The organism is Streptomyces sp. NPDC041200 (assembly GCF_055591805.1).
In genome coordinates, this window is record NZ_JBVIZF010000022.1 from 1 (window position 1) to 108,030 (window position 108,030).

Below are 108,030 nucleotides of genomic sequence, written 5' to 3' on the forward strand. Positions count from 1 at the left end.
GCGGAACGGTCGTGGGGTGCGGCTGTGGACCAGCCGTTGGGTGCGGGTGCGGAACGGCCGTGGGGTGCGGGGTCACCGGTTGTACGGGGGTGGGGTGGGCCGGGGGCGGGGCGGGGGCGGCGGCGCCGGGGTTGACGAGTTCGAGGCGTAGCCCGGCGGGGAGGGTGGCCGGAACCGCTCCGGCGGGCGGCGCGGCGGCGCGCACGCGGGCTTGCACGCCGTCGGAGTCGCCGACCCACAGCGGGGCGGTGCCACCGCGCGGGCGCCCGGCGCCGCCGTCCGTGGCGACGCCGTCCGTGGCGCCGGGGGCCGGGTCGGGGGCGTCGTCGTGGTACGCCCGGAGGTCGCGCCAGGCGGTCCACACGCCGGTGCGGGCGGCGCGGGTGCGCACCTGGATGTCGCCGCGGAGGTCGGCGGAGGCGTCGTTCCAGACGACGCCGACGAGGGAGAAGGGGGCCACGTCGCGGGCGGCGAGCGCCCGGTCGCCGCCGGGTGCGGCCAGCCCCCGGTCGAGACCGGCGGGCGGGAGGAGGGGCAGCGACTGGGTGCTGCCCACGAGGCCGGTGCGGTCGGCCCGGGCATGTGCGGTGCCCAGGGCGGGCGGGAAGGCGAGGGCGGCGGTGCACACGACGCCGACCGAGGACGCAAGGAATCCACGCATGATGAAAATCCTGTGCATATCGTGACACAAGTGTCTATTCGGACGCGCGGTGAGCGGCCGACTGGAAGAGTCGGCCGACCCCCTGGCGGGGCGTGTCGGGCGCGTACCCTTGCGCGGATGAACGCCACCGATCGCGCCCCCGCCGACCTGCTGCGATCCGCGCTCGCCGCGGATCCCGCGCGCCCCCTCGTGACCTTTTACGACGACGCCACCGGCGAACGCGTCGAACTCTCCGTGGCCACGTTCGCCAATTGGGTGGCGAAGACCGCCAATCTGCTGCAGGACGATCTGGCCGTGGCCCCCGGCGACCGGGTCGCGCTGCTGCTGCCCGCCCACTGGCAGACCGCGGTGTGGCTGCTGGCCTGCTCGTCGGTCGGGGTCCTCGCGGACGTCGGCGGCGATCCGGGCGCGGCCGATGTGGTGGTGAGCGGGCCGGACTCCCTGGAGGAGGCGCGCGCCTGCTCCGGGGAGCGGGTGGCGCTCGCCCTGCGCCCCCTGGGCGGCCGGTTCCCGCAGCCGCCGCAGGGGTTCGCCGACTACGCCGTGGAGGTGCCGAGCCAGGGTGACCGCTTCGCGCCGTACGCCCCGGTGGACCCGGACGCGCCCGCGCTGGCGGTCGGCGGTCTGGAGCTGACCGGCGCGGAGCTGGTGGAGCGGGCGCGCGCGGACGCGGCCGCACGCGGGCTCGCGCCGGGCTCCCGGGTGCTGTCGGGGCTGCCGTACGACGGCTGGGAAGGGCTGTCGTACGGGCTGTACGCGCCGCTGGCGTCGGGCGGCTCGGTGGTGCTGTGCCGCCATCTGGACCAGTTGGACGAGAAGGGGCTCGCGGAGCGCCGGGAGAGCGAGCGCGTCACCCTGTAACGGCCCTTCGTCCTCCGCGACCCCACGGCCCGGCCGTCCGCCCGACCCCCGTCCGGCGGACTGCCGGGCCGAGCCCGCGCGCCCCGGCGCGCACCCCGCGCGATGATCGACGGATACGTACAACCATGTGCGGGGTTCGCATGTCTGTCCCAATGATCGGCCCAGCACGCGATACCGCTCCCGTCCGCTGCCGGGCGGGAGGCGGGGTGGGAGGACGCGGACGTGACGACTGACGGCCAAGAGCCGGCGCCGGGGCGAAGACGCCGCTGGCCGCGCGTGGTCGCCCTGGGCGCGACCCTGCTGGTGCTGTCGGCCGCCGCGACGGGGTGGTGGTTCTACGAACGCCTCGACCGCAACATCCGCACCGACACCCGGACCGCGGACGAGCTGAGGAAGTACGAGGCCGAGCGGCCGGTGTCGGTCGTACGGGACGCGCAGAACATCCTGGTGATCGGCTCCGACGACCGGAGCGGCAAGGGCAACGGCAAGTACGGCCGGGACACCGGCACGCAGCGCTCGGACACCACGATCCTGCTGCACCTCCAGGCGGGCGGTAAGGGCGCGACCGCCGTCTCCATCCCGCGCGACCTGATGGTGGACGTCCCGGGCTGCGACCGGCCGAAGGGCGGCGGCCGACTGGCGCCCCGGTTCGCCCAGTTCAACTGGGCGTTCGAGTTCGGCGGCGCGGCGTGCACGATCCGTACCGTGGAAAAGCTCACCGGGATCCGGGTGGACCACCATGTGATCGTGGACTTCAGTGGCTTCAAGAAGCTGGTGAACGCGGTCGGGGGCGTCGAGGTGTGCCTCACGGAGCCGGTCGATGACGACGACGCGCATCTGCGACTTCCCTCGGGCCGTCAGACCCTGCACGGGGAGAAGGCGCTGGGCTTCGTCCGCGCCCGCTACTCGATCGGTAACGGCAGCGACACGGAGCGCATCGCCCGGCAGCAGGAGTTCCTCAGCTCGCTTGTGAAGAAAGTGCAGAGCAATGGTGTGCTGCTCAATCCGGCGAAGCTGTATCCGGTGCTCAGCGCGGCGACCTCCTCACTGACCACGGATCCGGGTCTGGACACCCTCAAGGACCTGTACGGACTGGTGCGCGGGATGCGGGACATCCCGCGCGAGAAGATCCGTTTCCTGACCATTCCACGACAGCCGTATACGTACAACAAGAACCGTGACGAACTCGTCCAGCCCGATGCCGACCGGTTGTTCAAGCAACTCCGCCTGGACCGACCGGTGTCGGTGACCCGAGCCGTCACGGCCGGCCGCGGCGAGGACCCCAAGGGCATGGACCGCACTCCGTACCAGGGGACGACGGCGGCCCGTGACATCTGCGGGTAAAGGCCGCCTCAGGAAAGAGCCTGGACTCGTGAAGAATCTCGAAAGGATTGGGCAGATTGCCCAGTTGTAGGGAAGTGGAATTTGTCACCGGCGTCGCTTGACGCGGATCCGGGCGGATAGTGTGAGCGATCCGGTGCGCTCCGAGATGTGACCGCGCACTGTATATGAAGACGGACCGAGCGCCTTGAGGGGGAGGCGCCCGCGTGGCACCGACGGAGGACACAGGCGACCGTGGACGCGCAAGGCCCTGGGCGGGACGGTGACATCGACCCCGCCGACCAGTGGGTGTTCGACCCGAACACCGGCAACTATGAGCTGAGGCTGAACCCTGCGGGGGAGACGGCCTCGGCCGCCGAGCCCCACGCGGCCCCCAGAACCACAGGCCGTCGTCGCACCCCCGAGTCCGAGCCGCGGGGGCGCAGGAGGGCGGCGGGGAAACGGGAGCCGGAGAAGGCGGCTCCCGCGAGCAGGCGAAAGCCGAAACCCAAGAAGACGAAGACGAAGAAGGCGCTGTACTGGGGCAGTGGCACCCTGGCCTTCGTGCTGGTCGGCGGCTCGGCCGCGGCGTACTTCGTCTATCAGCACCTCAACGGGAACATCAGCAAGGTCGACATCGGCGAGAACAACGCCGCGGTCACCGACGGACCGATGAACATCCTGCTCATCGGCACCGACCGGCGCGATGGCAAGGGCAACGAGGGCTACGGTGACGCGGGGAGCGTCGGCCACGCCGACACCACGCTGGTCATGCATGTCTCCGGAGACCGCACCAACGCGACGGTGCTGTCCATTCCGCGCGACATGGTCACCGACATCCCGGACTGCCCGACCATGCAGAAGGACGGCAAGAAGAAGATCATCCCGGGCCAGCGGGAGGTGCGCTTCAACACCAGCCTGGGGCAGGGGGGGCGCGACCCCGGCTGCACCATGAAGACCGCCGAGAAGATCACCGGGCTGGACATCACCCACTTCATGATGGCGGACTTCAACGCCGTCAAGTCGATGTCCTCGGCGGTCGGCGGGGTCGACGTCTGTCTCGCCAAGGACATCGACGACCCCAAGTCGCATCTGAAGCTGTCGGCGGGCAAGCACAGCATCAAGGGCGAGGACGCGCTGGCGTTCGTCCGGACCCGGCACTCCGTCGGCTTCGGCGGCGACCTGGACCGGATCAAGCTGCAGCAGCAGTTCCTCAGCTCCATGATGCGCAAGATGAAGGGGAACGGGACGCTCAGCAGCCCGAGCAAGATGTGGGGCCTGGCCAACACCGCCACCAAGGCGCTCACCGTCGACACCGGCATCGGCACCGTCGACAAGCTGGTCACGCTGGGGCAGGCGCTCGGCAAGGTCAACCTGAAGAACATGACCTTCACGACGGTTCCGGTCGTCGACAACACCGACGGCGCGACGGTGCTGCTCGACCAGACCAAGGCCGAGCCGCTGTTCGCCATGGTCCAGCAGGACGTGTCGCTGACCGAGGTGAAGAAGAAGGAGAAGGCCGCCAAGGACAAGCAGGCGGCGCGGCTCAAGGGGCCGAAGGCCGGCGCGGCGGAGGTCCGGGCCACGGTGCTGAACGGCAGCGGGCAGACGGGGGCCGCCCAGGAGACCCTCGACTGGATGCAGAACACCGAGGGGATGCCGCTCACCAGCAATGGCGGAAACGCTCCGGCAGATCTGGAGAAGACCACTCTGGAGTACGCTCCCAACCAGGCGGACCAGGCACGCCGGCTGGCCGACAGCATGGGGCTGCCCGCGTCCGCCATGAAGGAAGGCACGAAGGACGCCGCCCCCAAGGCGGAGATGACGCTGACGCTCGGCGCCGACTTCAAGGGCGCGGGCACTCCCATCTCCGCTCCGGCCCAGGCACCGAAGGACCTTCAGAAGGTCGAAGCCGACGACAAGAACGTCTGCGCCAAGTGACCACTCCCGGCCCGTCGGTGCGCCCTCGCCCATCGGTCCGGACGAGCGAGGAAGTACGGGGAGGGGCCCGATGCGGCAGAGCAGTGTGCGGGGGGAGGGGCGGCGGCAAGCCGTGCCCGAACCCCGCGGCACCGGTGAGGGTGACAGCCCGCCCGGAGGACAAGGCCCCGCGTCCAGCGGCGCGGGGCACCGCCGGGGCGGCGGCCGCCCGGCTGCACGGAGCGGCGGCCGGGGGGTACGCGTGGTGCGGTGGAGCGCGCTGGCGCTCGCCGTGCTCGTGCTGGGCGCGGCAGCCGGCGGCTATCTGTACTACAACCATCTGAACGGGAATCTGAAGAAGGAAGCGCTCGACCTCGGCGACAGCAAGCTGGGCAAGCCCGAGCCGAACGCCAACGGCCAGACCCCGCTGAACATCCTGCTGATCGGTTCGGACAGCCGTAACACCGCGGAGAACGTGCGGCTCGGCGGCGCCAAGCAGGACGCCGACCGCAAGCCGCTGGCCGATGTGCAGATGCTGGTGCACGTCTCGGCCGACCGCAGCAACATGTCGGTGGTCAGCATTCCGCGCGACACCCGGGTGACCATCCCCCGGTGCACCGACCCGGACGACGGGCGCGTCTATCCGAAGACCGAGGCGGCGATCAACCAGTCGCTCCAGCACGGCGGTCCGGGCTGCACGGTGGCCACCTGGAAGGAACTGACCGGCATATACATCGATCACTTCATGATGATCGACTTCGCCGGAGTGGTCTCCATGGCGGACGCCGTCGGCGGCGTCCCGGTGTGCGTGAAGGACAACGTCTACTCACACGACAGCAAGGGCCATGGCTCAGGGCTGCGGCTGACCAAGGGCACCCACTCCGTCAAGGGCGTCCAAGCGCTCCAGTGGCTGCGGACCCGCTACGGCTTCGAGGACAACACCGACATCGGCCGGGCCAAGGCCCAGCACATGTACATGAGTTCGATGATCCGCCAGCTGAAGAAGGGCACCAAGCTCAGCGACCCGGGCAAGCTCATGAACCTGGCGGAGGCGGCCACCGACGCGCTGACCGTCGACCACGGCCTCGGCGACGTCAAGAAGCTCTACAACCTGGGCAACGACCTCAAGCGGGTGCCGACCGAGCGCACCACCATGGTCACCATGCCCTGGCAGTACAGCGCGGACGAGCAGTTCGTGGAGCCCAAGCCCGGCGACGCCGAGCAGACCTTCGCGCTGCTGCGGGGCGACACGGCGCTGGACGGCAAGGACAAGAAGAAGCCCGACAAGACCCCGGCCCCCACCGCGCCCAGGGGCGAGGTCCCGGTCGTCGTGCAGAACGGCACCGCGTCCATGGTGTACGGGCCGGTCTCCGGCCGGGCCGGTGTGATCACCAACGAGCTGGTACGGCTCGGCTACGCCAAGGCCGCCGCGAACACCGTGCTCATCTCGCAGGCCGACACCACCGTGTCCTACCCGAGCGAGGCCGAGCAGGGCGACGCGCTCGCCGTGGCCAAGGCGCTGGGGCTGCCCAAGAGCGCGGTGAAGTCCTCGAAGTCGGTGCAGGACGTGACCGTGGTGGTCGGCAACGACTGGCGCGCGGGTACGGCCTACCCGAAGGCCTCGAAGACCGAGGACGACAAGACGCCGGAGAGCGCCGACGCCCTCAACGGCGAGGACAAGAAGGCGTGCATGACGGTCAACCCGGACTACACGTTCTGAGGAGCCCTGCGGAAAGGGGCCGGACCAGGCGGTCCGGCCCCTTTGCGTACGGTTGCGTACGTTTGCGTACGGGTGACTAGCCCTGCGCCATGACCGCCGGGCGGCGGCTCGCGATGACCTTCTTGGCGAGCGCCCGCGGACTGGTCAGGAAGCCCCAGCCCCACGACATGTGCATGGTCGCGAGCGCCAGCGGGATCCGTACCCGCGCCCCCACCGGAAGCCCCTTGCCCGCCGGGAACGAGCCCGCGGCGATGGCCGCCAGATAGCCGCCCGGGATCACGAAGCCCCACGGGCTGACGGCCGCGCCCACTACGGTGCCCACCGCGATGGCCACCACGGCGGTCGGCGGGGCGAGGTAGCGCGCGTTGATCGAGCCCTGGTGGAAGCGGGCGACGACGTGCCGCCAGCGCCCGTAGTTCTTGTACTGCTTGGCCAGCTCCCGCACATTCGGCCGGGGCCGGTACGAGACCTTCAGGTCCGGCGAGAACCAGACCAGCCCGCCCGCCTCACGGATCCGGAAGTTCAGCTCCCAGTCCTGGGCGCGGATGAATTCCTCGTTGTAGCCACCCTGCTGCTCCAGCGCCTCGCGGCGGAAGACGCCCAGGTAGACGGTGTCGGCGGGGGCCGCCTCACCGCCCGTGTGGAAGGCGGCGTTGCCGACGCCGATCTTCGAGGTCATGGCGGCGGCCACGGCCCGCTCCCAGTCGTTCTCGCCCTCGGCGTGCATGATGCCGCCGACGTTCTGCGCGCCGGTCTCCTCCAGCAGCCGCACGGCGGTCGCGATGTAGTTCGGCGAGAGCATGCCGTGCCCGTCGACCCGCACCACCACGGGGTGGCGGGACGCCTTGATCGCGGCGTTCAGCGCGGCCGGGGTGCGGCCCGTGGGGTTGGGCACGGTGTTCACCCGCGGGTCCTCGGAGGCCAGCTGGGCGGCGATCTCTTCGGTGCGGTCCGCGGACGGGCCGACCGCGATCACCACCTCCATTTCACCGTCGTACTCCTGCTCCAGGATGTGCCGCACGGCGTTGCGCAGATGGCGTTCCTCATTGAGCACCGGCATGATCACGGATACGGCCGGGAGCTGACGCGGGGGCATGGCACCTCGGGGTTTCTGGGGGCGGGGCCCCAGGAGACTGCAGTAGCGGGCCCACGGTACCGCGAATGGCGGCACCGGAACGCGCCGCCCGGGTGGCAGCGGGCGGCACCGGCGGCGTGGGGCGCCGGGGCGCTCATCGTATGGCCCTACCGTGACAGCGGTTCCGACCCGCCAGCGCCCCGCCCGGGCCCGTTCCCGCCGGGCCCGTTCACGGAGGTCTCCTTCGGTGAGTGCACCGGCCCGATCGACGCACCCCCGCCCCCGGCCCCGCTCCGGCCGCCGCCGTCGCTGGGGGCTGCGGATCGCCCTGTTCGTCGCGTGCCTGGTGCTGGCCGTCAGCGCGATCGGGCATCTGCTGGTCCGGGAGCTGGAATCCGGCATGCACCGGGTGGACGCCTTCGGCGGCCTGGACAACCGGCCGAAGAGCGCGGGCGGCGGCGTCAACTTCCTGGTCGTCGGCACCGACGGCCGGTCCAGGATCACCCCGCGGGAGAAGGCGCTGTACCGGCTCGGCGGGGCGCCCTGCCGCTGCACCGACACGATCATCCTGGTCCATCTGTCGGCGGACCGCCGCAGGGCCTCCGTGGTCAGCCTGCCGCGCGACTCGTACGCCATGATCCCCGAGTACACCGACCGCGCCGGGAAACCCCACCGCGCCCATCCGCAGCGGCTCAACGCCGCGTACGCCGAGGGCGGGCCCAGCCTGACCGTGCGCACCGTCGAGCACGCCACCGGGGTGCACATCGACCACTACCTGGAGGTCGACTTCACCAGCTTCATGAAGACCGTCGACGTGGTCGGCGGGGTGAAGGTGTGCACGTCCCGGCGGCTCAAGGACGACCACACCGGCCTCGACCTGCCGCCCGGCGCCCATGTGCTGCGCGGCGGCGAGGCGCTGCAGTACGTACGCTCCCGCCACACCGACGGCACCTCCGACCTCGGCCGGATCCAGCGCCAGCAGCGCTTCCTGGCCTCGGTGCTCCACCAGACGACGGCGGGCGGCATCCTGCTGAACCCGGTGCGGTTCAACGCCGTCGCCACCACCCTGCTCGGCTCGGTCCGCGCCGACCACGGCTTCGGCGCGGAGGATCTGATGGCGCTCGGCCGGGCGGTGACCGGCCTCACCCCGGCGTCGTCCGAGTTCGCCTCGGTCCCGGTGCTCCTGCCCGGGCGGCCGCTCAAGGGCGTCGGCTCCACGCTGCACTGGGACCGGCCCAAGGCCGAGCAGCTGTTCGCCGCCATCCGCGAGGACCGGCCGCTGACCACGCACCGCGCGAAGCCCAGGGCCACCGTGGTCGACGTGGCCCCGCAGCAGGTACGGGTCCACGTGCTCAACGGCACCGGGACGGCCGGGCTCGCCCGCCGCGCGGACCGGGCGCTGCACGCCACCGGCTTCGCCACCACCGGCTCTCCCGCCGACGCGGCCACCAAGGACCTGGCGCGCACGGTCATCACGTACGACCCGGTCTGGAACCGCTCGGTCCGCACCCTGGCCGCCGCGCTGCCCGGAGCGCAGCTGAAGCCGGTGCGGGGGCAGGGCGGGGTGATGCAGGTCACGGTCGGCGCGGACTTCAAGGACGTACGTCCGGTACGCACCGAGGACCCGCGCCGGGACCGTCCCGGCATCGCCGCCGTCACCGGCGACGAGGTCGCGTGCGCCTAGCCGAGCCCTGTTCAGCTGCGTGACCGCGGCTCGACTCCCCCGCCCCCGCCCCCTGCGCACTGGGCGACGCCGCCACCGACCACGCGGTCGCGGTGCTGGACCGGGGCCAGGTCCCCCGGCGCGCCTCGGTGCCGACCGCGCCCTCCCTGGCCCGGGCGGACGCGTGCGCGCTGCTCGACGCCACCGCGCCGCGGCGCGTCCCCGGCGTCGGGGCCCGGCCACCAACGAGTTCCTGTGGCACTTCGCCTTCGATCGGCCGCAGGACATCAACGAGCGCATGGTCGCGGGCCGCGAGGAGATCTACTTCGGCCACACCTTCACGTCGAAGCCGCCACCCCCGGTGCCATCCCACAGCAGGCCATCGACGTCTACGTCGACCAGCTGCGCGACCCGGCCGCTCTGCGCGCCAGCTTCGAGTACTACCGGACCCTCGACACATCCGCCGAGCACGCCCTGCGCTGGCGCGACGAGGGACCGCTGTCCATCCCGGTCCTGGCGGTAGGCGGTCAGTACAGCACCGGCACCATGCCGGAGGAGACCATGCGCCTGGTGGCCACGGGCGTCACCGGACTGGTCATTCCCGGAGCCGGCCACTTCCTGCCCGAAGAGGCGCCGGAGGAACTCAGCAAGGCAGTGCTGGACTTCCTCGGTCGCGGAAAGTGGTCTGCCGAGCCGACCTGAGCACAGCCGGGAGACACCCCTTACGGCTCCTCGGTGCCCTCCGCCGCGCGCCTGGCGCGCAGCTCCCTGATCGCGCGGCGGCGGGCCAGGCGGTGGGTGCGGCGGATCTCGGCCTCCTGGTAGCGCCGCTTGTCGCGCTCGGTCTCCGGTATGACCGGGGGTACGGGGCGGGGCTTGCCGTCGGCGTCGACCGCGGCGAAGACCAGATAGGCGCTGCCGACCTGGGTGGCGGGGGTGGATTCGTTCCAGCGCTCGGCCAGGACGCGGACGCCGACCTCCATGGAGGACCGTCCGGTCCAGTTGACCTGGGCCTTCACATGGACGAGATCGCCGACGCGGACCGGCTCCAGGAAGGCCATCTCGTCCATCGAGGCGGTGACCGCGGGGCCCTCGGAGTGCCGTCCGGCGACCGCCCCGGCCGCGTCGTCGACGAGCTTCATGATCACGCCGCCGTGGACCGTGCCGAGGAGGTTGGTGTCGCTGCCGGTCATGATGTGCGACAGCGTGGTGCGGGAGGCGGCGGTGGGCTTGCCCGGAAGATCCACTTCGGTGCCGTGGGCCTGATTGGTCATGGCGTCCACCATATGCGGACCAGGTTCTTATCAGCTCTGCAACAGCCATGCCGCGATCCAGCACCCGCACTGTAAGACAGCGGTGCCGACCAGGCACACTTCCATGCATGAGCGAATGGCCCCAGGGTTACACCGGTGACCGCAACGACCGGTACGGACGCGGCAGCGGTGGCTCCCAGCCAGAGGGGGCCCGCTCGATGCCGCAGGTACGGCGGGCGGCACCGGGCGGCGGGCAGCAGCCCGCCGAGCCGCCGCTGCCCCCGGAGCTGTCGCCGCGGGGGAACGTTCCGGGGCCCTCCCCGAGCTACGACGACTACGGGGGCCACGGTGGCGACGGCTACAACACCGGCCAGGTCTACGGCGGCGGGGGCCGCGGATCGGGCGGACCGGGCGGACACGGCCGCGGCGGGCGCGGCGGGCGGGCGGGAGGCCCCGTGAATTGGCGGCGCCGGATAACCGTCGGCCTGGTCACCCTGGTCGTGCTGCTGCTCGCGGTCGGTATCGGTACGTACTTCTGGGCCGACGGCAAGCTCAAGCGCGAGGTCGACCTCAGCAAGGTCGAGGACCGGCCGACCGGCGGCAAGGGCACCAACTACCTGATCGTCGGTTCGGACAGCCGTGAGGGCATGTCCGACGAGGACAAGAAGAAGCTGCACACCGGCTCCGCCGAGGGCCGCCGCACCGACTCCATGATCCTGCTCCACGTCGGCGAGAACGGGAACACCATGGTCAGCCTCCCGCGTGACTCCTGGGTCACGATCCCGGCCTTCACCGGCTCGGAGACCGGCAACCGGATCCCGGCGAGCCAGAACAAGCTGAACGCGTCGTACTCCTCGGAGGGCCCGCAGCTGCTCGCCCGGACCATCGAGTACAACACCGGCCTGAAGATCGACCACTACGCGGAGATCGGCTTCGACGGCTTCGCCAAGATCGTCGACGGGGTCGGCGGGGTCGACATCAACATCCCGCAGGACATGAAGGACAAGAAGTCCGGCAACGACCTCAAGAAGGGCGAGCAGACGCTCAACGGCCAGCAGGCGCTGGCCTTCGTGCGGCAGCGCTACGGCCTCGCGGGCGGCGACCTGGACCGCACCAAGAACCAGCAGAAGTTCCTGTCCGCGCTGGCCAACAAGGCGGCCTCGCCGGGGACGGTCATGAACCCCTTCACGCTCTACCCGATGATGGGCGCCGGTCTGGACAGCCTGATCGTCGACAAGGACATGAGCCTGTGGGACCTCAAGGACATGTTCTTCGCGATGAAGAGCGTCTCCGGCGGTGAGGGCAAGCAGATGAACATGCCCGTCTCCAACCCGGGCCTGTCCACCCCCAAGGGCAGCGCGATCCAGTGGGACATGACCAAGGTCAAGCAGCTGGTGAGCGAGCTGAAGAACGACGAGAAGGTCACGGTCTCCAGTAACTGACCGAGGCATCACCGCACGACGACCGCCGCCGGGCCGAGCGCCCGGCGGCGGTCGTCTGTTAGGTTCGTCCCGCGCTACGAATTGAAACGGTTCAACCATCCCGGGAAGGAACCGCACCACGATGACGTACCGCCCCTCCCCCGACCGCAGGCGCCTCCTCCGCGGCGCCACCCTCGCCGCCGCGGCAGCCGCCGCGACCGCCGTCGCCCCGGGCACCCTCGCCGCGCCAGCCGCCCCTGCGGCAGGCCGCCGGTGGACCCGGATCGCCCACGACGACTTCCGCCACGGCACCCGCCAGTGGTCCGCCGAGCTGGAGAGCGGCGGGACGGTACGGGCCCGGCACGGGGTGCTCGACGTCGACGTACCGGGCGGCGCCACGGTCTGGTTCACCCGGGAGCTGACCGGCCCGTACGTGATCGAGTACACGGCCACCCCGGTCTCGGCGGGCGGCCCCAACGACCATGTGACCGACCTCAACGCCTTCTGGAACGCCCGCGACGTCCGCTCCCCCGGCGACCTCTTCGCCACGCCCCGCAGCGGCACCTTCGCCGACTACGACCTGCTGAAGACCTACTACGTCGGCTACGGCGCCAACCTCAACACCACCACCCGCATGCGCCGCTACGTGGGCGAGGCGGGCAACCGTCCCCTGCTCTTCGACCTCACGCAGCCGCTCCTCACCCCGAACGCCCCGCACCGCGTCCGCCTGGTGTCCGCCGGGCGGACCGTCCAGTACTGGAGCAATGGCCAGCTCCTCTTCGACCACCGGGACCCGGACCCGTACACCAGCGGCTGGTTCGGCTTCCGCACCGTCGCCAGCCACTTCCGCCTGACGGACTTCGCGGTCTGGCGGCCGCACGCCTGAGCCGCGCGCACGACGGAGGGCGGGCACGTCGTGTGCGACGCCCCCGCCCTCCGTGCTGGCACGTACCGCTAGGGCAGGTTGCGCGCCATGACGACGCGCTGGACCTGGTTGGTGCCCTCGTAGATCTGGGTGATCTTGGCGTCGCGCATCATGCGCTCGACCGGGTAGTCGCGGGTGTAGCCGTAGCCGCCGAGGAGCTGGACGGCGTCCGTGGTGACCTCCATGGCGACGTCCGAGGCGAAGCACTTGGCGGCGGCGCCCTGGTAGGTGAGGTCGGCGTCGCAGCGCTCGGAGGCGGCGGCGGCCTGGTAGGTCAGGGCGCGGGCGGCCGAGATCTTCATGGCCATGTCGGCGAGCATGAACTGGATGCCCTGGAAGTCGGCGATCGCCTTGCCGAACTGCTTGCGCTCCTGGACGTAGCCCTTGGCGTAGTCCAGGGCACCCTGGGCGATGCCGAGGGCCTGGGCGGCGATGGTGATGCGGGTGTGGTCGAGGGTCTTCATGGCGGTGGCGAAGCCGGTGCCCTCGGCGCCGATCATGCGGTCGGCGGGGATGCGGACGTTGTCGAGGTAGACCTCGCGCGTCGGGGAGCCCTTGATGCCGAGCTTCTTCTCCGGGGCGCCGAAGGACACGCCCTCGTCGGCCTTCTCCACCACGAAAGCGGAGATGCCCTTGGACCGCTTCTCGGGGTCGGTGACGGCCATCACCGTGTAGTAGTCGGAGACCCCGGCGTTGGTGATCCAGCGCTTGACGCCGTTGAGGACGTAGAAGTCGCCGTCGCGGACCGCCCTGCACTTCATACCGGCCGCGTCCGAGCCCGCGTCCGGCTCGGAGAGACAGTACGAGAACATTCCGTCGCCCTTGGCGAGCGGGCTCAGGTACTTCTTCTTCAGCTCCTCGGAGCCGGAGAGGATCACCGGCAGCGAGCCCAGCTTGTTGACCGCGGGGATCAGGGAGGACGACGCGCAGACGCGGGCGACCTCCTCGATGACGATCACGGTCGCGAGCGCGTCGGCCCCGGCGCCGCCGAACGCCTCGGGGACGTGCACCGCGTGCAGATCATTGGCGACCAAGGAGTCCAGCGCTTCCTGCGGGAAGCGGCCCTCCTCGTCGACCTCGGCCGCGAAGGGGGCTATTTTCGCCTCGGCGAGCGAGCGGACCGAATCGCGGAGCATGTCGTGCTCCTCCGACGGCCGGTACAGGTCGAAGTCTGCGTTTCCCGAGGACGCCAAGGTCTTCTCACTCCCCTGTGGTGCTAACTACCGTTAAGTAACCCAAGTCTAGGGCCGCCGCCCCGGCACGTATACGTGCCCGATACGTGAGCTACCCGACAAGACGCCGCTGAGCCCTGCCGGGGGCGCCGACTATGCTCAGGCAGCGCATCTGAGACCGACGCTTCTGGAGCACCACATGGCCCTCAAGATCACCGTGATCGGCACCGGCTACCTGGGCGCGACCCACGCCGCGGCCATGGCCGAGCTGGGCTTCGAGGTGCTGGGGCTGGACATCGTGCCCGAGAAGGTCGCGATGCTTTCGGAGGGCCGGGTGCCCATGTACGAGCCCGGTCTGGAGGATTTGCTGAAGCGGCACGTGGTGGGCGCCGAGGGCTCGACCGGGCGGCTGCGCTTCACCAGCTCCTACGAGGAGGCCGGGCAGTTCGGCGACGTCCACTTCATCTGCGTGAACACCCCGCAGAAGCACGGCGAGTACGCGTGTGACATGCGCCACGTCGACAACGCGGTGGAGTCGCTCGCCCCGCATCTGCACCGCCCGGCGCTGGTCGTCGGCAAGTCCACCGTCCCGGTCGGCAGCGCGGACCGGCTGGCGGCGCGCCTCGCCGAGCTGGCCCCGGCGGGTGCGGACGCCGAGCTGGCGTGGAACCCGGAGTTCCTGCGCGAGGGCTTCGCCGTGAAGGACACGCTGCACCCGGACCGGATCGTGGTGGGGGTCACCAGCGACCGTTCGGAGAAGGTGCTGCGGGATGTGTACGCGACGCCGATCGCGGAGGGGTCGCCGTTCGTGGTGACGGACTTCCCGACCGCCGAGCTGGTGAAGACGTCGGCGAACTCCTTCCTCGCCACGAAGATCTCGTTCATCAACGCCATGGCCGAGGTCTGCGAGGCGGCGGGCGGCGACGTGGTCAAGCTCGCCGAGGCCATCGGCTACGACGAGCGGATCGGAGCCAAGTTCCTGCGGGCCGGGATCGGCTTCGGCGGCGGCTGCCTGCCCAAGGACATCCGGGCCTTCATGGCCCGCGCCGGTGAACTCGGCGCGGACCAGGCCCTGACCTTCCTCCGCGAGGTCGACTCGATCAACATGCGGCGCCGCGGCCACATGGTCGAACTGGCCCGTGAGGCCGTCGGCGGCAGCTTCCTCGGCAAGCGGGTGGCGGTGCTGGGCGCCACGTTCAAGCCGGACTCCGACGACGTACGGGACTCGCCCGCGCTCAACGTGGCCGGGCAGATACAGCTCCAGGGCGCCCAGGTGACCGTCTTCGACCCCAAGGGCATGGACAACGCCCGCGCCCTCTTCCCGACCCTCGCCTACGCCCCGAGCGCCCTGGAGGCGGCCCGGGGCGCCCACGCGGTGCTGCATCTGACCGAGTGGCGCGAGTTCCGCGAGCTGGACCCGGTGGGGCTGGGCGAAATGGTCGCCGAGCGGCGCATCCTCGACGGACGGAACGCCCTCGACCCCGACTACTGGCGCGACGCGGGCTGGACCTACCGCGCCCTGGGCCGCCCCATGGCGTAGCCCCGCGCTGTCCGGCTCCCCCGGTTTGCCGGGCCCCGGGGCGGTAACCCGGGCCGGGACCCGAGGAGGAGCCATGGCCATCGCCACGCTGAGCGTCATCGCCGTCGACTGTCCCGACCCCACCGCGCTCGCCCGCTTCTACCAGCAGGTGCTGGGCGGGGAGATCAAGAACGAGGACAAGACCTGGGTCGATCTGTTCCTGCCCGACGGGGACAGGCTGGCCTTCCAGGAGGCGCCCGGCTTCGTCGCGCCGAGCTGGCCGTCGGCCAAGGAGTCGCAGCAGCTGCACCTCGATCTGAAGGTGACCGACATGGCGGAGGCGCAGGAGCAGGTGCTGGCGCTGGGGGCGAAGGCGCTGGACCTCGACGACGAGGGCGGGAAGCGGGACTTCCGCGTCTTCGCCGACCCGGCGGGGCATCCCTTCTGCCTGATCCGCCCCTGAGCGCGCCGCCGCCTCTGAGCGCGCCGCCGCCTCTGGACGCGCCGCCGCCCCTGAGCGCGTGGCCAACCCTGGGCATTGCCACCGCCCCCGCCGGGTGACGTCCGGCGGGGGCGGCGTCCGTACGCGCCGGTTCAGCGGCGGGGGCGGCGGCCCTTCTCCTGCTTCGGGGGCTTCTGGTCGGCGCCCGGGAGGGTCGGCTGGGGGAGGTTCTCGACGTCCTCCTTGGCCTTCTCCAGCTGCTCGGCCGTGTCATCCGGCAGCTTCGGCGGCCTCGGCGCGGCGTGACCGAAGCCGAAGGCCGAGGTGAGGTCGCCGAAGGTACGGCGACGCCACTGGCTGATGTTGGGCTCCTCGACCCCGGTCAGCCGCTCCAGGAACTGGAGCACCGAGGTGTGGTCGAACGCCTCGCCCGCGGCCCAGCCGCCCACCGTCCACGGCGAGACGATGAGGCAGGGCACCCGGAAGCCGCCGCCGATGGGCAGGCCGCCCACGAACTCGTCCACGGTCCCGGCCTTGGGGGTGGGCGGCGGTACGTGGTCGAACAGGCCGTCGTTCTCGTCGTAGTTGAGGATGAAGACGGTCTTGCGCCACACGTCCGGGTTGGAGGCGATGGCCTCGATCTTGGACGCGACGTAGTCGGCACCGGCCGCCGGGAGGTAGGCCCGGCGGCTATCGCCTGCTGGACGCTCGGCGGCAGAAGCGTCATGGCCGCGCCCGCGCCGAGTGAACCGGCGGCGGCATCAAGGAGTCTACGGCGGGTGAAGTCGGGCATAACGCCTCTTTCCCGTATCTATGCATGAGAGATCGTCAGACCGCTGATGACTCTCTCGCCATGCCGACGACGGGGAAGAGACGAATTACGTGAACGATGCATCAACACATCGCAAAGCCACCAAGCCCCGGCAAAGGGGTGGTTGGTGGCTCATGCGGGAGGGGTGTGGGTCAGGCGTCCTGGGCGCCGTCCAGCTGGTCGATCGTCGCGATGGACGGGCCCCTGACCGCGCGCAGCCCGCGCGCCGCGTCCTCGGCGCCGCGCAGCACCCGGACGGCGTTCTGCCAGGTCAGCTTGGCGAGTTCGGCCTCGGACCAGCGGCGGTCGAGCAGTTCCGCGATGAGGTTGGGGTAGCCCGCGACGTCGTCCAGGCCGGACGGGGTGAAGGCGGTGCCGTCGAAGTCGCCGCCGATGCCGATGTGGTCGACGCCCGCCACCTCGCGCATGTGGTCGAGGTGGTCGGCGACGGTGGCCGCGGTTGCCTTCGGCCGCGGGTGGGCCTCTTCGAAGGCGCGCTGCACCTTCTTCGCGGCCTCCGTCAGCTCCAGGGGGTGCAGGCCGTGCGCGCGCATGTTCTCGTCCGCCGCCGTCGTCCACTCGCCCGCCTCCGGCAGCACGAACTTCGGCACGAACGTGGCCATCGCCACCCCGCCATTGGCCGGGAGCGCGGCCAGGACGTCGTCCGGGATGTTGCGCGGGTGGTCGCAGACGGCGCGGGCGGAGGAGTGCGAGAAGACGACCGGGGCCTCGGTCACGCGGAGCGCGTCGCGCATCGTGTCGGCCGACACGTGGGAGAGGTCGACGAGCATGCCGAGCCGGTTCATCTCGCGGACGACCTCCTCGCCGAAGCGGGTGAGGCCCTGCGCCTTCGGCTCGTCCGTCGCCGAGTCCGCCCAGGGGATGTTGTCGTTGTGGGTGAGCGTCATATAACGCACCCCGAGGTCGTACAGGGCGCGGAGGGTGGCGAGCGAGCAGTTGATGCTGTGGCCGCCCTCGGCGCCCATGAGCGACGCGATCCGGCCCTCGGCGCGGGCCGCCTCGATGTCGTCGGCGGTGAGCGACAGCCGGAGGTCGTCGGGGTAGCGCTCGGTCAAACGACGGACGACGTCGATCTGTTCGAGGGTGGCGGAGACGGCCGTGTCGCCGCTGAAGTCGGAGCGTACGAAGACCGACCAGAACTGGGCGCCTACGCCGCCCTCGCGGAGGCGGGGGATGTCGGTGTGGGTGCGCTCGCTTTGATCGGCGGCGATGTCGAGGCGGTCGAGGTCGTACCGGACCTGCTCGCGCAGGGCCCAAGGGAGGTCGTTGTGGCCGTCCACGACGGGGTGGGCGGCCAGGAGTTGGCGGGCGTGCGCGAGGTGATCGGTCATCCGGGCATTTTCGTACGCCCGCCTCTCGAAGTCACGGGTGCGTGGCGCCGGCGGCGGGCCTGCTCCCCACCCCGCCCCTCCACGAACCGGGGCTCCGCCCCGGTTCGTGGAGGGGGCTAAAGGCACGTGGGCGTTAGTGGGCGAAGCCGAACGAAGGGGCTCCGTCTACCTTGGCTCGGAGGCGCTTGCCCTTTTCCGTGGCCTGTTCGTTCAGCTCCTCCTGGAACTCCCGCATCCGGCCCTGCAACTCCGCGTCGTGCGCGGCGAGGATGCGGGCGGCCAGCAGGCCCGCGTTGCGGGCGCCGCCGATGGAGACCGTGGCGACCGGGACGCCCGCGGGCATCTGGACGATGGAGAGGAGCGAGTCCATGCCGTCCAGGTATTTCAGGGGCACGGGGACGCCGATGACCGGGAGCGGGGTGACCGAGGCCAGCATGCCGGGGAGGTGGGCCGCCCCGCCCGCGCCCGCGATGATGGCCTTGAGGCCCCGGGGCGCGGCGTTCTCGCCGTACGCGACCATCTCGCGCGGCATCCGGTGCGCCGAGACGACGTCCACCTCGTACGGGATCTCGAACTCGTCGAGGGCCTTGGCGGCTTCTTCCATGACCGGCCAGTCGGAGTCGGAGCCCATGACGATGCCGATCGCGGGCACAGGAGCGCTCATTCGGTGATGGTCCCTCGGAGGTAGTCGGCGGCGTGGCGGCCGCGCTCGCGGACGTCGGCCAGGTCGTCGCCGTAGGTGTTGACGTGGCCGACCTTGCGGCCCGGCTTCACGCCCTTACCGTACATGTGGATCTTCAGCGCGGGGTCGCGGGCCATGCAGTGCAGATAGGCCGCGTACATGTCGGGGTAGTCACCGCCGAGCACGTTGGTCATGACGGTCCACTTCGCCCGGGTGTTCGGCGCGCCGAGCGGGAGGTCGAGCACCGCGCGCACATGGTTGGCGAACTGGGAGGTGACGGCGCCGTCCTGGGTCCAGTGGCCGGAGTTGTGGGGGCGCATCGCCAGTTCGTTGACGAGGATGCGGCCGTCCCGGGTCTCGAACAGCTCGACGGCGAGGTGGCCGACCACGCCCAGCTCCGCCGCGATCTTCAGCGCCAGCTCCTGCGCCTGGGCGGAGAGCGCCTCGGAGAGGTCGGGGGCGGGGGCGATGACGGTGTCGCAGACGCCGTCCACCTGTATCGACTCCACGACGGGGTAGGCGACGGCCTGGCCGTGCGGGGAGCGCACGACGTTGGCGGCCAGCTCGCGCGCGAAGTCGACCATTTCCTCGGCGAGGACGGGCACCCCGGCGCGGAACGGTTCGGCGGCGTCCTCCGTAGTACGGACGACCCACACGCCCTTGCCGTCGTACCCGCCGCGCACCGTCTTGAGGACGACCGGGAAGCCGTCCCCCTCCTCGGCGAACCGCGCGACGTCGGCCGGATCGGCGACGATGCGGTGGCGGGGGCACGGGACCCCGGCGGCGCGCAGCCGCTCCCGCATCACGCCCTTGTCCTGCGCGTGCAGCAGGGCCTCGATGCCGGGGCGGATGACGACACCGTCCGCCTCCAGTGCGCGCAGATGCTCCGCCGGGACATGCTCGTGGTCGAAAGTGACCACATCACAGCCTTGTGCGAACGCACGAAGCGTCTCCAGGTCGCGATAGTCGCCGACGACGACATCGCTGACCACTTGGGCTGCCGAGTCCTGAGGAGTGTCACTGAGCAGCTTGAACCTGATGCCGAGGGGGATGCCCGCCTCGTGGGTCATGCGGGCGAGCTGGCCGCCGCCGACCATGCCGACTACCGGAAATGTCACCCTCCAAGGGTAACTTCTCGCCACGACAGCCCCTGACCTGCACTTGGATGATCCTCCAGATATTCAGACCGGCCTGTTACTCCCGCCTCCGGGCGAGCGCTGCTACCGCTGGTTAGCATGGGGAGATGTTGTCGACGCTGACGAAACGGGGCTGAACGATCACCATGAGTGAACGACGCATGCTCGGGGGGCTGAGCACCCAGGTGGGGCGGCTCGCCCGGGAGATCGCGAAGTTCGGTGTGGTCGGCGGCGCCGGCGTCTTCGTCAACCTCGCCGTCTTCAACCTGGTCCGCAGCGTCACCGAGCTGCCCGTGGTGCGGGCGAGCATCGTGGCGACGGTGGTCGCGACCTGCTTCAACTACGTCGGCTACCGGTACTTCACCTACCGCGACCGGGACAAGCAGGGGCGCACCAAGGAACTCAGCCTGTTCCTGCTGTTCAGCGCGATCGGCCTGATCATCGAGAACGGGGTGCTCTACACGGCGACGTACGGCTTCGGCTGGGACAGTTCACTCGCGAGCAACGTCTTCAAGTTCGTCGGCATCGGCATCGGCACCCTCTTCCGCTTCTGGTCCTACCGGACCTGGGTGTTCCGGACCCTGCCCGCGCGGGAGGCCGTGGAGAGCGCGGAGGCGTTCCTCGCCGAGGCGCCGCCCGCCCAGACCGCCCGCCGGGACGACAAGCAGCCGGTCCGCAAGTAGTCGGTCCGCAAGGAGGCGGTCCGCACGTAGTCGCTCAGCTGGGGCGGATGTCCTCGGCCACGCGGCTCAGGAAGAGCGCGAACACCGGCGGATACGGCTGCAGCAGCTCCAGCCGACCCCCGTCCGCCTCCGCCAGATCGCGGGCGACCGCGAGGCCGAGCCCGGTGGAGTTCCGTCCGCTGACCGTCCGTTCGAAGACCCGCGCGCCGAGGTCGGCCGGTACGCCCGGCCCCTCGTCGGTGACCTCCACCACCGCCTGGTTGCCGGTGACCCGGGTGCGCAGCGCGACCGTACCGTCGCCGTGCATCAGCGAGTTCTCGATGAGCGTCGCGAGCACCTGCGCGACCGCGCCCGGGGTGCCGACCGCCCGCAGCCCCTTCTTGCCGGAGCGCACGATCGCGCGCCCCTCGCTGCGGGAGGCCGGGCGCCACTCCTCGATCTGCTGCTTGACCACCTCGTCCAGGTCGAAGGCGACCGCGGAGCCGCTGCGCGGGTCGCGCGAGTTCGTCAGCAGCCGCTGGACGACATCGGTGAGCCGCTCGACCTGGCCCAGCGCGATCGACGCCTCCTCCTTCACCGTCTCCGGATCGTCGGTGAGCGTGATCTCCTCCAGCCGCATGGACAGCGCGGTCAGCGGCGTCCGCAGCTGGTGCGAGGCGTCGGCCGCCAGCCGCCGCTCGGCGGTGAGCATGCGGGCGATGCGCTCGGCGCTCGCGTCCAGCACATCGGCGACCCGGTCCAGCTCGGGCACGCCGTAGCGGCGGTGGCGCGGCCGCGGATCCCCGGAGCCCAGCCGCTCGGCGGTCTCGGCGAGGTCGGTGAGCGGCGCGGAGAGCCGGTGCGCCTGCCGTACGGCGAGGAAGACCGCGGCGAGGACCGCGAGCAGCGCCACCGCCAGGATGATCAGCATGGTGCGGCCGATCTCCCGGCTCACCGTCGTACGGGACGCCTCGACCCGTACCGTCTCGCCCTGCTCGCCGTGCTCCTCGGAGGAGATGACGCTGCCTTCGGGGCGCTCGCCGATCTCGACGTCCGGGTGGTTCGGGATCGTGATCAGGGCGTAGCGCCCGGGTTCGATCTGCTCGCGCAGCACCTTGTGGGTGACGCCCTCGCCACCGAGCAGCCTGCTGTCGACGATGCTGACCAGCCGCACCGCGTCCGAGCTGACGCTCTCCTGGGCACTGTTCTCGATGGTCCGGGTCTCGACGATGACCAGCGAGACACCGAAGACGGCGATGACGACGAGCACCACGGCCAGCGTGGAGTTGATCAAGCGACGGCGCATGGTCCTACCGTCTCAGCCACCGTCAGCTCTTCTCGAACCTGAAGCCGACACCCCGGACAGTGGCGATATAGCGGGGGTTGGCGGCGTCGTCCCCGAGCTTCTTGCGGAGCCAGGAGATGTGCATGTCGAGCGTCTTGGTGGAGGACCACCAGGTGGTGTCCCACACCTCGCGCATCAGCTGATCGCGGGTGACCACCCGCCCGGCGTCCCGCACCAGGACCCGCAGCAGGTCGAACTCCTTCGCGGTCAGCTGCAGCTCCTCGTCGCCCATCCACGCGCGGTGCGACTCGACGTCGATCCGGACCCCGTGGGTGGCGGGCGCCTGTGGCTGGGTCTCGACGGCGCCGCGGCGCAGCAGGGCCCGGACGCGGGCGAGCAGTTCGGCGAGGCGGAACGGCTTGGTGACGTAGTCGTCGGCACCGGCGTCCAGGCCGACCACGGTGTCCACCTCGTCGGCGCGGGCGGTGAGCACCAGCACCGGGAAGCCATGGCCTTCGGTGCGCAGCCGGCGACAGACCTCCAGTCCGTCCATCCCGGGCAGGCCGAGGTCGAGGACGAGCAGATCGACGCCTCCTTGCAGACCGGCGTCGAGCGCGGTGGGTCCGTCCTCCCGCACCTCCACCTCGTACCCCTCACGGCGCAGGGCGCGGGCGAGGGGCTCCGAGATCGATGCGTCATCCTCGGCGAGCAAAACTCGGGTCATGAGGTGATGGTAGTCCGCTTGGGTTCACCTACGGGGCGCGCAGGTGGTGACGCAGGGAGCACGACCGATCGCACACCCGATCCGTGAGCTATGTCTCACGCGAGAGTGTCAAGTGCGTGTCGTATGGTGAAACAACGTCTGTAGCACTCCTCTGGGACCTTTGGTGGGTTCGACGCGCCGAAGGTCTCTGTCATGCCCGGGTCCGGACATGGGAGTCAGCTCCCCCCACGGGCGCTTCTACGCGTGTCGATGCGCGCGGCAGCGCACCCCTGAGTTCTGGTAAGGAACCCCCACATGGCGTCCAGCATGTCGAAGGGCGCGACCGCGCAGGAGTCCCCTGTCAGCGGTGGCAAGACCTTCTTCGGCCACCCCCGCGGCCTGGCCACGCTCTTCATGATCGAGATGTGGGAGCGCTTCAGCTTCTACGGCATGAGAGCCCTCCTCGTCCTCTATCTGATCTCCGGCGGCCCGGACGCCAAGGACGGCGGTCAGGGCGGCGGCCTCGGCATGACCGAGGGCAACGCGGTGGCCATCTACTCGGTCTACCTGGCCATGGTCTATCTGCTGGCCATGCCCGGCGGCTGGTTCGGCGACCGGGTCTGGGGGCCGCGCAAGACGGTCGTGATCGCGTCCGGGATCGTGATGGCCGGGCACCTGGCGCTCGCCGTCCCCGGTGAGCCCTCCTTCTTCGTCGGCCTCGCCCTGGTGGCGAGTGGCTCCGGGCTGATCAAGGCCAACATCTCCACGATGGTCGGCCAGCTCTACGACGGACCGCAGGACCCGCGCCGCGACGGCGGCTTCACCATCTTCTACATCGGTATCAACCTCGGCGCCTTCGCCGCCCCGCTGGTGATCGGCACCGTCGGCCAGTCGTACAACTGGCACCTGGGCTTCGCGCTCGCGGCGCTCGGCATGGCGCTGGGTCTGGTGCAGTTCCTGATCGGCACCCGCCATCTGAGCCCCGAGAGCGACAACGTGCCGACGCCGCTGGCGGCCGAGGAGCGGCGGTCCTGGCTGCGCAAGGGCCTGATCTGGCTGGCCGTCACCGCCGTCTTCTACACCGGCGTGGTGGCCAGCGGCAGCTGGACGCTCAACTGGGCGCTGGTCCCGATCACCCTGCTCGGCCTGATCATCCCGATCGCGGTGCTGGTGCGGATCAAGCGGGACCGGGAGCTGGACGCGGTCGAGCAGACCAAGGTCAGCGGCTACATCTGGTTCTTCGCGGCCGCCGCCGTGTTCTGGATGATCTTCGATCAGGGCGGCTCGACGATGTCCGCCTTCGCCGAGACCAAGACCGCGGACACGATCTTCGGGATGCAGTTCCCGTCCTCGTGGTTCCAGTCGGTGAACCCGATGCTGATCATGGCGCTGGCCCCGGTCTTCGCCTGGCTGTGGCTGTGGCTCGCCCGGCGCGACCGGGAGCCGAACACCACGCTGAAGTTCGCCTTCGGCCTGGTCATGATCGGCGCCTCGTTCTTCGTCTTCGTGCTGCCGATGCAGGCGGCCTCGGACGGCACGAAGGTCAGCCCCCTGTGGCTGGTGTCGATCTACTTCATCCAGACCGTGGGCGAGCTGTGCGTCTCGCCGGTCGGCCTGTCGGTGACGACCAAGATGGCTCCCGCGAAGTACGCCAGCCAGCTGATGGGCGTGTGGTTCCTCGCCGTGACCGCCGGTGACTGCGTCACGGGGCTGCTGTCCATCGCCGGGGTCGACCTGAGCGGTCCGGGCGTCATCGCGATGGAGGCGACGGCGGCGGCGCTCGCGGGCCTCGCGGTCTTCATGTACCGCAAGAAGGTCGTGGCGCTCATGGCCGACGTGCACTGACGTAAGAGCGACGACAAAGGGCCCGGGGCTGTTCAGCCCCGGGCCCTTTGTCGTCGTTACGCCCAGCAGCCGTTGACCGTGGCGGCCAGGCCGTCCATGGCGTCCGTGATCTCGGACGTCTTGGCGGTGGAGTTGTTCTCCACGAAGGAGAAGACCTTCCAGCGGCCGTCCTTGCCCTGGGTCACCCCGCTCAGCGCGACCGCGCCGGTCAGGGTGCCGGTCTTCGCCCGCACCTTGTTGACGGCGCACTTGGAGTTCGGGTCGTCGAAGCGGGCGTACTCCGGACCGAGCGTGCTGCCCGCCTCACCGGCGACCGGCAGGCCCTCCAGGATCGGCCCGAGCGCATAGTGGTTACGGGGCTCGGTGGCGTTGTCCAGGATCGCCGCGATGGTGGCGGCCGGAATCCGGGTGGCGCGGGAGAGCCCGCTGCCGTCCTTCAGTACGACGTTGTCGAGCGGGATGCCGTACCGCTGGCTCAGCACCTCGCGGACGACCTCCGTGCCGCCCTCGAACGTGGCGGGCTTGTTCGCCTTGACGGCGGTCATCCGCAGCAGCGTCTCGGCCATGTCGTTGTTGCTGGTCTTGAGCATCGTACGGACCAGCTCGGCCACCGTGGGCGACAGCTTCTGCGCCACCGGCACATCGCCGCCGGTCGCCTTCCCGCGCGTGACGTCGCCGTCGACCGTGACGCCCCGTTCGGCGAGCTTGGCCGCGAAGACCTTCCCGGCGTCCAGGGCGGTGTCCGCGGAGAGCTTGTTGTCGACCGACAGGGCGCGGACGGGAGAGACCTGGTCGTCGTAGTAGTCGGGCCGCCAGCCCTCGGCCATGGTCGGCTCCGGGAAGAGGCTGTCGTCGATGGCGACCTTCACGTTCGTCACGCCCGCCGCCTTGAGCCCGTCGACGGCCGTCTGCGCCATCTCGCCGAGGTCGGCGGTGCTCAGGGTGCGGTCGCCGTCGCCGACGAGGGTGAGGGTGCCGTTGCTGTAGACGACCTTGGTGGTGAAGCGGTGCTCGGGGCCCAGCTCGTTAAGGGCGGCGGTGGCGGTGGCGAGCTTGACGTTGGAGGCGGGCATCAGCGCGGTCGAGGCGTTGTGGCCCCAGATCACCTTGTCCGAGGCGGAGTCCAGCACCACGCCGCTGAGGGTGCCGTCCTTGGCCAGACTCGGGTTGTTGACGCGCTCGCCGAGGTTCGCGGCCATCGCGCTGTCGGCCTCGCTGAGCGGCGGCTCCGTCGCGTCCGGGACGGTGGCGGCCGTGGCGGCGGTCTTGTCGGCGGCGAAGGCCGACGGCCCGGCCAGCACGGCCCCGGCCACGGGTGCGGTCGCGGCGAGGACGAGGGCGCGGCGGGCGGCCGCGTTCATCGCCTTGGGCTTGCGGTGCCGGTGCCGCCCCGGCGCGTGGGGGGTGGAGGGGGTTTCGGGATCGGTGCGTACGGCGTCCATATGAAGTTCCTGAAGTGCTAAGGGGGAGCGACGGGGCGCTGGTCAGGCTCCACCGTGCGCTCAGGCTGCGCACAGGCTAGAGGGGAAGGGCTAACGTCCCGCTAACGCGGCGTTTTTGGGAATGCGTTCGCCCCGCCGCACGGTGTGGGGCGGGGCGAAGCGGTTGCTCGTTCAGCGGGTGCCGCGCAGCTTGCGCCACGGGGTGAGGGTGAAGATCGCGCCGCCGAGCAGGATCGTCGTACCGGCGATCAGGCCGAGCGCGGTGAGGCCGCCGCGGTCGTCCGATCCGGTCTCGGCGAGCCCGCCGCTGGTGCCGCCGCCCGAGGTGCCGGTGCCGCCGGAGGTGGTGGTTCCGCCGGAGGTGGTCGTGCCGCCCGAGCTGGTACCGCCCTGGGTGCCGCCGGGCTGCTGCGTGGTGTCCAGCTCCAGCGAGGCGCCGGGGTCCTTGGCGGGGGTGCAGGTGGTGGTCGTACCGAGCGCCTTGACCGTCAGCACGCCCGGGGTGAGCGTCGCCTTGCCGGTCGCGCCCGGCTTGTAGGTGCCGGTCAGATCCGGGATCTCGATCGGGTCACCGGACTTGATGGGCGCTTTGTTGGTCGGCCCCTGCACCGTGACGGTGCCCTTGTCCGCGCCGCCGACCTTGACGGCCATGGACGGCTGGACCGAGTCCGCCGGGATGTCCGCCGGGCTGTCCATCACGGACTTCCCGAACTTCACGGTCAGGCCGAAGCTGCCGCCGCTCTTGGTGGCGTCGATACGGACCGGGGAGGTCGCGGTCTTGTCGCCGATGGGCGTCTTGCAGGCGTACTGGACCTGCACCTCCTTGCCGGTGAACGAGTCGCCCTCACCGCCGCCGTTACCGGCGGTGGTACCGGAGGTAGTACCGGAGGTGGTGCCGGAGGTGGTGCCGGATGTGGTGCCGGAGGTGGTGCCGGATGTGGTGCCGGAGGTGGTGCCGGACGTCGTTCCGCTGGTGGTGCCGCCCGCGGTGCCGCCCTCCGTCACCTTGATGGTGGCGGCCGCCTTCACGGTCGCCTTCGCCGCGCACTTGGTGTCGGTGGAGAGCGGCTTGCTGACGTTGATGTTGTACGCGCCCGGCGTCAGCGTGACCTCACCGGCCTTCGTCAGCTTCAGCTTGGCCTTCATGTCCGACAGCTTCATCGGGCTGTCCTTGGGGATCGGCGGATTCTCCCGCGGTCCCTCCATGGCCAGTTCGCCGGTCTGCGCGCCGCCCACCGTGAGCGTGCCGGTGGGCAGCACGGTGTTCTCCTCGATGTCGAGGATCGGCGGGTTCTTGGAGGCGGCCTGGACCGTCTTCCACACCACCTCTACCTCGTCGCCGACCTTGGCGGTCGCCGGAGCCTGCACGTCCACGGTCGTGGTGCCTTGCACCGGGGGCAGTCCGGAGATGGGCGGTGGCAGGCATTCCGTCTCGTACGAGACCTCGGCGCCGTACGCGGTGCTCGCGCCGAGCAGCACGCCCGCACCGCCGAGCAGCAGTGCGACGGCGGCCGCACTCACTCTTCGTCGCGTCCTCACGTCGTTCCCTTCGGGTTCGGTCGGTTCTCCTCGGACGGTGCGGACAGGTGGTGCGTCGGGGTCCCCGGCAGCGTGTCCGGGGTGAACCAGGGCAGAGCGCCGGCGCCCCGCGCGGTAGCGACGGGGACGGGCGCGGGTGTGCGCGGCCGTGCCTTGTCCACGACGGCCATGCCGATACGGAAGAGCGCCGCCGGGATGACGACGCACAGCAGGATCCAGAAGAGGGTCACGCCCCAGGGCCGCCCCACGCCCCACGGCTGTTCGACGAGCACCTTGCGCCCGTACTTGAGCGACACCTGATAGTCGCCGTGCGCGCCCGCCGACAACTCGACTGGCAGCTTGACCTGCGCCTTCTGCCCCGGCTTGATGGTGCCCCGCCACTGCTGCTCCTCCCATTCGGGGGCGAAGACGCCATGCGAGGTGCCCACCTGGAAGACCGGATCGCGGGCGGGTGTCGAGCCGAGATTGCCCACGGTGACGACGAGCCGTCGCTGCGGCGGCGCGCCGAACCAGGTCAGCAGCCCGCTCGAACCGTCGAGCCGCGCGGAGAGCACGCTGAGCCGTTCACCGCCGGTGCGCTGCTCGGGCAGGGGCGCGACGGGATGCCCGGCGACCTTGAACGCCACGTCCGTGGCGGCGGCTTCGCCGGTGACGGTCGCGACATGGACGACGCAGGGGCAGGGCTTGGGCGGTTCGGCGACCGGCAGCGTCCGGCGGAACGTGCCGTCCGCTGTGGTGGTGACCGCCCTGCCCTCGGCGTTGGCGCAGGAATTGGTGCCGCCGATCATGTTCTGACCGCAGATGAGCAGGGTCAGCAGTGCGCGCGGCCGCCAGCCGGTGCCGCTCACGGTGATCGTGCCGCCCGAGCCCGCCTGCTCCCGGGACACCTTCGCGGCCGGGCCGTCGTCGGCCGCGAAGGCGGGTCCGGGGGACGGGAGGACGAGGGCGAGGGCGAGCGCGGTGAGCAGGGCGGCCAGCAGCCCGGCGTACCGACGGTGGCGCATCCCGGCGTTCACACGCTCACCCCTGACTCCGTGCCGCCCACCTGTGGCTGACGTCGTTCGCGTCTGCGGAACAGCCAGGTGCCACCGCCCGCCGCGCCCAGCGCCGTGGCCGCCGCGGCGGCGAGCAGCCAGCCGGGGGCGGCGGTGTAGGTGGCGGAGGCCGCCGCGTGCGCGCCGCCGCCCGCGGTGACGGTGAGCTTCACGTCCACCGCGTCGAGAGCGGGGGCGTCCGGCCAGCGCTCGGTGAGCCGCACCCGTTTGCCCGGCGGCACCCGGACCGGGAGGGTACGGGCGTCCCGGCGCAGCACCGCGCCGAAGAGGCCGTCGGCGCGTACGGCCAGCCGTGGCGTCAGCTCGGTGTTGCCGCGGTTGACGACGGCGTAGCGGATGGCCGCCCCGCCGCCGCCCCCGGTCCGTACGACCCGTACGTCCTCGACGGAGAGCGCGGACAGCGTGGCGCCGCTGATCCGCAGATGTGTCCGTACGGCGGTCCGGTGGCCGCCGCCGGTGACGACGAGCGCGCCGGAGCGGTCACCGGGCGCCGCGTCGGGCGGGACGGTGACGGTGAAGGGGACATCGGCGCGGGTGCGGGCCGGAACGCTGACCGTGCGCGCGGCGAACGCGATCCACGTTCCCTCGGCCCCCTCGCCCCGGAGCCGGAGGGTGTGGGGGCGCTGGTCCTTGTTGGTGACCGAGAGCTTGTCCCGGAGGACGGTGCCGGGCCGTCCCTCCAGGTAGAAGTACGGCCGGTCGGCGGCGTCCGACGCGCTGCCCGCGCCGGGCGCGGGCGCCGCCGACCAGCCGGGCCCGGCGGCAGCGGCGGGCACCGGGGGCGCGCCCAGCAGCGTTCCGGCGACGGTGACGGCGGCGGCCGCGCGTAACGCGGCGCCGGTACGGGACGGCATGCCCGCCGCTCTAGCGCGCGGCCCGCCGGCGGCGGGTCAGCCAGAGCGCCCCGGCGGTTCCGGTGAGGAGCACCGTGCCGCCGAGGGTGCCGAGCGCGATGGCGGAGTCGGCTGGTCCGGTCTGCGGCAGCTGGCCGCCGCCGGTGCCGCCCGTGCCGCCGGTGCTGCTCGTACCGCCGGTGCCGCCCGTGCCGCCGGTGCTGCCCGTACCGCCGGTGCCGCCCGTACCGCCGGTGCTGGTGCCGCCGCTGCCGCCCGTGCCGCCGGTGGAATCGGAGCCGCCGGTACCACCCGGGGCCGTGACGTCGAGGGTCAGCGAGGGCTTGGGGCTGTTGCCCGGGGTACAGGTCGTGGTCGTACCCAGCGCCTTGATGGTCAGGACCCCGGCGGTGAAGGTGACCTTGCCGCTCTTCTTGGGGGTGTACGTGCCCGTCAGCGTGCTGATCTTGATGGGCGTATTGGCGGGGACGGCCTGGTCGTTGGGGGGACCGGTCACCGACACGGTGCCGGTCTCCGCGCCGCCCAGTTTGATGAGCGCGCTGGGATGCATGGCCCCCTTGCCCAGTTCCACGGGGCTGGAGGAGACGCCCTTCTCGAAGGACATCGTGAGCTTGTAGCCGCTGCCGCTCGGGGTGCTCTTGATGTCGATCGGCGATACGGCGCTCTTGTCGCCGATCGGCGTCTTGCACTGGTAGTTGACGTCCACCGTGGCCGCGTGGGCGGCCGGAGCGGTGAGCAGTACCGCCGAACCGGCCACGGCCGCGGCCAACGTGAGGGCACCGCCACGGCCGACCGCGCGGCGCTGGGGTTGGGACACCTGAGATCCCCTCTCGTCAAGCGCCGCAGCCGAATGTAACTGACGGCACATCAGATCGGGCGCCGACAGTACGCCGGGGACCTTGTCGAGGGAAGACACAGAGCACGCCGAATCGGCGTGGACCTAGCGGGCGCTCAGCGCCCGGGCGGAGAGGGGCCGGGGCCGCGCTCTTCAGGCGGGCGCCGCCAGCTCGGCCCATACGGTCTTGCCGGACCCCTCCGCGTTCCGCACAACCCCCCAGTCGAGGCACAGCCGCTGCACGATGAACATCCCGTGACCGCCCGGACGCCCGGCGCGGTGCGGGGTGCGCGGGGCGGGCGTACCGGTGCCGAGGTCCACCACTTCGAGGCGGAGCACCTTCGCGTTGCAGCTGACCCGCAGCTCCTCGGGGCCGTCGGCGTGCAGGCAGGCGTTGGTGACCAGCTCCGAGACGACGAGCAGCACATCCTCCGCGGCGGCCCGCTGATCGGCGGTCGCGGCCGGAAGCCAGCCCCAGTCACGCAGCGCCTCGCGCGTGAAATCCCGGGCGCGCGGCACGGCGCCGCTGGCTCCGATCAGATGGAGCCTGCGGAGCTGGCGGATCCGCCCAGGGGGAGGAGTGGCCGGTGGGGCAGCCGAAGCGGCAGGGCCGTCCGGATCCGGGCCGCGGTCGCCCGGCGGGTACGGCCGGGTGGTGCTCATCAGCGCTTCACCTCACCGATTCACCGATTCAGGGACAAGGGATACCTGATCTCTTCAACAGTTTCAGCCTGTCTCCTGCCCGGTCAAAGCGTGAGAACACCCACTTCTCCGGTAGGGCTCGTGTGACGCGGACAACGCCCCGATGACACCCTGCCGACACACCGGAACCAGGAGTGGCCGAGATCACTCGACAAGCGCTGCGTCGAGGGACTCGTGGACCGTGAAGACGGCCTCCGCGCCGGTGATCTCGAAGACGCGGGCAACGACCGGCTGCATCCCCGCCAGGTGGACCGCCCCGCCCTCGGCCTCGGCCTTCAGACGGGCACCGAGCAGCACATTGAGCCCGGTGGAATCGCAGAACTCCAGATGCGAGCAATCCACCACCAGTCGCACGCGCCCCCCTTCCACGCACTGCTCCAGCGGCTCTCGCAGCACCTCGGCGGTGTGGTGGTCCAACTCCCCCGTCGGTGTCACGACCGCGCTCGCCCCGTGGTGCCGAACCTCGACCTGGAGCCGGCCCTTGCTGGCGCTGCCGACCATCCCGCGGTCCATGTGCGCACCTCTTCTGGCGTCTCGTTGCTTTCGATTGCGCGCAACGAACCTTACGCCCTTGACCGGCCCTCCGGTAGCCGAACATTTCGCATAGTTCGGCAAATATGGACAACGTGGACTTGCCACGCACCAGTGAATGCGGGTAGGCGTAGTAGGGACCACATCCGAACACGGCCCGGCTTTGGAGGCGCCGCTCACCGGAGCAGCACGTCATGGCATCGGCAGCCATATGCCGAGAACGACGGAGGAGACTATGTCACCCCAGCTCGACGACTCGCGTACCGACCCGTCTTGGAGTACCAGGGCCACCGTCTCGTCGACTCACGTACCGGAACAGTTCGTCCCTGATGCGGATGCCCAGGCACTCGCCGGTTATTCCTTCGATGAACTGGCCGAATTGTCCGATCTGCCGGAAATCCCGTCGTTTGAGACGGTGAGTCCGGTTGACGCGAGGGCCCTCTCGAAGACGCTCTTCGAGCGCATCGAGGTGCTCGAAGAAGGCACCCACGAGTACGCCTACGTCCGTAACACCCTGGTCGAGCTGAACCTGGCCCTGGTCAAGTTCGCCGCCTCCCGCTTCCGCTCCCGCAGCGAGCCGATGGAGGACATCGTCCAGGTCGGCACCATCGGCCTCATCAAGGCCATCGACCGGTTCGAGCCGGGCCGGGGCGTCGAGTTCCCCACCTTCGCGATGCCGACCATCGTCGGCGAGATCAAGCGCTTCTTCCGGGACACGAGTTGGTCCGTGCGCGTCCCCAGGCGGCTGCAGGAGCTGCGGCTGGACCTGGCCAAGGCCGGTGACGAACTGGCCCAGCGGCTCGACCGCGCGCCGACGGTGACCGAGCTGGCCGCGCGCCTGGACATCACCACCGCCGAGGTCGTCGAGGGCATGGCCGCGAGCAACGCGTACACCGCCAGCTCGCTGGACGCCCAGCCGGAGGAGGACGACTCCGAGGGCGCGCTGGCCGACCGCATCGGGTACGAGGACCACGGGCTCGAAGGCATCGAGTACGTCGAGTCCCTGAAGCCGCTGATCGCCGATCTGCCCGCCCGGGACAAGCAGATCCTCTCCCTGCGCTTCGTCGCCAACATGACGCAGTCGGAAATCGGCGAGGAACTGGGCATCTCCCAGATGCACGTCTCCAGGCTGCTGTCGCGCACCCTCCGTCGGCTCCGCAAGGGACTGATGGTCGAGGAGTAACGCTTCCGCAGACGGGTAAGGGCCCGCCCCCGCTTGCCGGGACGGGTCCTTATTCGTGCCCTCTTTCGCTGATGTGGCGTCAGACGAGGGTGCCCGCGCGCCAGACCGCCGAGACCAGCGGCACGCCGGGGCGGTAGGCGAGGTGGACGTGGGAGGGCGCGTCCAGCAGCGCGAGGTCGGCCCGGGCGCCGGGGGCGATCCGCCCCACGTCGTCGCGGCGCAGCGCCCGCGCGCCGCCCGCAGTGGCCGCCCAGACCGCCTCGTCCGGGGTCATCCCCATGTCCCGTACGGCCAGGGCGATGCAGAACGGCATCGAACTGGTGAAGGACGAGCCGGGGTTGCAGTCCGGCGACAGCGCGACCGTGGCGCCCGCGTCCAGCAGCCCGCGTGCGTCCGGATAGGTGGAGCGGGTCGAGAACTCCGCCCCGGGCAGCAGCGTGGCGACCGTGTCACCCTGCCCGAGCGCGTCCACGTCGGCGTCGGTGAGATGGGTGCAGTGGTCGGCCGAGGCCGCGCCCAGCTCGACGGCGAGCTGCACGCCCGGGCCGTACGAGAGCTGGTTGGCGTGGACGCGCGGGATGAGCCCGCGCTCCTTCCCCGCGGTGAGGACGGCGCGGGCCTGGTCGCCGTCGAAGGCGCCCCGCTCGCAGAAGACGTCGACCCAGCGGGCGTGCGGGGCGCACATGTCGAGCATCGGCCCGGTGACGAGGTCGACGTACGCGGCGGGGTCGTCGGCGAACTCGGGGGCGACGATGTGCGCGCCGAGGAAGGTCACCTCGTCGGTGTGGGCGGCGGCGATGGACAGGGCGCGGGCCTCGTCCTCCGAGGTGAGGCCGTAGCCGGACTTGATCTCCAGGGTGGTGGTGCCCTGGTGCAGGGCCTCCACCACATAGCGGGCGACGTTGGCGTTGAGCACGTTGTTCGAGGCGGCGCGGGTGGCGGCCACGGTGGTGCGGATGCCGCCCGCGCTGTAGGCCCGGCCGGACATCCGGGCGTTGAACTCCTCGGTGCGGTCGCCCGCGAAGACCAGGTGGGAGTGGGAGTCGACGAAGCCCGGGATGGCGGCCCGGCCCGCCGCGTCGACCCGGTTGTCAGTGGCGGGTGCTTTGCTTGTCTCACCAACCCAGGCGATGCGGTCACCGTCGATGACGACCGCGGCGTCCTGGATCAGGCCGAGGGGGCCTTCGCCGAGGGAGGGGTCGTTGGTGACGAGGCTGGAGATGTGGGTGAGGGCGGTCGTGGTGGGGGTCGCGGCCGTGTCCGTGGCGGTGGTCATGGTGGGGGCGTTCTCCTTCATCAACCGGCTCGGCCTGGTCGGCGTGGTCAATCTGGCCGGTGTCGTCGGCCTGGTCGGCCTGGTCGTCAGCCGTGCAGGGCCGCGATGGCCGCGGCCAGTGCTTCGGGCACGCGCGGGACGAGCTGGTGGGCCCCGTCCCGTACGACATGGCGGCCGCCGACCACGGTGTGCCGGACGTCCGCGCTGGTCGCCGCGAATATCGCCGTCTCGGCGCCCAGCCGGGGTGGCGGCCCCGCCGTACGAACCGAGTCCAGCGCGATCGTGGTGAGGTCGGCGAGCGCGCCCACCTCGATCCGGCCCGTGTCCGCGCCCCAGCCGAGCGCGGCGTGACCGTCGGCGGTGGCGGCGCGCAGCAGCTGGGCGGCGGTCCAGTGGCCGCGGGTGCGGGTGTGCAGCCGCTCGTCCAGCTCCATGGCGCGGGCTTCTTCGAGGATGTCGATCACGGCGTGGCTGTCGCTGCCCAGGGAGAGCGGTGAGCCCGCCTGGTGCAGCTGGGCGGCCGGGCCGATGCCGTCGGCGAGGTCCCGCTCGGTGGTCGGGCACATGCACACGCCGGTGGCCGAGTGGCCCAGCAGCCGGATGTCGCCGGGGGTGAGGTGGGTCGCGTGCACGGCGGTCGTGCGCGGGCCCAGCACCCCGTGGTCGGCGAGCAGCCGGGTGGGGGTGAAGCCGTGCGCCTCGACGCAGGCGTCGTTCTCGGCGGTCTGCTCGGAGAGGTGGACGTGGAGCGGCGCCGCCTGCCCCTCGGCCCAGCCGGAGACGGTCGCGAGCTGCTCGACGGGGACGGCCCGCACCGAGTGGATCGCGGCACCGATCCGGGTGTTGCCGTCGCCCTTGAGCGCGGAGGCCCGCTCGGCCCAGGCGTCCGCCGTGCCGTCCGAGAAGCGGAGCTGGTGCTGATCGGGCTCCGCCCCGAAACCGGAGGAGAGATAGCAGGTGTCGAGGAGGGTGATGCGGATACCGGCCTCGGCCGCGGCCGCGATCAGGGCCTCCCCCATGGCGTTGGGGTTGGCGTAGCGGCTGCCGCCGGGCGCGTGGTGGAGATAGTGGAACTCGCCGACGCAGGTGATGCCCGCCATGGCCATCTCGGCGTACACGGCACGCGCCAGATCGAAGTAGCTGTCCGGGGTGAGCCGGTCGGCCACCTCGTACATCAGCGTGCGCCAGGTCCAGAACGAGTCCGGGGCCGCGCCGTCCGACGGGCGCGCCGAGGCGCCCGCCTGCACGATGCCGCGCAGGGCCCGGTGGAAGGCGTGGCTGTGGGCGTTGGCCAGGCCGGGGACGGTCAGCCCGCGCAGGGTCACGGACCCGGCCGGGTGCTGCGCGGGACTCCCGGGCCGCACGGCCTTGATCCGCCCGTCCGTGGCCACCACGATGACCACGTCCGGCACCACCTGGCCGTCCACCCAGGCGTACTCCGCCCAGTAGGTCTGCGCCGTCAGTGACACGCCAACCCCTCCAGTACCTGCGCGAGCGCGGCCACACCGGCGAGGCAGTCATCCTCGCCCGCCGTCTCCGCGGGTGAGTGCGAGACGCCGGTGGGGTTCCTTACAAACAGCATGGCGGTCGGAACCGACGCGGACAAAATGCCCGCGTCGTGTCCGGCCCCGGTGGGGAGGACCGGAACGCCGCCGAGCAGGCCCGACAGCTGGTCACGGAGGTCGTGGGCGAATTCCACGATGGGTGTGAAGGACTCCCGGGTGACCCGGACGTCCACCCCGTCGCGCTGCCCGCGCTCGACCGCGGCGCGCTCGATCTCGCCGACGACGGCGGCCAGGGTCTCCTCGTCGGGCGCCCGGGAGTCCAGCCAGCCGCGCACCAGGCTGGCGATCGCGTTCACCCCGTTCGGCTCGACACCGACCTTGCCGAAGGTCGCCAGGGCTCCCGCGATACGGGCTTTCTTGCGGGCCGCGAGCACCGTGTTCGCGTACGTGAGCATGGGGTCACGGCGGTCGTCGAGGCGGGTCGTCCCGGCGTGGTTGGCCTCGCCGTGGAAGTCGAACCGCCAGCGGCCGTGGGGCCAGATCGCGGAGGCGACGCCCACGGGGTCTTCTGTGTCGTCGAGGGCCCGTCCCTGCTCGATGTGCAGCTCCACGAAGGCGCCGATGCGGGCCAGCCGCTCCGGGTCCGGGCCGATGGCCTCCGGGTCGTACCCGGCGCGCTCCATGGCCCGCGGCAGCGTGATGCCGTCCGCGTCCCGGAGGGTGTGCGCCCGGTCCTTGTCGAGCTGCCCTGCGGTGAGCCGGGAGCCCGCGCAGGCCAGGCCGAAGCGGGCGCCCTCCTCGTCGCCGAAGTTGACGATGGCGAGGGGTTTGGCGGGCCGGGCGCCGCGCGATCGGAGTTCGTCCAGGGCGGCGAAGGACGACACCACGCCCAGGGGGCCGTCGAAGGCGCCGCCGTCGGGGACGGAGTCCAGGTGGGAGCCGGTGACGATGGCGTTCCCGGCCGTGGGGTCGCCGAGCCAGGCCCACTGGTTGCCGTTGCGGTCCAGCTCGTAGGTGAGGCCGCGGGTCTCTGCCTGTGCCTGGAACCAGGCTCGGCAGTCCGTGTCGGCGCCGGTCCAGGCGTAGCGGCGGTAGCCGCCGGTTTCCGCGTGGCGGCCGATGGGGGCGAGGTCGCGCCACATCTCGTGGAACGACGCGCCGGTCGTGTGGGGTGCGCCCACTGCGGTCTCAGCCTCCGTTTCGTGCGCGGGTGCGGGCCGGTGGGTGGGTTGTGCCCCCCCTTTCCTCCCCGAGCTACCGCTGGGAGGTGCCCCCTCTGCGGAACGATTGCCCACAACGGTCACTCCGACTCCCTCATGGGGATGCGGACGTCTCGCTCCTCCGCTACCTCATCCGCGCGGTCGTAGCCTGCGTCTACGTGGCGGATCACGCCCATCCCCGGGTCGTTCGTCAGGACGCGGCGGATCTTCTCGGACGCCAGCGGCGTACCGTCGGCGACCGTCACCTGGCCCGCGTGGATCGAGCGGCCCATGCCGACGCCGCCGCCGTGGTGGATCGAGACCCAGGAGGCGCCCGAGGCGACGTTGACCATGGCGTTCAGCAGCGGCCAGTCGGCGATCGCGTCCGAGCCGTCGAGCATGGCCTCGGTCTCGCGGTACGGGGAGGCCACCGAGCCGCAGTCCAGGTGGTCGCGGCCGATGGCCAGCGGCGCGGCGAGCGTCCCGTCGGCCACCATCTGGTTGAACCGCTCCCCCGCCTTGTCGCGCTCGCCGTAGCCGAGCCAGCAGATGCGGGCGGGCAGGCCCTGGAAGTGGACCCGCTCCCCCGCCATCTTGATCCAGCGGGCCAGGGACTCGTTCTCCGGGAAGAGGTCGAGGAGCGCCTTGTCCGTGGCCGCGATGTCCTTCGGGTCGCCGGAGAGCGCCGCCCAGCGGAACGGGCCCTTGCCCTCGCAGAACAGCGGCCGGATGTAGGCGGGGACGAAGCCGGGGAAGGCGAAGGCGCGCTCGTAGCCCGCGAGCTGGGCCTCGCCGCGGATCGAGTTGCCGTAGTCGAAGACCTCGGCGCCCGCGTCCATGAAGCCGACCATGGCCTCCACGTGCCGGGCCATCGCCTCGCGCGCCCGCTGGGTGAAGTCGGCGGGCTTCTCGGCGGCGTACGAGGCCATCTCGTCGAAGCCGACCCCGATCGGCAGGTACGCGAGCGGGTCGTGGGCGCTGGTCTGGTCGGTGACGATGTCGATCGGCGCGTTCATCGCGAGCAGCTGCGGGACCAGCTCGGCCGCGTTCCCGAGCACGCCGATGGAGAGCGGGCGGCGGGCGTCGCGCGCCTCGGTCGCCAGCTGGAGGGCGTGGTCCAGGCTGTCGGCGCGGACGTCCAGGTAGCGGTGCTCGATGCGGCGCTCGATGGCGCGCGGGTCGCAGTCGATACAGATCGCGACGCCGTCGTTCATGGTGACCGCGAGCGGCTGGGCGCCGCCCATGCCGCCGAGACCGGCGGTGAGGGTGATCGTTCCGGCGAGGGTGCCGCCGAACTTCTTCTCCGCGACGGCCGCGAACGTCTCGTACGTGCCCTGGAGGATGCCCTGGGTGCCGATGTAGATCCACGAGCCCGCGGTCATCTGGCCGTACATGGTCAGGCCCAGCGCCTCCAGGCGGCGGAACTCCTCCCAGTTCGCCCAGTCGCCGACCAGGTTGGAGTTGGCGATCAGGACGCGGGGCGCCCATTCGTGGGTCTGCATGACGCCGACCGGACGGCCCGACTGGACGAGCATCGTCTCGTCCTGCTTCAGCGTGCGCAGCGTGCGGACCATGGCGTCGAACGAACGCCAGTCGCGGGCCGCCTTGCCGGTGCCGCCGTAGACGACGAGCTTGTCGGGGTGCTCGGCGACCTCCGGGTCCAGGTTGTTCTGCAGCATCCGCAGGGCGGCCTCCTGCTGCCATCCCCGGGCGCTCAGCTCCGTACCTCGCGGGGCCCGTACGGGTCGCGGTCCTGACATGGGCCATGCCTCCCTGCCATCGACTGGATCGAGTTATTCACATCTTGGCTTCGATGAATATAGCTAGTCAATAGGGGCGGCGGTGGCATACACCCGGGTGGTTCCCCGGAGAGGCGTGCGCGGGGCGCGGGGCGCCAGGACTTAGCGTCCTGCCGTGCCCCTGCCCCGTACCCATCGCGAAGTGCGCCTCGCCGCCCGGCCCCGGTCCCAAGGGCCGCTCACCACCGACCACTTCGAGGTCGTCCACGCCCCGCTGCCCACGCCCGGCCCCGGCCAGGTGCTGGTACGGAACCGGCTGATGAGCGTCTCCGCCGCCATACGCCCGCTCACCTCGGCCGATCCCGGCGCGCTCGGCCTGCCGCAGCTGCGGAGCCGGATCGGCGACGTCATGCGGGGCCCGGCTCTCGGCGAGGTGCTCAGCGCCCCGCCGGACACCGGCCTGACCTGCGGCGCCCTCGTACGGCACCACTCCGGCTGGCGCGAGTACGCCGTCCTCGACGCGGCCGAGGCGCCGCCGCTCGACCCCGCCGCGCTGCCCGACCCCGCGGCGCACCTCTCGCAGGGCTTCACCGCCTGGCTGGGCGTGGTGCGCGGCGCCGGCGTACGGCGCGGGGACACGGTGTTCGTCACCGGGGCGGCGGGCGGCGTCGGCACCCTGGCCGGGCAGTTCGCGCGGCTGCACGGCGCCGCGCGGGTCATCGGCTCCACCGGCTCCCGGGAGAAGGCCGACCGGCTCGTCGGGGAGCTGGGCTACGACGCGGCCGTGATCCGCGGCGCGGGCCCCATCGAGGAGCAGCTGCGCGCGGCGGCCCCGGACGGCATCGACGTCCTGTTCGACACCGTCGGCGGTGAGCAACTGCGCGCCGCCCTCGCCCTGGCCCGCCGCCAGGCCCGCTTCGCCCTCGTCGGCGCGCTCGCCGCCCAGCTGTCCGACGACGCCCTCGCCACCACCCCGATCAGCACCCTCGCCCTCATCGCGCGCGGCGTCACGCTCCGCGGCATCAGCGGCTACGACCACCGGGACGCGCTGCCGGCGTACGTACGCGAATTCGGCCGCGCGCTGCGCGAGGGCGCCATCACCTACCCCCACACCCGCCTCACCGGCATCGGCCAAGCTCCTCGCGCCCTGGTCGAGTTGCTGGAGGGCCGCCATGTGGGGGCGGTGCTGGTGGAGCTGTGAGCGGGGCCGTGCCCCCGCCTCGGCCCCACCCGTACCGTCGCCGTCGCGCGATCCGCGACGCCCGGCCCCGGGCTGGCACGGGCGCCGCGGCGGGCCGCCCCGCGTACCCGGTGGCCTGGCCCGGGGCCCGGCTCGGGTGGTTGGCTGACAGCATGACTGCGAACCCGGATTCGGTACCGGACAGTGCCGTCGAGCGGCGGGAGCTGGCCGTGCGGGCTGCCGTGGGGCAGGGGCTGCTGGGGGCCGGGCAGCCTGTCGTCGGGCTGCTCGACGTCACCGGCATCCGCGCCGCCGCCGCCGACCTGCGGGCCGCCTTCGACGAGGTCGTGGCGCCCGGTACGCCCGTGCTGCACGCCTTCGCCGTGAAGGCCGCCGCGCTCGTGCCCGTCCTGCGGCTGCTGGCCGACGAGGGGCTGGGCTGCGAGGTGGCCAGTCCCGGCGAGCTGGCCCTCGCCCGGGCCGCCGGGGTGGGTCCCGACCGCATCGTCCTCGACTCGCCCGCCAAGACCCCCGCCGAACTGCGCGAAGCCCTCGACCTGGGCATCGCCCTCAACGCCGACAACCCGCAGGAGCTGGCCCGTCTCGACGCGCTCGTGGCGGGCGCGGGCCAGCCCCGCTCCCCGCTCGGCCTGCGGGTCAACCCGCAGGTCGGCGGCGGCAGCATCGGCGCGCTCAGCACCGCCACCGCGACCTCCAAGTTCGGGGTCGCGCTGCGCGACGTAGGGGCGCGCGACTGGGTCGTACGCGCCTTCGCCGAGCGCCCCTGGCTGACCCGGCTGCACGCCCACGTCGGCTCGCAGGGCTGCCCGCTGGAGCTGATGGCGGCGGGCGTCCAGGCCGCGTACGAACTCGCCGAGGAGATCAACCAGACCATCGGCCGCCGCCAGATCGACACCCTCGACATCGGCGGCGGCCTCCCCGTGAACTTCACGTCCGACGAGGTCACGCCCAGCTACCGGGAGTACGCGCGGCTCCTCCAGGCCACCGTGCCGGGGCTCCTCGACGGGCGGTACGGCCTGGTCACCGAGTTCGGGCGCTCGCTCCTCGCCAAGTCGGGCGTGGTGCTGGCGCGCGTCGAATACGCGAAGTCGGCGGGCGGCCGGGGGATCGCCGTGACGCACGCGGGCGCGCAGCTGGCCACCCGTACGGTCTTCGCGCCCTCCTCCTGGCCGCTGCGGGTCGCCGCGTACGACGCGGACGGCCGCCCCAAGCGCACCGGACCCGGCGGCCCGGTCACCCAGGACATCGCGGGCCCGTGCTGCTTCGCGGGCGACCTGGTGGCCGAGAACCGGGCGCTGCCGGAGCTGGTGGCGGGGGACCTGGTGGGCCTGCTGGACACGGGGGCGTACTACTTCTCGAACCACTTCGCCTACAACAGCCTGCCCCGGCCGGGGGTGTACGGGTACGCACTCAGCGACGACGGCGTCCGCTTCGCGGAGGTGCGGAAGCCGCAGACGGTCGCGGAGATCGTGGCGGAGAGCGGCGGCGCCGAGGCCGAGGGCCTGACGGCCCTGTAGGGCGGGGAGCCGCCGACGGCGGGAGGGGCGGGGTCGCAGGCACGCCATGAACCCATGCCGAACAGCCTCACCGGCGATCGGAGCGTCCCGCCGCCTGCGCTCGGTACCGTCCCGGCGTCATGCCGAACTCCCTTTCGAAGGCGTGTGAGAGTGCGTACGGGCTGCCGTAACCGACCCGGTCGGCGACGGTGGCCAGGGTGGCCGGGGTGTCCCGGAGCAGAGTGGCGGCGAGGACCAGGCGCCACCACGTGAGGTAGCCCATCGGGGGCCGCCCGACCAGGCTGGTGAACCGGCGGGCCAGGGTGGGGCGGGAGACGCCCGCCTCCGCGGCGAGGCGGTCGTTGCTCCACGCGGCGGCGGGGTTCGAGTGCAGCGCCCGCAGGGCGGCGGCCGTCACCGGGTCGCCCAGCACGCGGGGCCAGACTCCGCTGGTCGCCTCGGTCATCCAGGAACGGATGATGTAGACGAGGAGCAGGTCGAGCAGGCTCGGGAGCGCGACGCAGGAGCCGGGCCGCGTCTCGTCCAGCTCACCGGCGAGCAGGTCGATCGCCGCGCGCAGTTCGAGGTGGCTGCCCACCCGGCTGGGAAGGTGGACGACTTCGGGCAGCTCTCTCATGAGCGGGTGCAGGCTGCTGCAATCGAGCCAGTACGTGCCGCAGAGCACCTCCGCCTCGTCGCGGTCGGGCCGGGCCCGTGCTCCCGTCCCCGCGAGCCATTGCCCGAACGGCACCGCCTTCTCCTCGGCGGCCGCCGGGTCGAGCGGGGAATCGGCGATCACATGGCCTGCGCCATGGGGCAACAGCACCGCGTCGCCCACGCCGAGAGACACCGGGGTGCCGCCGTCGGGCAGCAGCCAGCAGCCGCCCTTCAGGACCACGTAGAAGCCCGCGCCGTCGTACGGGTCGATCCGTGCGCACCAGCTCCCACGCGTCCGCACCCGGTGCGACGAGGGGTGCCCGAGGTGTACGGCGGAGATCGCGTCGCTCACCACATCCACCCCCACAGGATATCGATCCGTATGAGATGTGAGACGGATGCGTATTTCCTTGAGCTGGATACGCATTGAGAGGATCGCCCGACCGTTCTTACGGTCGAGCACATGGCGAACGAACACGAGCGTGTACAGAGCATGGTGCTGGGGGATGTCGAGGTCATCCGGGTCGTCGAGTGGCAGAGGCCGTTCGCGCCCGCTTCCGGCATCGTGCCGGAGGCCGCTGCCGGTGTGTGGAAGGACAATGAGGACTGGCTGGCGCCGGACCACTGGGAGCCGGACAGCGACTGGGCGGTGCTCGCGCTGCAGACGTGGGTGCTGCGCAGTGGTGGGCTGACCGTCCTGGTCGACACGGGCGCGGGCAACGGGCGGGAGCGGCCGGGCATGCCGCCGTTCCACCGGTGTCAGGGGGATTTCCTCGGCCTCCTGGCGCGGGCCGGAGTTCGCCCGCAGGAGGTCGACGTCGTCGTCAACACTCATCTCCACGTCGATCACGTCGGATGGAACACCGTCGACGCGGACGGGGAATGGGTGCCGACGTTTCCCAACGCCCAGTACCTCATTCCCGCCGCGGACGACTTCCACTACGGTCCGGACAACGCGTACGGGAACGGTCGGCAGGCGGTCGACCGTCTGATCTACGAGGACAGCGTCGCGCCGGTCCACCGGGCCGGACAGGCAGTGCTGTGGGACGGCCTGCACCGCATCGACGAACACCTCACCGTGGAGTCCGCGCCCGGCCACACTCCCGGTTCGTCCGTGCTGCGGCTCGCGTCCGGGAGCGACCGGGCCGTCTTCGTCGGAGATCTGGTGCACAGCCCGGTGCAGATCCTGCACCCCTGGTGCAACAGCAATGCCTGCCTGGACCCGGAGCAAGCGGCGGCCAGTCGCCGTCGGATTCTCCAGCGGGCGGCTGACGAACGGGAGTTGCTCGTCCCCGCGCACTTCGGGGGTGCGGGTGCTGTGGAAGTCCGACGGGAGAGTGGTGGGTTCACCCTCGGCCCATGGGCAACGGCCGGTCCGACGTAGAAGGCGTCCGTCTCCGGGTGAGCCTTTGGCCCGTGTTGTGCGTGTGGTCGCGGGGGCGGAGCCCCGAACTCGGCCTCAGCGCTTGGCCTCAGCGCTTGGCGCCGCCCGGCGCCGCGTCGCCCGCCGCCGGGCCCGTGGTCTCGTAGGCGCGGACGGCCGGGCCCGCGGGGCGGCCCCGGGGGACCCAGTCCGTGCGGACCCACAGCAGGGCCTCGTGCGCGCGCTCCCAGCGGCCCAGCCACCGCGCCTTCGCCCACAGCCCCGCGCCGAGACCCGCCAGGAGCAGGCCTCCCGCGGCGGGGACGGCGAAGGACGAGCCGACGGCGGCCAGGAAGGCCAGGAGCAGCCACCACCGCAGGGCGCGGCGGCGGGCCCGCAAGGTCACCGCGCGGTCCTGGAGGAACACCGACTTGGCCGCGCGGGTGACCTCCTGGGCCAGGGTCAGATACCGGCCGCGCCCTACGACGAAAACCGCGACGGCCGCGAGCAGGAAGAGCGCCGCCCCGGCCAGCAAGCCGATGCGGCGGCCGGTGAGGCCGGGGATAAGCGTCCCGATGCCCGCGGCCAGGAGGCCTGGCCACCACAGCCATCCGGCGGGTGCCCGTACGATCACGGCGACCCGTGCCAGCGCATACGTCCCGCGTCCTCCCACAACCGACCTCCTCGATGTCCCGGGCCACCGAAGCCCATCAGGCGCGGACTGTAGTCAGGGTGGCTGAGAATTCGGTGAGACGGGACCTAGGTGAGACGGGACCTACTCGACGAACAGCCCGCGCGCAGCCGCCCGCGCGTCGAACTCCTCCAGCCGCGCCTGCGCCTCCGGCAGCGCGTCGCACATGGCCTCCAGCAGCACCCGCCCCAGCAGCATCGGCGCGCAGGCCGTGTCGAAGGCCAGCCCCGTCCCGACTGCCGCGGGCAGCAGCAGATCGCTGTGGCGGGCGACCGGGGCGAAGGCGCTGTCGGCGACGGCGACGACGGTCAGGCCGGTTTCCCGTGCGTACTCCAGCCCCTCCACGACCTCCCTCGGATGGCGCGGCAGGGCGAAGCACAGCAGGGCGGTGGCGCCCGCGCGGTGGGCGGCGTCGATGCGGTCGGCGAGCATCGTGCCGCCCTCGTCCAGCAGCCGGACGTCGGGGTGGACCTTGCGCGCGAAGTACGTGAAGCCCCGCGCCTGGGCGGAGGCGGCGCGCAGGCCGAGGACCGGCAGCGGACGGGACGCGGCGAGCAGCCGCCCGGCGCGGAGGACCGGTTCGGGGTCGGCGAGCAGGGCGGCGAGGTGGCGCAGGTTGTCGATCTCGGACTGCACGGCCTGCTGGTACTCGTTGTACGCGTCGTCCCCCGCGGCCCGCTGATCGGCGGCGGGGGCGACGTCGCGCAGGTGCTTGCGCAGCGCGGGGTAGCCGTCGAAGCCGAGCGCGACCGCGAAGCGGGTCACGGAGGGCTGGCTGACGCCCGCGAGTTCGGCGAGTTCGACGCTGGAGAGGAACGGGGCGTCCGCCGCCCGCCGCACCATGCAGTGGGCGATGCGGCGCTGGGTGGGGGTGAGGCGGTGGCCCTCGAACAGAGCCTGGAGGCGAGCGGCGCTCCCCGTGTTCGCGGGGCTCCCCGTGCCCGCGGGGCCGTCCGCACCAGCGGAGCTGCCCGCACTCGCCGGGCTCCCCGCGCTCGCCGGGGCACCCGCACCCGCCGGGCCGTCCGGCGCCACACCGGCCACGTCCGCCACCCCGTTGTCCGTAGTCATCAGTCCTCCTGACCCTCAGCGCTCTCACGAGCCACAGCAAGCTCAACGCCCTCGCACACGTCGGCCAGCGGGTCCAGCAGACCCACCGCGTCGGCCACATCCTCCGTCAACGGCCGGTCCTCCATCCGCGGATCGAGGACTTCCGCCGCCAGGGCGTAGGCGGCCGCCGCCGGTACGTCGGGCTCCGGTTCCAGCCCGCGCTGGCGCAGCGCGCGGACCGCCGCGACCAGTTCGCAGGCCAGCACCTGCCGGTAGTGGTCGGCCACCCGTAGCGTCTGGCGGGCGCCGAGCGAGGCGAAGCTGGCCTGTTCCTCGACGCCGCGCGAGAGCACGGCGTGGCCGAGGGAGGCGGGGTGGGAGACGGCCCGCATCTCGCCGAGGGCCGCGCCCGCCGCGTACTCCAGGATCATCACGCCGGAGCTGGCGGGCGCGGGGTCGCCGAGGAAGGGCCGGAGCCGGGTGAAGTCGGGTTCGCTGAGCGCCGCGAGCCGGGCCGTGGACAGCCGCGCGGTCTGCAGCGCGGCGAGCCGGAAGTGGTCGAGGGCGAGCGCGGCGTGCGCGACGTAGAAGTTGCCGTTGTGGTACGCGGCCTCGTCCTCGGAGCTGATCAGCGGGTTCTCGGCGGCGGCGTTGACGTCGACGTTGAGCACCCGCTCCAGCATGTCGGCGGCGTCCAGCGCCGGGCCGTGGATCTGCGGCAGGCAGCGGAAACCATACGGGTCCTGGATGCGGCCGAGCGGCGGGGTGGGCCGGGCGGGGGCGCCGAGGAGGGCGCGTATGTGGGCGGCGGCGCGGATGGAGCCGGGGTGCGGGCGGGCGAGCTGGACGGGTTCGGCGTACGCCTCGTACGAGCCGCCGACCGCGATCAGCGAGAGCGCGGCGACGGGGAGCGAGGCGGACAGCAGTCGCCGCAGGTCGGCGAGGGCGAGCGCGGCCTGGCCGAGGGTGAGGGCGTTGCTGCTGATGAGCGCGAGGGCGTCGTTGCTGTCGAGGGCGATGGGGTCGGGAGCCCGGCCGCCGGGGGCGGCTTCGGCGAGGTCCCAGGGGTGCTCGCCGACGAGGGCCAGGCCCGCCTGGGCGAGCGCGGCGATGTCGCCGGTGCCGACCGCGCCGAACTCGTTGACCACGGGGTGGACACCGGCGTCCAGCGCTTGGACGAGCGAGGTGACGACGGAGGGGCGCAGTCCGGCGCCGCCCGCGAGCACCTGGTTGGCCCGGACGGCCATCATGGCGCGGACCTCGCGGCCGGGCAGCGGGGCGCCGATGGCCCCGGCGTGGCTGCGCAGCAGCCGCAGTCCGTGGTCGGCGCCGGGGCCGACCTCCTCGGTGCGGTTGGCGCCGACGCCGGTGGAGCGGCCGTAGACCCGTCCGGTGGCGGAGAGCCGCTCCGCGGTCTCCCAGGCGCGCTCGGCGAGGGCGAGGGCGGCGGGGTCGGGGGCTGCGGGTAGGTTTCTGCGGTCGGCCAGGCGTACGACATCGGCGACGCGCAGGCCGTGGCCGTCGAGCGTGATCCGTGGCGCGGCGGTGACACCCGCGCCGTAGGCGGTCGCCGTCGAATCCAGCATGTGAGACACCATCCAGGGCAACCCCTCTCGAACCCGCCCTTTACGGGCTAGCCGCCAAGCGCTTTCGTCCCATATTGCGAGCAGAAGTAACCGGCGATTAACGCACACCTATTGACTTCTATTCACTCGACTATGACTGTGCATGACTATATGCAGGCAGGGCAAGGGGAAGCGGATGATCAGCTTCAAGCACGTCAGCAAGCACTACCCGAACGGCACCACCGCCGTCGACGATCTCAGCCTCGAACTACCCGAGGGCGACATCACCGTCCTGGTCGGCACCTCGGGCTGCGGCAAGACCACCACCCTCCGGATGGTCAACCGCATGGTCGAGCCGAGCAGCGGCACGGTGAGCGTCGGCGGGCGTGACATTCTCAAGGCCGACGCCGCCGAGCTGCGGCGCGGCATCGGCTATGTGATCCAGCAGGCGGGACTCTTCCCGCACCGCACGATCCTGGACAACATCGCGACCGTCCCGCTGCTGCTGGGCTGGGGCCGCCGCAAAGCGCGGGCGCGCGCCGCCGAGCTGCTGGAGCTGGTCGGGCTGCCCGAGGGCTCCGGGAAGCGCTATCCGCACCAGCTCTCGGGCGGTCAGCAGCAGCGCGTCGGGGTGGCCCGGGCACTGGCGGCCGATCCGCCGGTGCTGCTGATGGACGAGCCGTTCGGAGCGGTCGACCCGGTCGTCCGCACCCAGCTCCAGAACGAGCTGCTGCGGCTCCAGAGCGAGCTGCGCAAGACGGTCGTCTTCGTCACCCACGACATCGACGAGGCGGTCCGGCTCGGCGACCGGATAGCGATCTTCCGCACCGGCGGCCACCTCGTGCAGTGCGCGCCCCCGGCCGAGCTGCTGGCGGCACCCGCCGACGACTTCGTGGCGGGCTTCCTCGGCGCCGAGCGCGGGCTCAAGCTGCTCTCGCTCACCACGCTCGACGGCGTACCGCAGGAGCCCGCGCCCGCCGCCGACGGCACGGGATCCGGCGACTCCACGCAGCGCTGGCGGCTGATCACGTCCACCCGCGGCGAGCCGCTGGGCTGGCGCGACACCGAGGGCCCGGACGGCGACAAGGCCCCGCTGCTGCCGGTGCGCCCGCTGCGCGACACCGACTCGCTGCTGGCCGCTCTCGACGAGTCGCTGGCCTCCCCCGCCGGGCTCGTCGCCCGGGTGGACGCGGACGGCGTGCTGACCGGGGTCACCGGGCGCGACCGGATCCACGAGCACGCGGGGCGCCGCCACGCGGAGGCGGGCCGCCGCGAGGCGGAGAAGACGGCCCCCGCGGACGTTCCCGAGGACACTCCCGACCCCGACGCGAGCGTGACCGCATGACCGTCGACTGGGGCTGGTTCCCCGATCACCTGGACGACCTCATCACGCTCACCCTCGACCACCTCTCCACCGCCGTTCCAGCAGTCCTCTTCGGTCTGCTGATAGCGGTGCCGCTGGCGGTCATCGCGCATCGCGTACGGGCGCTGCGCGGGGTCCTCCTCGGGCTCTCGAACGTCCTCTTCACCATCCCCTCCATCGCGATCTTCGTGCTGCTGCTGCCGATCACCGGCCTCACCCGCACCACCGCGATCACCGGCCTCACGATCTACACCCTGACCGTGCTGCTCCGGAACACCGTCGAGGGCCTGGACAGCGTCCCCGCCAAGGCGCGCGAGGCGTCCACGGCGATGGGCGCGCGCCCGCTGCGCACCCTGCTCACGGTCGAGCTGCCGCTCGCATTCCCGGTGATCATGGCGGGCGTACGGGTCTCCACCGTGATGGCGATCTCCCTGGTCAGCGTGGCCAGCTACATCGGATACGGCGGCCTCGGCCAGCTGTTCACCGACGGCTTCCAGCGCAACTACCCCACCCCGGTTGTCGCCGGAGTCGTCCTGTCCCTGCTGCTCGCCCTGGTCGCGGACGCCACGCTGGTCGCCATCCAGTGGCTGTGCACCCCCTGGCTGAGGAGGCGTGCCTGACATGATCGAACTGCTGCGGAACCTCGCCCGCTGGCTGACCAGCGGCACCCAGTGGTCCGGGCCGGACGGCATCGCGACCCGCCTCCTGGAACACCTCCAGTACTCGCTGCTGGCCACCCTCGTCGCCGCCCTCATCGCCCTCCCGGTCGGGCTGCTGATCGGCCACACCGGGCGCGGCGCGTTCCTCGCCATCAACCTCTCCGGCTTCGGCCGCGCGCTGCCCACGGTCGGCCTGGTCACCCTGGTCTTCCTGGCCAGCGGGCTCAGCATGTGGCCGGTCTACATCTCGCTGGTCGCCCTCGCGGTCCCGGTCATCGTCACCAACACGTACGCGGGCATGGCCGCCGTCGACCCCGAGGTCCGGGACGCGGCACGCGGCCAGGGCATGCGCTGGCACCACGTCCTCTTCCAGGTCGAGATCCCGCTCGCCCTCCCGTTGATCATGACGGGGCTGCGGCTGGCCTGCACCCAGGTCGTGGCCACCGCCACCATCGCCGCGTACGTCAGCTTCGGCGGCCTCGGCCGCTACGTCTTCGACGGGCTCGCCCAGCGCGACCTGGTGCAGGTCCTGGGCGGGGCGGTGCTGGTCGCCATCCTGGCCATCGCCCTGGATCTGGCCCTGGCCTCCGTCCAACGCCTGCTCTTCCGCAACCGCCCCGCCCCCTCCCAAGCGCACTGACGACACGGCCCCAAGGAGACCCATGAACCGCAGGAAACTGCTCGGCGGCCTGCTCGCCGGAGCGTCCGTGCCCACCCTCGCCGCCTGCAGCAGCGGCATCACCTCGCTCAAGGGCGACGGCGGAGGCGGCGAGGGCGGTGGCAGCAGCGCGGGCGGCCTCGTCATCGGCACCGCCAACTTCACCGAGAACCAGCTCCTCGGCTACCTCTACGCCGAGGCCCTCGGCGGCGCCGGAGTCAAGACGAGCGTCCGGCCCAACCTCGGCTCCCGCGAAATCGTCATCCCCGCCCTGCAGCAGGGCGACATCGACCTGCTCCCCGAGTACCAGGGCAATCTGCTCCTCCACTTCGACGACAAGGCGCCCCAAACGCAGGCGGGCGACCTGCAGAACGCCCTCACCGTCGCCCTCCCGAGCGGCCTCGAAGCCCTCTCGTACGCGGCCGCCGAGGACAAGGACGTCTTCTGCGTCACCCGCGAAACCGCCGACAAGTACGGCCTGCGCAGCTTCAGCGACTTGAAGAAGCAGAACGGCAAACTCGTCTTCGGCGGCCCCGCGGAGGACAAGAACCGGGTCGTCGGCCTGGTCGGCCTCAAGAACCGCTACGGCGTCACCTTCAAGGAGTTCAAGGCCCTCGACGCCTCCGGCCCCCTGGTCAAGGGCGCCCTGAAGAAGGGCGACGTCGACGTCGCCAACCTCTTCTCCACCGACCCCGACATCGAGGGCAACGGCTGGGTGATCCTCGCCGACCCCAAGGCCCTCATCCCCGCCCAGCACATCGTCCCCGTCATCCGCGGCGCCAAGGCCGACACCAAGGTCCGCAAGGCCCTGGCCAAGCTCGGCGTCGCCCTCACCACCCACGAACTGGCCCGGCTCAACAAACTGGTCGACAAGGAGAAGAAGGACCCGGACGAGGTGGCCGCCGACTGGGCCGCCGACCACGGCCTCACCAAGAAGTAGCGGCGTATGTCCACCTCCCTGGTCGAGCGGCGCTCCATCGACGTCGTCCCCGACGCTGAGCGCCATGGCACCGCCTTCAGCCAGTTCACGCTGTGGCTCGGTGCGAACCTCCAGATCACCGCCGTCGTGACCGGCGCCCTGGCCGTCGTCTTCGGCGTGGGCGCCTTCTGGTCGGTCATCGCCCTGCTGGTCGGCAACCTGCTCGGCGGGGCCGTCATGGCGCTCCACTCCGCCCAGGGGCCACGGCTCGGCCTCCCCCAGATGATCTCCTCCCGGGCCCAGTTCGGGGTCCGTGGCGCGATCGTCCCGCTGCTGCTGGTCATCGTCATGTACGTGGGCTTCTTCGCCAGCGGCAGCGTGCTGGCGGGCCAGGCCGTCGGCGAACTCACCCACCTCGGCGACACCACCGGCATCATCCTCTTCGCCCTGGTCACCGCCGTGGCCGCGGCCGTCGGCTACCGCCTGATCCACACCCTGGGCCGGATCGCGGGCGTGGTCTGCGCCCTGGCCTTCGTCTACCTGGGCATCCGGCTGCTGGACCGCGCCGACCTGGCCACGCTCCTCCAGGACCGGAGCTTCGACTTCCCGCTCTTCCTCCTCGCGGTGTCGCTCTCCGCCTCCTGGCAGCTCGCGTTCGGCCCGTACGTCGCCGACTACTCCCGCTACCTGCCGCGCTCCACCTCCGCCCGGGCCACGTTCTCCTGGACCCTCGCGGGCACGGTCCTCGGCTCCCAGTGGTCCATGACCTTCGGCGCCCTCGCCGCCGCCGCGGCGGGCGACGCCTTCGTCGGCCACGAGGTCAGTTACGTCGTCGGCCTGGGCGGCGGCGCGGCCGTGATCACCTCACTGCTGTACTTCGTCATCGCGCTGGGCAAACTGACGATCAACGTCCTCAACACCTACGGCGGCTTCATGTCGATGGTGACCAGCGTCAGCGGCTTCCGCGGCCACGCCACCCTCTCCCCGCGCGCCCGGACCGCCTACATCGCCGGGATCATGGCCGCGGGCACGGCGGTCGCCCTCCTCGGCAAGGACAGCTTCCTGTCCTCCTTCAAGGACTTCCTGCTGTTCCTGCTGACCTTCTTCACCCCGTGGAGCGCGATCAACCTGGTCGACTACTACGCCATCGCCAAGGAGCGCTACGACATCCCGGCCCTCAGCGACCCCCACGGCCGCTACGGCGCCTGGCGCTGGAAGGCCCTCACCGCCTACGCCCTCGGCGTCCTCGCCCAACTCCCCTTCCTGTCCACCCACTTCTACACCGGCCCCTTCGTCGCCCCGCTGGGCGGCGCGGACATCTCCTGGCTCATCGGCCTAGCCGCCCCCGCCGCCCTCTACTGGCTCCTGGCCCACCGCGACACCGCCCACGTCCCGGACCGCATGATCCTCACCCAGGATCCGGTGCCCGGCCGTCCGTACGCCAGCACCTCCGAGTGAGCTGGACCCGCACCACCCATGTGCTGCCCGGCTCCAGGGCGGCAACGACGCGGTCACGCGGGGCGGTCGCCGTCTTAGGCTGACCGGCCGTCAGGGTACGACCCGGGAGGAAGCAAGTTTGGGCAAGACCGTAGCCCTTCAATCGTCGCGGCGGTCAGAAGCCCCGGCCGGTGGTGCGCAGGCGGAAGACAGCCCAGGCACAGGCGGCCCGCGCCGCTCTACACCCGCTTCGATCCCGAGCCCCGCGGCAGCGAGCCCTCCGCCCTGTCGTGAGGAGAACCGGTATTGTCCATCTGCCTCCAGGCCGGGAAGATCACCGGACACAGTGTGGCGAGCAGATACACACCGCCAACCGTCAGCAGCGACGAGGACATGCCGACCGAATCCACGAGGAAGCCTGCAGCCAGCCCGCCCAGCGGAGTGACCAGCTGGAACGAGGCTGTTGTCGCACTGAGTACGCGGTTGCGCAGTTCCTCCGGCACCGTCTCATACGTCACTGTGGCCATGATGGGGTTGAGCACACCGCAGACGAGACCCTCAACCGCCATCATCACCGCCAGCGGCGCGAAAGTGTCGGTTAAGGCGGCCACCACGAAGCGCGGCAGGCCCACGATGAGAAACGCCACCGTGAACACCGGCCACCGCCGAAAGCGGCTGCCCACCGCTCCATAGACCAGCGCCCCCTTGAGCGCGCAGACCCCGAACGCAGCCTCCAGCAGACCGAGATCGACGGACCCACCCAGCTCCTCACGGGCATGCACGGGGAGGAGCACGGCACTCCACCCCTGGTCGAGGCCCCTGGTCACCAGCGTCATGAAGCACAAGCCCAGCAGCAACGGCGTGGCCGCCACGAAGCGATAGCCCTCCCCCAGCTCACGACGGTAGGCACGCAGCGACATCGACTCGGCCCGCGGCTGGGCCTGCGCCTCGGGCAGGCCGCGCACCCCGAACGCGAACAGCGGCGCGGACACAGCAAAGGTCGCGGCATCCACCAACAGAGCTTTCTCGGCTCCGAGTACGGCGATCAGCACACCGCCGAGAGCCGATCCAGTCAGCGCCGCACAGCGTGACGCACCGTCGTACAACCCGGCAGCCCTGGTCAGCGGCATCCGGGCGCGTTCGGCGAGCGTGGGCAACAGCACACTGCGGGCAGTTTCACCTGGCGCACGGAACAGTCCTGTGACCGCCATCAACGCGCACAGCATCCAGAAATTTAGGACGTTGGCGAACTGAAGTAGCGGGATCGCCGCAACGGCCACTCCGCAGACGAGGTCCGACATGACGGCCACCCGCCGCCGGCCGACCCGGTCGATGACCGGACCACCGACAAGCGCAGCGAGCACTACGGGCAGCATCGTGCAGAACGCGACGATCCCGGCCTTGATGGCACTGCCCGTGCTCTGCAGCACGAACCACGGCACGCCCATGTTCGTGAGGCAATTCCCGGTGATCGAAACGACGTTGGCGGCAAGGACCGTTGTCAGAGGACGGCGATCACCGGGCAAGGATTCTTCGGACACTACGGTGGTCTCCCATGAGGGGAAGCGCCCACCGTGAACGAAGTAAGTCAGCCGGTGGGCGAAGCGAAGTGGTCAGCGTCTGGCGCGCACACGAAGGCGCACCGCAGACATGCGGCGTTCACGAGCAACGCCTCCAACACTTCGCCGGGATGACCACCCGGCACCTCCAGGCATTGTCACCTCCGGCCCTGGCCCTCCGCAACGACGATCCGTTCGCAATGGGCGACTCACACCATCAACGTGCGGGTGGGATCTGCCACGGAAACTCGCTCCCATGTGCGCTGATCAGTGGATTCCGTCGGTGCCCCTTTTTCGGCTTCGACTGGACCTCAGCTGCAGGAGCTGATCGTCCCTGGCACTGGCTTCCTCTGTAGCGGGGTGACCTTGTTCCCCGCCCCGAACTGAGCGCGTAGGCGCTCGATCGACGCGGCGAACCTACGGTTTCACGCCATGAAGCCCTGGGCCGCTCCCGGGGCGGGCTGACCTGCAGCGTGCCCAAGTCCGAGTACCGCATCCGGGCCGTGGCAGCGCAGGCAGCCCGATCACCTTGGTGTGGTCGCCTCGGCGGTGACGTCGGCGACCACTTCCACCATGTCCGGGCCGTACGCGTCTGAGTTGAAAACCTTGAGCAAGAGGCAGAAGACCCCATCGAGCCCGTACCGCGCGGCAAGCTGAACGTGATGCCTGGCCAGGTAGCGTATGGCTGCCTGGTTGTTGATCCCGCGCTGGCCTGCGGCGAGGAAGACCGGACGGTCGCTCTCCGGCGTGGTGAGGCGGGCGAGCACCACATACTCGGCTATGCCCTTGGACAGCCGGTACACCTCACTACCGATGGTGAATGCCAAACCGTCGGGGATGTTCTCGTAGTCGGTGTTCACCTCGATCCCCGGCAGCAGCGAACGCATGTGAGCCTCGGTGCGACGGTTCGACGTCGGGCCACCGACGCAGAACTCTGTCCGCGCGCCGAAACCCAGGCGGGCGAGATCGTGCACGACGATCTCCGCGCGCGCCCCGCACTCCTTAATGAGAGCGGAGAGTTCGAGGAGTGCGAAGGCATCATGGCGTTGGACACTGCGGCCAGGTGCACTCGGGTCCTGGTTGACCACGAGCAGGCATTCCGATCCGTTCGACAGCCCGAAGAACCCCTGCTTGCGACGGAGCTGGCGTCGCCACAGGTATGTCCTGAACAGCCAGCCCCCACCAGCGCTGATCAGGCTGGTGACCAGCCCCAGAACGATGTTGAGCGCGTTATCATCCATAGGCGGCGAGCCTACGGACTGCAACCCGCCAGGTCGGACGGCCGTAGGCCTGACTGGTGTCAGCGCCTGGCGCCTCACCGAGACCGGGTGAGGTGGTCGAGGCCCCCACGCTTGACGGCGCGTATGAAGGTCCCGAGTGAGGCGGGGGTGGTGGTGACGACCTCTGTGGGGTCGTCACTCTCGCGCAGTGAGATCTTGCCGTCCTGGGCGGCCAATTCCACGCAGTTGTTGTCGGCGTGCCCCGAGAACGTCGACTTCCGCCAGTTCACCTGCTGCATCATGACCACACCTTTCACAGTTCCTCAGCGACACGCTGGATGAAGTCTCGGGATTCGTCCGTTCCGAGAGAGAAGGTCACGGCCCGCTTGAAGAGCGCTCGGTACCGAACGAGCTGTGACTCCGCGTCCAGCAGAAACAGGCCGTGCAGCGCGTCGATTTGCACGGTGTCGAGCTTGGGCACGGGACCGTCCGCGTAGAGCATGGAGTCGCCCGCACCGCCGAAACCGTCGACGCCGAAGGGGATCACGCGGATGTCGATATTGGGCCGCTCGGACTGTTCCAGCAGATACGCGAGTTGCTGACGCGCGGTCGCCCGATCGGCAACCCGCGTGCGGAGGGCGGACTCGTGAATGACCGCCTCGAACCCGGGAGCGGGCTCGCGCTCCAGCACCTCGGCCCGCCGCACGCGAAAGGCGGCCAGGGCTTCGATGTGCCGTTCCGGCGGCGTGGGAAGCCGATAGGACAGCAGTCCCCGGATGTACCCCTCGGTTTGCAGCACGCCCGGAATATAGGCCGTCTGAAGGGTGTGCATCCGCGTGGCGAAATGCTCCAACTCCGCCAGGTCAAGCGCCCCGTGCGAGAGAGTCCCCCGGTACTCCTCCCACCACCCGCCACCGCGTTCACCAGCCATGGCGACCAACGAATCGATCAACGCGTCATCGAGGCAAGCGTATTGAGACGCCATGTGCCGTAGGCGCGCCTCGCTCACACCGGCCTTGCCCGCCTCCATGTGGCTCATCTGGATCGGGTTGGTCCCGATCAGTTCGGCTGCATCGCGGGCGGTCATGCCAGCCGCCTCGCGCATCTTCCTCAGTTCAGCGCCCAGGCGCCGCCGACGCGCCGTCGGCTGAGTTCTCGGCGGCACGCACCCTCCCCTCCAGGCTGTCGCACATCTGCTGAACAGCCGTCACACAGCTCCAACCCGACCGGAGGAATCTTAGACACAAGGTTGTGCCACCCCAACCTTGTGCCTACTGTGAGTGATGCGCTCATCACCCAAGGATGACCGGTCAAGCCGGAAGCGTACCGCTCCCTCCATGCCCCCTGCCCTGGCACCGGCATGCCCGAAGGGGCGGCAACCACCTCTCGGAGGCTCACATGGAGACGCCCGAAACCTTCAACAAGGAACTGTGCGACCTCGTCATCGACTTCGCACCCAGACTCTTCGCCGTGATCCAGGAGTACGACGTGGGACCAGGACTGCGGGACGGCGTCATCGCCGCTTGGGGCTTAGCCTTCGAAGACGGCGCTGTGCGCGTGGCCAGTGTGGACGGCACCCGGCAGCTCGTCCTCAACTCGCCCGAGCGGGCAATCCGGTATTTCGGCCCACGGAGTGACGGCTCCATCCAGACCGCGCGGCTCGTCTGGCTGACCCCCTCCGGGGCCGCCACGTTCAACCGCGCCCAGCCTTCCTGACCGGCCGCGTTACGCGAGGGCGGCGGTGACGCGTTCGCGCAGCCCCGCCGCCCGGGGGTCGTCGTAGGAGGCCAGGGCACGCAGGGCCTCCGCCCAGTGCCGCCGCGCCTCCTCGACTTCTTCCGCCTCGCGCAGCGCACCGGCGAGACCGTCGAGGGCGAGCGCCGCATGCCACAGGTCGTCCAGCTTCCGGTGGACCGCCGCCGCTCGGCGGTGGAAGTCGGCCGCCTCCGCCGGACGCCCGAGCCGCCGGTACGTCGCCCCCGCGCCGTCCCAGGCCCGCGCTTCCCGCGACCGGTCGCCGAGGCGGCGCTGGAGCGAGGCGGCGCGCTGGAACGAGACCAGGGCGTCGTGCGGTTCACCGTTCGCCTGCTGCGCCCGCCCCAGCTCCAGCAGCCAGTAGCCCTCCCACATGTGGTTGCGGTGGGTGAGGGCGATGTCCAGCGCGTCCTGTGCGGACCGCAGCGCCTCCTCCGGCTGCCCGCGATCCCGCTGAACGGCGCTCAGGATGCGCAGCGCATTGCCCTCGCCGCCCTGGTTGCCCAGCTCGCGGTGCATCTCCAAGGCCCGGTGGACGAAGGCCGACGCCTCCTCGGGCCGGGCCAGTTCGTACGTCACCTCGGCGAGGTTCGACAGTACGACGGCCTCCCAGTGGGCGGCCTCCAGCTCCCGGAACAGGGGTGCGGCCTGCTCGAAGTGGTCCTTCGCCGCCTCCAGTCGACGCCCTCGCAAGTGGATCAGCCCGACGTCGTTGAGCGACAGCGCCTCCCCGAGCCGGTCGCCGGTCTCCCGCCGAGCGGCCAAGGCACCCTTGTGGTACTCGGCGGCCTCCTCAAGGCGATGGGACTGCGTACAGGCCATCCCGAGGCTCTCCAGAAGCTCGGCCTCGGCCGTGCGGTCGCCCACCCGGCGCGCCGCGCCCAGTCCGATCCGGCTCATGGTGAGCCATTCCTCGAACGGGTTCAGGATCATGTGCACGCTCCGCAGCACCGCGGGCAACTGCCAGGCGATCAGATCGAGACCGGCCTCCTCGGCGGCGCGCGTCGCGGCCAGCAGATTGCCGCGCTCCGCCTCGTACCACCGCATGGCGTCGTCGTAGTCCGCGAAGGACACCGCGGTGAAGCCCTCAGTCAGGGGTTCAAGCGGGATATGGGCTTCCTGCGGGTTGATCCAGGTCTGGGCGGCGTCGGCGGAGTGCAGATACCAGAGCAACACCCGGTACAACGCCGCCTCGCGGTCCTCCGGGGACTCCTCGTGCCGCGCCTGGTCGGCCGCGTAGGCGCGCAGCAGATCGTGGAATTCGTAGCGGTCGGCCCCGGTCTGCTCCAGCAGATGGGCGCCGACCAGAACGTCCAGCAGATGCCGCACCCGCCCGGGACCACGGCCCCCGTCCAGCGCGGTGGCGGCCCCGGTGCCGAACTCGGCGCCCGGATGCAGCCCGAGCAGCCGGAAGAGACGCGCCGCGTCGGCGGGCAGCGCCCGATAGGACCAAGCGAACACGGTACGCACCGCCTCGGCCTCCTCGTCGTCTCCCACGCTCAGGGCATCCCACAGGGCTGACTCGTCACGAAGGTCTCTTATCAGGTCGTCCAGTCCCATCCGGGGACGACTTGCGGCCCGCTCCGCCGCGATGCGCAGGGCCAGCGGAAGGCGGGCGCACAGCCGGGCCAGCTCGACGAGCTGGTCCCGGTCGTCCTGAGGCCGGTGGGGGGCGGTGACAACGTTCAGTAAGGCAATAGCTTCCGACTCGCCCAGCGTGCCCAGCGTCAGCGTGTGTGCCCCGTCGCGGACGGCCAGCCCCGACAGCCGGCTCCGGCTGGTCACGATCACCAGGCAGCCCGCGGTGCCCGGAAGCAGCGGCCTGACCTGGCCCACCGTGGCCGCGTTGTCCAGGACGACCAGCACCCTGCGCCCGGCCAGCAGCGACCGGTAGAGCGCTGCGCCTGCTTCCGGGTCCGCTGGGATCGCCGTGGCCGGTACGCCCAGAGCCGAGAGGAACCGGTGCAGCGCCTCCTGCGGGGTGACCGGCGCGCCGGGGTCGTAGCCGCGCAGGTTCACATACAGCTGCCCGTCCGGGAACCGGTCCTTCGCCCGGTGCGCCCAGCGCAGCGCCAGGGAGGTCTTGCCGACTCCCGCGGTCCCAGCGAGGACGCAGACCGAGACGGAAAGGTCTTCCCCAACGTCACCGCGGTCGTCGGTCAGGATGGCGTCGAGCCGCCCCAGTTCCTCGCCTCGGTTGACGAACCCCCGGACGTCCCCGGGCAGTTGCCGGGGCTTGGGCTCGTCGGGGCGGCTGTCCCGGTGGTAGTGGATGCCTCCGCTGATGTCCCGGGCCTGGACCACGTCCCCCGCGGTCCCGGACAGTTCGGAATGCGTCCCGTGATCCTCGTTGATCTGCTACTCCGGCTGTGGTGGCGGTAAATGCGCTACTTCTCGGACGAAATACGACGTCAGGTCCTCACCGGCGGCGTAGAGATTCCTGGTGAGTTCCCGGCAGCGGGCAGTGGTCGCCGGATCCATGAAGCGCACGGCGCCGTCGAGAATTCCCTGATCCGAATAGCGGATCTGATAGGTCGTGCGGTCACCCAGCGTCAGCAATTCCGGCAGCGGTCCGGATCTCTCCAGCTCGTCGAGGTACTCGGGGCCGACGACGCGGATCTTTTCCCCGCATTCGGCGCGCAGCCGCAGCAGATGCAGCTCCCATTGCAGATACGGGGCGATCGGCTGCTCGACCACCCGGACCCGGTAAAGGGTGATCCGGTGGTTTTCGACCTCCTGGGAGAATTCCCGAAGATATTCGCGCTCTTCCTCGATGAGGCGCAGGGATTCGTCCCAGTCGCCCCGCGCGAACGCGTCCCAGCTACCGAATCCCGGTTCTCTGAACCGCTGTTGGCGCTCCAGCTTCCAGGAGTCCTGGCCGTCGATCGCCCACTGCCGCTCGCGGAAGTCGCGGCGGTAGGCGTCGAGGGAGAGCACGTCACCCTGGGCGGATTCGAGGCCGGGGCCGTCAAGTCCGAGCATCGGGGATATCCGGTTTCGCCGCGCTCAGGGTGTTGCCCGGGATGACGATCAGCCGCTCGTCGGGGGCGATGCTGGCGTCCTCGGGGAGCTTCGCGCGGTAGGCGTCGGTGAGGTCGCGGCCGATGACCGCGATGTCACCGTTGTCGAGCTGCCAGATGTCGGGGCATCCGTCACGCCCTCCGGTGTTCCCCAGCTCGCGCGCCGACTTTCCTAATCGGCGCGCGAACGAGGCGGACGGGTCGGCTTCCCATGCGCGAGCCATCAGTCTCTCCACTCATCCGTCGTGGTCACCGAGTGTAGGAATGAGCAACACGGATGGCAACGGTCACCGGGAGCCGGGGCCTGGATCAGGCCGGGGGCAGGAGCTTCTTCTGGGGCTTGCCCATGGCGTTTCGGGGGAGGGCGTCCAGGAAGCGGACCTTGCGGGGGCGTTTGTGGACGGAGAGATGGGTGGCGACGAAGTCGATCAGGTCCTGTTCGCCGATGCCGTCGGCGACGACGTACGCGACGATCTGCTGGCCGAGGTCGTCGTGGGGGGCGCCGACGACGGCGGCCTCACGGACGGCGGGGTGGTCGAGGAGGGCGTTCTCGACCTCGCCCGCGCCGATGCGGTAGCCGCCGGACTTGATCATGTCGGTGGAGGCGCGGCCGACGATGCGGTGGAAGCCGTCCGGGTCGAGCGCGGCGATGTCGCCGGTGCGGAACCAGCCGTCGTCGGTGTAGGAACCGGCGGTGGCCTCGGGGCGGTTCAGGTAGCCGTCGAAGAGGGTGGGGCCGGTGAGCTGGAGTTCGCCGATCTCGGCGCCCTCCTCGGCGACGATCCGGGTGCGGATGCCGGTGAGCGGGGTGCCGACGGAGCCGGGGCGGCGTTCACCGTTCGCGCGGGTCGAGATGGTGATGAGGCTTTCGGTCATGCCGTAGCGCTCGACCGGGCGCTGGCCGGTGAGCTGCTCCAGGTCGCGGAAGACCGGGGCGGGCAGCGGCGCGGAGCCGGAGACCAGGAGGCGGGCGGCGGACAGGGCGCGGGCGGCCTCGGGGTCCTGGACGACGCGGTTCCAGACCGTGGGGACGCCGAAGTAGAGGCTGCCGCCCGCCGCCGCGTACGCCGCCGGGGTGGGCTTGCCGGTGTGGACGAGGCGGCTGCCGGTGCGGAGGGCGCCGAGGACGCCGAGCACCAGGCCGTGGACGTGGAACAGCGGCAGCCCGTGGACCAGGGTGTCCTCCGGCGTCCAGGCCCAGGCCTCGGCCAGCCCGTCGAGGTCGGCGGCGACCGCGCGGCGCGAGATCAGGGCGCCCTTGGGCGCGCCCGTCGTGCCGGAGGTGTAGAGGATGAGGGCGGTGGACTCCGGGTCGGGCTCGGGCTTGGTCCAGGCGGCCCGTTCGGTCAGGTTCACGGGCACCGTCTCGACGGGTGCCTCGGCGCCGGGGTCGTCGGTCAGCAGCAGGGCGGCGCCCGAGTCGCGCAGGATGTGGTCCCGTTCGGCGGGCCCGGAGTCCGGCGGTACGGGGACCACGGGCACCCCGGCGAGCAGCGCGCCGACCACCGCCGTCACCGTCTCCGCGGTCGGGGTCGCCCGGACCGCGACGACCGGCGCCCCGGCCACCCGGGCGGCCACCGCGCCCGCGGCGCCCAGCAGGTCCTCGCGGGAGAGGGCACGGCCGCCGACGGTGAGCGCGTCGGGGCGGTCACCGCCCGGCGCGGCGAGGGAGGTGAGGAGAGGTGCGGTCACGGAACTGACTCCTTTCGGCCCCCTGCGCCTTTCGTGGGGGCTAGCCCTACCGACAGAGCGTCCCCGTGACCGTACCTTCGTACCCATGGACGCCCATGACCCGGAGCTGAAACGGGAACTCGACGCGACCCTGCAGATCCGCAAGGAGCTGGGCGCGGAGTATGAGTCCGAATTGATCGACGCCTTCATGGAGAAGGTCCAGCGGCGGTTCGACGACACGTCGGACCGTGACCTGCGGCGGCAGCGGGCCGAGCGCCAGATGGCCGCCGCGCGCGGTGCGCGCCCGTACCCGGGCGGGGGCGGGGAGGCCGCGGGGGTGGGGTTCGGCGAGCGGTTCGCCTTCGTCGGGGTGTCCCTGGTGCTCGCGGTGCCGCTGTCGGCGATCGGCGCGGTCAACGCGGGGCTGCCGGGGCTGCTCGTCACCTGGGCCGGGATCGTCGGCGTCAACGCGGTCCACGCGCTGGGGTTCTTCGCCCGGTCACGCCGCGATCAGGAGTGAGATGCGCGGGAACCGCCGCACCCCGGCGCAGTGCCGAGGGCGGGACGACGGCGGTTCCCGCGAGGGACGCGATGAGCCGCGTCCCAGGGCGACCATGGAGGTCCGGGAGCCGCTCCGGATGTCCTGTCGCCACATTCTGGGGTGTCGGTGTCGTCCGTTCCGACATCCCCTAATCTGCCGGGGCAGTGTTAACGCTGTGCTGCGGGCGCGTGACGCTCACGTACCACTTCGTCAAAGCCCCAACCGTGGTGTCACTTGGCGCCGTTGGCGAGGTAGGCGAGCAGGTCCTGACGGCTGACGACGCCCTTGGGCTTGCCCTCCACCAGCACGACCGCCGCGTCCGCCCGGCCCAGGACGGCCATCAGGTCCTCGACCGCCTCACCTGAGCCGACGTGCGGCAGCGGCGGGCTCATGTGCTTCTCCAGCGGGTCGCCGAGGGAGGCGCGCTGGGCGAACAGGGCGTCCAGCAGCTCCCGTTCCACGACCGAGCCGATGACCTCGGCGGCCATCACGTCGGGGTGCCCGGCGCCGGGCTTCACGATGGGCATCTGCGAGACGCCGTACTCCCGCAGGACCTCGATGGCCTCCCCGACGGTCTCGTCGGGGTGCATGTGGACGAGCGACGGCAGCCCGCCCGCCTTGCCCTGGAGGACGTCGCCGACGCGCACGGCCGGGCCGTCCTCCTCCAGGAAGCCGTAGTCGGCCATCCACTCGTCGTTGAAGATCTTGGAGAGGTAGCCGCGGCCGCTGTCCGGGAGCAGGACGACGACCACGTCGTCCGGGCCGAGCCCTTCGGCCGCCTTGAGCGCGCCGACGACCGCCATCCCGCAGGAGCCGCCGACCAGCAGGCCCTCCTCCTTGGCGAGCCGCCGGGTCATCTGGAAGGCGTCCTTGTCGGAGACGGCGACGATCTCGTCGGCGACGGTCCGGTCGTACGCGGTGGGCCAGAAGTCCTCGCCGACGCCCTCGATGAGGTACGGGCGCCCGGAGCCGCCGGAGTAGACGGAGCCCTCGGGGTCGGCGCCGATGACCTTGACCCGGCCGTCGCTCGCCTCCTTCAGGTAGCGGCCGGTGCCGCTGATCGTGCCGCCGGTGCCGACGCCCGCCACGAAGTGGGTGATCTTGCCCTCGGTCTGCTCCCACAGCTCGGGGCCGGTGGTCTCGTAGTGGGAGCGCGGGTTGTCGGGGTTGCTGTACTGGTCCGGCTTCCAGGCGCCCGGGGTCTCGCGCACCAGGCGGTCGGAGACGTTGTAGTACGAGTCGGGGTGGTCGGGGTCGACCGCGGTCGGGCAGACGACGACCTCGGCGCCGTACGCCCGCAGCACGTTGATCTTGTCGGTCGAGACCTTGTCCGGGCAGACGAAGACGCACTTGTAGCCCTTGCGCTGAGCGACCATCGCGAGGCCCACACCGGTGTTGCCGGAGGTCGGCTCGACGATGGTGCCGCCGGGCTTCAGCGCGCCCGACGCCTCCGCCGCCTCGATCATGCGGACCGCGATGCGGTCCTTCACCGAGCCGCCGGGGTTGAAGTATTCGACCTTGGCCAGGACGGTCGCCCGGATGCCCTCGGTCACGGTGTTGAGCTTCACCAGCGGGGTGTTGCCGACCAGCTCAATCATCGATTCGTAATACTGCACGCCTGCTCCTGGTCCGGAATCCGCGGGATCTCCGCGTCGGGACCCCCGCGTCGCGGGCCCGTACAGCCAGCTTATTGCGCCGACCCGCCCATCGGCCCGTGCGGTTGTGGACGACCACGCGGGGGGCACCAAGCGGTTAGCAAGGCGTACAAAGGTACAGAAGGCGTGCGGACGGAGGTGGGCTGGACCCATGTCGATGTCGAGGGCGAGGGTGGCGCGGCGGATCGCGGCCGCGGCGGCGTACGGGGGCGGCGGGATCGGGCTGCTGGGCGGGGTGACCGCCGTGCTGCTGCTCACCGAGCTGTCCCTGGCGAGGCGGATCGTCGGCGGGTCGGAGGAGGGTCCGCCGCGGGCGGACGGCCGCTACGGCTTCGCCTTCGCCCGCAGGACCGGCCAGCCCCCACTGCGGTTGGCCTTTCTCGGCGACTCCACGGCCGCCGGACAGGGCGTCCACCGCCCTAGTCAGACGCCGGGCGCGCTGCTGGCCTCCGGGCTCGCGGCGGTGGCGGAGCGCCCGGTGGACCTGCGGAACGTAGCGCTCCCGGGAGCGCAGTCCAGCGATCTGGAACGGCAGGTCACGCTGGTGCTGGCCGATCCGGAGCAGCTGCCGGACGTCTGCGTCATCATGATCGGCGCGAATGACGTCACCGGGCGGATGCCGCCCGCCCAGTCGGTGCGGCTGCTGGCGGAGGCGGTGCGGAGGCTGCGCGAGACGGGGTGTGAGGTCGTGGTGGGCACCTGTCCCGACCTGGGCACCATCGAGCCCGTCTACCAGCCTCTGCGCTTCGTCGCGCGCCGTCTGAGCCGTCAGCTGGCGGCGGCGCAGACGATCGGGGTGGTGGAGCAGGGCGGTCGTACGGTGTCGCTGGGCGATCTGCTGGGGCCGGAGTTCGCGGCGAATCCGCGGGAGCTGTTCGGGCCGGACAACTACCACCCCTCGGCGGAGGGGTACGCGACGGCGGCGATGGCGGTGCTGCCGACGTTGTGCGGGGCGCTGGGGTTGTGGCCGGAGGAGGCTCCGGAGACTCGTGACGAGGGCATCCTGCCGGTGGCGACGGCTGCGGCCGAGGCGGCGGCGGAGGGTGGTACCGAGGTCACGGCCGCGCGTGGGCCGTGGGCCCGTCTGCTGCGGCGGGGGCGGCCCGCCGGGGAGGGGGCGGCGGAGGGGGCCACCACGGTCCCGCCGCTGCCCCACTGAGGGCGGCCCTTCCCCCACCCCGCCCCTTCCCGAACCGGGGCCCCGCCCCGGCCCCCGCCGGGGCGCCGCCCCAGGCCCCCGCTCCTCACACCCGGGAGGGGCTGGGATGCACCGACCGGGGCCGGGGGCACCTCCCCGCCCCACGGCCCCGCTCCTGAATCCCCGGACGGACTGGGGTGGAGCGTCCCGGCCTCTGGGCCCCGCCCCTCACAGCCGGAGGGCTGGGATAGGTCGGCCGGGCCTGGGGGAGGTGAGGCATCTCCGCCGCTGACTCCTACTCCTCGCCCTGCCGGAGGGCCCTGGAAGCCCGGCAGGGTTCCGGTGCCCTACAACGCGCGCGCCGAGACTGAGCGGGACCGAGCGGAGCCCTGGGGGTTGGGGGCCCAGAAGGCGGGCGGAGCCCCGCGGGGGCGCAGCCCCAGGGGGCGGGCGGAGCCCGGGGGTTAGGGCGCAGCCCGGGGGTTAGGGCGCAGCCCGGGCGTCGGGGACGGGGGCGGAGGCCCGGACGGCTGAGGCCTCGTCCCGGGGTTGGGGGCGGAGCCCCGAGGGGCGAGCGCAGCCCGGCGGGCTAGGGCGCAGCCCCGGCGTCGGGGGCGGAGGCCCGGATGTCTGAGGCCGCGTCCCGGGGTTGAGGGCGGAGCCCCCTGCCGGGGGCGGGGTGGGGAAAGGGGCCCGGGGTGGGGGCTGAGCGTACGCTTAGGAAAAAGAGGTCCGCGTCACAGCGTTCGCCCCGTGACCCCCGCTCTACGTGCGGGTAACTTCCCTCACAGTTCCCATCCGAGCCGTACCCCCGATCCGCCCCATGGAGCCGTGATGCCCGAAGCCGTGATCGTCTCTGCCGCCCGTTCGCCCATCGGCCGTGCCTTCAAGGGGTCGCTCAAGGATCTGCGGCCCGATGACCTGACCGCGGAGATCATTCAGGCCGCCCTCGCCAAGGTTCCGCAGCTGGATCCGCGGGAGATCGACGATCTGATGCTCGGCTGTGGGCTGCCGGGTGGGGAGCAGGGGCACAATCTGGGCCGGATCGTGGCCGTGCAGATGGGGATGGACCATCTGCCCGGGTGCACGATCACCCGTTACTGTTCCTCGTCGCTCCAGACCTCGCGGATGGCGCTGCACGCCATCAAGGCGGGCGAGGGGGACGTGTTCATCTCCGCGGGCGTCGAGATGGTGTCGCGCAGCGTCAAGGGCACCTCGGACGGGCTGCCGGACACCCACAACCCGCTGTTCGCCGACGCCGAGGCCCGTACGGCCGCGCTCGCCGAGCAGGAGGGCACCGACTGGCACGACCCGCGCGAGGACGGACTGATCCCCGACGCGTACATCGCGATGGGCCAGACCGCCGAGAACCTGGCCCGGCTCAAGGGGATCACCCGCGAGGACATGGACGCGTTCGGCGTACGGTCCCAGAACCTCGCCGAGGAGGCCATCAAGAAGGGCTTCTGGGAGCGCGAGATCACCCCCGTGACGACCCCGGACGGCACCGTGGTGGCCACGGACGACGGGCCGCGCGCGGGGACCACGCTGGAGGGCGTACAGGGCCTCAAGCCGGTCTTCCGCCCCGACGGCCTGGTCACCGCGGGCAACTGCTGCCCGCTCAACGACGGCGCCGCCGCGCTCGTGATCATGTCCGACACCAAGGCGCGCGAGCTGGGGATCACGCCGCTCGCGCGGATCGTGTCCACGGGTGTCTCGGGGCTCAGCCCCGAGATCATGGGGTACGGGCCGGTCGAGGCGTCCAAGCAGGCGCTGGCCCGGGCCGGGATGGCGATCGGCGACATCGACCTGGTCGAGATCAACGAGGCGTTCGCCGCCCAGGTCATCCCGTCCTACCGCGACCTGGGCATCGACCTGGACCGGCTCAACGTCAACGGTGGCGCGATCGCGGTGGGCCACCCGTTCGGCATGACCGGCGCCCGGATCACCGGCACGCTGATCAACTCGCTGCAGTTCCACGACAAGCAGTTCGGTCTGGAGACCATGTGCGTCGGCGGCGGGCAGGGCATGGCGATGGTCATCGAGCGGCTGAGCTGAACCGGACTCCCTGAGCCGGTACACCGTGGATACACGGCCCGAGCGCGAGTTGTGACCCAATCTCCCCCAGGATGTGACCAACGTCCTGGGGGAGACCCGTCGCCCCAGCTCAGCGACGGTGGAGGGCCCCCTTCCGGGCATGGACTTCGGTCCGCTCGGTGACGTCACGCACTGACGCCGAGAGGCGAACCGAGTCAAGCTGAGGTAGGAATTCGGGGGATCAACAGCAACCGGGAGTTACGTCAGTGAGCCCCATGACCCTTGCCCTCCTGCTGGCCGCGGTGGCCGCCACGGCCACCGGCGCCGCAGCACTGCACACCGCGCGCGGAGTGCGGCGGCAGATCACCGAGCTGCGCGCCGAGCTGGCCGCCACGGTCGCCGCCGCCGGGCGGGCGGACCGGTCCGGGGAGGACGCCGTCACGGTGCCCGCCGCCCGCGCCACCCCCGCCGCCGAGATACGGGCGGCCGTCGCCGACGCGCTCGCCGAGGAGCGGGAGCGCGAGCTGGCCGAGGCCCGGGCGTTCTGGGCCGCCCAGGAGGCCCGGGACTCCGCCGGGTCGTCCGACGCCCCGTCGCTGCTCGGCGGGCTGGCCGGGCTCGGCGAGGACGCCCAGCACGACGCACCCCACGACGCGCTCTTCGTGCCCCGCCAGGCCGACCTGGCCGGTCCTGAGCCGCTGCTGGGCCTGGACGCACTGGGGCCGGACGCCCGCGACGCCGCCGGGGAGCAGGACCCGGAGGAGCCGATGGAGCTGGAGGTGGGCGCCGAGGTGGAGCAGGAGGCCGAGGCCATCGAGTCGCCCGAGCTGGCCGCCGCGCGCCGCCGCCACCCCTCGCACCCCGACTTCACGCCCTCGCCGCCGATCGCCGACCACGACCGGACCGTGGCCCGGCTGACCGAGCTGGCGGAGGCCCGTACCCCGCTGGCGGACGTACGGCCCGGGCCGCTCGGCACGCTCGACGTGTACGTCTTCGCCGACGGCACCACGATCTGCATGACCCCCGGCCACCGGGAGACCGCCGAGCGACTGGCGGACGCGCTGCGCGAGGGCACCGCCCCGGTCCTGCTCGGCGGCTCGGGCGTCTCGGGCGCGTACGCGCTCACCTTCGGCTGCGCGGACGAGAACGTGTACGTCCTCGCCGACCGCGTCATCGCCTCGCTGTGACGACTCGCTGTGACGCTGTGAAGCGCCCATGACGCGGGTGCACACCAGCGCGCCGTGAGCCCGCGCGCCGCGCACAGCGGCCCGCTCCCCCAGCCCGCCTCCGTACGCCCCGCGCGCCCGTACGCGCCGTACGCCCCAACACCGCCGTACGCCCCGCACGCGCCACGCGCGCCCCAGAGTCGCCCCAGAGGCGGCCCGTACGCCCCGGACGCCGCAGACGCCCCTCAGAGGCCGCAGCGCCCGGCCGCCGCCTCCACGAGCGCCACCGCCTCCGCCACGCGCCCGCTCCCACCGCTCTCCGCGGCCGCGGCGCCACCCGGCGCGCGCTCCAGCGCGTGCACCAAATCATGACCGGCCACCGCGACCTGGTCGGCGATCATGAACACCCCCGCGTCCGGCATGATCCGCGGCGGGGTACCGGGCGCCTCCAGACGCTGGGCCCGCACGGACAATTCCCTCGCCAGAGCCAGTCCTTCGGTCGCCGCGCCCTGGCGCAGCCGGGACTGCGGAAGGGAGCGCAGCCGGTCGGCGAGGCGGTCGACGGCACGGAGCAGGGGGGTCGCATCATCCACGCCGAGAGCGTATGCGCCACCCACGGACTGTTGCCAACGGCCGAACACTCAGGCACGGTGAGCTGAAGGACCCCTCCCGGGTGTTCACCCGGGCCCGGAATGGACGCGTCCGGAGGCGCCGATGTCCCAGATCTTCTCCGACGAGACTCACCGGAACCTACTCTCCCGCATCCCCCAATGCACCGGCCGTGACATTGCCGACTGGCTGCGCACGGTAGACGAAGGTCCCGCCTTCTTCCGCTTCGAGGAGAAGGTCAGCTGGCTGCGGGGCGAGCACCAGCTCGCCTATGGGCACGCCAAAGCGATCATCCACGAACACGACCTGAGGCGCGCGGCACGCAAGCTGCTGTAGCCCGCTGCCTGGAGGCAGACGCGTGTACCACAGACGGGCACGACACGAGAGCGGGTTACGTCGCAGACGGCCGAAGGGCCCGCGGAGGCAATCGCCTCCGCGGGCCCTTCGGCTGTTCGGCCGTAACGCTGTGCGGCCGTAACGGGACTAGTCCCTGAAGATGGAGATCAGCCGGAGCAACTCCAGGTAGATCCACACCAGCGAGAGCGTCAGACCGAACGCGGCCAGCCAGGACTCCTCGCGCGGAGCGCCGTACCGGACGCCGTCCTCGACCTGCTTGAAGTCCATCGCCAGGAACGCGGCACCGAGCACGACGCCGATGATCCCGAAGACGATGCCCAGCGGGCCGGTGCGGAAGCCCATGCCGTCACCGCCGCCGATGGCGGCGAACAGCAGGTTGACCGCCATCAGCAGGATGAAGCCGATGGCCGCCGCGAGTACGAAGCGCTGAAAGCGCGCGTTCACCCGGATGAGGCGGGTCTTGTACGCGGCGAGCACACCGACGAAGACGGCCATCGTGCCGAGGACCGCCTGCATCGGGGCGCCGGACCAGCGCTCGTTGTACACCTGGCTGATGACGCCGAGGAAGAGCCCCTCGAAGAGGGCGTACCCCATGATGAGCGCGGGCGAGGCCTTGCGCTTGAACGACTGCACCAGGCCCAGCACCATCGCGATGAGCGCGGCGCCGATGCCCGCGCCGATGGGCAGCTGGGCGATCCATGCGGCGGCGGCGGCGACGATGACGGTGCCGAGCGTCATGCCGGTGCGCATGACGACGTCGTCCATCGTCATCCGGTCGGTCTGCGGACCGGCCGGGGGCGCCCCGTACATCTGCTGGAGCTGCTCGGGCGTCAGGTTCTGCTGGGCACCGGCCGCGTAGGGGTTGCCCGGCGCCTGTTGCTGCTGCTGCGCGTACGGATTGCTGCCCGCGTAGGGGTTGCCCTGGACTGCGGCGGGGCCCCCGGCCTGCTGGGCCGCGCCGAAGCCGGCGTAGCCGCCGCTGCGGCTGAACCCCCGTCGCGAGAAGACCGGGTTGCTGCTCCTCATCTCACTCCTCCATGGCCGCCCTGCGCGACCTTGACTCAAGAGTAATGGGTAAGCAAAGAAAGCACCCTAGTGCCCAAGGAGGATCTTTTCACGCGCGCCCGGACAGCGCGAGGTCCCCGCGGAAGCGGGTGCGGGGCCGGACGCGGGCCCTGGCCGCACGGTGGGCGACCGGCTACGCACGCAGAGTGCGGCCACAAGATCTGGAGGTGCCCGGAACCGGACTTGAACCGGTACGCCCGCGAGGGGCAGCGAGGTTTAAGCTCGCCGTGTCTGCATTCCACCATCCGGGCAGCGGCTCACCCTGGGACGTACGAAGTGACGTACCTCCCTCCCCATAGGAGAGCAGCACGAGCCTATCCGGGCCGATGGACCCGAACAGCGAATCACCGGACCGAGGTTGTCTTATTTTATTGGCAACTGAGGGCCCATCAGCAGTGGGTCAGGGTACCCGCCGATGCCGGCGCCCGACCGGACCTGCTTATATGCCCTGTGGCCCCTTTGACGGCGGATTGACGCAATCTCGATGCCCCCGTTCGGGGGGTCCTCTCCTACCCAAGGAGGACTCCGGCCGACGCGCCTACGACCCGGGTCGCGCGCAGAACCGGAGGAGCGACGGATCCCGTCCTTGTTTATGGCAAGGACGATGGAAGGACGTCCCGGCCGACCGCACCGCACGACAGGAGCCCCGCACCGTGACCACCACCACCTCCGGCGTCGAGTCCGCCGCCCGTCCCACGACGGCGGCGGCCCGAGCAACGGACCTCTCCAAGGTCTACGGACAGGGCGAGACCCAGGTCGTCGCCCTGGACGCCGTCTCCGTCGAGTTCCGGCAAGCCGAGTTCACCGCGATCATGGGCCCCTCGGGCTCTGGCAAGTCCACGCTCATGCACTGCATGGCGGGCCTGGACTCGGTCTCCAGCGGCTCCGCCCGCATAGGCGACGTCGAACTGACGGCCCTGAAGGACAAGAAGCTCACCCAACTGCGCCGCGACAAGATCGGGTTCATCTTCCAGGCGTTCAACCTGCTGCCGACGCTCAACGCGCTGGAGAACATCACCCTGCCGATGGACATCGCGGGCCGCAAGGCCGACCCGGCGTGGCTGGACCGGGTCGTCGAGACGGTCGGTCTGGCCGGGCGGCTCAAGCACCGCCCCAGCCAGCTCTCCGGCGGTCAGCAGCAGCGGGTCGCCGTCGCCCGCGCGCTGGCCGGTAAGCCCGAGATCATCTTCGCGGACGAGCCCACCGGAAACCTCGACTCCCGCTCCGGCGCCGAGGTACTGGGCTTCCTGCGCAACTCGGTGCGCGAACTGGGCCAGACCGTGGTCATGGTGACCCACGACCCGGTCGCCGCGGCCTACGCCGACCGGGTGGTCTTCCTCGCCGACGGCCAGATCGTGGACGAGCTGATGGACCCGACCGCCGACTCCGTGCTGGACCGCATGAAGCGGTTCGACGCCAAGGGCCGTACGAGCTGACGCGAGGCGCGCGTCCGTCACCGCACGCCGCTGCCGCCTCCGCACTCTCCCTTCCTCCCCAGGACTGAACTCTCATGCTCCGTACCGCCTTGCGCAACGTGCTCGCGCACAAGGCCCGGCTGCTGATGACCGTCCTCGCCGTCATGCTCGGCGTGGCCTTCGTCTCCGGCACCCTGGTCTTCACCAACACCATCTCCGCCGCCTATCAGAAGAGCTCCGAGAAGGGCTTCGACGGCGTCGACGTCGCCATCACCCCGCACAAGTCCGACTCGGGCTCGGGCCTCTCCGGCGCCACGCCGCGACTGGGCCAGCCGGTGCTGGACAAGGCGGCCAAGGTGCCCGGCGCCGCCTCCGCCACCGGTGTCGTCAAGGGCTACAGCGCCCTCTCCGACCGCGACGGCAAGCTGCTCGGCGGCGGCTTCTCCACCCTCGGCGGGAACTACTACCCGGGCCCCGACGGCAAGGACCCGCGGTACACGATGACCGAGGGCCACGCGCCCAAGGGGCCGGGCGAGATCGCCCTCGACTCCAAGTCCGCCGAGAAGGGCCACTACAAGGCCGGTGACAGCATCCGGGTGTCCGTGAACGGACCGGTGCGCACCGAGAAGATCGCGGGCATCTTCACCACCGACGACGGCAACGTGGCGGCGGGCGGCAGCCTCGCGCTGTACGACAACGCCACCGCGCAGAAGCTGTTCGCCAAGCCCGGCCAGTTCGACGAGATCGACGTGAAGGCCGCCCCCGGCACCTCCCAGGCCGCGCTCAAGTCCGCGGTCGACAAGGTCCTGCCGGCCAACGCCGAGGCCGCCACCGGCCAGAAGCTCGCCGACGACCAGGCCGAGCAGATCAAGCAGGGCATGAGCAGCATGCAGACCGCGATGCTGGTGTTCGCCGGGATCGCGCTCTTCGTCGGCATCTTCATCATCGCCAACACCTTCACCATGCTGGTCGCCCAGCGCACCAAGGAACTGGCCCTGATGCGGGCGGTCGGCGCGAGCCGCCGTCAGGTGACCCGCTCGGTGCTGATCGAGGCCACCGCCGTCGGCGCCGTCGCCGCCGTCGTGGGCATGGCCGCCGGTGTCGGCATCGGCGCCGGGCTGCGCTCGCTGCTCAGCTCCACCGGGGCCACCGTCCCGGACGGGCCCCTGGTCATCGAGCCCACCACCGTCGCGGCCTCGCTGCTCGTCGGCGTCGTGGTGACCGTGCTCGCCGCCTGGCTGCCGGGCCGCCGCGCCGCGAAGATCCCGCCGGTCGCCGCGATGAGCAGCGTCCACGCGACGCCGACGACCCGCGGTCTGGTGGTACGGAACACCATCGGCGCGCTGCTCGGCGCGGCCGGTGTCGCGCTGGTGCTGTACGGCTCCGGCCAGGGCATGGACGGCAAGGGCCCGATGGCGTTCGGCGCCGCGGTCCTGGTGATCGGCGTGTTCGTGCTCACCCCGCTGCTGTCCCGGCCGCTGATCGCGGCGGCCGCGCCGGTGCTGCGGCTCTTCGGGATGTCCGGCAAGCTCGCCCGGCAGAACGCGGTGCGCAACCCGCGCCGTACCGCCGCCACCGCCTCCGCGCTGATGGTCGGCCTCACCCTGATCACCGGCATGACGGTCATCGCGGGCAGCGTCCAGAAGGGCATCGACCAGATGGCCTCGGACGGGCTGAAGTCCGACTACGTCGTCAGCATGGGCGGCGCGGGCGGGGCGCCGCGGCCGCTCTCCCCGGAGGTGGCCAAGACGCTGGAGAAGCAGCCCGAGGTCACCGCGGTCAGCCCGCTGCGCCAGGCCCCGGCCAAGATCGGCGGCCAGACGACCACCCTGTCGGGCGTCAACCCCAAGGCCATCAGCGAACTGGTCGGCGTGGACTTCCTCCAGGGGTCCTTCTCCGGCTTCGGCGGCAAGACGGCCGTCGTCGACGACAAGACCGCCGACCAGCACGGCTGGAAGACCGGTTCGTCCATCCCGGTGACGTACCAGGACGGCACCAGCGCCAAGCTGACCGTGGGCGGTGTGTACGAGGGCAACCAGATGATCCGCGGCGTCATGGCCGACGCCGCCGCCATGACCCCGCACATGGCCACCGTCGCCGACTTCCAGGTGATGGTGAAGACCAAGGGCGGGGCGACCGAGGCCAACAAGGACGCGCTGACGAAGGCGCTCGGCGACAACCCGGCCCTCCAGGTCCAGAACAAGAAGGACATCTCCGACAGCATCGCCAAGCTCTTCACCCTGATGCTGAACATGCTCTACGGCCTGCTGGCCATGGCCGTGATCGTCGCGGTACTCGGGGTCATCAACACCCTGGCCATGTCGGTCTTCGAGCGGTCGCAGGAGATCGGCATGCTGCGGGCGATCGGCCTGGACCGGCGCGGCATCAAGCGGATGGTGCGGCTGGAGTCGCTGGTCATCTCGCTCTTCGGCGGGGTGCTCGGGATCGGCCTCGGCGTGTTCTTCGGCTGGGCGGCCGGTGAGCTGATCGCCACCGGGCTGACGACCTACGAACTGGTCCTGCCGTGGGGCCGGATGGGTCTGTTCCTGGCGATGGCCGCCGTCGTGGGCGTGCTGGCGGCCCTGTGGCCCGCGCGCCGGGCGGCCAAGCTCAACATGCTGGAGTCCATCAAGGCCGAGTAGACCGGCTGGGAGTGACACGAACGGGCCTGACGCGCTCCCCGCGCGTCAGGCCCGTTCGTTCGTCCGCCCCGCGTCAGCCGCGCCAGTCGCGGGTCCGCAGCGGCAGCCCGGACGCGCCGCTCTCCGGCGTACGGACGGCGAGGATCTGGTTGACGCCGATCCGGTTGCGCTCGAACGAGAGGGCGCAGGCGGCCATGTAGAGCCGCCAGACCCGGGCCCGGCCCGGGGAAGTCAGCCGGACGGCCTCCGGCCAGGACCGCTCCAGGTTGGTGACCCAGCGGCGCAGGGTGAGCCCGTAATGCTCCCGGATCGCCTCCACGTCGCGCACCTCGAACCCGGCCTCCTCCAGCTGGGTCACGGTGCGGCCGACCGGGGCCAGTTCGCCGTCGGGGAAGACGTAGCGGTCGATGAACTCGTCGACGTGGTACGCCTCCTCGTCCGGCTCGGGGCGCCGGGCGATCTGGTGGTTCAGCAGCCGCCCGCCGGGGGTCAGCAGCCGGTGCAGGATGCCGGTGTACTCGGCGTACCGTACGGAACCCACGTGCTCGGCCATGCCGATCGAGGAGATCGCGTCGTACGGGCCGTCGTCGATCTCGCGGTAGTCCTGCACCCGGATCTCGATCTTCTCGGTCAGCCCGGCGTCCGCGATGCGCTTACGGGCGTACGACGCCTGCTCCTCGGAGAGCGTGATACCGACCGCGCGCACCCCGTACTCGCGCGCCGCGTGCAGCACCATCGAGCCCCAGCCGCACCCCACGTCCAGCAGCCGCTGTCCGGGTTCCAGCGCGAGCTTGCGGCAGACCAGGTCGAGTTTGGCGTGCTGGGCGGCTTCCAGGGTCGCGTCCGGTCTGTCCCAGTACGCGCACGAGTAGACCATCGAGGGGCCGAGCACCAGCTCGTAGAAGTCGTTGCCGACGTCGTAGTGGTGGCTGATGGCCTGTTTGTCACGGCGCAGGGTGTGCAGCGGCCCGCGCGTCGCCCCGGCCTCCTCGCGCGGCGGGGCCGGGGGCAGTCCCAGGCCGGCGAGGGTGACCAGATCGCGGACGGCGCGGCGCGCCTTCGGGTCGCGCGCCGCCTTCCACGCCGTGACGAGACGACCGGGGCGCCCGGCGGCGGGTTCGTCGTCCCGCTCCCACAGCAGTCCGGCCAGCTGGTCCAGCGCCTCGTAGAGGTCGCCCTCGATCTCCAGGTCGCCCGCCACCCAGGCCCGGGCGAGGCCCAGTTCGCCGGGCTTCCACAGCATCCGGCGCAGCGCCCGGCGGTTCCGCAGGATGAGAACGGGGGTGCCGGGCGGACCGGTCTCGCTGCGGTCCCAGGCCCGGATGCGGAGCGGCAGCGGGGTCCCTAGCGCCTCCTCGGCCAGGGCGGCCAGTCGCGCGGCGGCGTCGGTCATGTCGGCACACCTCCATGATGGCGAGTCAGGGAAGATTCGCTCACCACGTAAACACCATGGAACCGCCCGGACAGTCCCGCCGACACGTCTGGAATCGGTAAAAAGAGCGCACGCGAAGGGCGCCCGCCCCACGGATGGCGGACGCCCTCGGCGCTTGCTCGATATTCAGATGTGCTCAGTTCTCAGGTGCGGCCGGGGCCGGGGTCCGTCGTCAGGACGCCTTGGCCTTCTCCGCGGCGACGTCGGCGGCGGGCTTCTTCGCGGCGGCGGCCGCGGAGACCGGGGCGGCGGCCTCGTAGAACTCCTCGCGGGGGTTCTCCATGGCGCCGAGCGAGACGACCTCGCGCTTGAGGAACATGCCCAGCGTCCAGTCGGCGATGACCCGGATCTTGCGGTTGAAGGTCGGCATCGCCAGACCGTGGTAGCCACGGTGCATGTACCAGGCCAGCCGGCCCTTGAGCTTGATCTTCATCTTGCCCATGACGATCATCGCGACGCCCTTGTGGAGGCCGAGACCCGCGACGGCACCCTTGTTGGCGTGCTTGTACTCGCCCTGCGGGAAGCCCCGCATGCCCGAGATCACGTTGTCGCCGAGGACCTTGGCCTGGCGCAGCGCGTGCTGGGCGTTCGGCGGGCACCAGGCGCCCTCGCCGCTGGCGAGGTCCGGCACCTGGGCGTTGTCGCCCGCGGCCCAGATGTAGTCGGTGCCCTTCACCTGGAGGGTGGCACCGGTGTCCACGTGGCCGCGCGGGCCGAGCGGGAGGCCGAACCGGGCGAGCGCCGGGTTGGGCTTGACGCCCGCGGTCCACACGATGGTGTTGGAGTCGACCTCGAGGCCGTTCTTGAGCACCACGTGGCCGTCGACGCAGGAGTTCATCGAGGTGTTGAGGTAGATCTCGACACCGCGGTTCTGCAGGTGCTCCAGGCCCCACTGGCCGAGCTTCGGGCCGACCTCGGGGAGGATCTTGTCGGCCGCGTCGACGAGCACGAAGCGCATGTCCTCGCGCTTCACGTTCGGGTAGTACTTGGCCGCGTCGCGGGCCATGTCCTCGACCTCGCCGATGGTCTCCGCGCCCGCGAAGCCACCGCCGACGAAGACGAAGGTGAGCGCCTTGCGCCGGATGTCCTCGTCCGTGGTGGAGTCAGCCTTGTCGAGCTGCTCGAGGACGTGGTTGCGCAGGCCGATGGCCTCTTCTATGCCCTTCATCCCGATGCCGTTCTCGGCCAGGCCGGGAATCGGGAAGGTGCGGGAGACCGCGCCCATCGCGATGACGAGGTAGTCGAAGGGCAGCTCGTACGCCTCGCCGACGAGCGGCTGGACGACGGCGACCTTGCGGTCCTGGTCGATGTTCGACACCCGGCCGGTGAGGACCTCCGCCTTGGGAAGCACACGCCGCAGCGGAACCACGACGTGGCGCGGAGAGATGCTGCCGGCCGCAGCTTCGGGGAGGAAGGGCTGGTACGTCATGTACGAGCGGGGGTCGACGACCGTGACAGTCGCCTCGCCGTACCGCATCTTCTTGAGGATGCGGCGCGCCGCGTACAGGCCTACGTACCCACCGCCTACAACGAGGATCCTGGGACGCTCCGTGGTGCTCATGATTCGAGTATCCAGCACCCATCGGGGGGGACCTCGTGAGCCCCTTCACAAGCAATGTGGGGGTATCTGCTACACTCCGCCGCCCCCTTGATGGAGGCCATAGCTCGGCCGGGGAACCGGTAACCGGAGCGAGGCGTTCCCAGGCCCGCTGAGCAGCGATAGCTGTTGAACGCGCGAGTAGACCACGGGGTTCCCGAGCGGTCCGTCGCATCGGCCGGTCGCCCCATGTTCCGGCCGACTTGATGAACACCGTCACCAATAGCGGCCCTGAGGCGGCCCAGAAGGCGGCCACCAGGCACCTTTTTCATGTGAAGAGTTTCACGAACTCTTTTGGCGAGGGTCCGCGGAAGGCCCCGGAAGGGCCCTCCACAGCCGCTCAGACGATAACGTCCCCGCTCAGGCGATGCTCCACGCGATGCCGTCGAGGATGTCGTGTTCGCTCACGACGACCTCCTCGGCACCGGTCCGATCCATGATCGCCAGCAGCACCAGAGCGCCCGCGGTGATCACGTCGACCCGGCCCGGATGCATCGCTCCGATCGCCGCCCGCTCCGCGTGGGTCGCGGTCAGCAGCTTGGCCGTGATCTCGCCGACCTGCCCCGCGTGGACCCGGGCGTGGTGGATCGCGGCCGGGTCGTACTCCGCGAGGCCCAGCGCGATGGCGGCGACGGTGGTGACCGTACCGGCCAGCCCGACCAGGGTGTGGCCGCCCGCGCCGGGGCGGCAGCCGCCGGTGAGCGGCACCGTCTCCTCGGCGAGGTCCAGCGCCCGCTCGATATCGGCCCTGATGGCCGAGATCTGATCCTCCGTCGGCACCTCGGCGACCTGGCCGTCCGTGACGAGATGCCGCTCCGTCAGCCGGACACAGCCGATGTCGACGCTGCGGGCCGCCCGCACCCCGTCGTCGCCGCTGACGAACTCGGTCGAGCCGCCGCCGAGGTCCACCACCAGGAACGGGCCGCTCAGGTGCTCATGGCCGGTCAGCTCCTTGGTCGCGCCGGTGAAGGAGAACTCAGCCTCCTGGTCCCCGGTGATCACCTCGGGCTCGACGCCGAGGATGTCCACGACGCCGCGGACGAACTCCGCGCGGTTCTCGGCGTCCCGCGAGGCCGAGGTGGCCACGAAGCGGACGCGCTCGGCGCCCAGCGTGCGTATGACCTCCGCGTACTCCCGGCACGCGGCGAAGGTGCGCTCCAGCGCCTCGGGGGCCAGCCGACCGGTGCGGTCCACGCCCTGGCCCAGCCGGACGATCTTCATCCGGCGGTCCAGCTCGGTCAGCTCGCCCGTGGCCGGGTCGGCGTCGGCGACCAGCAGCCGGATCGAGTTGGTGCCGCAGTCCACGGCCGCGACGCGGGTCATACGGCCTCCTCCTCACTCTTCTGAGCGCAGGGCGCGACGCACGGTCCCTTGCGCCACCACTCGGGCAGCAGCGCGATCGCCTCGTCGCCGAGCGGGTTGACCCCGGGCCCGGCCGCGAGGGAGTGGCCGACCAGGACGTGCAGGCACTTCACCCGGTCCGGCATGCCGCCCGCGCTCGGGAAGCCCTCCAGCACCTCGATGGCGTCGCGGCGCGCGATGTAGTCCTCATGGGCGGCGCGGTAGGCGGCGGCCAGTTCCGGGTCGCTGCCCAGCCGGGCCGTCATCTCCTTCATCACGCCCTCCGCCTCCAGCGTGCCGATCGCGGACGCGGCGCGCGGGCAGGTCAGGTAGTACGTGGTGGGGAACGGCGTGCCGTCCTCGAGGCGCGGCGCGGTCTCGACGACATCGGGGTTGCCGCAGGGGCAGCGGTGCGCGACGGCGCGCAGACCCCGCGGGAGGCGGTTCAGCTGCTCCTTGACGGCGGCGATGTCCGCGTCGGTGGGCGCGGTGGGCTCCGTCTGCGGAGGGGGCGTGTCCATGAGGGGAAAGTTCTCTTCGATCGGTGTCGGACCGGGTGCGGCCGTTTACGGCGTCGGCGCGGCGCGTCAGCGGTCCGCGGCGGCGGCCGCCTTCGGCGTGTCCGCCGTGTCCACGGCGTCCCAGAGGTTGGTGTACCAGGGGCGGTCGGCCGCGCCCCGGTCGGTGGAGCGCTCGGCCCTGGCGCCGGGGTCCACCATGCTGAAGCCGGTCTCGCCCGGCATCAGGTAGTGCAGATGCGCGCGGGCCTGCCGCTCGATGTACGCGGGGTCGCGCAGCCGGGCCTTCTGCTCGCTCAGCTTGGCCACCTCGGCACGCTCGCGCTGGGCCTGGCGCCGCTGGTCGGCGATGTCCGAGCGCTGGGAGATGTACTGCCGCATCGGGTAGGCCAGCGCGACCACCATGGAGCAGACGACCAGGGCGAGGAGGGCGGCCCGGCCGGTGAGCCGGCTGCGGCGGCGCTTGATCCGGGCACGGTAGACCCGGGCGGCGGCGTGTTCGCCGAGCGCCTTGAGTCTGGTCGCGGTGGAGAACCGATCCGCCGGCACGTCGCCTCCCCGGAGATGACTTCGCTTGAGCAGTGCCCGCTTCAGCGGGCGCCGTCCCCGGCCACGGTACGGGACCGCGGCCGGGGACAGGCGTCAGACGTGCCCGCTGGAGAGCGGGGTCAGCCCTTGAAGCGCGGGAAGGCGGAGCGGCCCGCGTACACCGCGGCGTCGTCCAGGATCTCCTCGATGCGCAGCAGCTGGTTGTACTTGGCCACCCGCTCGGAGCGGGCCGGGGCGCCGGTCTTGATCTGGCCGCAGTTGGTGGCGACGGCCAGGTCGGCGATGGTGACGTCCTCGGTCTCACCGGAGCGGTGCGACATCATGCACTTGAAGCCGCTGCGCTGGGCCAGCTCGACGGCGTCGAGGGTCTCGGTCAGCGAGCCGATCTGGTTGACCTTGACCAGCAGGGCGTTCGCGGTGTCGCTCTCGATGCCGCGGGCCAGCCGCTCGGGGTTGGTGACGAACAGGTCGTCACCGACCAGCTGGACCTTGTCACCGAGCTGCTCGGTGATCGTCTTCCAGCCGTCCCAGTCCTCCTCGTTCAGCGGGTCCTCGATGGAGACCAGCGGGTACGCGTCGACCAGCTCGGCGTAGTACGCGGTCATCTCGGACGCGGTGCGGGCCTTGCCCTCGAACTGGTAGACGCCGTCCTTGTGGAACTCGGAGGCGGCGACGTCGAGCGCGAGCGCGATGTCCTGGCCGGGCTGGTAGCCGGCCTTCTTGATGGCCTCGACGATCAGGTCCAGGGCGTCCCGGTTGGAGTCGAGGTTCGGCGCGAAGCCGCCCTCGTCGCCGAGGCCGGTGGACAGGCCTCGCTCCTTCAGCACGCCCTTGAGGGTGTGGTAGACCTCGGCGCCCCAGCGCAGGGCCTCGGAGAAGGACTCCGCGCCGACCGGCGCGATCATGAACTCCTGGATGTCCACATTGGAGTCGGCGTGCGAACCGCCGTTGAGGATGTTCATCATCGGGACCGGCAGCAGATGCGCGTTCGGACCGCCGAGGTAACGGAAGAGGGGCAGGTCGGACGCCTCGGAGGCGGCGTGTGCCACGGCAAGGGAGACGCCCAGGATGGCGTTGGCGCCGAGCGAGGACTTGTCCGGGGTGGCGTCCAGGTCGAACATCGCCTGGTCGATCAGGCGCTGCTCGGTGGCGTCATACCCGACCAGCTCGGGGCCGATCTGCTCGATGACGGCGAGGACGGCCTTCTCCACGCCCTTGCCGCCATAGCGGTTCTTGTCGCCGTCACGGAGTTCGAGGGCCTCGAAGGCGCCGGTGGAGGCGCCGGACGGGACGGCGGCACGGCCGGTGCTGCCGTCGTCGAGGCCGACCTCGACCTCGACCGTGGGGTTGCCTCGCGAGTCGAGGATCTCGCGAGCTACGACGACGTCGATGGACGGCACGAGGATCTCCTTCGTATGGGTCTTCGGTAGCAGCATGAGCCTAACCGCACCGAAGCCCCGGCGGGGTGCACCGTGGGGGCGGCGCACCCGGCCGGGGCTCGTTGACTACGGTGTGGCTGCTCAGCTCAGGTGCAGCTGCTGGCCGGGGAAGATCAGGTCGGCCTTCTGGACGACGTTCTTGTTCAGCTCGAAGAGCTTCTTCCAGCCGCCCTTGACGTCCTCCGTCTTGGCGATCTTGCCAAGGGTGTCACCGGCCTTGACCTTGTACTCGCCGTCGCCCTTCTTGATCGGGCCGCGGGCCTGGTCGCGCGCGGCGTGCTCGGGCGCGCTGCGCGGCGCGGCCTTCGGCTTGGCGGACGGGGCCGGCTGCGCGGAGTCGGACTGGCTCTGCTGCGGCGCGGACGGAGCCGGGGCGGCCGGGGCGCCGCCGGAGGTCAGGCCCTTGCCACAGACCGGCCAGGCGCCCTTGCCCTGGCTCGCGAGGACCTTCTCGGCTACCTGGATCTGCTGGGCCTTACCGGCCTTGTCTGCGGTGGGAGCGAAGGCGGTACCGCCGTAGGCGGCCCAGGTGGAGGAGGAGAACTGCAGGCCGCCGTAGTAACCGTTGCCGGTGTTGATCGACCAGTTGCCGCCGGACTCGCACTGCGCGACCTGGTCCCACTGGGAGCTGGTGGCGGCAGAGGCGGACGTCGCACCGATGAGCGGGGTGGCCACGGCGGCTCCGGCGAGGCCGACGAGCGCGGTGATGCGAGTGGCCTTGGACGGACGACGGTGCTTGCCCTGAGCATTGGACATGTTCGTTCGTTTCCTCACCGACGCCTACGAGGTGAGCTGTCGGGTTCGGGCGTGAGTTGCCCGGCTGGGTGCGGGGACCGCACCCTGCTTCACCCCTAGCCGTTCGGCCGATTCCGCTGGCCTCCCGGCACTTACCTTGGGTCCCCCGCTCCTGCCTTCGGCGCTGGCGCGTCGGTACCGGACGACCGCCGGCAGGACTCGGCGTGACGGTCGACGGTGCTCGTTGTGGCGAGCGGAAAGACGTTAAACACACGTCCGGGAAACGTTCAAACACCCTTATCGCAGCGAAGAGGGCGGTTATCGATCTCACCCGACCCACATCGGCGCAGGTGGGGCCGGGTGCGGAGAGACCGGACAGGACGGACGGGCCGGAAAATGTGACGAGAGGTATGTCTCACCGGAGCCAGATCGGGCAAATCACCCCGAACTACCGGCCCTTGATGGTGAGGTCAAGTCGCTGACCAGGGAGAATGAGATCCGGGTCGGTTCCGATGAGGTTCTCGTTGGACGCGTAGAGCCGACGCCAGTCGGCGCCCAACTCCTGCTTTTCGGCGATTGCTGAAAGGTTGTCACCCGGACGCACTGTGTAGCCGCCATCCGAGGGGTTTTCGGCGCGGTCGGTACCGCCACGCGAGGCATGGCCGCTCGGCCGCTCATCCCGGTCCCGGTCGCCCCGGTGCTTCCCCGAGGAGCCCCCGGAGCCGCTCTCGGTGGCGGAGGGGGTCGGCGAGGGGTCGGAGGTGCTGGACGAGGGGGACGGGGAGGGCGCGTCGTCGTCCGGCCCGTCGGGCGAGGCGGAGGCGGAGCCTTCGGACTGCTCCGGCCGCTCCGGCCCGCCGGACGCGTCCGGCGAGCCGGGGGTGTGCGACGCGCGGGGCGTGTCCGTCGCGCCGGGCGCCTTGCCGGACGAGTCGCCGCCCCGCCCGTCCGAGTCGCCCGAGCCCTCCGAGTCGCCGCGCTGGGCGTCCTGCCGGGGCGGAGGTGCCGTACTGCCCGGGTTCACGTCCGGGGCGTCGTCGCCGTCGCTCAGCCCGGCGTTCAGCGCGCAGCTGGGCCACGCGTCGGGGCCGCGGTCGCCGAGGATCGACTCGGCGACGGATATCTGCTGGGAGCGGCTGGCGAGGTCGGGGCGCGGGGCGTAGCTCGTGCCTCCGTACTTCTTCCACATGTCGAGGGTCAGCTGAAGACCGCCGTAGAAGCCGTTGCCCTCGTTGGCGCTCCACATCCCGGCGCTCTCGCACTCGGCGACCTGGTCCCACGTGGAGGCGGGGGCGGCCTGGGCGCCGGTCGCTCCGAAGAGCGGGATGGCGATGCTCGCACCGGTCACCCCCGCCGCGATGACGATGGCCGGAGCCTGGCGGGGGCGGCGGTGACGTCCGTTCCCGGAAAGCATGCGAATCGCCTCTCGTGTGGGGGCTCGTTTGTCGGTTGAACATAGCGACGCCACACGATCATCACAAGCCGGTGTATCCCAGGTCACGCCACGGTCACGCGGCTGACCGGATGTCACTTTTCCCAGGTCACCGGGAGGGTGCGCAGCCCGCGCATGATGAGTCCGCCGCGCCAGCGCAGTTCGTCCGGCTCCGCGCCGAGCCGGAGGCCGGGGATGCGGCGGAGCAGGGTGGCGAGGGCGGTCTGCGCCTCCAGGCGGGCCAGCGGGGCGCCCAGGCAGTAGTGGATGCCGTGGCCGTAGCCGAGGTGCTGGTTGTCGGTGCGGGCGAGGTCGAGGGTGTCCGGGCCGGGGAAGCGCTCGGGGTCGCGGTCGGCGGCGGCGAGCACCACCAGGACCGGTTCCCCCTCGCCGATGTGCTGCCCGCCGATGGTGACCGGCTCGGTGGCGAACCGCCAGGTGGCCATCTCCACCGGGCCGTCGTAGCGCAGCAGTTCCTCGACCCCGGTGGCGAGCAGCCCCTCGTCCCCTTCTTCTGCTTCTTCCAGGTGTTGCTGGAGCCGGGCGCGCTGGTCGGGGTTGCGCAGCAGCGCGTAGAGGCCGTTGCCGATGAGATTGACGGTCGTCTCGAACCCGGCGAACAAGAGGATGAAGGCCATCGCCGCGGCCTCGTTCTCGGTGAGGTGGTCGCCGTGGTCGCTGGCCCGGATCAGATCGGAGATGAGGTCGTCGCCGAGCGCGGCACGCTTCCGGTGGATCAACTCGGCCAGATACGCGCGGATCCGCTTCACCGCGCGGGCCACACCGCCGCGCGGGCCGCCGCCGTGCCGGATCATCGTCGCGGCCCAGTCCCGGAAGTCGTCCTGGTCCTCGCGCGGGACGCCGAGCAGATCGCAGATCGCGTAGATGGGGAGAGGAAAGGCGAACTCGTGGATGAGGTCCGCCTCTCCCCGGTCCGCGAAGGCGTCGATGAGGCCGTCGGTCAGCTCGCGCACCCGAGGGGCGAACGCGGCGACGCGGCGCGGGGTGAACGCCTTGGAGACCAGCCGCCGCAGCCGGGTGTGGTCCGGAGGATCGATATTGAGCAGATGTGTCATCAGATCCGCGCGCTGCTCGCCCGGGATGCCCACTTTGCCCCGGGCGTGAGCGGACTCACTGTGCCGCTGGGGGTTCTTCGACAGCCGGGCGTCGGCCAGGGTCTGCCGGGCGTCGGCGTACCGGGTCACCAGCCAGGCCTCGACCCCGCTGGGGAGCGTGGTCCGATGCACGGGGGCGTGCTCGCGTAGCCAGGCGTACGCGGGGTAGGGATCGGTGGCGAACTCCCAGGTGAAGAGGGTGGGAGCGGGGGTAGGACAAGGCTGATCGGGCACGCCCCGACGATACCGGCCGCCGCTCATGGATTCCGATACGCCGCTTATCGGAAGTAAATCCATAACGCGCAAGTAAAGCCAATTAATGTCGATGCAATTCGACGACCATCTCCACACACCCTCCACGATGCGCTCACAGCGCGCGGCGATTGCCCGAAATCTGATGGCTGTGACCCTCGCCCTGAGTGACCTGCGGCGCACTCCGCCCAGGCCTCCGGCGCATGCGCTGACGTCGCCCAATGAGGCAAAATGCAGGGGTGGCTGAAACAGCGTCAGGTGGTTGAATGAGACTCCGGCACATGCACGGGGCCACCTGCCCCTGGTGATACGATCACCGCGCTTGCCAGGCGAGCCAAGGGCCCGTAAGACACACGGCGATCCGGTAAATCAGCCGAGAGGGTTACCACTCTGAGGAGCACTATGCCGCCAGTTGGGCATATGGAGCCGTGCCGGCGCACCCCTGCCTGTGCGCAGCCCACGGCAGGGCCAGTGCGGTGCGCCCCGTTCCCTCGGGTGCCGTACGGGAGCTGACTTACCGCCGCTTCTCCATAACACCCGGATTCTTCTCACGCACCCACCCTTCAGTCCCTGGCGGTCTAGTCGTTTAAAGAGAGTCTTATGACGCATTACATACAGGATCCTGCGCTCTGGGCCCTGATCGCTGGCGCGCCTCTCGCCGCAACCGCCATTATCCGCGGGCGAAAAGCGAGAGCGAAGCTCAGTACCGAGAAGGCGGAACTTGAGAACCGCACCGCTGATCTCGAAAACAACTACGCGGCGGCGGTTCAGGACGCTCAGATACGCTCCGAGGAAGCCACCAAGAGCGCATTGAAGTCCGCTATGCGGACGCTCCAGGGTCTCGCCAACGAGCAGCAGCTGGCGATCACGAAGCTGCAGGACCGCTACGGCGAGCACCACATTCTCCAGGACCTCCTGGAGATCGACCACATGAACTCGCAGTTCGGCCGCCGTGCGCAGTCGATCGCCGTTCTGTGTGACGGCTGGCTGGGCCGTCAGCGCGCCGTCGCCTCCGTCTACGACGTGGTGCGCAGCGCCAAGGGCCGCATCCGCCACTACACGCGCGTCGAGATCCGCTCGCAGAGCAACTTCGCCCTGGTCAGCCGGGCTGTCGAACCGGTCGCGCTGGCGCTGGCCGAGCTGCTGGACAACGCGACCAGCTACTCCGCCCCGGATTCGCCGATCGACATCACCATCCGCACCGTCCCCAAGGGCGTCTGCATCATCATCGACGACGCCGGCGTCGGTATGAACGAGGAAGAGAAGAACCGGGCCGACGAACTCCTCTCCGCCACGCGCGCGGCGGGTGTCACGGGCCTGGGCAATCCGCCGCAGTTCGGCTTCGCCGTGATCGGCGTGCTCGCTTCCCGCTATGGCTTTACCGTCTCCGTCGATTCGGCCTCTCCCTACGGTGGTGTGCGCGCGGTTGTGCTGCTTCCCGAGGACCTTCTGACCAACATGCCCGAACCGGAACAACAGCCCGCACCCCGTACGTCACCGGCGGCCGCCCCCGAGGAGAGCGACGATTCCACCGCGGGCGGACTGCCCAAACGCCGCCGCAAGGGCTCCATCTCCATCGTGCCGCGTTCCGACGCGGCGAACGCCCCCGCCCGGACGAGCGAGGAAACCGCTTCGATCATGGGCGCCTTCCAGCGCGGCACACAGTCCGGTCGCTCCGCAAACCCGAACAGGGAAGGGCATGATCCTCAGTGAACAACGACCTGTCATGGATGCTTGACAGCGCCCTGGAAGTACCCGGTGCGCGTCACGCGATCCTGGTTTCCGCCGACGGTCTGCTGATGGCCCGATCTCAAGAGGTCAGGAAAGACGAGGCCGACACCGTCGCCGCCGCGATGAGCGGCATCCAGTCGCTGAGCCGCACGATGGCCGGCTTCTGCGGCGACCCCCACATGAACTGGCGTCAGACGCTGGTCGAGTTCGACGGCGGCTGGGTCTTCCTCATATCGGCCGGTGAGGGCGCGTACCTGGCGGTCTCCTCCGCGCCCGATGTCGACATGGCCGACATCACCTTCCGTATGCAGCAGCTCGTCGGTCAGCTCGGCAAGGCGCTGACCACGCCACCCCGCGAAACGGGCGTTCAGGCATGACCGCGCCAGAGGAGCAGGAGCCCGAGTCCGCCGGATTAGTGCGACCGTACGTCATCACCAACGGCCGCGGGCTCCCGGACAGCGATCAGTTCAACCTGATCACCCTGGTCACCGCCTCCGAACAGAGACGTGCCCCGACGCTCGACCCGGAGAAACGGAGCCTGCTGGACCTGTGTTCAGGGGGCTACCTCTCGGTCGCCGAGATCGCGGGCCACATGGGGCTCCCGATCGGCATCGTCAAGGTCCTGCTGTCCGACCTGTCGTCGGACGGCTACCTCGTCACGCGCGCCCCCGCGCCTCCCGCCCAGCTCGTCGACGTTTCGCTCCTTCAGGAGGTACTGGATGGTCTCCAGGCCCGCTTCGGATGAGGACGTCTATCTGGACGACGCGGTGCAGATCGCGGCCAAGATCCTGGTCGTGGGGCACTTCGCGGTCGGAAAGACGACGTTCATCGGCACCATGTCGGAAATACCCCCGCTGCGCACCGAGGAACGGATGACGCAGGCCGGTGCGCACGTCGACGACCTGATGGGCACCCGGGGCAAGACCACGACCACCGTGGCCATGGACTTCGGCCGGCTCACGCTCAGCGAACGGCTGGTCCTCTATCTCTTCGGCACACCCGGACAGGAGCGCTTCGTCCAGGTGTGGGAGGACATGACAAAGGGCGCGCTCGGGGCGCTGATCCTGGTCGATCCTGAACGCCTCAAGGAATCCTTCCCGGTGATCGACCTGGTGGAGCAGTACGGACTTCCCTACGCGATTTCCGTCAACCACTTCGATGGCACGCCGGACCGTCCCGATGAGGAACTGCGCGAGGCGCTGGATCTGCTGCCCGAGACACCTGTCGTCACCTGTGACGCACGTGACGAGAAGTCATCGGCCAACGCGCTGATGGCACTTGTTCGTTACCTACAGGAACGTACCCGCTAGGAGCACGTAATGGAGACACAATCGGACTTCCCGGTTCCGCCGCCGGGTTGCCCTGCCCACCGCGGCGGTGAGCGGGTACCGCTGCACGGGCCCGAGTTCGCGGCCGACCCGGATGCCTTCTACACGCATCTGCGGTCGTACGGGCCGATCGCACCGGTCGAGCTGTCCCCCGGCGTGCCGGCCATGCTCGTCACGGACTACTCGGCGGCCCTCCAGGTGCTGCAGAACCCGGATGCCTTCGCCAAGGATGCCCGCCGATGGCGTGATTTCAACGAAGGCAAAGTGCCGCAGAACAGTCCGGTTGTGCCCATGCTGGGATATCGCCCGAACTGTCTGTTCACCGACGGGGCGGAGCATCTGCGGCTGCGCCAGGCGGTGACGGACAGCCTGGCGGGGGTGGACCCGCACTGGCTGAGCCGCCATGTCGAGCAGGTCGCCGCCTACCTCATCGCCCAATTCAGCTCCCGGGGCACGGTCGATCTGCTCAACGACTACGCCAAGATGCTGCCGCTGCTGGTCTTCAACGAGCTTCTCGGCTGCCCGCCGGAAATCGGTGACCGACTGGTCTTCGGCACCTCCGGGATTTTCGACGGCGGAGTCGACGCGGAAAAGGCCAACGAGGAGCTGACGCAGGGCCTGCTGGAGCTTGTCGCACTCAAGCGGCGGCAGCCGGGAAACGACGTCACCTCGCGACTGATGCAGCACGGCGCGAAGCTGAGCGACGAGGAGATGATTCATCAGCTCGTGATGCTCATCTCGGCCGGTACGGAACCCCAGCGGAACCTCATCTCCAACGGGCTCTACCTCATGCTGTCCGACGAGCGGTACTCGGGCGGCGGGCTACTGGTGGAGGACGCCATCGACGACGCCCTCTGGAACCAGGCCCCGATGGCGAACTACGCTCCGCACTATCCCGTGCAGGACACCGAATTCGGTAACGCACGACTTTCCGCGGGCGATTTGGTTCTCATTAGCTTCGCGGCGGCAAATACGGATCCCAAACTCTCTTCGTCCCGCCAGCTCCTGAGCAAGCGGGCCCATCTCGCGTGGAGCGCCGGACCGCATGCCTGCCCGGCCAAGGACCCCGCTCAGCTCATCGCCGTGGCGGCCATCGAGAAGCTGCTCAACACGCTCCCGGACATCGAGCTGGCGGTCCCGGTCGACAGCCTGACCTGGCGCCCCGGCCCGTTCCACCGGGCCCTTGCCGCGCTCCCCGCCCGCTTTGCCCCGGTGCAGCCCCGGCGGATCGCCGCACCCCCGTCCGGGCAGCGGCAGACCGCCCCGACCGCGCCGTCGGCCACCCCTTCGACGACTCCTCGGAGCCGTTCCCAGGAAAAGCCGGAGAAGGGTAGCTGGTGGAGCTCCTTCCTGGCGTGGTGGAAGGTGTGACGTTGTCCACAGCCCAATCCCTTTGCACCGTGAATGAATCTTCAATCACGGGGGTAGAACCTATCGCGAATTCGTGTGATCCATACATAACTCTCGGTAATTCACGCGAAAAGAGATAAGCAGGCCCGGGGTATTGGACTTGAAGGAGTCATGGTGGAATCTGTCGCTGCCGGCAGCATTGTCGACCGACGAGCCGTAGTTTCACTCATGTCCCGCCTTCGCTCATCGCGAGGACAATCAAACCCCTATCCGATCTACGCGGAACTCAGGGCGATGGGAGATGTTGTGCCCGCGCCCTGGGGCGGCTATCTACTCCTCTCCCACGATGTCTGCGACCACGTACTGCGCAGCAAGAAATGGGCGACCTTCGACGCTGAGTGGCGGGCGCGCCAGGGCGATGTGAATCGTTGGAACGCGCCCGCGTCTCAGCAGCTCAGTAAAACCCTTCAAGGGCTGAATCCGCCGGTGCACACCCTGCAGCGGCGGTCGCTGGGCAATATATTCGACCGATTCACCCTCGATTCCCTCGAGAGACCGGTCACGCGCATCGCCGACACGCTGCTCGACCGGCTCGGCGAGCAGCTGCGCACCACCAAGGAAGCGGATTTCGCTACCACGGTCGGTGAGGAAATGCCAGCGGCGACAATCAGCCACTGGCTACGCCTCCCGGAGTCGGATCACGACCTCCTCAAGTCCCTGACCCACGGTCAGGGACTCGCCCAGGAACTCCTGCCCTCCAAGAGTCAGCTCGCCCAGGCGAACCAAGCCGCCGCGGGCCTTCGCGACTACTTCACCGAGGTCATCCGCGAGCGCCGCCAGAACCCCGGGGACGACGTCCTCTCGGACTGGATCCGCACCTGGAACGAGATCGAACCGGACCGCTCGATCGCCGACGAAACCCTCTACCACCTGGTGATGTTCATCGTCATCGCCTCGATGGAGACCACCTCCACGCTGCTCTCCAACATGGTGTGGCTGCTCGATCAGCACCCCGGCACCGCGGCCTGGCTGCGGTCCCATCCCGAGCAGGTGCCACAGGCCGTGGAAGAAGTGCTCCGCTACGACTCGCCGATCCATCTGACCACCCGGGTCGCCACCGAGGACACCATTCTCGGCGGCTTTCGCATAGCGAGGGACGAGGTGGTCCACGTGATGCTCGGCGCCGCCAACCACGACCCGGCGCAGCACACCGACCCCGACACCTTCGACGTCCTGCGGACGGGAAGTCACCTCGGTTTCGGCGGCGGAATCCACTACTGCATCGGAGCGGCCCTGGCCCGCCTGGAGGCCGTCGTTCTGCTGAAGTCCCTCGTCAGGCGTTTTCCGACCCTCCGCGTCAGCGCGCCTCCGGTATGGGAGCCGCGGGTCGCCTTCCGGCGGCTCACCGCGCTGCATGTGACCGAGCGCTGAATCGCGCCGAACGCCGAACGCCGAACGCCGAATACGAGGCCGCCATGTTCAACGACGTCAAGACCCTCCACATCACCGGCGACGGACCGGAACTGCGAGTGGAACTCAACAGTCCGGAAACCGGTAACGCGATCAGCGAGGAGATCCTCGACGATCTCCTCGTGGTGCTGGAAGAAGTGCACAACCGGCCGGACATACGGGTGTTGGTGCTCTCGGGCGCCGGGCCCGATTTCTGCCGGGGCGGAGACCGTCACGAATTCACCGGACAACTGAGCGACGACCCCACCGGATCCGGGCTGCGGACCATCGGCGGCAAGGCACGCAGAGTATGCGACGCCCTCGCCAGCACCGCCGCCGTCACCATCGCCCGGCTGCACGGACAGGTCATCGGGGCGGGCCTGGCCCTCGCCCTCTTCTGCGATCTGCGCGTCGGCGCGTTCGACAGCCGCTTCCGGCTGCCCGAACTCGCCCTCGGCCTCCCGACCGCCTGGGGCGGTTCACTGCCGCGGCTGCTGCACGAGGTGGGCGCCGCCAGGATCCGCGAGCTGATCCTCACCGGGGACAGCTTCGACGCCGTCCGGGCGGAACAGCTGTCCGTCCTGCACCGGGTGGTCCCCGAAGCCGGGCTGGACGACGCCGTCCGGGAGTGGTCCAAGCCCGTGCTGCGGCGCTCCGGGGCGGCCCTGCGCACCACCAAGGCGCTGCTGAACTCCTACGCGTCCGCCTCCCGGCTCGGCGACACCACCCTGCTGGACGCGGAGATGCTGTCGGCCGTGGTAGCGGCGGGGCGCCAGCGCTGAGGCGCCAGCCGTACAGGCCCGCCGGTCGGGGTGCCCCGACCGGCGGTCAGGCGGACCGGCGGTCAGCCGCTGCCGAACGACCCGCTGCTGCCCTCGTTCCACGTCTTCCGGGCGCCCTCGCCACCCGAGCCGGAGTCCCTGGTGCCGGAGCCGCCCAGCTGGTGCGGACGGCGCCGGGTCTCCGGGGACAGCTCCTCGGGCTCCCGGTTACGGGTCTGGTAGCCGACCCGGCCCTGGTCGTCCTGATGTCCTGGACCGTGGCCCGCCTGCCGCGCCTCCCGCGCGCTCTCGTCCACCTGCTGCCAGGAGCCGGAGCGGGGCTTCGGCTCCTGGGTCGGGACCGGTTCGCGGGCCCGCAGCCGGATGCCCCACCAAATGGCCACGATGAGGATCACGACCACCACGATGCCGACGATCAGCGGTGCCGTCCCGACCACGAAGTCGTGGGGTACGGCGAGATCCATGGCGTACGTATCCATGGCGGCCGGGTACCCCGGTGCGCGGGCTTAACCCCCGTACCGTTCGGCACGTCCCGGTCAGGCCGTGCCCTCCACCGCCAGGATCGCGTCCCGGTAGGCGCGGGCCGCCGCGCGCAGCGCCGTCTCCGGCTCGACCCCGGCCTCCTTGGCGCGGACCGCGAGCGCCAGCAGTTCGTAGCCGAAGCCCTCGCCGTCCGGAAGGGCGACCTCGAGACCGGCGGTACGGGTGCGGGAGGCGAGCTGGGCGGTCAGGGCGAGCGCGGGCTGACCGAGCGGCACCCCTTCGGTGACCGAATCGCGTTGCTTCTCGGCCGTCTTGGTGCGCAGCCAGTGCTCCTTGACGTCCTCGGCGGTCTCCGCGACCTCCTCGCCGAACACATGCGGATGGCGGCGGATCAGCTTGTCCACGATGCCACCGGCCACGTCGTCGATCGCGAACGGCTCGTCCTCGTCCTCCTGCGCGATCCGGGCGTGGAAGACGACCTGGAGCAGTACGTCGCCCAGCTCCTCGCGCAGCGCCTCCCGGTCGCCCTCCTCGATGGCCTCGACGAGTTCGTACGCCTCCTCGATGCCGTACTTGACCAGCTCCTCGTGGGTCCGCGCCCCGCTCCACGGGCACTCCGCCCGGATCCGGTCCATCACCTGGACCAGGTCGAGCAGCCGGGCGCCCGGCAGGTCGTACGAACCGGGCAGCAGCTCCAGGTCCGGCATCGCCTCACGGCCCGAACCCGCCAGCCGGGCCAGCCCGTCGGTCAGCGCGGACTCGCCCTCGGCCGAGGTGATCACGACGGCGCTGCGGCCGCCCTCCGCGACGCAGTAGTCGACCAGCTCGCGCGCCGCCGGGACCGTGTGCTCGACCGCGATGCCCGCCTCGCGCAGATACGGCAGCTGCGGGTGGTGGTCGTCCCCGCACAGCACCCGGTCCGCACCGCGCAGCGCCTGCCAGGCGGGCCAGGAGAGCAGCCCGGGCGCCACCCGGTGGCTGGTGGTGAGGAGAACGACACGGCCGGTGGCGAGGCCGGAGGCGGGGGCGGCGGAGTCAGGCGTGGTCACCCTTGAAACGTAACCTACGCCGGTTGTCGGGAGGCCGTGGAGGTGCGCAGCCAGGCCTCCTTGGCGAGGACCGCGGTGCCCTTGGTGTCGTCCCAGTCGCCGTAGCGCGGGTTGACCGTGATGGCGAGGTCCTTGGAAGTGCGGGTGAACACCGCGTTGACCTTGGCGACGCCGAGCTTGCGCAGCAGCGCGGTACGGGTCAGCTCCATGCGGACCGCGTCGTCGATCTGGTCCGGGGCGATGCCCTGTTCCAGGTAGGCGGCGCGCAGCGCGGCGGCCCCGCCGGACTGCTGCTCGGCGGCGGCGCGGGCGCGCTGCACCGCGCGGCGGCTGACGCCGATGCCGTTGTCCTGTCCGGCCCGCTCGATGACCTTGAACTGGATCATGCGGATCAGGGTGTTCTGGGTCAGCTGGCCGCTGGCGGCGACCAGCTGGTCCGCCCTCGGGGAACCGCGCTGCGCGTCCCGTACGTCCTTCACCTGGGCCTGGAGCTGCGACTCGGTGATCCGGCCGTCGTCCAGGACGGCCGCGGAACCGGCCCGCGGAGTGCCCCCGCAGGCGGTGAGGAGGGGAGCGCAGACCAGCAGGGCGGACGCGGCGGAGACGGAGAGCGCAGTACGGCGGCGGATCATTGAGCCTCCCGGCAGAGATCGTGCGGCGCGACAAACGATCTGGCGTTGATCGATGGTATGGAGTCGGCGCGGCCTAGGCCACTGCTTGGACAACGATTCACCGCGGTCTTGGTCAGCGTCCGGCCGAGAACCGGCGCGGAGCCGCTCCGGACCCCTGAACGGCGACGCTGCGAACGCCCCGCCCCCGTCGCGTATCTTTTCGACCGGACCGCCCCGCACGCGCCCCGCACCCGCGCCTCCGCACCCGCCCCATGCCCCTCCCATGACATGACAAGGACCCTGGATGGACACGGCAGCGACAGCCCCGCCCGGCACCACCGCCGAAGGGGCGACCGCCGCCGCCACGGGCCATGAGCGGCTGCGCGCCCGGGCGGCGGCGCTGCGCCACCCCCGGTTCGATCCGTACTGGCTGGCCCTCGGCCTGTTCGCCGCGTTCGCGACCCTGTCGGTCTGCCGCTACCGCCGCATGGCCACCATGTCGTGGGACCTGGGCATCTTCGAGCAGGCGATACGGGCGTACGCGCACTTCCAGGCCCCGATAGCCGATCTCAAGGGCCCCGGCGCCAACATCCTCGGCGACCACTTCAGCCCCATCACCGCCCTGCTCGCGCCGCTCTACCGGATCTTCCCGAGCCCGGTCACGCTGCTCGTCGCGCAGGCCGCCCTGTTCGCGCTCTCCGCCGTCCCCGTCACCCGGATCGCCGCCCGGCTGCTCGGCCGGGCCCGGGGGCTCGCGATCGGCGCCGCGTACGGGCTGGCCTGGGGCCTCCAGCGCGCCGTGGACTTCGACTTCCACGAGATCTGCTTCGCCGTCCCGCTCATCGCCTTCTCCCTCGAAGCCGTCATCCTCCGGCGCTGGTACGCGGCGATGCTGTGGGCCGCCCCACTGGTCTTCGTCAAGGAGGACATGGGCGCCACGGTCGCCGCGATCGGCGTCGTCATCGCGATCCGCACCCTGCGCGAGCGGGTGCCGGGCATCGCGCCGCTCGCCGTCGCCCTCATGGGCTTCGGCGTGCTGGTCTCGGCGCTCGCGCTCGGCGTCGTCATCCCCGGCTTCAACGGGGCCGGTTCGTACGACTACTGGGACAAGGTCGGCAGCGGGGGCGACTCGGACGCCACCATCCCCGTCCTCACCGCGCTGCGCACCCTGCTGTGGGTCCTGCTGCCGACCACCGGGCTGCTCGCGCTGCGCTCCCCGCTGCTGCTGGCCGCGCTGCCCACCCTCGGCTGGCGCTTCGTCTCCCACGACGAGCACTACTGGGGCACCGACTGGCACTACAGCGCGGTGCTGATGCCCGTCGTCTTCCTGGCCCTGGTCGACGCGCTCGACCGGATCAAGGCCAGCCGCCGGGGCTGGCTCGTCCGTTACGCCCGTCAGATACCCGCCGCGGTCTGCGCCGCGGCCCTGGCGCTGACCACCTCGCTGCCGCTGGCCGGGCTCACCGAGGAGACCACCTACCGCAAGCCGCCCAGCGTGAGCGCGGTGGAGCGGCTGCTGGACCGGATACCCGACGGGGCGACGGTCGAGGCCAACGTCGGCCCGATAGCCCGCCTCACCAGCCGCTGCCGGGTCTTCTGGGTCGGCTCCACCCAGGGCGTCACCCCGCAGTACCTGGCCCTGGCCGAGCCGCCGGACCGCACGGTGCGGCAGGAGCTGGCGTACGCGAAGCAGCTGCACCCGAAGGCGCGGTACGAGGCGCTGGCGACCTCCGGGGGCTACTTCCTCCTGAGGCTCAAGACCCCATCGGCTGCGGTGCGATGACCGCGAACGGAGCGCCCTGCGGGTCCTGCACCAGGGCCATCCGCCCGGCCACCATGTCGAACGGCGGCTTGAGCACCGTCCCGCCCTCCGCCGACAGCTTCGCCACCGTCCGGTCGGTGTTCTCGACCGAGAAGTAGATCAGCCAGTGCGAGGGCGTCCCGGACGGGACCCCTGGGCGCAGCGTCTGGAGCCCGCCGACCGTGCGGCCGTTCACGGTGAGGGCGTAGTAGCCCGGGGCGTCGTCCTCGGCGCCTTCCATGGGACTCGTCTCGATGCCGAGCGCCTCCGCGTAGAACGCGCTCGCCGCCTCGCGGTCGCTGGTGTTCAGCTCGTTCCACACCAGTGCGCCCGGTTCGTTGACGATGCCCGCCCCGGGGAACTGCCGCGCCTCCCAGACGCCGAAGACGGCGCCGGTGGGGTCGGCCGCCACCAGCATCTTCCCGAGGTCCATCACGTCCATGACGGGCATCAGCACGGTACCGCCGTTGCGGCTGATCGCCTCCGAGGTGGCCTGGGCGTCGGTGGAGGCGAAGTAGGTGGTCCAGACGGTGGGCGGCGCGGGCTGGTCGTCCATCGCCTGCGCGGCCATCACTCCCGCCACCGGGTGGTCCTTGAGCGTGCAGACCGTGTACCCGCCGAACTCGGCCGGGCCGATCTCCCCGGACCAGCCGAACAGTCCGGTGTAGAAGTCGAGGGCGGCCTGCTGATCGGAGGCCGTCAGGTCGACCCAGCAGGGCGTGCCGGGCTGGTAGGGAGCGGTGAATTCGGGCATCGCGTGCCTCCCCTGTCAGGCCTCTGCCGTCAATTCTCCTCTGGTGCGGCGGGAGCGCCACTCGGCGGGGAGGCGCCGCCCGGCGCCGTCAGGGGCCTTGGCAGGATTTCGCCCATGAGTGATCCACGGGGGCAGCAACAGCCCATTCCGCATTCCCCTCCGCCCAACCCCTACGCACAGCCGTACGGCCAGCCGTACACGCCTCCTCCCCCGCAGCCGCAGCCTTCGCCGCAGCCGGTGCGGGTCCCGGAACCCGCCGGTGACGAGCGGCGGATGTTCGCGGCGGCGGTGGACTGCGTCCTCTCCCTGGGCGGCGGCTTCGCCCTCGGCACCGACGTCCTCCCGCTGCTCAGGACCGGGACCGATCCCCTGCTCCTCGCCGTGGGCTGTGTGTTCGGGCTGTCCGTCGTCAACCAGGCGCTGGGGGCCTGGATCTTCCGGGCCTCCGTCGGCAAGTGGATGCTGCGGATGCGCGTGGTGCGGGAGACCGACGCCGGGCGGCCGGGGTTCTGGCGGCTGGTCCACCGCTGGCTGCTCGGGATGACCTGGCTGCCGATGCAGCCGCTGCGCTACCTGGCCTGCGCGGACGGCGATCCGTACGAGGACCACTGCAAGATCCGGTACGTGCGCGTCAAGGATCTGCGGCGGCTGCGGTACCTGCGCTGACGGCCCGCCACAAGGCCGCGAAAAACCGGGCGGCGGCCGGCCCCTCAGGGTCGGCCGCCGCCCGGCGGTGAGGGTCAGACGCGGCGTCAGGCCTCGCTGCCCGCCACCCACTGGCTCCAGTCCATGTTCCAGCCGTTGAGGCCGTTGTCCGGTGCCACGGTCTTGTCGTTGGAGTTCTTCACCACCACGACGTCACCGATCTGAGAGTTGTTGTAGAACCAGGCGCCCTGCGTGTTCGGGTCGTTGGCGCCCTTGGTGTCCGACAGGCCCACACAGCCGTGGCTGGTGTTCTGGCTGCCGAAGATGGACTTGGCACCCCAGTAGTTGCCGTGGATGAAGGTGCCCGAGGTGGACAGCCGCATCGCGTGGGGCACGTCCTTGATGTCGTACTCGCCCTTGCCGTCGTCGTCCGTGAAGCCGACCGTCGCACCGTTCATCCGGGTCTCCTTGAACTTCTCGGAGATCACCATCTGACCGTTGTAGGTGGTGTTGTCGGGGCTTCCGGCCGAGATCGGGATCGTCTTGATCAGCTTGCCGTCGCGCACGACCTTCATGGTCTTGGCCTTGGCGTCGACCGTGCTGACCTGGGAGTGGCCGACCTTGAACGTGACGGTCTTCTCCTGGACGCCCTTCACACCCGACGACGCCTCGACGCCGTCCAGGTCCAGCTTCAGGGTGACGGTGGAGTTGGCCTTCCAGTAGTCCTTCGGGCGCAGGTCCAGCCGCTGGCCGCTGAACCAGTGGCCGACGACCTCCTGACCGCTGCTGGAGGTGACCTTGATGTGGGACTGGACGTCCTTCTTGTTGGTCACCGCCTTGTCGAAGTTGATCGACACCGGCATGCCCACGCCGACCGTCGAGCCGTCCTCCGGCGTGAAGTTGCCGATGAAGCTGTTGGACGGGGAGACCGTGGTGAAGGAGGAGTGCTCCGTGGCCTTGCGGCCCTCGGAGTCCTTGGCGGACGCGCTGATCTTGTACTGGGTGGACCGCTCCAACTGCCCGTCCGGCTTCCAGGAGGTCCCGTCGGACGATATGGATCCGGCCACCGTGGAGCCGTCGGCCTTGGAGGTCATGGTCACCGAGGTGAGCTTGCCTCCGCTGACGCTGACCTTGGTGTCGCGGTTGATGCCCGCATCAGTCGCACCGGTCTTCGGCGTGATCTTGATTTGGGCGTCGGAGGCGTCCTTGGCGGCCGCCTCGTCCACCTGCGACTGCCCCTTGCCACCGCCCTTGCTGTCGCTGCTGTCGCCGTCCCCGCCACAGGCGGCGAGAGTCAGTACGCCGCTGAGCACGGCGGCCGCGGCCACCAGCCCCCTACGGCGCTTGCCGTACGTCATCACACGTATCTCCATTTACGACTGGACCCCAGAAACCCAAGACCTATCCAGCAAGACCTATCCAGGAAGAACGCCTGTACCTTTTGGTCGGTTCCACGCCCAGTAAAACTGTGCGCGACGCCACTTAGCAAAGACGCTGGTCCAGCTTATGACGCAGCGCCGTGAATCCGGACAAACCGTGACAGGCCAGGATTAGTCATATGGTGCGGAGCGGGCCGCCGGCCCAGGTTCGCTACCGTTCAACCCCTGTGAGTCACTACGATCGGGCACACAGGGTCAATTCGCCGCTGCCTCAAGGGGGATGCCGTTGTGTCCGCACGCCGACCGCTGCTGACCGCCGCCGCAGCCGGTTCGCTGCTGTGCGCCCTGTGGTTCGTCCCCTCCGCCAACGCGACGGTCGAGACCGAGGGGCCCTCGTCGTCCTCCGGCGCGGCACGGGGCGAGGCGCCGTCCCAGCCCGGGGCCCAGCCGCGGACCGAGGCCGTTCCGGACGAAAACCTCGCCGACACCGGCAGCGTGGACGTCACCCCGTACCTCGCCGGAGGCACGGCGTTCCTGGGGCTCGGGGTCACGATGGTGACCGCCTCCGCGCGCCGTACGCGCCCGGAGGCGTCCTGACCCCGCTCCCCGCCGCGCCGCGTCAGGCCAGCGGCCCGGTCACCGACTCGACCGCCTCGGCGAGCTTCCCGGACCGTACGAACGCCTCGGCGGCCGCCAGGTCCGGCGCGAGGTAGCGGTCCCCGCCCGGGCCCTCGACGCCCGCCCGGCGCACCGCCGCCAGCACCGCCCGGGTCGCGGGCGCGGGCACCAGGCCCTCCCGCAGCTCCACCGCGCGGGCCGCCGCGACCAGTTCGATCGCGAGCACCCGGGTCAGGTTGTCCACCACCGTGCGCAGCTTGCGCGCCGCGGACCAGCCCATGGAGACGTGGTCCTCCTGCATCGCGGAGGACGGGATCGAGTCCACCGAGGCGGGCACCGCGAGCCGCTTCAGCTCGCTCACCAGCGCCGCCTGGGTGTACTGCGCGATCATCAGCCCCGAGTCCACGCCCGGGTCGCCCGCCAGGAAGGGCGGCAGCCCGTGCGAGCGGTTCTTGTCCAGCAGCCGGTCGGTACGGCGCTCCGCGATCGAGGCGAGGTCGGCCGCGGCGACGGCGAGGAAGTCCAGGACGTACGCGACGGGCGCGCCGTGGAAGTTGCCGTTCGACTCGACCCGGCCGTCCGGCAGCACCACCGGGTTGTCCACGGCGGACGCCAGCTCCCGGTCCGCGACCAGCCGGGCGTGCGCGAGCGTGTCCCGGCCCGCGCCCGCGACCTGCGGGGCGCAGCGGATCGAGTACGCGTCCTGGACGCGCGGCGCGTCGTCCTGGTGGTGCCCGGTGAGCCCGGAACCGTCCAGCACCCGCAGCATGTTGTCCGCGCTGGCCGACTGGCCGGGGTGCGGGCGGATGGCGTGCAGCTCGGGCGCGAGCACCCGGTCCGTACCGAGCAGCGCCTCCAGCGACAGCGCGGCCGTCACATCGGCGACGGTGTACAGCCGGGACAGGTCGGCGCAGGCCATGAGCAGCATGCCGAGCATCCCGTCGGTGCCGTTGAGCAGCGCCAGGCCTTCCTTCTCCCGCAGCTCGACCGGCTCGATGCCGTGCGCGGCCAGCAGCTCCGCGGCGGGCCGCACCTCCCCGTCGGGGCCCTCGGCCTCGCCCTCCCCCATCAGCGCGAGCGCGCAGTGGGACAGCGGCGCGAGGTCGCCGGAGCAGCCGAGGGAGCCGTATTCGTGCACGACGGGCGTGATGCCCGCGTTGAGCAGCGCCGCCATCGTCTCCACGACCACGGGCCGCACCCCGGTGTGGCCGGACGCGAGCGTCTTGAGCCGCAGGAACATCAGCCCCCGCACGACCTCGCGCTCCACCCGCGGCCCCATCCCGGCCGCGTGCGACCGCACGATGTTGCGCTGCAGCTGGGCGCGGAGGTCGGGGCTGATGTGGCGTACGGCGAGCGCGCCGAAACCGGTGGAGACGCCGTACACGGGCTCGGGCTTGGCCGCCAGGTCGTCGATGACCCGCCGCGCGGCGGCGATGGCCGCGATCGCCTCTTCCGCCAGCTCAACCCGAGCCCCGCCCCGCGCCACGGCGACAACGTCCTCAGCGCTCGTCCCGGACGTTCCCACCACCACAGTGTGCATATCCATATTCAGGCACCCTAGAGAGTGAATCCCCAAGTGTCACCCCGCGGGCTCCCCACCCCGGTGTTCCCACGTGCGCGGCGTGGGACTACGGGCGGCGGCCTCGGAAGCGGCGGCGTTCCCGGGGGCGGTCCGCGGGGGTGTCGGCCAGGCGGATCACCGGGTCGTCCGGGCCGCCCTCCCGGCCCGCGACCACCGGCTTGAGGGAGCGCGCCGCCTTCGCCCGGTACTGGGCCGCGTCCGCCAGGCGGAACAGGCGGCGGGCCGACGCCACGGGCCCGATCGGGTCGCCGGTCGACGCGATCCCGCACGCGACGCCCTCGCCCATCTCCAGCTCCGCCGCCCGGCGGCACAGCTCATCGGCCACCCGCACCACCTCGTCCGCCGGTGGCCCGACCCCGAGCAGGCAGAACTCATCGCCGCCCAGCCGCGCCACCAAGGCGCCCGGCAGCATCGCGCCGCAGAGGGAGAGCACCGTGCCGAAACGTTCCAGCAGGCGGTCTCCCACCTCGTGGCCGAGGGTGTCGTTGACCCGCTTGAGGCCGTTGAGGTCGCACACCACCAGGGTCACCACGGTGCCGTGCTCGCGGTACGCCTCCAGGGCCTCGTCCAGCCGTATGTCCACCGCCCGGCGGTTGCCCAGCCCGGTCAGGGGGTCGGTGAAGGCCAGGCGGCGGGCCTCCTCCAGGCGTTCGGTCTGGGCGAGCCCGGCCGCCGCCACCGAGGCCAGGACGGTCGCGAAGTCGGTGTCGCCCCGGTCGAACACCGGGCTCCCGGCCGCCCGCGCCACGTACAGCTCGCCCCACGCCCGCCCGTGCAGCACCAGCGGCGCGACCACGCACGAGCCGCGTCCGCGCCGCCGCAGGGCGGCCACGCGCTGGTGGCAGTACGGGGCCGGGCCGGGCCCGGTGCCCTCAGCGGTCTCCACCCACGCGTGCGGCTCGCCGCCCGCCGCCCACCGCTCGTGCAGGAACTCCGCGATCTCCGGGAAGTCGTGCACCGGATACGACTCGTCCTCCGGCACCGGGTCCTCCCCCGGCATCAGCTCGCCCACGTTCACCAGGACCCGCAACCGGCCCCGCTCCCGCTCCCACACCGACACCGCCGCGAAGGTGCCGTCCAGCGCGCGGCGCGCGCTCTCGGCCGCGGCGCCGACCGACTCGCGCGGCGTGGGCGCCGCCGCCATCGCCTGCGCGAGCCCCACCACCGCCCGCAACCGCCGGTCGACCCCGCGTCCCCCGTCGTCCCCGTTGTCCGTCACGTCGGCCTCGCATTCCTCACCATGAGCGCGCGCACGTTCTGCACTCAAGGGTAAGAATGTCAAGGACCATCCGCTTTGGGAGCCTTTTCAGCGTGGAGACCTTACTCCCCGGGCCAGTCCGGAGTGCGCTTCTCGTTGAAGGCTGCCACGCCCTCCGCCCGGTCGCCGGAGAAGGCGATCGTCCGCCACCCCGCGTCCTCGACCTCCAGCCCGGCCGGGAGGTCCAGGCCGTGCCCGAGCCGCAGCGCCCGCTTGGCGGCACGCAGCCCGACGGGCGAGTTCGCGGCGATACGCCCGGCCAGCTCCAGCGCGGCCGTACGGTCCTCACCCGGCGCGACGAGTTCGTCCACCATCCCCAGCGCGTGCGCCTCCTCGGCGGGCACCCGGCGGGCGGAGAAGACCAGCTCGGCGGCGCGGGCGGCGCCGACCCGGCGCGGCAGCAGCTGCGTACCGCCGCCGCCCGGGATCACCCCGACGGACACCTCGGGCAGCCCCACCACGGCCGTACGGTCGGCGACGATCACATCGCAGGACAGCGCCAGCTCGTAGCCGCCGCCGAGGGCGAAGCCGTGCACGGCGGCGATGGCGGGCACGGGCAGGTCCAGGACGCCCCTGTAGGCGGCGCGGGAGACCGGGCGGTGGCGCATCATCTCGGCGTCGGAGAAGGAATTCCGCTCCTTGAGGTCCGCGCCGACGCAGAAGGCACGCTCATGGGTGGAGGTGAGCACGACGGCCCGTACGGAACGGTCCTCCGCGAGCGCCGCGCACGCCGCCGAGATGCCCCGGGCCATCTCGGAGGACACCGCGTTCATGGCCTTCGGCCGGTCCAGCACCAGCTCGGCCACGAAGCCGTCCCGCCGGACCGCGACCCACTCCCCGTACCGCTGCTCACCCATCTCGCACCCTCCCGGTTAACGACCGTGAACCGTAACCCGGGCTACGTTACCGGCGCCGCCGCCACCGCATCAGGAAGCCCAGCATGGACGGCCGGGGTTGCCGGGCGTCGTCGCCGGAGCCCGAAGCCCAGGAGGGGACCGGATGCGGCCCCGGCCCCGGGCCCCCGTCCGGGCCCGAGGGCCCGCCTGCGGCCGAAGCCGGGGGCAAGGGGGCGCCTGGGGCCGAGGCCCCGCCTGGAGTCGCCCCCGGCCCCGAGGCCGATCCCGCGCCGGGGGCCGGGGCCAAGTCCGCATCCGACGTCCCGCCCGGGACCCGGGCTGGGGCGGTGCCAGAGGTCGCGGCCGGGGCCGAACCACCTGCCGGGGCCGAGCCCGCAACTGAAGCCCCACCCGGGGCCGGGCCAGGGGCCGAGGCCGCGCCGGAAGCCGGGGCCGCGCCCGAAACCGGGCCGACTCCCGAGCCCGGATCCCAGCCCGGGTTCGGCGCCGAACCCGGCACAGGGCCAGGGGCCGAGCCCCCGCCCGGGGCGGGAGCCGTGCCCGCGCCCGAAGTCTCGCCCGGGGCCGGGGAAGGGGCTGGGGCCGAACCCGGGGCCGGAGCCGCACCGGAAGCCGGAGCCGCACCCGCGCCCGACACCCCGCCCGGGGCCCGGGCCGGGCAAGAGGATGGGGCCGAACCCGAGCCCGGGGCCGCACCGGGAGCCAGGGCCGCACCCGCGCCCGGCGCCCCGCCCTGGGTGTCGGCCGAAGCCGGGGCCGTCCCCAGAAACGAACCCGCACCCGGGCCGCGGGCCGCAACCGCGTCCGTGCCCGGGGCCGAAGCCGAACCGGGGGCCGGGACCGCGCCCGGCAGCGGGCCCGCCTCCGTCGCGTCCGGCAGGGCCGGGTCGCGAGGGGCTGGGGAGAAGCGGACCGGGAGGGTGGTCAGGCCTCGTTGGTAGATGCCGGGGCGCCAGCGCAGTTCCGCCTCCGGGACCGCCAGGTCTACGTCCGGGAGGCGGTCCAGGAGCTTTTCCAGGGCTACCGAGGCGATCAGGCGGGCCGAGCTGCGGCCCGGGCACATGTGGGGGCCCGCGCTGAAGGCCAGGTGGCCTCGGTTGCCGCGGTTGCGGTCGGAGGCACGGAGGGCGTCCTGGTTGGCGGCGGCGAAGCTGATCACCACGGGGTCGCCCTCGCGCAGCCGCACCCCGGCCAGGGTGACGTCGTGGCGGGGGAAGTGGACGGCGAGGTTGGCCAGCGGCGGGTCCGTCCACAGCACCTCGTCCAGCGCGTCCTCGACGAGCATGCTGCCGCCGGAGACCCCGCCCGCGAACCGCTGGTCGGTCATCAGGACGCGCAGGGCGTTGCCGATCAGGTTGATCACCGGGTCGCTGCCGGAGGCGGTCAGCAGCATCAGCTGCTCGACGAGTTCGTGGTCGGCGAGCCGTTCGGGGTGGGCGATCAGCCAGGAGGTGACGTCGGCGGCGGGGCGGGCGCGCTTGAGGGCGACGAGTTCCTGGAGCGCCGCGGTGATCGTACGGTCGGCTTCCGCCACGTCCGTACCGTCGAAGAGGTGCGCGAGCCCGGTGAAGAGCCGGTCCGCGATCTCGCGCGGGCAGCCGAAGAGTTCGCCGAGGACGAGCAGCGGCAGCAGCGCGCAGTACTCGGCGATCAGGTCGGCCTCGCCCGCGTCGCAGAACTGGTCGATCAGGGAGTCGGCGATCTGCTCGACGTAGCCGCGCAGCGCGCCCGGGTCGATGCGGCGGGTGGAGTCGTCGATGGCGCTCCGGTACCGCTGGTGCTCCTCGCCGTCCACCGCGGTGGGCTGCGGCCGGTAGCGGATGAGCTGCCCGGCGTGGCTGGTGTCGGGGACCCGGCCCTCGTTCTTCGCCCGCCAGCGGCGCGGGTCCTTGGAGAACGTCTCGGGGCGGCGCAGGATCTCCAGCGCGGTGTCGTAGCCGACGCACAGGGTCGCGGTGACGCCCGGGTCCAGCTCCACCGGGGCCAGCGGGCCGTACGTCTCGCGCAGTCGCCGGTAGACGGCGGACGGGTCCTTGGCGAACTCGGGCGTGTGCAGCGGCTCAGCGGCCGCCATGGTGCCCGTTTCGGCCGGATCGTCGATCATGCCGACGTACGCTAGCGGAACGGTTTTCCGGCCTGTGCGGACTTCGGTGAAGGGTGAGATTCATCAACCGGCCGCTCAACCCGAGCAGCCCGCTCAACCCGATCAGCCCGCGCAGCCCGCCTCAGCACCCGCTCAACCGCGACGGCTCAGCAGCCACGGCTCCACGACGCCCAGCCCACGCACCGGCCGCTGCCACATCGGCTGGAGCGCGAAGCGGTACGAGGGCGGCTCCTCGCCCTCCTTCTCGGCCTTGGCGGCCGCCTCCGCCGCCTCCGCCTCCGACACCGGGGCCGCCCCGGTGTGGCTCAGCTCCTCCGCGAACGCGCCGTCCACCAGGACCGCGTTCTTGGGGGCTATGGAGGTCAGTCGGCTCGCCAGGTTCACCGTCGTCCCGAAGACGTCGCCCATGCGCGTCGTGACCGTGCCGAAGGCGATGCCGACGCGCAGCTCCGGCATCGTCTCGTCATGGGTCAGGGTCTCGATCAGCCGCAGCCCGATCTCGGCGGCGATGCCCGCGTCGTCGGCCGCGTACAGCACCTCGTCGCCCAGCGTCTTGATCAGCCGTCCGCCGTGCGCGGCCACCAGGTCGGCGGCCGTCGTCTCGAACGCCTCGACCAGCTCGCCCAGCTCCTCTTCCTCCAGCCGCCGGGTCAGCCGGGTGAAGGACACCAGGTCCGCGAAGCCGACGGCGAGCCGCCGGTCCACCATCTCCGCGTCGTCGGCCGCCTGGACCACGCGGCCGGTCGCGGCGGCGAGCTGCCGCCGGTAGACGTACACCAGGAACTCTTCCAGCTCCGGCAGCAACAGCTCGACCAGCGGATAGGTGATCTCGGTCCGGGTCATCCCGGACTCCTGGGGTTCGGTGAGCCCTTCCAGGAAGGAGTCGATCTGCCAGTCCGCGAGCCGCGCGGTGGTCTGCCCGGTGGACCGCGCCACCTGGATCGCCATCGGCTCGCTCAGCAGCCCCGCCTCGACGAGACCGGACAGCCGCCGCAGGGCCAGCACATCGGCCTCGGTGAGCGCCTTGGCCTGCCCTATGTCGGCGAAGCCCATCGCCCGCCAGAAGCGGGTGGCCAGCTCGACGGAGACACCCGCGCTGCGGGCGGCCTGGAAGGGGGTGTAGCGCCGCTCGGCGCCGAGGATCAGCTGCTCCAGCCGGAGCGCGATGGGGTCCGGGGCGTCGGCGTCGTCCTCAGCGAACTCGGTGGACTCCGCATCTTCGGCGGAATCGGCGCCCTCGGTGGCGGCAGCGCCCTCGGGGACGGCGGCGTCGGCGGCCGGGCCGCCCGCACGCGTCCCGTTCCCCCGTACGGCGGTCTCCCGCACGGGGTGGCCCTGTGCAGCCTGGTCCTGTGCGGCGTCCTGCCCGGCAACATCCTGTCCGGCGGCGGCTTCCGCGGCGGCATCCCGCACACCGCGTCCCTCGGCCGTGCCGGAACCCGCGTCGTCGGCGGTCACCGCCCGCCCCCTGTCCGATCCCTGCGCACTGCCCTTACGTTCCTTCTTCCGGTTCGGCCCGCGGCCGCCCCGAACTGGACGGACCGCCACCACGATACGTCAGGTGTGCCCTAGCTCACTCTCCCCATCTATGTCGGTCCGCGTCCACGTGCTCGTTCGCTCTCACTCCCCCGGCGCCGCGGGACGCAGGTGCACGATGTCCCCGGCCGAGACCGGTTCCTGCACCCCGGCGTCCGAGGCCAGCACCAGCCGTCCGTCGCCGTCGATCGCGACCGCCTCGCCGACGGTCGCCCCGCCGCCCGGAAGCTCCGCGCGGACCCTTCGTCCCAAGGTCGCACAGCCCGCCGCGTACGCCTCCTGGAGCCCGCAGGCCGCGGGGTCGCCCTCGAAGCGGCACCACTCCCCGTACCACTGCTCGACGGACCGCAGAACGGCCCGCAGCATCGGGTCCCGGTCGGTGGAGATCGCGTCCGCGAGGGCCAGCGAACCCGCCGTCGGCACGGGAAGTTCATCGGCCCGCAGGGAAACGTTCAGGCCGACCCCGATCACCACGGCGTCGTCGGCCCGTTCGGCGAGGATGCCGCCGAACTTCCGCTCCTCGCCGCCGACCGTCACCAGCAGGTCGTTCGGCCACTTCAGCGCGGTGTCCACGCCCGCCGCCCGGCTCAGCGCGCCCGCGCTCGCCACCCCGGCGAGCAGCGGCAGCCAGCCCCAGCGGGACGTGGGGACGCCGGCGGCGCCCGGCCGCAGCAGAATGGAGAAGAAGAGCCCGGACCGGGCCGGGGCGGTCCAGGCGCGGTCCAGGCGGCCGCGTCCGGCGTTCTGCTCCTCGGCGACGAGGACCACGCCCTCCGGGGCACCGGCCCCGGCCCGGGCCACCAGATCGGTGTTGGTCGACCCGGTCGCCCGCACCACCTCCAGCTCGGTCCACAGCCCGCCGGGGCGTACCAGGGCGCGGCGCAGGGCGGTCGCGTTCAGCGGCGGCCGTTCCAGGTCCGTCCAGCGGTCGCGTGGATCTCCTGGGCCCCCGGGGGTGTCAGATGGCGTCATACGGGCCAGCCTAGGACCAGGAGGTGTGGCCAACGACGCAGTGCCACCCGGCGAAGGCGCCGATACGCTACGGACCGGTAGCCCAGCCAGCACAAACCCCACCAACCCCCCAGAACACCTCAGCGTCACGGTCCCAGAATCCACCCCAAGGACGAGCAGGAGCCGCATCCCGATGTCCGAGCCGGAGATTGCCCCCGAGATTCCAGATCGTCACACCACCGCGGGGAAGCTCGCGGATCTGCAGCGCCGCATCGAAGAAGCGACACACGCGGGCTCCGCGCGGGCGGTCGAGAAGCAGCACGCCAAGGGCAAGCTGACCGCGCGAGAGCGCATCGACCTGCTCCTCGACGAGGGGTCCTTCACGGAGCTGGACGAATTCGCCCGGCACCGCTCCACCAACTTCGGCATCGAGAAGAACCGGCCCTACGGGGACGGCGTCGTGACCGGCTACGGCACGGTCGACGGGCGCCCGGTGTGCGTCTACTCCCAGGACTTCACGATCTTCGGCGGCTCGCTGGGCGAGGTCTACGGAGAGAAGATCGTGAAGGTGATGGACTTCGCGCTGAAGACCGGCTGCCCGATCGTCGGGATCAACGACGGCGGCGGCGCCCGGATCCAGGAGGGCGTGGTGGCGCTCGGCCTGTTCGCCGAGATCTTCCGCCGAAACGTTCACGCGTCCGGGGTGGTCCCGCAGATCAGCCTGATCGTCGGGCCGTGCGCGGGCGGCGCGGTGTACTCGCCCGCGATCACCGACTTCACGGTCATGGTCGACCAGACGTCGCACATGTTCATCACCGGACCGGATGTGATCAAGACGGTCACCGGTGAGGACGTCGGCTTCGAGGCGCTGGGCGGAGCCCGCACCCACAACACCACCTCCGGTGTCGCGCACTACATGGGCGGCGACGAGAAGGACGCCATCGAGTACGTCAAGACGCTGCTGTCGTACCTGCCGTCCAACAACCTCTCCGAGCCGCCCGCCTTCCCCGACGAGGCCGACCTGGAGACCTCGGACGAGGACCGGGAGCTGGACGTCCTCATCCCGGACTCGGCGAACCAGCCGTACGACATGCACCGGGCCATCGAGCACGTCCTGGACGAGAGCGAGTTCCTGGAGACCCAGGCGCTCTTCGCGCCCAACATCATCACCGGCTTCGGACGGGTCGAGGGCCACCCGGTGGGCATCGTGGCCAACCAGCCGATGCAGTTCGCGGGCTGCCTGGACATCGGCGCCTCGGAGAAGGCCGCGCGCTTCGTCCGCACCTGCGACGCGTTCAACGTGCCCGTGCTGACCTTCGTCGACGTGCCCGGCTTCCTGCCCGGCACCGACCAGGAGTACAACGGCATCATCCGGCGCGGCGCCAAGCTGATCTTCGCGTACGCGGAGGCCACGGTCCCGCTCATCACCGTCATCACCCGCAAGGCCTTCGGCGGCGCGTACGACGTGATGGGCTCCAAGCACCTGGGCGCCGACCTCAACCTGGCCTGGCCCACCGCGCAGATCGCCGTCATGGGCGCCCAGGGCGCGGTCAACATCCTGCACCGCCGTACGATCGCGGCCGCCGACGACCCCGAGGCGACCCGCTCCGAACTGATCGCGGACTACGAGGACACCCTGCTCAACCCGTACACGGCGGCCGAGCGCGGCTACGTCGACGCGGTCATCATGCCGTCCGAGACCCGCCGCCACATCGTCCGGGGGCTGCGCACCCTGCGGAACAAGCGCGAGCAACTGCCCCCGAAGAAGCACGGCAACATCCCGCTGTAGGCCCCCTAGGTCCCCTAGGTCCCCCTCTAGGTTCAGGAAGGGCTGTTTCCATGATCCGAATCGTCCGGGGCAATCCCACCCCAGAGGAGTTGGCAGCCGCACTGGCGGTCGTACAAGCACGCGCGGCGGCCGCGACGACCGCCGCGCAGAGCGACGGCGTACCGGAGGAGTGGGCCGATCCGGCCCGCACCATCCCGAGCCGCCGCGTCCCGCAGCCCGGCCCCAAGGCGTGGCGTACGACCTACTGGCCCGCCTGATCCCACGTACCTACTGGTCCGGCCTGATCCGACAAACCGGCCCTACCCGGAAATAGTTCCTCCGCGCCGTGGGGGCTGGGTGGGGGGGGTTCAGGGGCGCGGGGCCATCCGG

General features: G+C 71.1%; 95 protein-coding genes, 1 tRNA gene, 2 pseudogenes and 1 riboswitch. Of the genes and pseudogenes, 41 read left to right on the top strand and 57 right to left on the bottom strand.

Annotated features, from left to right (window positions below):
* Positions 1-661 (bottom strand): annotated as a pseudogene (locus ACZ6CL_RS31935) (N-acetylmuramoyl-L-alanine amidase); the annotation flags it as partial.
* Between the two features lie 117 nt (positions 662-778).
* On the opposite strand from ACZ6CL_RS31935, the gene ACZ6CL_RS31940 reads away from it, so the two are divergent.
* The 4 genes from ACZ6CL_RS31940 to ACZ6CL_RS31955 all read left to right on the top strand — a co-directional run bounded on the left by ACZ6CL_RS31940 (position 779) and on the right by ACZ6CL_RS31955 (position 6,482).
* Positions 779-1,522, top strand: a complete 744-nt coding sequence (locus ACZ6CL_RS31940; RefSeq protein WP_468942100.1) for a TIGR03089 family protein — start codon at positions 779-781, stop codon at positions 1,520-1,522.
* Positions 1,523-1,744: 222 nt separating this feature from the next.
* Positions 1,745-2,866: an LCP family protein gene (locus tag ACZ6CL_RS31945; RefSeq protein ID WP_468942103.1), complete on the top strand. Its 1,122-nt coding sequence runs from the start codon at positions 1,745-1,747 to the stop codon at positions 2,864-2,866.
* A gap of 231 nt (positions 2,867-3,097) precedes the next feature.
* Complete coding sequence (locus ACZ6CL_RS31950) at positions 3,098-4,783, top strand: LCP family protein (protein WP_468942104.1); 1,686 nt, start codon at positions 3,098-3,100, stop codon at positions 4,781-4,783.
* 70 nt (positions 4,784-4,853) lie between these two features.
* Positions 4,854-6,482 (top strand): LCP family protein, encoded by a 1,629-nt coding sequence (locus ACZ6CL_RS31955; protein ID WP_468942106.1) that lies wholly within the window; start codon positions 4,854-4,856, stop codon positions 6,480-6,482.
* A gap of 76 nt (positions 6,483-6,558) precedes the next feature.
* On the opposite strand, the gene ACZ6CL_RS31960 is transcribed toward ACZ6CL_RS31955, so the two are convergent.
* Positions 6,559-7,578, bottom strand: coding sequence for a glycosyltransferase family 2 protein (locus ACZ6CL_RS31960; RefSeq protein WP_468942108.1), 1,020 nt, complete (start codon positions 7,576-7,578; stop codon positions 6,559-6,561).
* Between the two features lie 226 nt (positions 7,579-7,804).
* Between ACZ6CL_RS31960 and ACZ6CL_RS31965 the strand changes: the two genes are divergently transcribed.
* A complete protein-coding gene (locus tag ACZ6CL_RS31965; protein WP_468942110.1) occupies positions 7,805-9,241 on the top strand; it encodes an LCP family protein in 1,437 nt (478 codons plus the stop codon).
* Between the two features lie 234 nt (positions 9,242-9,475).
* Positions 9,476-9,922, top strand: a complete 447-nt coding sequence (locus ACZ6CL_RS31970; RefSeq protein WP_468942113.1) for an alpha/beta fold hydrolase — start codon at positions 9,476-9,478, stop codon at positions 9,920-9,922.
* Positions 9,923-9,942: 20 nt separating this feature from the next.
* On the opposite strand, the gene ACZ6CL_RS31975 is transcribed toward ACZ6CL_RS31970, so the two are convergent.
* Positions 9,943-10,494 (bottom strand): acyl-CoA thioesterase, encoded by a 552-nt coding sequence (locus ACZ6CL_RS31975; protein WP_468942115.1) that lies wholly within the window; start codon positions 10,492-10,494, stop codon positions 9,943-9,945.
* A 107-nt stretch (positions 10,495-10,601) separates the two neighbouring features.
* On the opposite strand from ACZ6CL_RS31975, the gene ACZ6CL_RS31980 reads away from it, so the two are divergent.
* On the top strand, positions 10,602-11,915 hold the full coding sequence (locus tag ACZ6CL_RS31980; protein ID WP_468942118.1) for an LCP family protein: 1,314 nt from the start codon (positions 10,602-10,604) through the stop codon (positions 11,913-11,915).
* A gap of 121 nt (positions 11,916-12,036) precedes the next feature.
* Positions 12,037-12,780, top strand: coding sequence for a DUF6250 domain-containing protein (locus ACZ6CL_RS31985; RefSeq protein ID WP_468942120.1), 744 nt, complete (start codon positions 12,037-12,039; stop codon positions 12,778-12,780).
* A 68-nt stretch (positions 12,781-12,848) separates the two neighbouring features.
* Here the strand turns inward: ACZ6CL_RS31985 and ACZ6CL_RS31990 are convergent, their stop codons facing one another.
* A complete protein-coding gene (locus ACZ6CL_RS31990; protein ID WP_468942123.1) occupies positions 12,849-14,012 on the bottom strand; it encodes an acyl-CoA dehydrogenase family protein in 1,164 nt (387 codons plus the stop codon).
* Between the two features lie 178 nt (positions 14,013-14,190).
* On the opposite strand from ACZ6CL_RS31990, the gene ACZ6CL_RS31995 reads away from it, so the two are divergent.
* Positions 14,191-15,531 carry a UDP-glucose dehydrogenase family protein gene (locus ACZ6CL_RS31995; RefSeq protein WP_468942125.1) on the top strand — a complete coding sequence of 447 codons (1,341 nt, stop codon included), beginning with the start codon at positions 14,191-14,193 and terminating at the stop codon, positions 15,529-15,531.
* Positions 15,532-15,604: 73 nt separating this feature from the next.
* The gene (locus ACZ6CL_RS32000; protein ID WP_468942127.1) at positions 15,605-15,973 is read left to right on the top strand and encodes a VOC family protein; all 369 of its coding nucleotides are present in this window, start codon (positions 15,605-15,607) and stop codon (positions 15,971-15,973) included.
* A 131-nt stretch (positions 15,974-16,104) separates the two neighbouring features.
* Here ACZ6CL_RS32000 and ACZ6CL_RS32005 read toward each other — a convergent pair.
* The 4 genes and pseudogenes from ACZ6CL_RS32005 to ACZ6CL_RS32020 form a co-directional block, all read right to left on the bottom strand.
* A pseudogene (locus ACZ6CL_RS32005) lies at positions 16,105-16,632 on the bottom strand (alkaline phosphatase family protein); the annotation flags it as partial.
* Positions 16,633-16,915: 283 nt separating this feature from the next.
* On the bottom strand, positions 16,916-18,115 hold the full coding sequence (locus ACZ6CL_RS32010) for a dipeptidase (protein ID WP_468942129.1): 1,200 nt from the start codon (positions 18,113-18,115) through the stop codon (positions 16,916-16,918).
* A 133-nt stretch (positions 18,116-18,248) separates the two neighbouring features.
* Entirely contained in the window at positions 18,249-18,779 is a 531-nt protein-coding gene (gene purE / locus ACZ6CL_RS32015) for a 5-(carboxyamino)imidazole ribonucleotide mutase (protein ID WP_468942132.1), read from the bottom strand.
* On the bottom strand, positions 18,776-19,915 hold the full coding sequence (locus tag ACZ6CL_RS32020) for a 5-(carboxyamino)imidazole ribonucleotide synthase (protein WP_468942135.1): 1,140 nt from the start codon (positions 19,913-19,915) through the stop codon (positions 18,776-18,778). The genes purE and ACZ6CL_RS32020 overlap by 4 nt, the downstream gene beginning before the upstream one ends.
* A gap of 164 nt (positions 19,916-20,079) precedes the next feature.
* On the opposite strand from ACZ6CL_RS32020, the gene ACZ6CL_RS32025 reads away from it, so the two are divergent.
* Positions 20,080-20,616: a GtrA family protein gene (locus ACZ6CL_RS32025; protein ID WP_468942137.1), complete on the top strand. Its 537-nt coding sequence runs from the start codon at positions 20,080-20,082 to the stop codon at positions 20,614-20,616.
* A gap of 34 nt (positions 20,617-20,650) precedes the next feature.
* Here the strand turns inward: ACZ6CL_RS32025 and ACZ6CL_RS32030 are convergent, their stop codons facing one another.
* The gene (locus tag ACZ6CL_RS32030; protein ID WP_468942140.1) at positions 20,651-21,901 is read right to left on the bottom strand and encodes an ATP-binding protein; all 1,251 of its coding nucleotides are present in this window, start codon (positions 21,899-21,901) and stop codon (positions 20,651-20,653) included.
* A 22-nt stretch (positions 21,902-21,923) separates the two neighbouring features.
* Positions 21,924-22,604: a response regulator transcription factor gene (locus ACZ6CL_RS32035; protein ID WP_468942142.1), complete on the bottom strand. Its 681-nt coding sequence runs from the start codon at positions 22,602-22,604 to the stop codon at positions 21,924-21,926.
* A 294-nt stretch (positions 22,605-22,898) separates the two neighbouring features.
* Between ACZ6CL_RS32035 and ACZ6CL_RS32040 the strand changes: the two genes are divergently transcribed.
* Positions 22,899-24,428 (top strand): peptide MFS transporter, encoded by a 1,530-nt coding sequence (locus tag ACZ6CL_RS32040; RefSeq protein WP_468942145.1) that lies wholly within the window; start codon positions 22,899-22,901, stop codon positions 24,426-24,428.
* Positions 24,429-24,484: 56 nt separating this feature from the next.
* Here the strand turns inward: ACZ6CL_RS32040 and dacB are convergent, their stop codons facing one another.
* The 7 genes from dacB to ACZ6CL_RS32075 form a co-directional block, all read right to left on the bottom strand.
* Positions 24,485-25,870 (bottom strand): D-alanyl-D-alanine carboxypeptidase/D-alanyl-D-alanine endopeptidase, encoded by a 1,386-nt coding sequence (gene dacB, locus ACZ6CL_RS32045; protein WP_468942148.1) that lies wholly within the window; start codon positions 25,868-25,870, stop codon positions 24,485-24,487.
* Between the two features lie 171 nt (positions 25,871-26,041).
* Positions 26,042-27,391, bottom strand: coding sequence for a hypothetical protein (locus ACZ6CL_RS32050; RefSeq protein ID WP_468942150.1), 1,350 nt, complete (start codon positions 27,389-27,391; stop codon positions 26,042-26,044).
* 14 nt (positions 27,392-27,405) lie between these two features.
* Positions 27,406-28,413 carry a neocarzinostatin apoprotein domain-containing protein gene (locus tag ACZ6CL_RS32055; RefSeq protein WP_468942294.1) on the bottom strand — a complete coding sequence of 336 codons (1,008 nt, stop codon included), beginning with the start codon at positions 28,411-28,413 and terminating at the stop codon, positions 27,406-27,408.
* Between the two features lie 8 nt (positions 28,414-28,421).
* Positions 28,422-29,318, bottom strand: a complete 897-nt coding sequence (locus ACZ6CL_RS32060; RefSeq protein WP_468942153.1) for a COG1470 family protein — start codon at positions 29,316-29,318, stop codon at positions 28,422-28,424.
* Positions 29,319-29,328: 10 nt separating this feature from the next.
* Complete coding sequence (locus tag ACZ6CL_RS32065; protein WP_468942156.1) at positions 29,329-30,135, bottom strand: peptidase; 807 nt, start codon at positions 30,133-30,135, stop codon at positions 29,329-29,331.
* A 171-nt stretch (positions 30,136-30,306) separates the two neighbouring features.
* A complete protein-coding gene (locus tag ACZ6CL_RS32070) occupies positions 30,307-30,816 on the bottom strand; it encodes an ATP-binding protein (RefSeq protein ID WP_009717369.1) in 510 nt (169 codons plus the stop codon).
* Between the two features lie 183 nt (positions 30,817-30,999).
* Positions 31,000-31,368 carry an STAS domain-containing protein gene (locus ACZ6CL_RS32075; RefSeq protein ID WP_009717368.1) on the bottom strand — a complete coding sequence of 123 codons (369 nt, stop codon included), beginning with the start codon at positions 31,366-31,368 and terminating at the stop codon, positions 31,000-31,002.
* Positions 31,369-31,621: 253 nt separating this feature from the next.
* Here ACZ6CL_RS32075 and ACZ6CL_RS32080 point away from each other — a divergent pair, with 253 nt between their 5' ends.
* Positions 31,622-32,569, top strand: coding sequence for an RNA polymerase sigma factor SigF (locus ACZ6CL_RS32080; RefSeq protein ID WP_468942160.1), 948 nt, complete (start codon positions 31,622-31,624; stop codon positions 32,567-32,569).
* A gap of 79 nt (positions 32,570-32,648) precedes the next feature.
* Here ACZ6CL_RS32080 and hutI read toward each other — a convergent pair whose 3' ends face one another.
* The 4 genes from hutI to hutU form a co-directional block, all read right to left on the bottom strand.
* A complete protein-coding gene (gene hutI / locus ACZ6CL_RS32085) occupies positions 32,649-33,845 on the bottom strand; it encodes an imidazolonepropionase (RefSeq protein WP_468942162.1) in 1,197 nt (398 codons plus the stop codon).
* 86 nt (positions 33,846-33,931) lie between these two features.
* Complete coding sequence (locus ACZ6CL_RS32090) at positions 33,932-35,314, bottom strand: formimidoylglutamate deiminase (protein ID WP_468942164.1); 1,383 nt, start codon at positions 35,312-35,314, stop codon at positions 33,932-33,934.
* Positions 35,305-36,492, bottom strand: coding sequence for an allantoate amidohydrolase (locus ACZ6CL_RS32095; protein WP_468942296.1), 1,188 nt, complete (start codon positions 36,490-36,492; stop codon positions 35,305-35,307). The genes ACZ6CL_RS32090 and ACZ6CL_RS32095 overlap by 10 nt, the downstream gene beginning before the upstream one ends.
* 158 nt (positions 36,493-36,650) lie before the next feature.
* Positions 36,651-38,309 (bottom strand): urocanate hydratase, encoded by a 1,659-nt coding sequence (gene hutU, locus ACZ6CL_RS32100; protein ID WP_468942166.1) that lies wholly within the window; start codon positions 38,307-38,309, stop codon positions 36,651-36,653.
* A 154-nt stretch (positions 38,310-38,463) separates the two neighbouring features.
* Between hutU and ACZ6CL_RS32105 the strand changes: the two genes are divergently transcribed.
* Both ACZ6CL_RS32105 and ACZ6CL_RS32110 read left to right on the top strand, forming a co-directional pair.
* Entirely contained in the window at positions 38,464-39,489 is a 1,026-nt protein-coding gene (locus ACZ6CL_RS32105; RefSeq protein ID WP_468942168.1) for a zinc-binding dehydrogenase, read from the top strand.
* A gap of 152 nt (positions 39,490-39,641) precedes the next feature.
* The gene (locus tag ACZ6CL_RS32110; protein WP_468942169.1) at positions 39,642-41,006 is read left to right on the top strand and encodes a type III PLP-dependent enzyme domain-containing protein; all 1,365 of its coding nucleotides are present in this window, start codon (positions 39,642-39,644) and stop codon (positions 41,004-41,006) included.
* A gap of 67 nt (positions 41,007-41,073) precedes the next feature.
* On the opposite strand, the gene ACZ6CL_RS32115 is transcribed toward ACZ6CL_RS32110, so the two are convergent.
* The gene (locus ACZ6CL_RS32115) at positions 41,074-42,003 is read right to left on the bottom strand and encodes an AraC family transcriptional regulator (RefSeq protein ID WP_468942171.1); all 930 of its coding nucleotides are present in this window, start codon (positions 42,001-42,003) and stop codon (positions 41,074-41,076) included.
* A 102-nt stretch (positions 42,004-42,105) separates the two neighbouring features.
* Here ACZ6CL_RS32115 and ACZ6CL_RS32120 point away from each other — a divergent pair, with 102 nt between their 5' ends.
* A complete protein-coding gene (locus ACZ6CL_RS32120) occupies positions 42,106-43,026 on the top strand; it encodes an MBL fold metallo-hydrolase (RefSeq protein ID WP_468942173.1) in 921 nt (306 codons plus the stop codon).
* Between the two features lie 88 nt (positions 43,027-43,114).
* Here the strand turns inward: ACZ6CL_RS32120 and ACZ6CL_RS32125 are convergent, their stop codons facing one another.
* The 3 genes from ACZ6CL_RS32125 to ACZ6CL_RS32135 all read right to left on the bottom strand — a co-directional run bounded on the left by ACZ6CL_RS32125 (position 43,115) and on the right by ACZ6CL_RS32135 (position 46,344).
* Positions 43,115-43,678 carry a hypothetical protein gene (locus tag ACZ6CL_RS32125; protein ID WP_468942176.1) on the bottom strand — a complete coding sequence of 188 codons (564 nt, stop codon included), beginning with the start codon at positions 43,676-43,678 and terminating at the stop codon, positions 43,115-43,117.
* 102 nt (positions 43,679-43,780) lie between these two features.
* The gene (locus ACZ6CL_RS32130; protein ID WP_468942179.1) at positions 43,781-44,767 is read right to left on the bottom strand and encodes a MurR/RpiR family transcriptional regulator; all 987 of its coding nucleotides are present in this window, start codon (positions 44,765-44,767) and stop codon (positions 43,781-43,783) included.
* Positions 44,767-46,344 (bottom strand): aromatic amino acid lyase, encoded by a 1,578-nt coding sequence (locus ACZ6CL_RS32135; RefSeq protein WP_468942181.1) that lies wholly within the window; start codon positions 46,342-46,344, stop codon positions 44,767-44,769. The genes ACZ6CL_RS32130 and ACZ6CL_RS32135 overlap by 1 nt, the downstream gene beginning before the upstream one ends.
* Positions 46,345-46,507: 163 nt before the next feature.
* Between ACZ6CL_RS32135 and ACZ6CL_RS32140 the strand changes: the two genes are divergently transcribed.
* From ACZ6CL_RS32140 to ACZ6CL_RS32160, 5 genes are read left to right on the top strand one after another with little or no spacing between them, the layout of a single operon-like run.
* Positions 46,508-47,656: an ABC transporter ATP-binding protein gene (locus ACZ6CL_RS32140; RefSeq protein WP_468942298.1), complete on the top strand. Its 1,149-nt coding sequence runs from the start codon at positions 46,508-46,510 to the stop codon at positions 47,654-47,656.
* A complete protein-coding gene (locus ACZ6CL_RS32145) occupies positions 47,653-48,294 on the top strand; it encodes an ABC transporter permease (protein ID WP_468942182.1) in 642 nt (213 codons plus the stop codon). Before ACZ6CL_RS32140 ends, ACZ6CL_RS32145 begins: the two co-directional genes overlap by 4 nt.
* 1 nt (position 48,295) lies before the next feature.
* A complete protein-coding gene (locus tag ACZ6CL_RS32150; protein WP_468942301.1) occupies positions 48,296-48,973 on the top strand; it encodes an ABC transporter permease in 678 nt (225 codons plus the stop codon).
* Positions 48,974-48,995: 22 nt separating this feature from the next.
* Positions 48,996-49,931 carry an ABC transporter substrate-binding protein gene (locus ACZ6CL_RS32155; protein WP_468942184.1) on the top strand — a complete coding sequence of 312 codons (936 nt, stop codon included), beginning with the start codon at positions 48,996-48,998 and terminating at the stop codon, positions 49,929-49,931.
* Between the two features lie 6 nt (positions 49,932-49,937).
* The gene (locus ACZ6CL_RS32160) at positions 49,938-51,368 is read left to right on the top strand and encodes a purine-cytosine permease family protein (protein ID WP_468942186.1); all 1,431 of its coding nucleotides are present in this window, start codon (positions 49,938-49,940) and stop codon (positions 51,366-51,368) included.
* Positions 51,369-51,586: 218 nt separating this feature from the next.
* Here ACZ6CL_RS32160 and ACZ6CL_RS32165 read toward each other — a convergent pair whose 3' ends face one another.
* From ACZ6CL_RS32165 to ACZ6CL_RS32180, 4 genes are all read right to left on the bottom strand, one after another.
* A complete protein-coding gene (locus tag ACZ6CL_RS32165) occupies positions 51,587-52,888 on the bottom strand; it encodes an MFS transporter (RefSeq protein ID WP_468942188.1) in 1,302 nt (433 codons plus the stop codon).
* 542 nt (positions 52,889-53,430) lie between these two features.
* Positions 53,431-54,147, bottom strand: a complete 717-nt coding sequence (locus ACZ6CL_RS32170; protein ID WP_468942190.1) for a hypothetical protein — start codon at positions 54,145-54,147, stop codon at positions 53,431-53,433.
* Positions 54,148-54,221: 74 nt separating this feature from the next.
* The gene (locus ACZ6CL_RS32175; RefSeq protein WP_468942193.1) at positions 54,222-54,428 is read right to left on the bottom strand and encodes a DUF397 domain-containing protein; all 207 of its coding nucleotides are present in this window, start codon (positions 54,426-54,428) and stop codon (positions 54,222-54,224) included.
* Positions 54,429-54,439: 11 nt separating this feature from the next.
* On the bottom strand, positions 54,440-55,291 hold the full coding sequence (locus ACZ6CL_RS32180) for a helix-turn-helix domain-containing protein (protein ID WP_468942196.1): 852 nt from the start codon (positions 55,289-55,291) through the stop codon (positions 54,440-54,442).
* 233 nt (positions 55,292-55,524) lie between these two features.
* On the opposite strand from ACZ6CL_RS32180, the gene ACZ6CL_RS32185 reads away from it, so the two are divergent.
* On the top strand, positions 55,525-55,842 hold the full coding sequence (locus tag ACZ6CL_RS32185) for a hypothetical protein (RefSeq protein WP_468942198.1): 318 nt from the start codon (positions 55,525-55,527) through the stop codon (positions 55,840-55,842).
* A 9-nt stretch (positions 55,843-55,851) separates the two neighbouring features.
* Here the strand turns inward: ACZ6CL_RS32185 and ACZ6CL_RS32190 are convergent, their stop codons facing one another.
* From ACZ6CL_RS32190 to ACZ6CL_RS32205, 4 genes are all read right to left on the bottom strand, one after another.
* A complete protein-coding gene (locus tag ACZ6CL_RS32190) occupies positions 55,852-58,185 on the bottom strand; it encodes an ATP-binding protein (RefSeq protein ID WP_468942200.1) in 2,334 nt (777 codons plus the stop codon).
* Positions 58,186-58,239: 54 nt separating this feature from the next.
* Entirely contained in the window at positions 58,240-58,863 is a 624-nt protein-coding gene (locus ACZ6CL_RS32195; protein ID WP_468942202.1) for a DUF6879 family protein, read from the bottom strand.
* Positions 58,850-59,125: a hypothetical protein gene (locus tag ACZ6CL_RS32200; protein ID WP_468942204.1), complete on the bottom strand. Its 276-nt coding sequence runs from the start codon at positions 59,123-59,125 to the stop codon at positions 58,850-58,852. Before ACZ6CL_RS32200 ends, ACZ6CL_RS32195 begins: the two co-directional genes overlap by 14 nt.
* Positions 59,126-59,210: 85 nt before the next feature.
* Complete coding sequence (locus tag ACZ6CL_RS32205) at positions 59,211-60,593, bottom strand: acyl-CoA synthetase (RefSeq protein ID WP_468942207.1); 1,383 nt, start codon at positions 60,591-60,593, stop codon at positions 59,211-59,213.
* A gap of 85 nt (positions 60,594-60,678) precedes the next feature.
* Here ACZ6CL_RS32205 and ACZ6CL_RS32210 point away from each other — a divergent pair, with 85 nt between their 5' ends.
* Positions 60,679-61,092, top strand: coding sequence for a hypothetical protein (locus ACZ6CL_RS32210; RefSeq protein WP_468942209.1), 414 nt, complete (start codon positions 60,679-60,681; stop codon positions 61,090-61,092).
* Between the two features lie 251 nt (positions 61,093-61,343).
* Here the strand turns inward: ACZ6CL_RS32210 and ACZ6CL_RS32215 are convergent, their stop codons facing one another.
* Positions 61,344-62,729, bottom strand: a complete 1,386-nt coding sequence (locus tag ACZ6CL_RS32215) for a cystathionine beta-synthase (protein WP_468942211.1) — start codon at positions 62,727-62,729, stop codon at positions 61,344-61,346.
* Positions 62,730-62,919: 190 nt separating this feature from the next.
* Here ACZ6CL_RS32215 and ACZ6CL_RS32220 point away from each other — a divergent pair, with 190 nt between their 5' ends.
* From ACZ6CL_RS32220 to ACZ6CL_RS32230, 3 genes are all read left to right on the top strand, one after another.
* Positions 62,920-63,927, top strand: coding sequence for an SGNH/GDSL hydrolase family protein (locus ACZ6CL_RS32220; protein WP_468942213.1), 1,008 nt, complete (start codon positions 62,920-62,922; stop codon positions 63,925-63,927).
* A gap of 813 nt (positions 63,928-64,740) precedes the next feature.
* Positions 64,741-65,961 carry an acetyl-CoA C-acetyltransferase gene (locus ACZ6CL_RS32225; RefSeq protein ID WP_468942216.1) on the top strand — a complete coding sequence of 407 codons (1,221 nt, stop codon included), beginning with the start codon at positions 64,741-64,743 and terminating at the stop codon, positions 65,959-65,961.
* A gap of 245 nt (positions 65,962-66,206) precedes the next feature.
* Positions 66,207-67,127, top strand: coding sequence for a hypothetical protein (locus tag ACZ6CL_RS32230; RefSeq protein ID WP_468942219.1), 921 nt, complete (start codon positions 66,207-66,209; stop codon positions 67,125-67,127).
* Between the two features lie 224 nt (positions 67,128-67,351).
* Here the strand turns inward: ACZ6CL_RS32230 and ACZ6CL_RS32235 are convergent, their stop codons facing one another.
* Positions 67,352-67,699, bottom strand: coding sequence for a hypothetical protein (locus tag ACZ6CL_RS32235; RefSeq protein ID WP_468942222.1), 348 nt, complete (start codon positions 67,697-67,699; stop codon positions 67,352-67,354).
* Positions 67,700-67,820: 121 nt separating this feature from the next.
* On the opposite strand from ACZ6CL_RS32235, the gene ACZ6CL_RS32240 reads away from it, so the two are divergent.
* Complete coding sequence (locus tag ACZ6CL_RS32240) at positions 67,821-68,051, top strand: DUF4287 domain-containing protein (RefSeq protein WP_385446208.1); 231 nt, start codon at positions 67,821-67,823, stop codon at positions 68,049-68,051.
* A 147-nt stretch (positions 68,052-68,198) separates the two neighbouring features.
* Here ACZ6CL_RS32240 and ACZ6CL_RS32245 read toward each other — a convergent pair whose 3' ends face one another.
* Entirely contained in the window at positions 68,199-69,098 is a 900-nt protein-coding gene (locus ACZ6CL_RS32245) for a Bax inhibitor-1/YccA family protein (protein WP_468942225.1), read from the bottom strand.
* A 207-nt stretch (positions 69,099-69,305) separates the two neighbouring features.
* Positions 69,306-69,388, bottom strand: a tRNA-Leu gene (locus ACZ6CL_RS32250).
* 402 nt (positions 69,389-69,790) lie between these two features.
* On the opposite strand from ACZ6CL_RS32250, the gene ACZ6CL_RS32255 reads away from it, so the two are divergent.
* Together ACZ6CL_RS32255 and ACZ6CL_RS32260 are read left to right on the top strand one after the other, a co-directional pair.
* The gene (locus ACZ6CL_RS32255; protein ID WP_385446910.1) at positions 69,791-70,573 is read left to right on the top strand and encodes an ABC transporter ATP-binding protein; all 783 of its coding nucleotides are present in this window, start codon (positions 69,791-69,793) and stop codon (positions 70,571-70,573) included.
* A gap of 74 nt (positions 70,574-70,647) precedes the next feature.
* Positions 70,648-73,194: an ABC transporter permease gene (locus ACZ6CL_RS32260; RefSeq protein WP_468942229.1), complete on the top strand. Its 2,547-nt coding sequence runs from the start codon at positions 70,648-70,650 to the stop codon at positions 73,192-73,194.
* 73 nt (positions 73,195-73,267) lie between these two features.
* Here ACZ6CL_RS32260 and ACZ6CL_RS32265 read toward each other — a convergent pair whose 3' ends face one another.
* The 9 genes from ACZ6CL_RS32265 to ACZ6CL_RS32305 form a co-directional block, all read right to left on the bottom strand.
* Positions 73,268-74,587: a class I SAM-dependent methyltransferase gene (locus ACZ6CL_RS32265; RefSeq protein WP_468942230.1), complete on the bottom strand. Its 1,320-nt coding sequence runs from the start codon at positions 74,585-74,587 to the stop codon at positions 73,268-73,270.
* A 211-nt stretch (positions 74,588-74,798) separates the two neighbouring features.
* Entirely contained in the window at positions 74,799-76,187 is a 1,389-nt protein-coding gene (locus ACZ6CL_RS32270; RefSeq protein WP_468942233.1) for an NAD(P)/FAD-dependent oxidoreductase, read from the bottom strand.
* A gap of 396 nt (positions 76,188-76,583) precedes the next feature.
* Complete coding sequence (locus ACZ6CL_RS32275; RefSeq protein ID WP_468942235.1) at positions 76,584-77,546, bottom strand: Ppx/GppA phosphatase family protein; 963 nt, start codon at positions 77,544-77,546, stop codon at positions 76,584-76,586.
* Positions 77,543-78,085 carry a DUF501 domain-containing protein gene (locus tag ACZ6CL_RS32280; RefSeq protein WP_468942237.1) on the bottom strand — a complete coding sequence of 181 codons (543 nt, stop codon included), beginning with the start codon at positions 78,083-78,085 and terminating at the stop codon, positions 77,543-77,545. Before ACZ6CL_RS32280 ends, ACZ6CL_RS32275 begins: the two co-directional genes overlap by 4 nt.
* Before the next feature lie 66 nt (positions 78,086-78,151).
* Positions 78,152-78,631 (bottom strand): FtsB family cell division protein, encoded by a 480-nt coding sequence (locus tag ACZ6CL_RS32285; RefSeq protein WP_468942239.1) that lies wholly within the window; start codon positions 78,629-78,631, stop codon positions 78,152-78,154.
* Between the two features lie 119 nt (positions 78,632-78,750).
* Positions 78,751-80,037 carry a phosphopyruvate hydratase gene (gene eno, locus ACZ6CL_RS32290; protein WP_468942303.1) on the bottom strand — a complete coding sequence of 429 codons (1,287 nt, stop codon included), beginning with the start codon at positions 80,035-80,037 and terminating at the stop codon, positions 78,751-78,753.
* Positions 80,038-80,151: 114 nt separating this feature from the next.
* Positions 80,152-80,826, bottom strand: a complete 675-nt coding sequence (locus ACZ6CL_RS32295; protein ID WP_468942242.1) for a transglycosylase family protein — start codon at positions 80,824-80,826, stop codon at positions 80,152-80,154.
* 6 nt (positions 80,827-80,832) lie between these two features.
* A riboswitch (cyclic di-AMP (ydaO/yuaA leader) is annotated at positions 80,833-80,999 on the bottom strand.
* Between the two features lie 254 nt (positions 81,000-81,253).
* A complete protein-coding gene (locus ACZ6CL_RS32300) occupies positions 81,254-82,219 on the bottom strand; it encodes a transglycosylase family protein (RefSeq protein ID WP_468942244.1) in 966 nt (321 codons plus the stop codon).
* 113 nt (positions 82,220-82,332) lie between these two features.
* Positions 82,333-83,613 (bottom strand): cytochrome P450 family protein, encoded by a 1,281-nt coding sequence (locus tag ACZ6CL_RS32305; RefSeq protein ID WP_468942246.1) that lies wholly within the window; start codon positions 83,611-83,613, stop codon positions 82,333-82,335.
* A 591-nt stretch (positions 83,614-84,204) separates the two neighbouring features.
* Between ACZ6CL_RS32305 and ACZ6CL_RS32310 the strand changes: the two genes are divergently transcribed.
* The 7 genes from ACZ6CL_RS32310 (at position 84,205) to ACZ6CL_RS32340 (ending at position 90,244) form a co-directional block, all read left to right on the top strand.
* Positions 84,205-85,317, top strand: coding sequence for an ATP-binding protein (locus tag ACZ6CL_RS32310; RefSeq protein WP_468942249.1), 1,113 nt, complete (start codon positions 84,205-84,207; stop codon positions 85,315-85,317).
* A complete protein-coding gene (locus ACZ6CL_RS32315; protein ID WP_123107967.1) occupies positions 85,314-85,712 on the top strand; it encodes a roadblock/LC7 domain-containing protein in 399 nt (132 codons plus the stop codon). The genes ACZ6CL_RS32310 and ACZ6CL_RS32315 overlap by 4 nt, the downstream gene beginning before the upstream one ends.
* Positions 85,709-86,080, top strand: a complete 372-nt coding sequence (locus ACZ6CL_RS32320) for a DUF742 domain-containing protein (protein ID WP_385446899.1) — start codon at positions 85,709-85,711, stop codon at positions 86,078-86,080. The genes ACZ6CL_RS32315 and ACZ6CL_RS32320 overlap by 4 nt, the downstream gene beginning before the upstream one ends.
* Positions 86,055-86,645: a GTP-binding protein gene (locus ACZ6CL_RS32325; RefSeq protein ID WP_468942254.1), complete on the top strand. Its 591-nt coding sequence runs from the start codon at positions 86,055-86,057 to the stop codon at positions 86,643-86,645. Before ACZ6CL_RS32320 ends, ACZ6CL_RS32325 begins: the two co-directional genes overlap by 26 nt.
* 9 nt (positions 86,646-86,654) lie before the next feature.
* Positions 86,655-88,034: a cytochrome P450 gene (locus ACZ6CL_RS32330; protein ID WP_468942255.1), complete on the top strand. Its 1,380-nt coding sequence runs from the start codon at positions 86,655-86,657 to the stop codon at positions 88,032-88,034.
* 150 nt (positions 88,035-88,184) lie between these two features.
* Entirely contained in the window at positions 88,185-89,444 is a 1,260-nt protein-coding gene (locus ACZ6CL_RS32335; RefSeq protein ID WP_468942258.1) for a cytochrome P450, read from the top strand.
* 44 nt (positions 89,445-89,488) lie between these two features.
* Positions 89,489-90,244, top strand: coding sequence for an enoyl-CoA hydratase/isomerase family protein (locus ACZ6CL_RS32340; protein WP_468942261.1), 756 nt, complete (start codon positions 89,489-89,491; stop codon positions 90,242-90,244).
* Positions 90,245-90,306: 62 nt separating this feature from the next.
* Here the strand turns inward: ACZ6CL_RS32340 and ACZ6CL_RS32345 are convergent, their stop codons facing one another.
* From ACZ6CL_RS32345 to ACZ6CL_RS32355, 3 genes are read right to left on the bottom strand one after another with little or no spacing between them, the layout of a single operon-like run.
* Positions 90,307-90,723: a DUF6479 family protein gene (locus ACZ6CL_RS32345; RefSeq protein WP_468942263.1), complete on the bottom strand. Its 417-nt coding sequence runs from the start codon at positions 90,721-90,723 to the stop codon at positions 90,307-90,309.
* Positions 90,724-90,780: 57 nt separating this feature from the next.
* Complete coding sequence (locus ACZ6CL_RS32350; protein WP_468942265.1) at positions 90,781-91,776, bottom strand: nucleoside triphosphate pyrophosphohydrolase; 996 nt, start codon at positions 91,774-91,776, stop codon at positions 90,781-90,783.
* A gap of 14 nt (positions 91,777-91,790) precedes the next feature.
* Positions 91,791-92,408, bottom strand: coding sequence for a SurA N-terminal domain-containing protein (locus ACZ6CL_RS32355; protein WP_468942266.1), 618 nt, complete (start codon positions 92,406-92,408; stop codon positions 91,791-91,793).
* Between the two features lie 283 nt (positions 92,409-92,691).
* Between ACZ6CL_RS32355 and ACZ6CL_RS32360 the strand changes: the two genes are divergently transcribed.
* The gene (locus ACZ6CL_RS32360) at positions 92,692-94,170 is read left to right on the top strand and encodes a DUF2079 domain-containing protein (RefSeq protein WP_468942268.1); all 1,479 of its coding nucleotides are present in this window, start codon (positions 92,692-92,694) and stop codon (positions 94,168-94,170) included.
* Here ACZ6CL_RS32360 and ACZ6CL_RS32365 read toward each other — a convergent pair.
* Positions 94,142-94,942: a VOC family protein gene (locus ACZ6CL_RS32365; RefSeq protein ID WP_468942270.1), complete on the bottom strand. Its 801-nt coding sequence runs from the start codon at positions 94,940-94,942 to the stop codon at positions 94,142-94,144. The genes ACZ6CL_RS32360 and ACZ6CL_RS32365 overlap by 29 nt on opposite strands.
* Before the next feature lie 114 nt (positions 94,943-95,056).
* Between ACZ6CL_RS32365 and ACZ6CL_RS32370 the strand changes: the two genes are divergently transcribed.
* Positions 95,057-95,608, top strand: a complete 552-nt coding sequence (locus ACZ6CL_RS32370; RefSeq protein ID WP_468942272.1) for an RDD family protein — start codon at positions 95,057-95,059, stop codon at positions 95,606-95,608.
* 86 nt (positions 95,609-95,694) lie between these two features.
* Here ACZ6CL_RS32370 and ACZ6CL_RS32375 read toward each other — a convergent pair whose 3' ends face one another.
* Positions 95,695-96,945, bottom strand: coding sequence for a L,D-transpeptidase (locus ACZ6CL_RS32375; protein WP_468942274.1), 1,251 nt, complete (start codon positions 96,943-96,945; stop codon positions 95,695-95,697).
* Positions 96,946-97,254: 309 nt separating this feature from the next.
* Between ACZ6CL_RS32375 and ACZ6CL_RS32380 the strand changes: the two genes are divergently transcribed.
* Positions 97,255-97,563, top strand: coding sequence for a hypothetical protein (locus tag ACZ6CL_RS32380; protein WP_468942275.1), 309 nt, complete (start codon positions 97,255-97,257; stop codon positions 97,561-97,563).
* A 22-nt stretch (positions 97,564-97,585) separates the two neighbouring features.
* Here the strand turns inward: ACZ6CL_RS32380 and hutH are convergent, their stop codons facing one another.
* The 6 genes from hutH to ACZ6CL_RS32410 form a co-directional block, all read right to left on the bottom strand.
* Entirely contained in the window at positions 97,586-99,130 is a 1,545-nt protein-coding gene (hutH, locus tag ACZ6CL_RS32385; RefSeq protein ID WP_468942276.1) for a histidine ammonia-lyase, read from the bottom strand.
* 82 nt (positions 99,131-99,212) lie between these two features.
* Positions 99,213-100,310 carry a GGDEF domain-containing protein gene (locus ACZ6CL_RS32390; protein WP_468942306.1) on the bottom strand — a complete coding sequence of 366 codons (1,098 nt, stop codon included), beginning with the start codon at positions 100,308-100,310 and terminating at the stop codon, positions 99,213-99,215.
* 176 nt (positions 100,311-100,486) lie between these two features.
* Positions 100,487-101,281 carry an enoyl-CoA hydratase/isomerase family protein gene (locus ACZ6CL_RS32395; protein ID WP_468942279.1) on the bottom strand — a complete coding sequence of 265 codons (795 nt, stop codon included), beginning with the start codon at positions 101,279-101,281 and terminating at the stop codon, positions 100,487-100,489.
* Positions 101,282-101,327: 46 nt separating this feature from the next.
* Positions 101,328-103,385 (bottom strand): cytochrome P450 family protein, encoded by a 2,058-nt coding sequence (locus ACZ6CL_RS32400; protein ID WP_468942282.1) that lies wholly within the window; start codon positions 103,383-103,385, stop codon positions 101,328-101,330.
* A gap of 132 nt (positions 103,386-103,517) precedes the next feature.
* Positions 103,518-104,843, bottom strand: a complete 1,326-nt coding sequence (locus tag ACZ6CL_RS32405) for an adenylate/guanylate cyclase domain-containing protein (RefSeq protein ID WP_468942285.1) — start codon at positions 104,841-104,843, stop codon at positions 103,518-103,520.
* Positions 104,844-105,005: 162 nt separating this feature from the next.
* Complete coding sequence (locus ACZ6CL_RS32410; protein ID WP_468942288.1) at positions 105,006-105,893, bottom strand: biotin--[acetyl-CoA-carboxylase] ligase; 888 nt, start codon at positions 105,891-105,893, stop codon at positions 105,006-105,008.
* Positions 105,894-106,065: 172 nt separating this feature from the next.
* Here ACZ6CL_RS32410 and ACZ6CL_RS32415 point away from each other — a divergent pair, with 172 nt between their 5' ends.
* Positions 106,066-107,661, top strand: coding sequence for an acyl-CoA carboxylase subunit beta (locus tag ACZ6CL_RS32415; protein ID WP_468942290.1), 1,596 nt, complete (start codon positions 106,066-106,068; stop codon positions 107,659-107,661).
* Positions 107,662-107,711: 50 nt separating this feature from the next.
* Positions 107,712-107,918, top strand: coding sequence for an acyl-CoA carboxylase epsilon subunit (locus ACZ6CL_RS32420; RefSeq protein ID WP_450884497.1), 207 nt, complete (start codon positions 107,712-107,714; stop codon positions 107,916-107,918).
* Positions 107,919-108,030 lie beyond the last annotated feature (112 nt).

Excerpts from the sequence above, each read along its gene's own strand:
- ACZ6CL_RS32360 (WP_468942268.1), top strand. The coding sequence starts at position 92,692 with ATGGACACGGCAGCGACAGCCCCGCCCGGCACCACCGCCGAAGGGGCG.
- ACZ6CL_RS31985 (WP_468942120.1), top strand. The coding sequence starts at position 12,037 with ATGACGTACCGCCCCTCCCCCGACCGCAGGCGCCTCCTCCGCGGCGCC.
- ACZ6CL_RS32185 (WP_468942198.1), top strand. The coding sequence starts at position 55,525 with ATGGAGACGCCCGAAACCTTCAACAAGGAACTGTGCGACCTCGTCATC.
- ACZ6CL_RS32040 (WP_468942145.1), top strand. The coding sequence starts at position 22,899 with ATGGCGTCCAGCATGTCGAAGGGCGCGACCGCGCAGGAGTCCCCTGTC.
- ACZ6CL_RS32080 (WP_468942160.1), top strand. The coding sequence starts at position 31,622 with ATGTCACCCCAGCTCGACGACTCGCGTACCGACCCGTCTTGGAGTACC.
- hutI (WP_468942162.1), bottom strand. The coding sequence starts at position 33,845 with ATGACCACCGCCACGGACACGGCCGCGACCCCCACCACGACCGCCCTC.
- ACZ6CL_RS32265 (WP_468942230.1), bottom strand. The coding sequence starts at position 74,587 with ATGACCGACGCCGCCGCGCGACTGGCCGCCCTGGCCGAGGAGGCGCTA.
- ACZ6CL_RS32320 (WP_385446899.1), top strand. The coding sequence starts at position 85,709 with ATGACCGCGCCAGAGGAGCAGGAGCCCGAGTCCGCCGGATTAGTGCGA.
- ACZ6CL_RS32200 (WP_468942204.1), bottom strand. The coding sequence starts at position 59,125 with ATGGCTCGCGCATGGGAAGCCGACCCGTCCGCCTCGTTCGCGCGCCGA.
- ACZ6CL_RS32410 (WP_468942288.1), bottom strand. The coding sequence starts at position 105,893 with ATGACGCCATCTGACACCCCCGGGGGCCCAGGAGATCCACGCGACCGC.
- ACZ6CL_RS32195 (WP_468942202.1), bottom strand. The coding sequence starts at position 58,863 with ATGCTCGGACTTGACGGCCCCGGCCTCGAATCCGCCCAGGGTGACGTG.
- ACZ6CL_RS32035 (WP_468942142.1), bottom strand. The coding sequence starts at position 22,604 with ATGACCCGAGTTTTGCTCGCCGAGGATGACGCATCGATCTCGGAGCCC.
- ACZ6CL_RS32175 (WP_468942193.1), bottom strand. The coding sequence starts at position 54,428 with ATGATGCAGCAGGTGAACTGGCGGAAGTCGACGTTCTCGGGGCACGCC.
- hutU (WP_468942166.1), bottom strand. The coding sequence starts at position 38,309 with ATGTCAGGACCGCGACCCGTACGGGCCCCGCGAGGTACGGAGCTGAGC.
- ACZ6CL_RS32390 (WP_468942306.1), bottom strand. The coding sequence starts at position 100,310 with ATGGCGGCGGCGCCCACGCCGCGCGAGTCGGTCGGCGCCGCGGCCGAG.
- hutH (WP_468942276.1), bottom strand. The coding sequence starts at position 99,130 with ATGGATATGCACACTGTGGTGGTGGGAACGTCCGGGACGAGCGCTGAG.
- ACZ6CL_RS32210 (WP_468942209.1), top strand. The coding sequence starts at position 60,679 with ATGGACGCCCATGACCCGGAGCTGAAACGGGAACTCGACGCGACCCTG.
- ACZ6CL_RS32395 (WP_468942279.1), bottom strand. The coding sequence starts at position 101,281 with ATGGGTGAGCAGCGGTACGGGGAGTGGGTCGCGGTCCGGCGGGACGGC.
- ACZ6CL_RS31955 (WP_468942106.1), top strand. The coding sequence starts at position 4,854 with ATGCGGCAGAGCAGTGTGCGGGGGGAGGGGCGGCGGCAAGCCGTGCCC.
- ACZ6CL_RS31980 (WP_468942118.1), top strand. The coding sequence starts at position 10,602 with ATGAGCGAATGGCCCCAGGGTTACACCGGTGACCGCAACGACCGGTAC.
- ACZ6CL_RS32295 (WP_468942242.1), bottom strand. The coding sequence starts at position 80,826 with ATGTCCAATGCTCAGGGCAAGCACCGTCGTCCGTCCAAGGCCACTCGC.
- ACZ6CL_RS32000 (WP_468942127.1), top strand. The coding sequence starts at position 15,605 with ATGGCCATCGCCACGCTGAGCGTCATCGCCGTCGACTGTCCCGACCCC.
- ACZ6CL_RS32055 (WP_468942294.1), bottom strand. The coding sequence starts at position 28,413 with ATGCGCCACCGTCGGTACGCCGGGCTGCTGGCCGCCCTGCTCACCGCG.
- ACZ6CL_RS32260 (WP_468942229.1), top strand. The coding sequence starts at position 70,648 with ATGCTCCGTACCGCCTTGCGCAACGTGCTCGCGCACAAGGCCCGGCTG.
- ACZ6CL_RS32070 (WP_009717369.1), bottom strand. The coding sequence starts at position 30,816 with ATGAGCACCACCCGGCCGTACCCGCCGGGCGACCGCGGCCCGGATCCG.
- ACZ6CL_RS32365 (WP_468942270.1), bottom strand. The coding sequence starts at position 94,942 with ATGCCCGAATTCACCGCTCCCTACCAGCCCGGCACGCCCTGCTGGGTC.
- ACZ6CL_RS32110 (WP_468942169.1), top strand. The coding sequence starts at position 39,642 with ATGACTGCGAACCCGGATTCGGTACCGGACAGTGCCGTCGAGCGGCGG.
- ACZ6CL_RS32300 (WP_468942244.1), bottom strand. The coding sequence starts at position 82,219 with ATGCTTTCCGGGAACGGACGTCACCGCCGCCCCCGCCAGGCTCCGGCC.
- ACZ6CL_RS32245 (WP_468942225.1), bottom strand. The coding sequence starts at position 69,098 with ATGAGGAGCAGCAACCCGGTCTTCTCGCGACGGGGGTTCAGCCGCAGC.
- ACZ6CL_RS32160 (WP_468942186.1), top strand. The coding sequence starts at position 49,938 with ATGTCCACCTCCCTGGTCGAGCGGCGCTCCATCGACGTCGTCCCCGAC.
- ACZ6CL_RS32010 (WP_468942129.1), bottom strand. The coding sequence starts at position 18,115 with ATGACCGATCACCTCGCGCACGCCCGCCAACTCCTGGCCGCCCACCCC.
- ACZ6CL_RS32280 (WP_468942237.1), bottom strand. The coding sequence starts at position 78,085 with ATGGACACGCCCCCTCCGCAGACGGAGCCCACCGCGCCCACCGACGCG.
- purE (WP_468942132.1), bottom strand. The coding sequence starts at position 18,779 with ATGAGCGCTCCTGTGCCCGCGATCGGCATCGTCATGGGCTCCGACTCC.
- ACZ6CL_RS32220 (WP_468942213.1), top strand. The coding sequence starts at position 62,920 with ATGTCGATGTCGAGGGCGAGGGTGGCGCGGCGGATCGCGGCCGCGGCG.
- ACZ6CL_RS32030 (WP_468942140.1), bottom strand. The coding sequence starts at position 21,901 with ATGCGCCGTCGCTTGATCAACTCCACGCTGGCCGTGGTGCTCGTCGTC.
- ACZ6CL_RS32345 (WP_468942263.1), bottom strand. The coding sequence starts at position 90,723 with ATGGATACGTACGCCATGGATCTCGCCGTACCCCACGACTTCGTGGTC.
- ACZ6CL_RS32310 (WP_468942249.1), top strand. The coding sequence starts at position 84,205 with ATGACGCATTACATACAGGATCCTGCGCTCTGGGCCCTGATCGCTGGC.
- ACZ6CL_RS32140 (WP_468942298.1), top strand. The coding sequence starts at position 46,508 with ATGATCAGCTTCAAGCACGTCAGCAAGCACTACCCGAACGGCACCACC.
- ACZ6CL_RS32330 (WP_468942255.1), top strand. The coding sequence starts at position 86,655 with ATGGAGACACAATCGGACTTCCCGGTTCCGCCGCCGGGTTGCCCTGCC.
- ACZ6CL_RS32355 (WP_468942266.1), bottom strand. The coding sequence starts at position 92,408 with ATGATCCGCCGCCGTACTGCGCTCTCCGTCTCCGCCGCGTCCGCCCTG.
- ACZ6CL_RS32075 (WP_009717368.1), bottom strand. The coding sequence starts at position 31,368 with ATGGACCGCGGGATGGTCGGCAGCGCCAGCAAGGGCCGGCTCCAGGTC.
- ACZ6CL_RS32325 (WP_468942254.1), top strand. The coding sequence starts at position 86,055 with ATGGTCTCCAGGCCCGCTTCGGATGAGGACGTCTATCTGGACGACGCG.
- ACZ6CL_RS32120 (WP_468942173.1), top strand. The coding sequence starts at position 42,106 with ATGGCGAACGAACACGAGCGTGTACAGAGCATGGTGCTGGGGGATGTC.
- ACZ6CL_RS32170 (WP_468942190.1), bottom strand. The coding sequence starts at position 54,147 with ATGGATGATAACGCGCTCAACATCGTTCTGGGGCTGGTCACCAGCCTG.
- ACZ6CL_RS32145 (WP_468942182.1), top strand. The coding sequence starts at position 47,653 with ATGACCGTCGACTGGGGCTGGTTCCCCGATCACCTGGACGACCTCATC.
- ACZ6CL_RS31940 (WP_468942100.1), top strand. The coding sequence starts at position 779 with ATGAACGCCACCGATCGCGCCCCCGCCGACCTGCTGCGATCCGCGCTC.
- ACZ6CL_RS32135 (WP_468942181.1), bottom strand. The coding sequence starts at position 46,344 with ATGGTGTCTCACATGCTGGATTCGACGGCGACCGCCTACGGCGCGGGT.
- ACZ6CL_RS32060 (WP_468942153.1), bottom strand. The coding sequence starts at position 29,318 with ATGCCGTCCCGTACCGGCGCCGCGTTACGCGCGGCCGCCGCCGTCACC.
- ACZ6CL_RS32400 (WP_468942282.1), bottom strand. The coding sequence starts at position 103,385 with ATGATCGACGATCCGGCCGAAACGGGCACCATGGCGGCCGCTGAGCCG.
- ACZ6CL_RS31995 (WP_468942125.1), top strand. The coding sequence starts at position 14,191 with ATGGCCCTCAAGATCACCGTGATCGGCACCGGCTACCTGGGCGCGACC.
- ACZ6CL_RS32095 (WP_468942296.1), bottom strand. The coding sequence starts at position 36,492 with ATGTGGCGCGACCTCGCCCCCATCGGCCGCCACGCGGAAACCGGCGGC.
- ACZ6CL_RS32340 (WP_468942261.1), top strand. The coding sequence starts at position 89,489 with ATGTTCAACGACGTCAAGACCCTCCACATCACCGGCGACGGACCGGAA.
- ACZ6CL_RS32025 (WP_468942137.1), top strand. The coding sequence starts at position 20,080 with ATGAGTGAACGACGCATGCTCGGGGGGCTGAGCACCCAGGTGGGGCGG.
- ACZ6CL_RS32275 (WP_468942235.1), bottom strand. The coding sequence starts at position 77,546 with ATGACCCGCGTCGCGGCCGTGGACTGCGGCACCAACTCGATCCGGCTG.
- ACZ6CL_RS31975 (WP_468942115.1), bottom strand. The coding sequence starts at position 10,494 with ATGACCAATCAGGCCCACGGCACCGAAGTGGATCTTCCGGGCAAGCCC.
- ACZ6CL_RS32415 (WP_468942290.1), top strand. The coding sequence starts at position 106,066 with ATGTCCGAGCCGGAGATTGCCCCCGAGATTCCAGATCGTCACACCACC.
- ACZ6CL_RS32225 (WP_468942216.1), top strand. The coding sequence starts at position 64,741 with ATGCCCGAAGCCGTGATCGTCTCTGCCGCCCGTTCGCCCATCGGCCGT.
- ACZ6CL_RS32130 (WP_468942179.1), bottom strand. The coding sequence starts at position 44,767 with ATGACTACGGACAACGGGGTGGCGGACGTGGCCGGTGTGGCGCCGGAC.
- ACZ6CL_RS32420 (WP_450884497.1), top strand. The coding sequence starts at position 107,712 with ATGATCCGAATCGTCCGGGGCAATCCCACCCCAGAGGAGTTGGCAGCC.
- ACZ6CL_RS32335 (WP_468942258.1), top strand. The coding sequence starts at position 88,185 with ATGGTGGAATCTGTCGCTGCCGGCAGCATTGTCGACCGACGAGCCGTA.
- ACZ6CL_RS31960 (WP_468942108.1), bottom strand. The coding sequence starts at position 7,578 with ATGCCCCCGCGTCAGCTCCCGGCCGTATCCGTGATCATGCCGGTGCTC.
- ACZ6CL_RS32305 (WP_468942246.1), bottom strand. The coding sequence starts at position 83,613 with ATGAGCGGCGGCCGGTATCGTCGGGGCGTGCCCGATCAGCCTTGTCCT.
- ACZ6CL_RS32150 (WP_468942301.1), top strand. The coding sequence starts at position 48,296 with ATGATCGAACTGCTGCGGAACCTCGCCCGCTGGCTGACCAGCGGCACC.
- ACZ6CL_RS32270 (WP_468942233.1), bottom strand. The coding sequence starts at position 76,187 with ATGAGCACCACGGAGCGTCCCAGGATCCTCGTTGTAGGCGGTGGGTAC.
- ACZ6CL_RS32375 (WP_468942274.1), bottom strand. The coding sequence starts at position 96,945 with ATGACGTACGGCAAGCGCCGTAGGGGGCTGGTGGCCGCGGCCGCCGTG.
- dacB (WP_468942148.1), bottom strand. The coding sequence starts at position 25,870 with ATGGACGCCGTACGCACCGATCCCGAAACCCCCTCCACCCCCCACGCG.
- ACZ6CL_RS32240 (WP_385446208.1), top strand. The coding sequence starts at position 67,821 with ATGTCCCAGATCTTCTCCGACGAGACTCACCGGAACCTACTCTCCCGC.
- ACZ6CL_RS32370 (WP_468942272.1), top strand. The coding sequence starts at position 95,057 with ATGAGTGATCCACGGGGGCAGCAACAGCCCATTCCGCATTCCCCTCCG.
- ACZ6CL_RS32155 (WP_468942184.1), top strand. The coding sequence starts at position 48,996 with ATGAACCGCAGGAAACTGCTCGGCGGCCTGCTCGCCGGAGCGTCCGTG.